We start from the raw sequence: 115,343 nt of genomic DNA, 5'->3' as shown, positions 1-115,343 counted from the left end.
CGCTGTTCGCGTTGCTGGCGTCAATCGTCGGCGACATGAACAGCGTATCGAAAATATTCGCGGTGCTTTGACGCAAGTCCTCCGGAGCGTCCTTGCTCCTGCTCCATGTCGTGGCTCCTTCAGGCAGTCGAGTGACGATCATTCGGGTTGAATGATCGAACATCAATGCTTCTCCGGGGCTGGTGTCGACCTTCAGGAATTTCATGTTGCCCGCAGGGTTAGGGGTCGTTCCGATCGGAATGGCGATCTCGTCCATGGTTTTCATGGCGAATTCAAGGGCTTCTTTGCTGTGGATGCGTGCGATGTTGTTGGCGCTCAATGACCCGGTGTACACCGTTAGCAGTTCCGCACCCAGGGTGCCTTCAGCCATGTCGGCATTGAACAAACGTTTCAATGTCAGCGGTTCACTCAGGCTTTGTCCCTTCGGCACTGTCGCGACGTAATATTTGTTGGTGTTGATTCGGCTGAAGACATAAGTACTCGATTCATCGATGGATGGCACCAGAATGACTCCGATCCGGTGCGGGTCCTCGGCGCCCTCGTATACCCCCTTGACCTCGATACGGCCATAAATACCTTTGCGGAACATCAGGCTGGCCGGCATTTCGCGGCGGGGCACCAGCCATTTCCTGGCAAAGCCAAGTTCGGTGATGTCACCTGTGTAAAGCTTCGGGATGTTGTCGATGATCTGATAAAGATTTCCCTCGTGGGTTACAAACAGACCGTCATGGCCTGGCCGGCTAACCGCATCGGACACCCTGTCGCCAAACCAAGGCGCGTAACCTTTGGTTTCGTCAAATGAGCCGACTTCCGGTGTCGGGGCGGGCGTCCCTGTCACAAAACTGCTGAGGCATTCGCTGCTGTTGTTTGGCGCACGGCGTGGCCGACAGGGGACTGACGTCAATGCGCTGCTGTCATCGATCAACTCAACGCGGCGCAGTTCTTCGCCATCCAGGCGGTAGGGGACGTCGTCGATGAAAACCGTCGTACGCCCATCGATGTCGAACTGGTAGCGAGCGTGCGCCTGCTCCGGGAGTTCGATGAAAACCAGATCGTCAGTTTTTTTCACGGTGCTGTAGCTTGAGCGACCGAGTGAAAGTTCATGATTGCGGGGCGTGAGCCGGGGGCCATAGGGGCGGGTAGACAGCGGGTCAACCAAGTAATGGTGGCCGTCGATCTTTCGCACCGGAACGTCTTCGATGCCTTTGACGTTGCCCAGTTGATCGGCATCCATCAGCGGTTTCCAGCGTCCCGGTTCAGTTGCCTGGGGCAGGCTGCTGACAAAGTCATAGCTATCGGCCTTGCCGGCGAGCTTTTTCAATTGGAACATCGCCCGCTTCTCGAGATGGACCACTGCGCGTCCTGCGCCTTTCACTCCCCTGCCAGTCAGCCGCAGGAGGTCTACCGAACCGTCCAGGGGGTTGAAGTTTTTAACGCTCGAAGTCACCAGCTTTCTGGATAGATTTGCCATTCGCGGCAAAGTCGCGCGAATTCCCACTCTGCCGGATCGTGCGACCAAGCGGATGCTCCCTGCGACGAACTTACCCAAGGGCACCACAAATGACACGATGTCGAGCGCCAGGCCGACCACGCCAAGGACGCGATCACCGAACTGGTCCGATTGAAGGTCTTCGAGACTGCCCCAGAATGGTATGAAATCCTTGAGATTGTGCAGCCAGTGCTTTCTGTCGAGATCGCGTTCGTATTGTGTGACTCCCCAGGCCTCGCGGCGTACCTCCTTTTCATCCACATAAAACAGATGTGTAGCAATGAAGGACGCAATTTGCCCGGTGCGCAAGGAGGACCATGTCAGGCAGGAAGAGTAGTCGTGATACTCCGGCGGGGTTGAGCCAGGAGTCAGGGCCTCGCCGAGCGAGTCAAGGATCGCCATGCAGGTAGCGCCAGGTTTCGGCTGGGCTCCGGTTGTGTGGGCATCCTTGTCGAATGGCAGGCGGTGTGTGCGTATGGCGACATAGGCGTCATAGTCTTCCTCCTTAAAGCGGTTGCGGGAAAAAAACTGGTCACGGACACCACCGACATGGGCGGTTGTCACATCGGGGCGCGGCCGTATGACGCCGGCACGGGGCAGGCACTCATAGAAGCGCACGGCGTTCCGGTAAGTGGCTTGCAGCACAAACCCCATGCGTGCCCTGAGCGGCAGGGTGTGTTCTGCCGTTTCTTCATCGGCCTTGCGCGTGGTTTCATCGCGAAGGCTGAGCACCTTGACTTCGCCATGTTCCAACGCCTGACGATCGGACCATGGCAGCGTGACCAAGAGGTTTTTGATCAGGTATTCGTAGGTGTTTTTTGTCTTGGCGAGGTAGGTTTTGAATTGCTTGTCGAACAGTGCGTCGATATCAGGCAATGTGCGGTCGAGTGGAAGCAACAGGATACGGGAAGCCGGGTCGTCAGGATTTGCCAAGCCCCATTCAAACTTGCGATCCGGGGTCAATCTGACCCAAAAGCTCGCGGTCTTGCCGTCCTGGCTGATGTACCACTTGCTATCGGGGCTCAAGCCACCCGAGGCATAGACCTCGAGCAGCGGCCAGGTTGCCTGCGGCCCATTCGGGGTATCCAGGATGTTGCGTTCTACGCGTTTGCCTGACCGATAAAAGTTGCGCATCACCCGGATGCTCAGCGGATCGATTGCAATGCCGCCGGACAATGCCTTCTTCAGTTGCTGTTCCGCCAGCTTCAATCGTTGTGGTGGCGCGAAATCGAGTTGAACGATTGTTTCATTCAACTGCACCATGTGATCTTCCAGCGCTTGCAAGGTTTTCATTTTGTATTCCCGAGCGTCGCTGGTTTGTACGCTCGATGCCAATGCCTCGGTCGCTTGCGCCCAGGTCAACGCCGCTGGAATTCTGGTCAGCGTGATCAATTGGAGGAGAGCGTCCTGGGCGTTCTCGCTTTTTTTCAACGGTAGATCGACCAGTTGTTGGAAGGTCAGTCGTTGCAGCAGCATCGGGTCCAGTGCATGAGCGAGATGGACGCCGTGAACGAAATTGACCCAGACGATAGATGTGGCATAGGGCAAGTCGTTGGGAATGTCGCGTACCTGAAATTCAACTGGAAACCTGACTTGGCTGAGCCTTGCCAGTAACGCTGTTTCGGTCGGTGTTGTCGCACGGAGTGAATCCTCCAGGTGTTCCCGGAAGTTCTTTTGAATCTGCGCGTAGCTTTTGCCGTGGTTGAACCGTTGTTGCAACTCATAGCCGGCAATCTTGTGTGGTGCACCTGTATGCTGCAGGTCCAGGTCGTACCAGAGTCGTAACGCTTCCAGCAGCAGTTTTGCGCCGATGTCTGGAATCGTTTCTTCGTCGGGTTCTTTGCCGTACCAATTGAGCACTTCCAGCAGCCGCCGGGCCGTGTCGCGTGCCTTCGCGGTGTCGAGCAAGCGCTCGAGGCAGGCCGTGGGCTGGGTGGCCAGTTGATGGGGTGTCATGGGGGGCGTGATCTCACTGGCCAGGGCGTCGATGTCGGAGCCGCCTTCATCAGTGAGTATTTTGCTGATGACGTTGTGAATCGCAGTGTGATCGTGCGGTTCTATCAGCTCGCTGATTTGCAACCCCTGCTCCAGGTTCAATCGGTGAGCGTCGCGTTTTTCCTGCACTTCTTCAATCAGTCGGCTCAGAGAGCCCGGGGTTTGTGCGGTTGGCAATGCAAGGCCGTAAAACTTCAGGCACTGCGGCAAGGGCAGCAAGCGGTCAGTGCGTATGTGTCCACCTATACTCACCAGCGCCCGTTGAAAGGCTCGAATCCCGCTGGCGGAATGTGTTACGTCATCGATCGTGTAAAGGGCGACGGAGCCATCGTTGCGGCTCGTTGAGAAAACACACTGATCGGCGATGCCGTTGACTTCGGTCGGCCGTCCTTTCAGGGGCTTGAGATGCTTGGACAACAACGTGTCTGCGGCATCTTCGAAAAGCGTCAGCAGCAGGGCTTGCGCATGATTGTGCTCAATGCCCAGGGGAGAGTCCGCCTGGGGGGGCAGGTAATAACCATTCAGATCGGAAGACGCCGTTTTCACTGCTTCCAAGGCCGTCAATAACGCCCCGTATTCGGCCTGTTGGCTGGCATGTCGTTGCATCGGGGTGAGCGTTGAAGTTGGAAGTTGCATGAGGTTGCAGCTCTGGAAATGGATGAGAGCTGTCAGTGTCCGGGCTTCGCTCTGTGCACATGCGGTACATATGTGTTGCACGTTGTGCCGTGTCTTGCTTGCCTGAAGCTGGATCGCCCCCTAGTCTAGCTAAAGCGATTTCGTCCGGAAGACGAGCAAGCAGTGCTAATGCAAGGGACCTCATGAATCAAACGCGGACTCTCGGAACGCCACGGTTGTTGGGCATCGTCTGGCCATTTATCGCCGTTGTGTTGTTTCAAGCCTTGTTGGGCGGCGTTAGCCTTTACGTGCTGTCGGCGGTTCGCGGCTATGTTGCCGGCGAAAGCCTGTGGTCCAAGGGCCAGAAAGACGCCATCTATTACCTCAATCTCTATGCCGACAGCGGCGACGAAGGGATTTTTCACAAGTACCAGAACGCCATTTCCGTGCCTCAGGGCGGTCATGAATTGCGTGTGGCGCTGGATAAGCAGCCGCCAGATATCGAAGCGGCGCGCCTGGCGATTCTCAAGGGTGGCAACCACCCGGACGACGTTTCCAGCCTGATCTGGCTGTACCTCAATTTTCGTCACTTCAGTTACCTGGAAAAAGCCATCGACCTCTGGACCGTGGGCGATGCCTATCTGGCCAAGCTCGATGACGTTGCCAGGGACATGCATCAGCACATCTCCGCCAGCCCGGCTTCGAAAGCGGATGTACAGCGCTGGAAAGAGCAGATTTTCGCGATCAACGATGAAGTGACGCCGGCTGCGAAAGCTTTCAGCGATGCTCTGGGGGAAGGCTCGAGGGTCATTCTTCGCCTGCTGCTGCTGACTAACATCGCCACGGCTCTCGGATTGATTGCGCTGGCTTTGATGCGCACCCATAAACTGCTCAAACAGCGCCATGCCTTCGCCGATGCGTTGGAACTTGAGAAAGAGCGGGCGCAGATCACCCTGCAATCGATTGGCGACGGCGTGATCACCACGGATGTTTCCGGTGCGATTGCCTACATGAATCCGGCGGCCGAAGCGTTGACCCACTGGAAGGCCGAGCAGGCGACGGGGTTGCCGCTGGCGGCGCTGTTCAACCTGCTGGATGAAAACGCCCAGACCGATGGTTTCACCCTGATCGAGCATATTCTCAGCGGCCAGCTCAGTGGCGGCAGTGAGCACTCCAAGTTGATTCAACGCCTGGATGGCAGCACGGTGTCGGTCACGCTGGTGGGCGCGCCAATCCGCAATGCCGGCAAGGTCAGCGGGACGGTGCTGGTGCTGCATGACATGACCCAGGAGCGGCAATACATCGCCAATCTGTCCTGGCAGGCGACCCACGACGCCTTGACCGGCCTTGCCAACCGCCGCGAATTCGAATATCGCCTGGAACAGGCGCTGCACAACCTGACTCGCCATTCGGGACGCCATGCCCTGATGTTCCTCGATCTGGACCAGTTCAAACTGGTCAACGATACCTGCGGCCATGCGGCGGGCGACGAACTGTTGCGGCATATCTGTGCCTTGTTGCAATCGGGGCTACGCGAAGGCGATACCCTGGCTCGTCTCGGCGGCGACGAGTTCGGCATCCTGCTGGAAAACTGCGCACTGGAAGCTGCGGAAAAAATCGCCGAGAGCCTGCGCCAGACTGTGCAGAATCTGCATTTTGTCTGGAAGGGCCGGCCGTTCGTGACCACTGTCAGTATCGGGCTGGTCCATGTCGCGCAGAATCCGACGACGCTCGAAGCCTCGCTGCGTGCTGCCGACATGGCGTGCTACATGGCCAAGGAAAAGGGCCGGAACCGGGTCCAGGTCTATCATCCCGACGACTCGGAGTTGTCCCTGCGCTTTGGCGAAATGGCCTGGGTGCAGCGTTTGCACATGGCCCTGGAGGAAGATCGCTTCTGCCTGTACGCCCAGGAAATTGCCCCCTTGGGCCATGTCGATCAGGACGGTGGGCACATTGAGATTTTACTGCGATTGCATGATGAAGCCGGGCGGATGATCTTGCCCGACAGTTTCATTCCGGCTGCCGAGCGTTATGGCCTGATGAGCTCGCTTGATCGTTGGGTTGTGCAGAACGTGTTCAAGGTCATTGCCCAATGCCGGGCCGAGCAGCACCGCGGGCCGCTGGCCATGTGTGCGATCAATCTGTCAGGCACGACGATCGGGGATGAAGCGTTCCTGGACTTCCTGCGCGAACAGTTTGTGACGTATTCGATTCCGCCTGAAATGATTTGTTTTGAAATTACTGAGACCAGTGCAATTTCAAATCTTGGCAGCGCCATTCGATTCATTAATGAACTCAAAGGCTTAGGCTGCCATTTTTCACTGGATGACTTTTGTGCCGGAATGTCCTCATTCGCGTACCTGAAACATTTGCCTGTAGACTTCCTGAAGATCGATGGGAGTTTCGTAAAGGATATGCTGGACGACCCGATTAACCGCGCCATGGTCGAAGTGATCAATCACATCGGTCATGTCATGGGTAAGCGCACGATTGCCGAGTTTGTCGAAACACCCCAGATCGAGCAGGCATTGCTGGAGATCGGGGTGGATTACGCTCAAGGGTATGTGATTGAACGCCCGCATCTGTTTACCTTTGATAGCCTGTTGAGTCGTCCCGCCAGGCCCCAGCCGCTGTTGTTCAAGGCCCCTGGTACGTTCCGTTGAAACTCCTGCCGGTCTTAAAATCACAATCAAAAGGAGCTCGACAGTGATCGATACATTCAACCGAACCGGACCGCTCATGGAAGCCGCAAGTTATCCTGCCTGGGCCCAGCGCCTGATCCAGGATTGCAGCGAGAGCAAGCGCCGGGTTGTCGAACACGAACTGTACCAACGTATGCGAGACAACAAACTCAGTGCGAAGACCATGCGCCAGTACCTGATCGGTGGCTGGCCAGTGGTCGAGCAGTTCGCGTTGTATATGGCACAAAACCTGACCAAGACCCGTTTTGCCCGTCACCCCGGCGAAGACATGGCCCGTCGCTGGCTGATGCGTAATATCCGTGTCGAATTGAACCACGCCGATTACTGGGTGCACTGGAGTCGCGCGCATGGTGTCAGCCTGGAGGACCTGCAGGCACAGCAGGTTGCACCGGAGCTTCACGCCTTGAGCCACTGGTGCTGGCACACCAGTTCCTCCGACTCGCTGATCGTTGCGATTGCCGCCACCAACTACGCCATCGAAGGGGCGACCGGGGAGTGGTCGGCTGTCGTTTGTGCCAATGGCACCTACGCCGCCTCGTTTCCCGAGGAAGATCGCAAGCGTGCGATGAAGTGGCTGAAGATGCATGCCCAGTACGACGATGCCCATCCCTGGGAAGCCCTGGAAATCATCTGCACATTGGCGGGCACCAACCCGAGCAAATCCCTGCAGGTGGAGTTGCGACAGGCTGTGTGCAAGAGCTACGACTACATGTACCTGTTTCTCGAGCGCTGCATGCAATTGGAGCACGCCGAGCGGGCGCCGGTCGTTCGTGAGCGGATGGCACTGGCCGAGAGCTAATCCAGCTATCACGCAGTAAAAACTGTGGGAGCGGCGGTGCGACGATTCGACTTGCTCGCGAAAGCGGTGTGTCATTCAGCATAAATCTGGCTGACACGACGCCTTCGCGAGCAAGCCCGCTCCCACATTAGTTTGTGTGTGGCTGTAAAATCAGCCCGCCATCTCCAGCCGGTTACGACCTTCGCGCTTGGCCACATACAACGCGCTGTCTGCACGTCGCAACAGGCTGTCGGCAGACTCGCCGGGTAACAGGGTCGAACAGCCGAGGCTGACCGTCAGCAAAATCGTATGACCATCGGCCAAGTACTCTTCAGACTGCGCTGCAAAACGCAGCCGCTCACCGACCATGGCCGCGGCCTCGCGACAGGTATTCGACAGCAGGATCAGGAACTCTTCACCGCCATAGCGGAACACCATGTCGACGTTGCGCAGCTGGTTTTTGATTGAGGCAGCAACCGCCTTGAGCACGTCATCGCCGGTGCTATGGCCATGGGAATCATTGACTTGCTTGAAATGATCGATGTCCAGCATCAGCACCGATAACGGTTGCAGATGGCGCCGGGACAGCTCGATTTCCCTCTGCAGCGTCTGGTCCATGGCGATGCGGTTACCGGTGTCCGTCAGTGGGTCGCGCAGTGCATTTTGGGTGGCGGTACGGTAAAGCAGTGCGTTGCGCATCGGGAACAGCAGCGCGGCCAGCAGTGATTCGAGATTGCCTTGTTCCTGTTCGCTGAAACGCTGATTGCGGCGGAAAATCAACTCACCCAGGTGCTCGCCTTCGTGGCTGAGGCTGTAACTGATGGAATGGTGACCGCGCTGGCCGAACTCCAGGCGTAGATCGCTGCTCTTGTGCAGGTAGCACAAGGCATCCAACGGCACCATTCGCTGAATCTCGCGATAGAACGTCCCAAGAATGCGTTGCGGCTCCAGACTGGTTTGCAGCTGCAGGCTCAGTTGCTGGCGCAATTGCGCAAGACTGACAGGCCTTTCCAGGAGGGGCGGCTGCTGACCAAAGCCCAGGCGCTGCAATTTGGCGCTATCGAAATCAATTGCGTTGGTCTGGGAAGGTGGTTTCATTAGGCGTGCGCCCCTAAGCAGTAAGGCTGTCTTACAAGCAGGGTGAGAGCGGCTTAGGGCTGCGCGTCGTACTGGTCCGTCAGTCCCGTAGGACATTTCGTACAAGTTTAATCTGCTTTATGGAAGATGAGTAATCTCTCCACTCAAGCTTCGCCCCGCCTGCATTCACGTTACCTGTCTGAGCAAACTTAGAGCGAAAGTCGTGCCATTCGGTTCATCCGAATAAATTGTGTATTAAATCAATAAGTTGTCGTTAGGTGGCAACCTGCGGAGCGCTGCGAGTGACGTTTGTTTGACGGGTTGTTACCTGAACTCGAGACCTTTCGAGTGCCGCGCCGGGAAGCCGGCGCGGCAGCAAAAAAGCGACGTACGGTCGTTATTGGGCGTTGAACGCCTGGCCATTGATACCGGTGCTGTCCGGGCCCATCAGGTAGAGGTAGACCGGCATGATCTCCTCGGGCGTCGGGTTGTTCAGTGGATTTTCACCCGGGTAAGCCTGGGCGCGCATGCTGGTGCGGGTAGCGCCCGGGTTGATGCTGTTGGAGCGTACCGGGGCCACGGTATCGACCTCATCAGCCAGGGTTTGCATCAGGCCTTCAGTGGCGAATTTGGAGACGCCGTAGGCGCCCCAGTACGCGCGCCCTTTGCGGCCGACGCTGCTGGAAGTGAACACCACCGAAGCGTCCTGCGACAGCTTGAGCAGCGGCAACAGGGTGCTGGTGAGCATGAACATGGCATTGACGTTGACTTGCATGACTCGCATGAAGTTTTCGCCGGAAAGCTGCTCGATCGGCGTGCGCGGGCCGATGATCGAAGCATTGTGCAGCAGGCCGTCAAGATGCCCGAATTCGGTTTCGATCATCGCCGCCAGCTCATCGTATTGATGGGGCAGGGCGGTTTCGAGGTTGAACGGGATCACCGCCGGCTGTGGATGACCGGCGGCTTCGATTTCGTCGTAGACCTGGGACAAGTTGGCTTCGGTCTTTCCCAGCAGCAGCACGGTGGCGCCATGGGCTGCGTAGGTTTTTGCCGCTGCGGCGCCGATGCCGCGACCTGCGCCGGTGACCAGAATGACCCGATCCTTGAGCAGTTCGGGGCGGGCGGAATAATCAAACATAAAAAACCTCTCCAAAGACCTGCATCGAAACTGTGGCGAGGGAGCTTGCTCCCGCTCGGCTGCGAAGCAGTCGTAATCTTTTAATAACGGTTCCCGAGAAGGCGCATGCATAGGCAGAGGGGGCGCTTCGCGATCCAGCGGGAGCAAGCTCCCTCGCCACAAAAGCAGATGCCCACATCAAGCGATCTGCCTCAGCAGCTGCAAAGCGCACTATCGAGCACCTTGCGCAGCTCCAGCGGATGATCGACCACCACATCCGCGCCCCAATGCCGCGGATTATCATCCGGGTGGATATAGCCAAAGGTCACCGCAGCCGTCTTCGTGCCGGCATCGCGGCCCGATTCGATGTCGCGCAGGTCATCGCCGACGAACAGCACGCTGGCCGGGTCGAGGTCGAGCATCTTGCAGGCCAGGATCAGCGGCTCCGGATCCGGTTTGCTGTTTTTTACGTGATCCGGGCAGATCAGCAATGCCGAGCGCTCGGCCAGCCCCAACTGCTGCATGATCGGCTCGGCGAAGCGCAGCGGCTTGTTGGTGACCACGCCCCAGATCAGGTTGGCTTTCTCGATATCGGCAAGCAATTCAGCCATGCCGTCGAACAGTTTGCTGTGGACCGCACAACCGACGAGGTAGCGCTCCAGGAACTCCAGGCGCAACTCCTCGAACCCTGGCGATTCCGGGTCCATGGCGAAGGTCACGGCGACCATCGCCCTGGCACCACCGGAAATCTCGTCGCGGATGTGCTTGTCGTTCATCGGTGGCAAGCCGCGGTCGGCACGCATCGCCTGACAGATCGCAATGAAGTCCGGCGCGGTGTCGAGCAGGGTGCCGTCCATGTCGAATAGAACTGCTCTGATAGGCATCGGCTTACTCCTCGCGCAGGGTCTGGATCATGTAGTTGACGTCCACATCGGTGGCCAGCTTGTAGTGCTTGGTCAGCGGGTTGTAGGTCAGGCCGATGATGTCCTTGACGGTCAGGCCAGCCATGCGACTCCAGGCGCCGAGCTCGGAAGGGCGGATGAATTTCTTGAAGTCGTGGGTGCCGCGCGGCAGCAGCTTCATGATGTATTCGGCGCCGACGATGGCGAACAGGTACGCCTTCGGGTTGCGGTTGATGGTGGAGAAGAACACTTGGCCGCCGGGCTTGACCATGCGGAAGCAGGCACGGATGACAGACGACGGGTCCGGTACGTGCTCAAGCATCTCCAGGCAGGTGACGACGTCGAACTGCTCGGGCATTTCGTCGGCCAGGGATTCGGCGGTGATCTGCCGGTATTCGACGCTCACGCCCGACTCCAACTGATGCAGTTGGGCAACCGCCAACGGCGCTTCGCCCATGTCGATACCCATGACGGTCGCGCCGCGTTGGGCCATGGCTTCGCTGAGGATGCCGCCGCCGCAACCGACGTCGAGGACCTTTTTGCCGGCCAGGTTGACTCGCTCGTCAATCCAGTTGACCCGCAGCGGGTTGATGTCGTGCAGTGGTTTGAATTCGCTTTCGCGGTCCCACCAGCGATGGGCCAGGGCCTCGAATTTGGCGATTTCGGCGTAGTCGACGTTGCTCATGGTTTAAGTCCTCTAAAACTTGAAAAATCCTGTTGCCCCGGAAAGCGTTCCAGGGTGCTTACGATTCGGTGCGGCCACTGATGCGCTGGCCCCAAGCCCTCGCGACAGTGCCAAGCTGTTGTTCATCCAGGCGTGTCAGGCGGCGGTCGTCGAGCAGCTGCTTGCCGGCAACCCAGAGGTGTTTCACGCAGTCCCGCCCGGTGGCGTATATAAGCTGCGAAACCGGATCGTAGACCGGCTGCTGGGCCAGGCCGGAGAGGTCGAAAGCCACCATGTCCGCCGCTTTGCCGATTTCCAGTGAGCCGACATCGGCCTCGATGCCCAGTGCCCGGGCCCCGTTGAGAGTGGCCATGCGCAAGGCGCGATGGGCATCCAGGGCGGTGGCCGAGCCGGCGACAGCCTTGGCCAGCAAAGCAGCGGTGCGGGTTTCGCCGAGCAGATCGAGGTCATTGTTACTGGCCGCGCCATCGGTGCCGACCGCGACATTGACCCCGGCCTCCCACAAACGCTCGACCGGGCAGAATCCGCTGGCCAGCTTCAGGTTCGACTCCGGGCAATGAATCACGCTGCTGTTGCTTTCTACCAGCAGTGCCAGGTCTTCATCGCTGATCTGGGTCATGTGAACCGCCTGGAAGCGCGGCCCCAGCAAGCCCAGGCGCGCCAGGCGGGCCAGCGGGCGCTCACCGCGTTGTTCGATCGATTGCTGCACTTCGAAGGCGGTTTCGTGCACGTGCATGTGGATCGAAGCGTCCAGTTCTTCGGCGATCACCCGGATTTTTTCCAGGTTTTCGTCGCCTACGGTATAGGGTGCATGGGGGCCGAAGGTGATTTTGATGCGCTCGTGGTGCTTGAGATCGCCAAACAATTCAACGCCCTGACGAATGGCTTCGTCCGCGGTAGCGGCGCCCGGAATGGGGAAGTCGAGGATCGGAATCGCGATCTGCGCGCGAATACCGCTGTTGTGCACGCGCTCACTGGCAACCTTCGGGAAGAAGTACATGTCAGAGAAACAGGTGATGCCACCTTTGATTTGCTCGGCAATCGCAAGGTCGGTGCCATCGCGCACGAAGTCCTCGTCGACCCACTTGGCTTCGGCGGGCCAGATGTGGTTTTCCAGCCAGGTCATCAATGGCAGGTCATCGGCCAGGCCACGGAACAGCGTCATTGCCGCATGGCCGTGGGCATTGATCAGGCCTGGACTGAGGAGCATGTCGGGCAGTTCGCGGATTTCGGTTGCGTTAAGCTTCAGGGCGGCGGAACGTGGCCCGATAAACACGATGCGTCCATCACGGATGCCCACGCCATGTTCTTTGAGGACAACACCAGCGGGTTCGACGGGTACCAGCCAGGTCGGCAGCAATAACAGGTCGAGCGCAGCGGCAGTGTTCGGCATCGAGGGTTGGTTCCAGTGCTTTTATAAAGGATGGCGAAGTATACCCGAGCGTCTTCGCGGGGGGATCGCTATAATCGGCGGCTTTTGTTCATGAGTGCGGGGTGTGGGATGCGCGATCGACTGTTGGCTGCGGAGAAGGTGAAGGCCATCGATTGGCGTGATGGCGCTCTCCATCTGCTGGATCAGCGTATTTTGCCATTCGAGGAAACCTGGATTGCCTACACCAGCGCTGCTGGCGTGGCCGAGGCCATTCGCTCGATGGTGGTGCGTGGCGCGCCGGCCATCGGCATCAGCGCCGCTTATGGCATCGTGCTCGCGGCCCGCGCGCGGATTGCCGAAGGTGGCGACTGGTACGCTGCGCTGGAGGAGGATTTCATGCTGTTGGCCGACTCCCGTCCTACCGCGGTCAACCTGTTCTGGGCACTGGGCCGCATGCACGACCGGCTTGATCGCCTGAAAGACAATGCCGATCCGCTGCAGGTGCTGGAGGCTGAGGCTATCGCCATTCACGAAAGTGATCGCGAGGCCAACCTGACCATGGCGCAGTTGGGTGTCGACCTGATCCGCAAGCATCAGGGCAACGCCCAGGCGATCCTGACCCACTGCAACACCGGCGCGCTGGCCACGGGCGGCTTCGGCACGGCGCTGGGCGTGATTCGTGCTGCATTCATCGAGGGCATGGTCGAGCAGGTCTATGTCGATGAAACCCGCCCATGGCTGCAGGGTTCGCGACTGACCGCGTGGGAACTGGCAAATGAGGGCATTCCCGTGACCCTCAACGTCGATTCCGCTGCTGCGCATATCATGAAGACCAAGGGCCCCACCTGGGTCATCGTCGGCGCTGACCGGATCACCGCCAATGGCGACGTGGCCAACAAGATCGGCACCTATCAACTGGCCGTCAACGCCATGCACCATGGCGTGCGCTTCATGGTGGTGGCGCCGAGCTCGACCATCGACATGAACCTGGCCAGCGGCGATGACATTCCGATCGAAGAGCGTGATGGTCGTGAGTTGCTGGAGGTCGGTGGCAAGCGCGTCGGGGCCGACGTCCATGCCTTCAACCCGGTGTTCGACGTGACGCCGGCGGATCTGATCGATGCGATCGTCACCGAAAAAGGCATCGTCGAGCGCCCGGATACAGCGAAAATGGCCCAGTTGATGTGCCGCAAGCGTCTGCATTGACGGTCACTGGCGCCTGCCAGATTGCCTTCGCGGGCAAGCCCGCTCCCACAGGTTTTGTGAACACCCTGAAACCCTGTGGGAGCGGGCTTGCCCGCGAAGAGGCCCTGAAAGCCAATGAATCAGCCAGATCCTGCCCCAAATTCCTCATTCAAAACGGCTCTAAGCCTCTCACGTCCCCTTCAAGCCTGTCACCGGTCAACTAACTACTCTCCATGCGCATCTGGGGGATAGGTGCGTGGCGGCTCTTGTGATAACATCCGGCGGTTTCCAGGGTTGCTCGAAGTGGTGACCCGTACTGCGCAGATCCATGGCATAACTCGTTGATTTGTCGTAAGTCGATACATGGCACTCAGCCTGTATCGGCGAGCTTCGTTGTCCCATATGGATATGACGAAGTTTCACCAGAAAAAGGAATCAGGCTTCTCATGGGCGAACTGGCCAAAGAAATCCTCCCGGTCAATATCGAAGACGAGCTGAAGCAGTCCTACCTCGACTACGCGATGAGCGTAATTGTCGGGCGGGCACTGCCGGATGCGCGCGATGGCTTGAAGCCCGTGCACCGGCGCGTGCTGTTCGCGATGAGCGAGCTGGGCAACGACTTCAACAAGCCGTACAAGAAATCTGCCCGTGTTGTCGGTGACGTGATCGGTAAGTATCACCCGCATGGTGATACCGCGGTGTACGACACCATCGTTCGGATGGCGCAGCCATTCTCCCTGCGCTACCTGCTGGTAGACGGCCAGGGCAACTTCGGTTCGGTGGACGGCGACAACGCCGCGGCCATGCGATACACCGAAGTACGCATGACCAAGCTGGCGCACGAGCTGCTGGCTGACCTGCATAAAGAAACCGTGGACTGGGTACCGAACTACGACGGCACCGAAATGATCCCGGCGGTCATGCCAACCCGTATTCCCAACCTGCTGGTCAACGGCTCCAGCGGTATTGCCGTGGGCATGGCGACCAACATTCCGCCGCACAACCTCGGTGAAGTCATCGACGGTTGCCTGGCGCTCATCGACAACCCCGAGCTGACTGTCGACGAGCTGATGCAATACATCCCCGGTCCGGACTTCCCGACCGCCGCGATCATCAACGGTCGCGCCGGCATCATCGAAGCCTACCGCACCGGTCGCGGGCGCATTTACATGCGCGCCCGCTCGATGATCGAAGACATCGACAAGGTCGGTGGCCGTCAGCAGATCGTCATCACCGAACTTCCTTACCAACTGAACAAGGCGCGTCTGATCGAGAAGATCGCCGAGCTGGTAAAAGAGAAGAAGCTCGAAGGCATCACCGAACTGCGCGACGAGTCCGACAAGGACGGTATGCGCGTCGTGATCGAGCTGCGTCGTGGCGAAGTGCCTGAGGTGATCCTCAACAACCTCTACGCCCAGACCCAGCTGCAAGCGGTGTTCGGTATCAACATCGTCGCGCTGATCGACGGCCGCCCGCGCATCCTGAACCTCAAGGACCTGCTGGAAGCCTTCGTTCGTCACCGTCGCGAAGTGGTAACCCGTCGTACCGTGTTCGAACTGCGCAAGGCGCGCGAGCGTGGTCACATCCTTGAAGGTCAAGCGGTTGCCCTGTCGAACATCGACCCGGTCATCGCCCTGATCAAGGCCTCGCCAACGCCGTCGGAAGCCAAGGAAGCGCTGATCAGCACGCCTTGGGAATCCTCGGCTGTAGTGGCGATGGTAGAGCGTGCCGGTGCCGACTCTTGCCGTCCAGAGACCCTGGACCCGCAATACGGTCTGCGCGAAGGCAAATACTTCCTGTCGCCGGAACAGGCACAAGCCATTCTGGAACTGCGTCTGCACCGCCTGACCGGCCTGGAACACGAAAAACTGCTGGCCGAGTATCAAGAGATCCTCAACCAGATCGGCGAGCTGATCCGCATCCTCAACAGCGCCACGCGCCTGATGGAAGTGATCCGCGAAGAGCTGGAAGTGATCCGTGCCGAATACGGCGACGTTCGTCGTACCGAGATCCTCGATGCCCGTCTCGACCTGACCCTGGGTGACATGATCCCGGAAGAAGAGCGCGTCGTGACCATTTCCCACGGTGGCTACGCCAAGACCCAGCCATTGGCTGCGTACCAGGCCCAGCGTCGTGGCGGTAAAGGCAAGTCGGCGACCGGCGTCAAGGATGAGGACTACATCGCTCACCTGCTGGTTGCCAACAGCCACACCACGCTGTTGCTGTTCTCCAGCAAGGGCAAGGTGTACTGGCTGAAAACCTACGAAATCCCGGAAGCGTCCCGCGCTGCCCGTGGTCGTCCGCTGGTCAACCTGCTGCCGCTGGATGACGGTGAGTACATCACCACCATGCTGCCGGTCGAGGAATACACCGAAGGTCACTACATTTTCATGGCCACCGCCAACGGCACCGTGAAGAAGACCCCGCTGGAATCCTTCAGCCGTCAACGCAGCGTCGGCCTGATCGCGCTGGAGCTGGACGAAGGCGACGTGCTGATTTCCGCGGCCATCACCGATGGCGAGCGTGAAGTCATGCTGTTCTCCGACGGCGGCAAGGTTACCCGCTTCAAGGAATCCGACGTTCGCGCCATGGGCCGTACCGCCCGCGGTGTGCGCGGCATGCGTCTACCGGAAGGCCAGAAGCTGATTTCCATGCTGATCCCGGAAGAAGGCAGCCAGATCCTCACCGCTTCGGCGCGTGGTTTCGGCAAGCGCACGGCGATCACCGAGTTCCCTGAGTACAAGCGTGGCGGTCAGGGCGTTATCGCCATGGTCAGCAACGAGCGTAACGGCCGTCTGGTCGGTGCGGTCCAGGTGCTCGACGGCGAGGAAATCATGCTGATTTCCGACCAGGGCACCCTGGTGCGTACTCGTGTCGACGAAGTGTCCAGCCTGGGTCGTAACACCCAGGGCGTGACCCTGATCAAGCTGGCCAGCGATGAAACGCTGGTTGGGCTGGAGCGGGTTCAGGAGCCGTCGGAAGTCGAGGGTGAAGAGCTCGAAGGCGAAGAGGGTGACGGGTTTGTCGGCGAGGTCGTGATCGACGACGTTGCCGAAGACCAGCAACTCGACGCTGCCGCTGACGAAGAACCACAGGAATAAGCGGGTAAGCAGGGGGCGGATGAAAATTCGCCCCCTTGTTGTTTGTCCGATGAGAAAATTTCGACACCCACGAAGATCAAATGTGGGAGCGGGCTTGTTGTGGCGAGGGGGCTTGCCCCCGTTGGGGTGCGAAGCGCCCCTGAAACCAGGCGTCGCGGTCTTGCTCTGGAAAGCAGTGACCGATTTACGATTGCTTCGCAATCGAACGGGGGCAAGCCCCCTCGCCACACAAGCCCGCTCCCACATGAGTTTCGTGGCGATTGATGTTGCGATTTATTGCGTGATACCACCAAATCAGAGCGAGATTGGATGTGAGCAAGAGAGCCTATAACTTCTGTGCCGGTCCTGCGGCGCTTCCCGAAGCTGTCCTGCAGCGCGCCCAGGGTGAACTCCTCGACTGGCACGGCAAGGGTCTGTCGGTCATGGAAATGAGCCATCGCAGTGATGAGTTCGTGTCCATCGCCACCAAGGCCGAGCAGGATTTGCGTGATCTGCTGAATATCCCCTCGAACTATAAAGTGCTGTTTCTGCAAGGTGGCGCCAGCCAGCAATTTGCTCAGATTCCTCTGAACCTGTTGCCGGAAAACGGCTCGGCCGACTATATCGACACCGGTATCTGGTCGCAGAAAGCCATCGAAGAAGCTTCGCGCTACGGCCACGTCAACGTTGCCGGCACCGCCAAGCCTTACGACTATTTCGCCATTCCCGGCCAGAACGAATGGAAGCTGTCGAAAGACGCGGCCTACGTTCACTACGCGCCGAACGAAACCATCGGCGGCCTGGAATTCCAGTGGATCCCGGAAACCGGCGACGTTCCGCTGGTGGCCGACATGTCTTCGGACATCCTGTCGCGCCCGGTGGATGTTTCGCGCTTCGGCATGATCTACGCCGGCGCGCAGAAAAACATCGGCCCGAGCGGCATTGTCGTCAACATCGTCCGCGAAGACCTGTTGGGCAAGGCCCGCTCCCTGTGCCCGACCATGCTCGACTACAAGGTCGCGGCCGATAACGGTTCGATGTACAACACCCCGCCGACCCTGGCCTGGTATCTGTCCGGCCTGGTGTTCGAGTGGCTGAAAGAGCAGGGCGGTGTCGAGGCCATCGGCAAGCTCAACGAAATCAAGCAGCGCACGTTGTACGGTTTCATCGATGCCAGCGGCCTGTACAGCAACCCGATCAACAAGTCCGACCGCTCGTGGATGAACGTGCCGTTCCGCCTGGCTGATGATCGTCTGGACAAGCCGTTCCTGGCCGGTGCAGACGAGCGTGGCCTGTTGAACCTCAAGGGTCACCGTTCCGTGGGCGGCATGCGCGCCTCCATCTATAACGCCGTCGACATCAACGCCGTCAACGCGCTGGTTTCGTACATGGCAGAGTTCGAGAAGGAACACGGCTAATGTCTGAGCAAGAACTCAAGGCACTGCGCCTGCGCATTGATGCCCTGGACGAAAAGGTCCTGGAGTTGATCAGTGAACGTGCGCGCTGCGCCCAGGAAGTCGCGCGAGTAAAGATGGCCTCGCTGGCCGAAGGCGAAGTGCCGGTGTTCTATCGTCCTGAGCGCGAAGCTCAGGTGCTCAAGCGTGTCATGGAACGCAACCAGGGGCCGCTGGGCAACGAAGAGATGGCGCGGTTGTTCCGTGAAATCATGTCTTCGTGCCTGGCGCTCGAGCAGCCGCTGAAAGTGGCTTATCTCGGCCCTGAAGGCACCTTCACTCAAGCTGCTGCAATGAAGCACTTCGGCCACGCGGTGATCAGCAAGCCGATGGCGGCGATCGACGAAGTGTTCCGTGAAGTGGCGGCCGGTGCGGTGAATTTTGGCGTGGTGCCGGTGGAAAACTCCACCGAAGGCGCAGTCAACCACACCCTCGACAGCTTCCTCGAGCATGACATGGTGATCTGCGGCGAAGTCGAGCTGCGTATCCACCATCACCTGTTGGTCGGTGAAAACACCAAGACCGACAGCATCAGCCGCATCTATTCCCACGCCCAGTCCCTGGCCCAGTGCCGCAAGTGGCTGGACGCCCATTACCCGAATGTCGAGCGCGTGGCGGTGTCCAGCAACGCCGAAGCGGCCAAGCGGGTCAAGGGTGAGTGGAACTCGGCGGCGATTGCCGGTGATATGGCGGCCGGCCTGTACGGTTTGACCCGATTGGCCGAGAAAATCGAGGACCGCCCGGATAACTCCACGCGGTTCCTGATGATCGGTAATCAGGAAGTGCCGCCGACTGGCGACGACAAGACTTCGATCATTGTTTCGATGAGCAACAAGCCAGGTGCGCTCCATGAGCTGCTGGTGCCGTTCCACGACAACGGCATCGACCTGACGCGCATCGAGACTCGTCCGTCGCGCAGCGGTAAATGGACCTACGTGTTCTTCATCGACTTCGTCGGCCACCACCGCGACCCGCTGGTAAAAGGTGTGCTGGAAAAGATCAGTCAGGAAGCAGTGGCACTCAAGGTGCTGGGTTCCTACCCGAAAGCAGTTCTCTAAGGGGCGGTAGCAAATGAGTGGCAATTTCCTCGCTCTGGCACAGCCGGGCGTGCAACAACTTTCGCCTTACGTTCCAGGCAAGCCCGTGGACGAACTGGCGCGTGAGCTGGATCTCGATCCAGCCAACATCATCAAGCTGGCGAGTAACGAAAACCCGCTGGGTCCTGGCCCCAGGGCGCTGGCGGCTATCCGCGAGGCGCTGGCCGAGCTGACCCGCTATCCGGACGGCAACGGCTTTGCGCTGAAGTCCCTGCTGGCCGAACAGTGCCGTGTCGAGCTGAATCAAGTGACGCTGGGCAATGGTTCCAACGACATCCTGGAGCTGGTCGCGCGTGCGTATCTGGCGCCGGGTCTGAATGCCGTGTTCAGTGAGCATGCGTTCGCGGTCTACCCGATTGCCACTCAGGCCGTCGGCGCACAGGCCAAGGTGGTTCCGGCCAAGGATTGGGGGCATGACCTGCCTGCCATGCTGGCAGCCATCGATGCCAATACCCGTGTGGTCTTCATCGCCAACCCGAACAACCCCACCGGAACCTGGTTCGATGCCGAGGCATTGGACGAATTCCTGCAGGATGTTCCGGAGCATGTGCTGGTCGTGCTGGACGAGGCTTACATCGAATACGCCGAAGGCAGCGACCTGCCGGATGGCCTGGACTTCCTCGCGGCTTATCCGAACCTGCTGGTTTCCCGCACCTTCTCCAAGGCCTATGGCCTGGCGGCACTGCGCGTGGGTTATGGCTTGTCGACGCCGGTGGTCGCAGACGTGCTGAACCGCGTACGCCAGCCGTTCAACGTCAACAGCCTGGCCCTGGCCGCTGCTTGTGCGGCGTTGAAGGACGAAGAGTATCTGGCGCAAAGCCGCCAGCTGAACGAGTCCGGCATGCAGCAGTTGGAAGCCGGCTTCCGTGAGCTGGGGCTGAGCTGGATTCCATCCAAAGGCAACTTCATCTGCGTCGATCTCGGTCAGGTCGCGGCCCCGATGTTCCAGGGCTTGCTGCGCGAAGGTGTGATCGTGCGTCCGGTGGCCAACTACGGCATGCCGAATCACCTGCGCGTCACCATTGGCCTGCCGGCAGAGAACAGCCGCTTCCTTGAGGCGCTGACCAAGGTTCTGGCTCGTGGTTGATGTCACTGCTCTGCAATCTGCTGAACCTATGATCGGTCGCCTGGTGGTGGTCGGTCTCGGGCTGATCGGCGGTTCGTTTGCCAAGGGCTTGCGTGAAAGCGGCGTGTGCCGCGAAGTGGTCGGGGTCGATCTCGATCCACAATCGCGCCAGCTGGCGGTCGAGTTGGGTGTGGTGGATCGCTGTGAAGACGACCTGGTGGCTGCCTGTCAGGGTGCTGACGTGATTCAGTTGGCAGTGCCGATTCTGGCCATGGAGAAAGTGCTCGCGCGTTTGGCGAGCATGGATCTGGGGCAAGCGATCCTGACCGATGTCGGCAGCGCCAAAGGCAATGTGGTGCGTGCAGCAACCGAGGCGTTCGGTGGCATGCCGGCGCGGTTCGTGCCGGGCCATCCGATTGCCGGTTCCGAGCAGAGTGGCGTGGAAGCCTCAAACGCCGAGCTGTTCCGTCGCCACAAAGTGATCCTCACTCCGCTGGATCAGACCGATCCGGCAGCGCTAGCGGTAGTCGACCGTCTGTGGCGCGAGCTGGGCGCCGATGTCGAGCACATGCAGGTCGAGCGTCACGACGAAGTATTGGCGGCGACCAGTCACTTGCCGCACTTGCTGGCGTTCGGTTTGGTCGATTCGTTGGCCAAGCGCAATGAAAATCTTGAGATCTTCCGTTACGCTGCGGGCGGTTTCCGCGATTTCACAAGAATCGCCGGTAGCGACCCGGTCATGTGGCACGACATCTTCCTCGCCAACCGCGAAGCTGTCCTGCGCACACTCGATACATTTCGCAGCGACCTCGACGCCTTGCGCGACGCGGTCGATGCAGGGGATGGGCACCAATTGTTGGGCGTTTTCACTCGCGCCCGGGTTGCCCGCGAGCATTTCAGTAAAATCCTGGCCCGCAGGGCCTATGTGGACGCTATGAATTCCAACGATCTGATTTTCCTGGCTCAACCTGGTGGCCGCCTGTCCGGTCGGATTCGCGTACCAGGTGACAAATCGATTTCCCACCGTTCGATCATGCTCGGCTCCCTGGCTGAAGGCGTTACCGAAGTCGAAGGTTTCCTCGAGGGTGAAGATGCCCTGGCGACCTTGCAGGCTTTCCGTGACATGGGTGTCGTGATCGAAGGTCCGCACCACGGTCGCGTGACCATTCACGGCGTTGGCCTGCATGGCCTGAAGCCGGCACCGGGCCCGATCTACCTGGGCAACTCCGGTACTTCGATGCGTCTGCTGTCCGGCCTGCTGGCTGCGCAGGACTTCGACAGCACCTTGACCGGCGACGCTTCGCTGTCCAAGCGCCCGATGAATCGCGTCGCCAATCCATTGCGTGAAATGGGTGCCGTGATCGAGACCGCCGCTGAGGGTCGTCCACCGATGATCATTCGTGGTGGCCACAAGCTCAAGGGGCTGACCTACACGATGCCGATGGCCAGTGCCCAGGTTAAGTCCTGCCTGCTGTTGGCCGGCCTGTATGCCGAAGGCAAGACCACGGTTACCGAGCCTGCTCCGACCCGCGACCATACCGAGCGCATGCTGCGCGGCTTCGGCTACCCGGTAGCGGTCAACGGCGCGACCGCATCGGTCGAGTCCGGCAACAAGTTGACCGCAACCCATATTGAAGTGCCGGGCGATATCTCGTCTTCGGCGTTCTTCCTGGTGGCCGCTTCGATCGCCGAAGGTTCGGAACTGGTGCTGGAGCACGTCGGCATCAACCCGACCCGTACCGGCGTGATCGACATCCTGCGCCTGATGGGCGCCGACATCACCCTGGAAAACCAGCGTGAAGTGGGTGGCGAGCCGGTGGCCGACCTGCGCGTACGCGCAGCTAGACTCAAAGGTATCGAGATTCCCGAGGCGTTGGTTCCGCTGGCCATCGACGAATTCCCGGTGCTGTTCGTGGCGGCTGCCTGCGCCGAAGGGCGCACCGTGCTGACCGGCGCCGAAGAGCTGCGGGTCAAGGAATCTGATCGTATCCAGGTCATGGCGGACGGTCTGCTGGCTCTGGGCGTCAAGTGCGAGCCAACCCCGGATGGCATCATCATCGACGGCGGCCAGATCGGCGGCGGTGAAGTGCACGGTCATGGTGATCACCGTATCGCCATGGCGTTCAGCGTTGCTTCGTTGCGCGCCAGTGCGCCGATCCGCATCCATGATTGCGCCAACGTCGCGACGTCGTTCCCGAACTTCCTGGCGCTGTGCGCACAGGTCGGCATTCGTGTGGCACAAGAGGCACAGTCGTGAACAACATTGCACCGGTCATCACCATCGATGGGCCAAGCGGTTCGGGCAAGGGCACGGTAGCCGGGATCCTGGCCAAACGCCTGGGCTGGAACCTGCTGGATTCCGGTGCGCTGTACCGATTGCTGGCCTTTGCCGCGCATAATCATGGTGTCGACCTGACCAACGAAGAGCTGCTGAAGAAACTCGCCGCTCATCTGGATGTGCAGTTCATCGCCGCGACGGACGGTCAGTTGCAACGCATCATCCTTGAAGGTGATGAAGTCAGCGATGTCATTCGTACCGAAAGCGTCGGTTCCGGCGCTTCCCAGGTGGCTGCGCTGCCCGCTGTACGCGAGGCGCTGCTGCAACGCCAGCGCGCTTTTCAGGAAGCGCCGGGGCTGGTTGCCGATGGCCGCGACATGGGCACGGTGGTTTTTCCTGACGCGCCGCTGAAGATTTTTCTGACTGCCAGTGCCGAGGAGAGGGCACGCCGTCGATATTTGCAGTTGAAGGGCAAAGTCGGGGGTGTTAGTCTGTCGAGTCTGCTAGATGAGATACGTGCGCGCGATGAGCGTGACACCCAGCGAGCGGTAGCCCCGCTCAAACCGGCGGCTGACGCCATACAGCTGGATTCCACGGAATTGTCCATCGACCAGGTGCTGGAACGCATCATGAGCGAGATCGCCATTCGCGATATCGCCGGGTGACCAAGAAGGCCGCAGGGGACCAGTCATAGTCCTGCGGTGGCTTCTTTTAAATGAAACTAACCCACACCGTCTGGGGTGTGGAGATGGGCGTATTCTTCGCCCTCATCAACAGGAATTAAAATGAGCGAAAGCTTTGCGGAACTCTTTGAAGAAAGCCTAAAAACCCTGAACCTTCAGGCAGGCTCCATCATCACCGGTGTTATCGTTGATATCGATTACCAAGCTCGCTGGGTAACCGTTCACGCTGGCCTGAAGTCTGAAGCACTCATCCCGCTTGAGCAGTTCTACAACGACGCTGGCGAACTGAACATCAACGTCGGTGACGAAGTTCACGTTGCTCTGGACTCGGTTGAAGACGGCTTTGGTGAAACCAAGCTGTCCCGTGAAAAAGCCAAGCGCGCTGAATGCTGGATTGTTCTGGAAGCAGCCTTCGCAGCCGAAGAAGTGGTCAAGGGCGTTATCAACGGTAAGGTTAAAGGCGGCTTCACTGTCGACGTTAACGGCATCCGTGCGTTCCTGCCAGGTTCTCTGGTTGACGTCCGTCCAGTGCGCGACACCACGCACCTGGAAGGCAAAGAGCTGGAATTCAAGGTCATCAAGCTGGACCAGAAGCGCAACAACGTTGTCGTTTCCCGTCGCAGCGTCCTGGAAGCCGAGAACTCCGCCGAGCGCGAAGCTCTGCTGGAATCCCTGCAGGAAGGCCAACAAGTCAAAGGTATCGTCAAGAACCTCACCGATTACGGCGCATTCGTCGATCTGGGTGGCGTCGATGGCCTGCTGCACATTACCGACATGGCTTGGAAGCGTATCAAGCATCCTTCCGAAATCGTCAACGTTGGCGACGAGATCGATGTCAAGGTTCTGAAGTACGATCGCGAGCGCAATCGTGTTTCCCTGGGCCTGAAGCAGCTGGGCGAAGATCCATGGGTTGCTATCAAAGCCCGTTACCCAGAAAGCACTCGCGTTACCGCGCGTGTAACCAACCTGACCGACTACGGCTGCTTCGCTGAGCTGGAAGAAGGCGTTGAAGGTCTGGTACACGTTTCCGAAATGGACTGGACCAACAAGAACATCCACCCTTCGAAAGTCGTACAAGTCGGCGACGAAGTGGAAGTTATGGTTCTGGACATCGACGAAGAGCGTCGTCGTATCTCCCTGGGCATCAAGCAGTGCAAATCTAACCCATGGGAAGATTTCTCTGGCCAGTTCAACAAGGGCGATAAAATCTCCGGCACCATCAAGTCGATCACCGATTTCGGTATCTTCATTGGTCTGGACGGCGGCATCGACGGTCTGGTTCACCTGTCCGACATCTCCTGGAACGAAGTGGGCGAAGAAGCCGTTCGCCGTTTCAAGAAGGGCGACGAACTGGACACCGTTATCCTGTCGGTTGACCCAGAGCGCGAGCGCATCTCCCTGGGTATCAAGCAACTGGAAAGCGATCCGTTCTCCGAGTACGTTCAAGAGAACGACAAAGGCGCAATCGTTAAGGGCATCGTGAAAGAAGTTGACGCTAAAGGCGCCATCATCACTCTGGCCGACGATATCGAAGCGACTCTGAAAGCCTCCGAAATCAGCCGTGACCGCGTTGAAGACGCGCGCAACGTTCTGAAAGAAGGCGAAGAAGTAGAAGCCAAGATCATCAGCGTTGACCGCAAGAGCCGTGTAATTCAGCTCTCGATCAAGTCGAAAGACGTTGAAGACGAGAAAGAAGCAATCCAGAGCCTGCGCGACAAGCCAGTAGCTACTGATGCTCCTGTGGCCACCACTCTGGGTGACCTGCTGCGTGCACAAATGGAAAAACAGAACTAAGTTCTGATTTTCTGTAAAAAAGGGCGACTTCGGTCGCCCTTTTTTGTGCCTGGAATTTGCTGGGTGAGGTGCGCTCGGGTTTGCTTGCTCGGGTCGTGAACCAAAAACGAAGAAAAAATGTCTGATTGTTTAATCGTATCAAACGCTTATTTGCAGCTAGTCTTTAGCCTGAGACAAATGTTCGGCCGGTAGGCTTTCTGGCAAAAGGAAGTGAATGAACAAGCTCATTGTCGTAGTAGCAGTATTGGCACTAGCGGGCTGTACCACCAACGCCAAAACTCACGTCGTACACGGGGTCAATGGCATTGAGGTCGATTGTTCGGGTCTCGGTTCGAAATGGGATAAGTGTTACAAGCGCGCGGCTAAGGAGTGCAGGGGGGCTGGCTACAAGGTCGTGGTGAGATCTGATGATGTCAAGGAAGAAGAGGAAAGCTACCTTTTCGGATTCAACCCGGCGGGTTTCTTGACGCGCACTATGTTGGTGGTTTGTCGGAGATCGTGATCGCTCAGAAGCCTGCCGCCTTCCAGGAATCAAGCATATTGGGGGGTTGGAATAGATGGCAAAACTCGGGCTGTTCAAAATCACGCCGGCGTGCTAAAACCTTTGAAGCGCTGACCTAGCTGCTTGAAAAAGAAGGGAAAAATATGACGAAGTCGGAGTTGATCGAACGAATTGTCACCCATCAAGGGCTGCTCTCATCCAAGGATGTTGAGCTGGCCATCAAGACCATGCTTGAGCAAATGTCCCAATGTCTGGCTACCGGGGACCGTATTGAGATCCGGGGGTTTGGCAGCTTCTCTCTGCACTATCGTGCTCCAAGGGTTGGTCGTAACCCGAAAACCGGCCAGTCAGTCAGTCTCGACGGCAAATTCGTCCCGCATTTCAAGCCAGGTAAAGAACTGCGTGATCGTGTAAATGAGGAAGAGGAGGGGTTCGGTGGCGATGAGTTGGCTAGATAAGGGTCGCATCAAGCGAGTCATGATCACTGGGCTTGTCTTATTAATGTCAATTACATGCCTGCTCTTCGTGCTGGAAAACCAGCAGCTTGTCGTCGTTTCCTTCTTCGGTTTTTCGTCACCCCAGCTACAGATCTCGATGTTCGGAGTTGCTTCGTTCCTGGTGGGAATGATCTTTGGTGGGGGGGTTGTTGTGGCTCATTTCTTGGGGAGAAAGCGCGGACGATAGGCTGGGTAATGGTTTTCCTGGTGTTTTTAAGGTTCGCGCCTGAGGATGTAGCAAAGTATTTTTCGTGAGTTGATAAAGGAGTGCTGTCGTTTCCTCCTTATCTGCCTCGATCTACATTGATTATTCTCAAGTGGTCTGGTTTTTGGATTAGCGTACTGCTTAAGAAAAAAAGGCTAACAATATATGCGTGTTGATTCAAACAAAGATAATGAGCTACAAAATTTTGAGATTCAACGATTCGTTCGTGCGATTTTGCGTCAAAAGTTTATTGTTATCGGCTTTGTTGTTTTGGGCGCTGCTCTTGCAGTGAGCTATGCTTTTCTTGCTTCTCCCGTCTATGAGGCGAAGGTATTTATAATGCCGCCGTCTCAGAGTGATATATCCAACTTCAACTACGGTCGAATGAAAGAGTCGGAGTTGGTTCCTTACACGGTTAAGGATGTCTACGATATTTACACTCGATCTTTGCAGGCGGAATCGCTCCGACTAGACTTTTTTAGCAAGGTTTATGTGCCGAGTTTGTCCCCTGAAGAGCAAAAAAAATCCAGGGATGTCCTGTATTCGAATTTCTCCGCGGTGCTGCGCGTGGTTCCGCCGCTTAGGGAGAGCTCTGACAGGTATGCGGTTGTCGTGCAGGCCACTCATCCTGAGAAGGCCAAGGAGTGGGCTACTGAATATGTGGCTCAGGCTGGTGAATTGGCCAAGAATGAAATGATCAAGAACGTTTCAATTGAGTCTGAGGTCCGGGCTCGTAATCTGGAACAACAGATCAGTTCCGCCAGGGAGAAAAGCACTAAGGCCAGAGAGGATTCGATTGTCAGATTGAATGAGGCTCTGCGCATCGCTGATTCAATTGGTCTGGAAAAACCGCCTGCGATCACGGTGAGCCAGTCAGTCATCGCTGGCGGGGAGGCTGGTCAGCTTACGTACATGCGTGGCTCGAAAGCGCTAAAGGCGGAAATTGAAAGTTTGCAGGCTCGCGAGTCCGATGACCCTTTTACGGATCGCTTGCGTGATCTTCAGGACCGATTCAATTTCTTCAAGGGGCTGAAAACAGAGCCGGCATTGGTGTCCGTCTATCGGCAAGACGGGGTGGTGGAGCTGCCAGACAATCCAGTGAAACCTAACAAGACTCTGGTCCTTGTATTTGGGGTTATTGCAGGGCTGATCGCAGGCATTGCCTTCGTATTGTTTCGTGGGTTGTTTGCCGTGAAGCCGGATTAACTGAATTTCAGTTTTTTGTCTGATGTGCATTGGTAGATAGTCGCCCAGGGAGGGGCGGTTTCTAGTTTTTGACTAGGGGTTGGTTGTCTGGTCGTTTAGTCGAAATGATCGGTTTCTTGTTGGATTTTTGACTCCAGAGGTTTGGTTGGTGTCGGATTCGACAAGAGTATTTTCAAGGGGGAGCCCCCTGCTTTCAGGTCCTGCATGTTTTTTCATGTGTTGGCTTGAGTGTGTCCTCGACATTGTGATGAGCAGGTCGCGATCGAAAATTGCCGATCGCGTTGCGGTGGCAATGCCTTGCGATCGTGGCTCTGAGTGTGTGCCAGAGGGAGGGGAGGAGCGTTCGAGCCGTTCCTTGGCTTTCTGAAAATTGTTATGGCTCCCTTAGGCGCTTTCGGTATAATTTCTCATTTACGCAGCCGTAATGTTTGTTTCTAAAACGCTAAAATTAGGCGCGTTTTTTACGATCGACTTAATATTGATGAATGGCAAGGGAAAACAATGCTTAAACTCGAAGATGTGAAGTTGGCCATAGTGGGTCTCGGTTATGTGGGCTTGCCGCTGGCGGTTGAGTTTGGCAAAAAAATGCAAGTCGTCGGATTTGATATCAGTCAGCGTCGAATCGAAGCGCTGAAAGCGGGCCATGACGCTACTCTCGAGGTGTCTGACTCTGAGTTGAGTTCTGCGTCGGGTTTAAGTTTCAGCTCTGAACTGGAAGAGTTGTCTGCTTGCAATATCTATATTGTTACCGTTCCAACCCCGATTGATGAACATAAGAGACCGGATTTGACTCCTCTGGTTAAAGCCAGTGAGTCGATTGGTCGTGTTTTGAAAAAGGGCGATATCGTTATTTATGAGTCAACGGTCTATCCTGGTGCTACCGAGGAAGATTGCGTTCCGGTGCTGGAAAAAGTATCCGGGTTGAAATTCAATGTTGATTTTTATGCCGGCTATAGCCCTGAGCGGATAAACCCTGGCGATAAAGAACATCGTGTTACTACCATCAAGAAAGTAACTGCCGGGTCCACTCCAGAGGTCGCTGATCTGGTCGATGCTTTGTATAATACAATCATCGTTGCCGGAACTCATAAAGCCAAGAGTATCAAAGTTGCCGAGGCGGCAAAGGTTATTGAGAATACGCAGCGCGACTTGAATATTGCTCTGATCAATGAGTTGGCACTTATTTTCAATAAGATGGGAATCGACACTCAGGCGGTTCTGGAAGCAGCCGGGACGAAGTGGAATTTCTTGCCTTTCCGTCCGGGACTGGTTGGCGGTCACTGCATCGGTGTAGACCCCTATTACCTGACTCACAAAGCACAGTCCATCGGCTATCATCCTGAAATCATTTTAGCGGGTCGTCGCTTGAATGACAGCATGGGAGCCTATGTAGTATCTCAACTTGTCAAGGCAATGCTGAAGCGCAAAATTCATGTTGATGGTGCTCGCGTCTTGATCATGGGGTTGACGTTCAAAGAGAACTGCCCGGACCTGCGCAATACTAAAATCATTGATATTGTGAATGAACTCGCTGAGTTCAATATTGTTGTTGACGTTTATGATCCGTGGGTAGATGCGGCGGAAGCAATGCATGAGTACTCAATCACTCCTATCGGCCAGCCACAGGTGAATTCTTACGACGGTATCATTCTGGCTGTCGCACACAATGAATTCTCTGCGATGGGTGCTGAGCAAATTCGGAGCCTGGGTAAGGCGGAGCATGTTCTCTACGATCTCAAGTACCTACTGGATGCCTCTCAATCAGATCTGCGTCTCTGAATATCAGGGTCTGTAAAGACCCTGATTCGTTACTGCCAGAAAAACCAAGTCGAGAATTACATGATCCGTTTCGAAGAAGTTAAAGTTGAAATTCAACAATCCCCAAAGGTTTGGTTGGTGACGGGGGTGGCCGGATTTATTGGCTCCAATTTATTGGAGACACTGCTGCAATTAGATCAGCGGGTTGTAGGCCTAGATAACTTTGCGACAGGTCATCAGCGTAATCTCGATGAAGTGCAATCGGTAGTGAGTCCTGAGCAATGGGCGCGCTTCGCACTGGTAAACGGCGATATCAGGAACATCGACGATTGCAAGAGTGCAATGACTTTCCGTGGGGACACTGATATTCCGGTGGACTACGTTTTGCATCAGGCAGCATTAGGTTCTGTTCCTCGCTCCATCAATGATCCTATTACAACCAACAGCACCAATATCGACGGCTTTCTGAATATGTTGGTTGCGGCGAAGGATGCGAAAGTAAAGAGCTTTACTTATGCTGCCTCCAGTTCTACCTATGGCGATCACCCTGGACTTCCCAAGGTCGAAGGTGTGATTGGCAAGCCGCTGTCCCCTTATGCGGTCACCAAGTATGTAAACGAATTGTATGCCGAGGTTTTTTCCAGTACATACGGTTTCAATACCATTGGTCTTCGCTATTTTAACGTCTTTGGCAAGCGTCAGGATCCTAATGGCGCCTATGCAGCCGTGATTCCTAAGTGGACGGCTGCCATGATCAATAACGAAGAAGTTTTCGTGAATGGCGATGGTGAAACCAGTCGGGACTTTTGTTTCGTAGAGAACGCAGTTCAAGCCAATATACTGGCTGCTTGCGCGGGTTCGGAAGCAAAGAATAACGTATATAACGTCGCTGTCGGTGACAGGACAACATTGAATCAGGTTTTTACCTGTATCAAGGACGCTTTGGCTCGTGTTGATGTCAAGTCTACTTCGGATTTGGTCTATCGGGATTTTCGCGCTGGCGACGTAAGACACTCGCAGGCGAATATTGACAAGGCAAAGAATCTGTTGGGCTACGAGCCGCTTTTCAATGTTGGTGAAGGTATGCTGAAAGCGGCAAGTTGGTATGTCTCGTTCTTTGCAAGAAGTTAAGACTAGTGATTAAAGAGATCTGCGCAATCACTGTCCTTGCAAACAAACTTTGCATGTTTGTATTGTTGTTCAGTTTGGCGCGAATATTAGGCGTCGAACTGTACGGGGTATTCTCTTACCATTACGCGATCGTAACAGGTATCGCGACGGTGGTAGGAGAGTGCCTGAGTGTGGCGTTGAGTCGTTATGCGGTCCTAAATGCCGAAAAAGTAAACTACAAGACTTCCTTGGGTCTCATGTCGTGGGGTGGCAGCGTTGTAGGTGCCCTCTGCGTCATCGTATTTTTAATTTTTCCGGCGCCTGCTTCCTCTTACGAAGTGAACTCTGGCTATTTGCTGGTCGGAGCATTTTTTCTAGGTTTCGCTTGTGTTTGCAATTTGACTATAACCGGGTTGATGTTTTCCCTTGAAACCTCAGGGAAATGGGCGGCTGCGTTGGCTGCCCATGGACTGCTTGGATTGCTGTTGGTAGTTTCCATTGCGAAGATTGGAGGTCAAATAGAGGGGGTGATTCTAACGTTCGCAATTTGTACGCTAATCGCTCCTGCATTTGGATTTCTAACAATAAAGAGAAGTAAGTTTAGCCACGAAGGTAGTGAGGGGCGAGAGTCTTCCTCTTTTCAACAAATGGTGGCTTTGCTTTCACGCTCAGGGGCTCCGACTATTGCCGGTAGTATGCTTCTCGGGGCGCCTGTTCATATTGTTTGTCTGATGATATTTGCCAAGTCGAGCTTGAACGTATCTGAAGTTGGCTACTTTAACCTGTTTTTTCTTTTTTATATTCTGGTCACTGTGCTGCCAAGTTCGCTTACATCCTACGCCATTGTAAAGCTGGCAGGGCGCGGGAACAGTGCCAGTAAATTGTACTTGATGCTTGGGCTGGTAATTTCAGTTTGTTTGCCTGTGTTCCTGGTCTTGTCACAGAGCTACTGGTTGTGTTTGCTCGGTAGTAGCATCTGCAGCAAAAATGATCTTTTGGATTACGCAGTGGTGGCGGGTGGCATCGGGCTAACGACTACAATCGTCACTCAAATACTGCACAGTAAAAATATGACCCGGGTGGTTTTTCTTGGTAGTTGTGTTTATGCGTTTGTTTATTTGTCCATGACGGTAGTGGCAGGATTCAAGGGCGGTATGTTGGCGGTCGACCTTTTCAGGTCATTTGTTTTGGCGTTGGCGACTCAAATTGTTGTGCTCGCGGTCCTGGGTGGCCGTAAGTTGGTGCAGTGACAAGTGTATTGGGTGTGAGCGTTGTTTATACAGGGCTCATGGCTGAAAGTGATATTGGGGCCAGTATTGAGTCTGGTTTACGCTTCGGTTGCTTTGTTTTTGTTGGTCAAGGCTAATGGTTATATTACTGGTTTCGACGTGCTTGCTGCTTTTACTGACGCAATGCGTTCTGTGCCTGATATCAAAAAAATATCTCGTTGCCTTGTACGCCGTTTGCTATTCGGTGCCTTTTTTAGGCCTTATCAGTTGTCTGTGGGGTGAAGTCGTTACGCTTTGGCCCATTGGCGACTATGCTTTTTATCTGGATGATGTATTAGTATTCCGACTTTCTCTGGTCTGGTTCCTTGGTGTTGCTGGTGGGCTCATTGGCTATCTGTTGTCATTGCTGGTGCCACCCAGAAGTTTGGACTCACCGCAGAAAACTTTTTTGTCCGCGTTAGACTTCAAGCTGGCGGGTGCGATCTTCCTTGCGCTGTCGGTCTTCTTTATTAGTTTCAGGCTTGTCAACGCGAACGCACTGCTTGAGAGTTTCGCGGGTATTGAGTCGGTGGTGGTTTTTTCCATCATTGCGATCATTGCCTTGGCGTTTTCCTACCCCTCCAGATCGATGTTTTTTGTGTCTGGCGCTCTAGTGTTTTCTTATTGCGTTGCCAACGCCATGACCGGGGATCGCGATTTTGTTGTCCTGGTTGTCGCTTCAATCCTGGGGTTGTTATTTCGCTATAATCAATATATCAAGTTTAAAACTCTATTCCTCGTAGCTGTATTCATGGTTCTTCTGCTCGTCAGCGGCGTTATTGTTTCAATGAGTCGAATGGATGTGGACTTAACCTCGGATAACATTACGCAGTATTTATTGTTTAACTCGTGGAATGCGATAATTTTGCCGCTTGTGCAGCAGTTAACCAATTTCTGGGATGGTGAGCACCTACGTTACGGTCAAACCTACCTCGACATGTTTCTTTCGTTGGCGCCATCGCCTTTCTATTCGGCTCTGGGAATGGAAAAACCCATTATGGTGGATAATCCTGCCCTCTGGTATTACATTACCGGGCTCGGCGGGATCCACGTTTCTGGTGTGGCTTTTGAGAATTTCGGATTGTTTGGTGTTTTCCTCAATGGATTCATCAGTGTCTGTTTCTTGCGGTTGATCGACTCGCGCTGTCGCGAGGATGATTTTTTGCGAATTTTCTTGTACATGCTGTGTGCCGCATCGGTTATGCACTGGGTTTGGTACGGCGAAATATACTTGCTGAACTCATTGGTTTTTTATGTGATGGCGTTAGGATTATTCTTCACGATGAAGCTCGTTCGGGTTTTGAAGTGAGCTTTAATATTTTCATTGGATTGAGAGAGTAGGTATGTGCGGAATTGCGGGAGTTGTCGGGTGGAAGCTGGATCAGCAAGGCGCCGTTGCCGTTGGCAAGATGGTGGATGCGCTGATACATCGTGGGCCCGATGATGGAGCAGTTTGGTCAGATGCCGATAGTGGAGTTTCGCTGGGTCACCGACGGCTTTCGATCCTGGAACTGTCGGTGCACGGAAGTCAGCCGATGGTTTCCGATGACGAGCGGTTCATTATTGTTTTCAACGGTGAAATATATAATTTTAACGAGTTGCGCGAGAAACTGATTGCTTCAGGTTTGACGCGTGTTTGGCGAGGTCACTCTGATACAGAAGTGCTGCTGGCTGCGCTCGGTGCGTGGGGGGTACAAAAAACCCTCGAAAATCTGGTGGGCATGTTTGCTTTTGCCGTCTGGGATAAAGTTTCCAAAACGATAACCCTGGCACGAGACAGAATGGGAGAAAAACCACTCTATTACGGTATTGTGGGCAACCGTTTTGTCTTCTCCTCCGAATTGAAGGCAATCAAGGCTGCGTTTGGCAGCGATCTGCGAATTGATCGTCATGCTTTAGCGAAGTTTGTCAGGTATGGCTATGTTCCGGCTCCGGAGTCTATCTATGAAGGCATCAAGAAGTTAGAGCCAGCGCATTATTTGAATGTTGGCTCGCTTTCTGCGGCGCTAGAACCTGTTTCCTACTGGTCGTTGCCGCGCGCTGGCGAGCTAAAGTACGAGCTGTCGCAGGCCAGTGATAAGGAAGTTGTAGACATTGTCGGTGAGAAATTGTCTGCTGCGGTAAAGTCGCAAATGATTTCCGATGTTCCACTTGGGGCGTTTTTGTCAGGCGGTGTCGATTCAAGTTTGATCGTTTCGTTGATGCAATCGCAAAGCTCTACCAGCATCAACACTTACACGATCGGTTTTAATGAGCCTGAGTTTGATGAAGCGCCTTACGCCAAAGCTATTGCCAAGCACTTGGGGACTAACCATACCGAGTTTTATCTCGGTGCCGACGATGCTGTTTCAATAATCCCGCACTTGCCGGAAATATACGACGAGCCGTTTGCTGACTCCTCTCAAATCCCTACAATCCTGGTCTCCAGGATGACAAAACAGCATGTATCCGTCGCCTTATCCGGTGACGGAGGCGATGAGCTTTTTGCCGGGTATCCCCGCTATCAGGTTACTGCAGGACTATGGACACGCATTAAAAAGCTGCCGTTGCCTGCACGCCAGATCATGGCCTATTCACTTCGCTCACTTTCGTCCAAGGGCTGGGACAACGTCTGTTCGATTTTGCCGGACAGCCTTCGGACCAAGATTAATGGTCGACGTATCTACAGAATGTCCGAGTTGTTGGGCTCTGAAAATCTGGCGCAGATGTATACCGGTTTGATGTCTCAGTGGCAGTCGAACGAAAGTGTGGTCCTGGGTATCGATGCTCAACAGCAAGGTGTTGCTTCCTGGGAATCGGCAGTGGATTACGTCGAGGAAATGCGTCGCTGGGACGTCTCCCAGTATTTGCCTGATGATTTGCTGGTCAAAGTGGATCGTGGCGCGATGAGCGCAAGTCTGGAGACCCGCGCGCCATTGCTTGATCATCGAGTTGCAGAACTCGCGTTTTCGTTGTCCTCAGACCAACTGATAAAAAATGGTGTGGGGAAATGGCCACTTCGCGAGCTTCTTAAGCGATATGTTCCTAATTCATTCTTTGACAGGCCGAAGGCGGGTTTCTCTATTCCATTGGCGCAATGGCTGCGTGGGCCGCTGAAAGAATGGGCAGAGGAACTGTTAACGGAGGAGCGTCTCAAGAGAGAGGGCTACTTCGATTGTCAGAAAATTCGCTCGGCATGGCTCCAGCATCAAAACGGAACATACGATCGTAGTCTTCATTTGTGGAATATTCTAATGTTCCAATCCTGGCTCGATAAAAATAGCCACTAATTTAGATTGAGCAAAAGGCTTTCCATGAAGATAGTTTTCAACGCGCTCTCTGCCCGTCTTGGTGGAGGTCAGACTTATCTGATTAATCTTTTTCAGTTCGTACCTGACAATGCGGATCTTGAGATTCTGGTTTTCGCCCCAGCGTCACTCAAGCTGCCGGATCATCCGAGGATCAAGCGGGTCGAGCCAGTGTGGCCCACTGAAAATCCGATTGTGAGAGCCATGTGGGAACGGTGGGTGCTGCCCGGTATTTTGAAGGCTGAAAAGGCGGACGTGCTGTTTTGTCCCGGTGGCGTAGTGGGCACCTCTGTACCCGCTGGTTGCAAAGTTGCGACAATGTTTCGGAACATGATTCCATTTGATTTGCGAGTACGCAAAAGCATACCGCTCGGGTTACAGCGCCTAAGAAATTGGTTGTTGAATCGTATTATGCTCAAGAGCATGCGCGAAGCGGATTTGACGATATTCATTTCAAATTACGCGCGCAGTGTCATTGAATCACTAACCAGTATCAAGAATGCTGTTACGATTCCTCACGGAATTGGCTCGGTATTTCGCACTCACGGCGATTCTGCTGTTCCTCGGCCAGAATTTTTGCCAGTTGGCGAATATGTTTTATACGTGTCGAGATTTGATGTTTATAAACATCATTATGAAGTGGTTAATGCTTACGCAGCGCTGCCAAAGGCACTGCGTGAACGCTTCCCGCTGGTTCTTGTAGGCGAGACAAACCTACCCGAAGCCGAGCGGGTCAAGGGTCTGGTTTCTACACTAGGCCTCGAGGACCAAGTACTGCTGTTGGGCGCTATTCCCTATCAGAGTCTTCCTCCACTTTATCATCACGCCTATCTGAATCTATTTGCTTCATCGTGTGAGAACTGCCCTAATATTCTTCTCGAGGCGCTTGCGTCTGGCAGGCCGATGGTATGCTCCAACGTTATGCCGATGCCGGAATTTGGAGCTGAAGCAGCACTGTATTTTTCTCCGTTTGATTCAAAAGATATAAATAATGTGCTGTCTGAGGCGTTAACCAGTCCTGCGCTTTTAGAGAAGCTTGCCGCTGCAGCAGCGACGCAGAGCGATAAATTTGACTGGGAAAAAACCTCAAGAAAGACATGGTCAGAGTTGCTGGAATTGGCCGTGAGCCGCAAAAAAGGTGTTTGATAAATGAAGGTTCTTGTGGTGTCGCAATATTTTTGGCCAGAGTCTTTTATTGTCAATGACTTGGTCAAAACGTTATCTGCCCAGGGCCACACCGTAAAGGTTCTTACCGGAAAGCCCAATTACCCGGATGGCGTAGTTTTTAACGGCTACAGTGCTTCTGGGGTCCAGGAAGAAAACTTCGAGTCTTCTGTCAGTGTTTTCCGTGCACCGCTCAGACCTCGTGGCGCTTCAGGTGCAAAGAACCTCGTGTTGAACTATTTGTCATTTATCTTAAATGGCTTGAAACACTACCCAAGTGCAGTAAAAGGGGAGGCTTATGATGCGATTTTTGTATTTGCGCCATCTCCAATTACTTCGGTAATCCCAGCGATTTACTTGAAGTGGAAACTCAAGAGCCATCTGGTTGTATGGGTTCAAGATCTCTGGCCGGAGAGCTTGAGTGCGACCGGATTCATCAAGAACAAAGCAATATTGCGGGTTGTGGGTTGGCTGGTGAAAGGTATTTACGCCTTCGTCGATACGCTTCTTGTTCAATCGCGCGCGTTTCGAGAGCCGGTCGCCCGTTATGCCAACCCTGGCAAGGTTGTGTATTACCCCAACTCCTATCAGGACGTGCCGCCGAGTGTAGAGGAAACGCGGATTCCGGCACCCTTGCTCGCGGAACTCGACAGTCATTTCTGCCTCGTTTTTGCCGGAAATCTGGGGACGGCACAGTCGGTCGAAACCCTGGTTGAGGTAGCTGACAAGCTTCGCCATTTGTCGCAGCTCAGGATTGTGTTGGTCGGTAGTGGCAGTATGTTGAGCTGGATCGAAAGCCAGAAGAAATCCCGTGGTTTGGACAACCTCATTCTTGCCGGACGCTTCGCGGCCACTGAAATGCCGCATTTTTTCAGTCGTGCCGAGGGATTGTTGGTGACGTTGAAGCAGGATGAGGCGTTCTCCTATACCATCCCTAGTAAAGTTCAGGCTTACCTGGCAGCGGGGAGGCCGATCATCGCCGCGCTGGACGGGGAGGGCGCGCGCGTCATTCAAGAGGCGGGAGCCGGTCTGACCACTGCGGCGCAAGACGCCGAAGGTATGGCCAACTGCATTGAACAACTTTTTCGCATGACTTCGGATGAGCGGGAATCGTTGGGACAGGCAGGTCGAGCGTACTACCTCGAGCATTTCGAGATGGAGCGGCAAAGCCAGCGATTGGTCGAAATCCTCAGTAGCAGGATCAATGAATTAAAAGGTAGCTCAAAATGAAAGTTCTTGTGTTAGGGGTCACCGGAATGCTGGGTAGCACAGTGTTCAGGCAATTCCATGGAAACCCGCACTTCGAGGTGTGGGGCACTTTGCGCAATCCGGGTGGCGCAAAATACTTTTCTGAGGACATGCACAGTTCGTTGATCAGTAATGTCGACGTGCTTGACCAGGATTCACTGGTGTCGGTCCTGGCACGGGTCAAGCCGGATGTCGTCATCAACTGCGTCGGGCTGATCAAGCAATTGGCTGACGCCAAGGACCCCCTGTCCGCACTCCCTATCAATGCCATGTTGCCGCATCGCATTGCCAAGCTGTGTGCATTGTCCGGTGCTCGCCTGATTCATATCAGCACCGATTGCGTGTTTTCCGGCCGTAAAGGCATGTACGCCGAGGAGGATATCTCCGATGCAGAGGATCTCTACGGCAAGTCCAAGTACATCGGTGAGCTCCACACGGATCTGAATGCCGTCACGCTGCGGACCTCCATCATTGGTCACGAACTGGGGAGCCAGTACTCGCTGGTGGACTGGTTCCTGTCCCAGAACGGACCGGTCAAGGGGTATGAGAAGGCCATTTTTTCGGGGCTTCCTACCGTAGAGCTGGCACGTGTCATTCGCGACTACGTGATCCCGAACCCACAGCTCCACGGCCTGTATCATGTTTCGGTGGCTCCGATTGACAAGCTGTCTCTTCTGACGCTGGTTGCGGAAGTTTACGAAAAGGAAATCGATATCATCGCGGACAGCCAGGTTTCTATAGATCGCTCGCTGGACTCCTCGAAGTTTCAGGCTGCAACCGGTTACGTTCCACCGTCGTGGTTGGAATTGGTTAAGTCGATGCGCGCGTTGCGTTGATCATTAAGTTCAATCAGGTTTGGGAAGGTAGTTATGTTCGATAATAAAGTTTTGATGATCACGGGCGGTACGGGCTCGTTTGGCCATACGGTGTTGAAGCGTTTCCTGGATACCGATGTAAAAGAGATTCGCGTATTCAGCCGTGACGAGAAGAAGCAGGAAGATATGCGCATTGCTTTGTCGAATGACAAAGTGAAGTTCTACATCGGTGACGTACGTGATCGCGATAGTCTTGATCAGGCTATGGTGGGTGTGGATTACATTTTCCACGCCGCAGCCCTGAAGCAGGTGCCTTCCTGCGAGTTTTACCCAATGGAAGCCGTGCGTACCAACGTCATGGGTACCGAAAACGTACTGAATGCGGCCATTGCTTCGGGCGTGAAGCGCGTTGTTGTACTCAGTACCGACAAGGCTGTTTACCCGATCAATGCCATGGGTATTTCCAAGGCCATGGCAGAAAAGCTGATGGTTGCCAAATCGCGGATGATTCCGGCGACAGGTCCGGTGATCTGTGCAACCCGCTACGGTAACGTCATGGCGTCGCGCGGTTCGGTAATCCCGTTGTTCATCAATCAGCTGCAGAGCGGCGAGCCGCTGACCGTCACTGACCCGAACATGACACGCTTCCTGATGTCGCTCGAGGACTCCGTCGACCTGGTTCTGCACGCATTCGAACATGCCGAGCAAGGTGATATTTTCGTCCAGAAAGCACCTGCCTCGACAGTGGCCGACCTGGCCCAGGCGCTCAAGGAACTGTTTGTTCGTGACAATGCCGTCAAGGTCATTGGTACCCGTCACGGCGAAAAACTCTACGAGTCGCTGATCTCCCGTGAAGAAATGGCCAAAGCCGAAGACATGGGGCGCTACTACCGTATTCCTTCGGACAATCGCGACCTTAACTACAAGAAGTTTTTTGTTGAAGGTGAACAGGAGATCTCCGATCTCGACGACTACACCTCTCACAACACAGAACGTCTCGATGTAGAAGGCGTGAAGAAAGTGCTGTTGAATCTGGAATACATTCAGGAGCAACTTGATGCTTAAGGTCATGACGCTGGTCGGTACGCGACCAGAACTTATCAAGATGAGCCGCGTCATTGCCGAGCTTGATAAGCAGGTTAATCATGTGTTGGTTCACTCGGGTCAGAACTACGACTTCGAATTGAATCAGGTTTTTTTCGATGATCTCGAAATCCGCAAGCCTGATTACTTCCTGGGTGCCGCTGGCGATACCGCAGCCAAGACCATCGCCGAAGTGATTTCAAAGGCGGATGAAGTGTTTGAGGCCGAAAAGCCTGATGCGCTGCTCCTTTATGGCGATACCAATACCTGTCTGGCCGTCATTGCCGCCAAGCGCCGCAAGATCCCGGTGTTCCACATGGAAGCCGGTAACCGTTGCTTTGACCAGCGCGTCCCTGAAGAATTGAATCGCAAGGTGCTCGATCACCTCAGCGATATCAATATGGTCCTGACCGAGCATGCCCGGCGTTATCTGATTGCGGAAGGGATTCGTCCTGAAACCATCATCAAGACCGGTTCGCACATGGAGGAGGTGCTCGACTATTACATGCCGAAAATCCTCACCTCCGACGTGTTGGCGCGAGAAGGCCTGGAGCAGGACAAGTTCTTCATCGTCAGTGCTCACCGTGAGGAAAACGTCGATACGCCGGACAACCTGCGCGATTTGCTCAAAACGCTGCGAGCCCTGGCCGACAAGTACCAGTACCCGATCATCGTTTCCACGCATCCGCGTACCCGCAAGCGCCTGGAAGCGATCGGTGAGTCTTTGGACCACCCTCTGATTCGTTTCTCGAAGCCATTTGGTCTGCTCGACTACATCAAGTTGCAGATGTCGGCGTTCTGCGTGCTGTCCGATAGCGGCACCATTACCGAGGAAGCCTCTCTCCTGAATCTGCCTGCCATTACCATTCGTAATGCGCACGAGCGTCCGGAAGGGATGGATGAAGGCACCCTCATCATGAGTGGCCTGAAAGTGGAAGGCGTTCTGGATGCCGTACGTGTGGTAACCAGCCAGCATGATCGTACCCAGCGCGTTATTCCGGTCGTGAGGGATTACCAGGCCGGTCCAGTGTCGAAGCAGGTCGTTCGGGTCGTGTTGAGTTACACCGACTACATCAATCGTACTGTCTGGTCGAAATCCTGAGCGTCGTCGAGGTTTGAAAAATGCGTGTTTTATTGACAGGTGCTACGGGTTTCGTTGGTCGCGCAGTATTGGGTCGTTTGTCGGCCACTGACGATCTGGAACCGGTGGCAGCCATTCGTGGGCACGCCTTGCCTGACTGTCCGTCGCGCGTTACTACCATTCGAACCGCCGGGCTCAGTGCTGATACCGATTGGTCGCAGGCGCTGGATCAGGTTGAGGTTGTCATTCATGGCGCGGCTCGCGTTCACGTCATGAATGACACCGAGTCCGATCCGCTGGAGGCGTTTCGCAAGGTCAATGTCGAAGGCACGCTAAGCCTCGCTCGGCAAGCAGCCTCGTTGGGTGTTCGTCGCTTTGTGTTCATCAGTTCGATCAAGGTGAATGGCGAAGGTACGCCACTCAACCAGCCTTACTTCGCCGACGCGACACCCGCGCCTGGCGATCCTTATGGCGTTTCGAAAATGGAGGCCGAGCAAGGGCTGCGCGAAATTGCGAGCGTCTCGGGGATGGAAGTGGTGATCATCCGTCCGGTGCTGGTTTATGGCCCGGGTGTAAGAGCCAACTTTCTGAACATGATGCGTTGGCTGGACAAGGGAATACCCCTGCCATTCGGGGCTATCCATAATCGACGCAGCCTGGTCGCGCTCGACAATCTTTCTGATTTGATCGTGACCTGCATTCGTCATCCGGCCGCCGCCAATCAGACCTTCCTCGTCAGCGATGGGGAAGATTTGTCCACGACACAATTGTTGACGCGGATGGCACAGGCATTGGGTAAGTCTGCACGCCTGTTGCCTGTGCCAAGCGTGTTGCTTGAGCGAGGGGCACAGCTTCTGGGCAAGCAGGCTTTGTCGCAACGGCTGTGCGGTTCGTTGCAGGTCGATATAAGTAAAACTCGAGAATTGCTGGGCTGGGTTCCTCCGGTCAGCGTCGACGAGGCGCTTGTGTCGGCTGCCAACTACTACAAGGAAAGGCAGCGCTAAGCTGCCTTATGACAATGACGGTTCAATTGCAAAATTGATTGTGGCTGTTTCAGGAAGTTGACCTTTGAACTCAATATGGTTGTTGGCGTTGGTGGTGGGTGTTTCATTCTTGGGCACCGGTGCATTGCGCAAATACGCGTTGGCACGCAGCCTGATAGATGTTCCTAATGCGCGTAGCTCACATTCCGTTCCGACCCCACGGGGTGGTGGTGTAGCTATCGTCCTGAGCTTTCTGATTGCGCTGCCTGTCCTGGCCTGGACGGATGCCGTCGCCTGGCCGATGACGCTGGCTCTGCTGGGGGCTGGCGGCTGGATCGCGATCATTGGTTTTCTCGACGACCATGGGCATATTGCCGCGCGTTGGCGCCTGCTTGCGCATTTCGCAGGTGCCATCTGGGCATTGATCTGGATTGGGGGGATGGCGCCGATCAATCTGTTCGGTCACGAGTTCAGTCTTGGCTGGTTCGGCTATGTCATCGGCGCGTTTTATCTGGTCTGGATGCTCAACCTCTACAACTTCATGGATGGCATTGATGGCCTGGCCAGCGTCGAGGCGATTTGTGCCTGTGTCGGTGCCTGCCTGGTCTACTGGATTGCAGGCCACGCCAGCCTTGCCATCGCTCCGCTCGTATTAGCGGCGGCCGTCTTGGGATTCCTTATCTGGAATTTCCCGCCAGCGAAGATTTTCATGGGCGACGCTGGCAGTGGTTTTCTGGGCATTGTGCTGGCAGTGATGTCGCTTTATGCAGCCTGGACTAATCCACTGTTTCTCTGGGCCTGGCTCATTTTGTTGGGCGTCTTTATTGTTGATGCGACCTTCACCCTCATCCGTCGGCTATTGCGAGGGGATAAGGTTTATGAAGCCCATCGCAGCCATGGATACCAGTATGCCTCACGAAAATTTGGCAGCCATCGGGTGGTCACGCTGGCAATTGCTGCGATCAATTTGTTGTGGTTAGTACCAGTGGCTATATTGGTCGTCATGCAATATCTCGATGGCGTGGCAGGACTGGTCCTGGCCTACGTACCTCTGGTGTTGCTGGCTTTCAAGTTTCACGCAGGCGAGTTGGAAATTGCCGGCAAGGCGTGATGGACGCATTGGGTTTTGAGTATTGCTTTGTCGGTAAGTGAGTTACCGAAAGCTGTAGTTGCTGTATCAATGCTAGGAGCTTCGAGAGGTGTTTAGAGGGGTTATGGATAAGATTCGGGCAAAGTTGTTAAGTCTGCCAAGACGACATAAACGCATTCTGCAGGTCCTGACTGATACTTTCTTGGTCTGGTTTGCCCTGTGGATGGCGTTTGTCGTGCGTCTCGGGGTGGACGAGTTGATCAACCCGTTCACTGAGCATGTCTGGCTTTTTGTCAGTGCACCTGTCATCGCCATTCCTCTTTTCGTCCGCTTTGGCATGTACCGTGCCGTCATGCGTTATTTTGGAAATGACGCACTCATTGCCATTATCAAGGCTGTAACACTCTCATCCTTGATACTTGGCGTTGTGGTGTACTGGTACAGCAATCATCAAAACGTCGTTCCGCGTTCGATCATTTTCAACTATTGGTGGTTGAGTCTGATCATGATCGGCGGGCTGCGCCTGGCCATGCGTCAGTATTTTATGGGCGACTGGTTCAGTGCTGCCCAGCACGTCCCGTTCACCAGCCGGGATGACGGCCTGCCAAAAGTGGCTATCTACGGCGCGGGGGCAGCGGGTAATCAACTCGTTACTGCGCTGCGGATGGGGCGTGTCATGCGGCCCGTGGCCTTTATCGATGACGATAGTGGAATCGCCGACAGGGTGATCTCCGGGTTGCAGGTATATCAGCCTGAAAATATCCAGCAAATGATCGACAACACTGGCGCTCAGGAAATTCTCCTCGCTATTCCTTCGTCCAACCGCGGACGCCGTCGCGAGATTCTCGGGTTTCTCGAAGGCTTTCCGCTGCATGTTCGAAGTGTCCCGGGTTTCATGGACCTGGCCAGTGGCCGGGTCAAGGTCGACGATATCCAGGAAGTAGACATTGCCGACCTGCTCGGGCGTGATGCAGTCCCGGCCCAGGCTGACTTGCTCGAACATTGCATCACGGGGCAGTCGGTGTTGGTCACAGGCGCTGGTGGCTCCATTGGCTCCGAGCTTTGCCGGCAAATTCTGGCACTGCGCCCGACAACGCTTCTGCTGTTTGAACACAGTGAGTTCAATCTTTACTCCATCTTGTCCGAGCTGGAGCAGCGGGTCGCTCGAGAGTCGCTGTCCATCCGTCTCTTGCCGATTCTTGGGTCGGTTCGCAACCCGGACAAGTTGCTGGATGTCATGAAAACCTGGCGAGTAGACACGGTGTATCACGCCGCCGCCTACAAGCATGTGCCCATGGTCGAACACAACATTGCCGAAGGTGTGCTCAATAATGTGATCGGCACGCTCAATACGGCCCAGGCCGCTCTTCAGGCAGGAGTGGCCAACTTTGTCCTGATTTCGACGGACAAGGCCGTGCGACCTACCAATGTCATGGGCAGCACCAAGCGCCTTGCCGAGTTGACGTTGCAAGCGCTGAGTCGTGAGTTGGCTCCAGTATTGTTCGGCGATACGAGCAATGTTTCGCGTGTGAACAAGACGCGCTTCACGATGGTGCGATTCGGTAATGTCCTGGGATCGTCGGGTTCGGTCATTCCGTTGTTTCACAAGCAGATCAAGTCGGGTGGTCCGCTGACTGTCACGCACCCGAAGATCACTCGATACTTCATGACCATCCCTGAAGCTGCGCAGTTGGTGATCCAGGCGGGCTCCATGGGGCAGGGCGGTGATGTTTTCGTCCTAGACATGGGCGAGCCGGTGAGGATCGTCGAGCTGGCCGAGAAGATGATCCATTTGTCCGGCCTGAGCGTGCGCTCGGAGAAGAACCTGCATGGCGATATCGCTATCGAGTTCACCGGGCTGCGTCCGGGTGAGAAGCTTTACGAAGAGCTGCTGATTGGTGACAACGTGGCGGCCACCCAACACCCGATGATCATGACGGCCAACGAGGATCATCTGTCCTGGGATGTGCTGAAGGTCAAGCTGACCGAGTTGCTGGCTGCAGTGGATCAGGACGACTATGCACGCGTCCGCCAGTTGCTGCGCGACACGGTCAGCGGCTATACCCCGGACGGTGAGATTGTCGACTGGATCTACCAGCAGCGCCGCCTTGAACCCTGATTGTTTCATATCCGGTAACGTACACATTTTTGACAGCTGAATGTCATGGCCTAAGTTAGGAGGGCAGCTTCGGAAAAGCTGCTTTCTCAAACGACGGCATGGAGCTTCACTAATGCGTACAAGCAGTTTCCACTCTCTGGTTTTCGCCCTTCTTACCAGCGCCTCTCTTACGGCAATCGCCGCACCTGTCAACGCACCAGGGGTGATGAATGCGCCATTGGTGCAGGATGCGGGCGCCAAGGCGCAATCCGGCAAAGTCGATCTCAATAGTGCTGATGCACCTACGCTGCAACGTGAGTTGACTGGCGTGGGCGAGGCAAAAGCCAAGGCGATTGTTGCTTATCGTGAAAGTAATGGCACGTTTGCGTCAGTTGACGAATTGCTGGAAGTGAAGGGTATCGGCAAGGCGATTCTGGATAGTAACCGCGACAGGATCGTAGTGAACTGAGGTGTGATAGAAACGACAAAGGCCGATCATTGATCGGCCTTTTTCTTTAGAGAAACTAATGCCCGATGGGCTGATCACCCGAACTCAGGCAAACAACATGTCGGTATTGCTCAGCAAGGTCGTTTGGCCAAGTAGCGTGATATTGCCACCGTGAGCGCCATCGCCGGCGGTATCGAAAGTCACAACCAGCCCGTTGTCCTGCAGCGTTTGCGTCACAGCCTTGGTAGAAGCCGTCCAGCCGTAGATATACACGGTGTCTTCACCTTGTTTGAAGTCCTGGATGGTGTCTGAGCCCGAGCCCGCGGTGAATACGAAGACGTCCCGGCCCTTGCCTCCAATCAGCAGGTCGTTGCCGGTGCCGCCGACAATGAAGTCGCCGCCGTTTCCTCCAACCAATACGTCGTTGCCATCTTGGCCGTACAGCGAGCAGCCCGCATCCGAGTGAGACTGGATGACGTTATTGCCACTGTTTACTCCAGACGTACTGCCAGCCAGTTCCGCGCCAAGCGTGCCGAGATAGAGGATTTTGTCTGCCGCGTTGCTACCGTGGATTTTTTCGGCATACCCCGAGCCAGGGTTGGTAGCGACGGTCGTCGTATTAAAGCCTTTGAGCGGGTCAGCGTTGAAAACAAATGTAGCGTCTTTGGCGGTGAGCAGTGTCGTACGGCCTTCGATCAACATCCCGCCATCAAAACGTGCGTCACCATCTATGTCATAGCGAAGATAGACGCCGTCCGAGGTCAGCTTCTGGTCGACCCGGAAGTTGAACTCTTTTTCCGAAATCTGCGTACGACCGGTACCGCCGGTACCGCTAACGCCGAGAAAAACCAGTTGGTCGGCACCTACGCCGAAACTGTCGATGGTGTCGTTGAAACCGTCGCCTTTCGAAAACGCGTACTGGTCTGCACCGTAACCGCCAGACATGTAGTCATCACCAGTGCCGCCGACCAGAAGATCCGCCAATTGCCCGCCAATCAGGATGTCATTGCCCTCATTACCGTAAAGTTGGCCGCCGGAAAAGCGTAGCGCAAGCGTGTCATCGCCCGCTCCACCGATGAGCGTGGCGAACACCGGGCTGAGTGAACTGCCATCATATGAAATGAAATCAGCGCTCGAAGTGCCGGTGATCGTGGCTCTCCCGTTGTTGGTGACGGCGTTGCTATCGGTAAAGTGCGTGGAGGTCAGATCGTTGATACCGCCGTCTACGGTATAGGTAAAGACTCCGCTCAGAGAGTTGGCAATGCTGGCCAGTAAGGTATCGCTCAGACTGTCGTTACTGGTATAGAGCTTATGCTCCGTAGTAATAATTTGCGCAGCGTAGAGATTAGCCAGACGCAAGGCTTCTGCGCCTGTCTCTGACCATCCGGATTCACTGGCATTATGAGGAATGAAATTTTCAATATCGTCTGCGTTCATCATGTCTTTGACACCGACACGCTCGCCCGTGCGAACGTCGGTGTAATAGACGTTATAGTCCGCGTCCTGAATTTCCCATTTGTTGGTAGTTGTATTAAAAATTTCGAGGTACGTATGTCCCTGAAAGAAACCCTGGGAGTCTGAATACGTCCAGATGGTGCGTTTTTGCAGGCCAAGCTCCGCACAGAGGCCGCTGAATACGTTAACCATATTGCCGCACAGAAGTTCTGCGCGTTCGGCAGTCGGGTCGCCTGTGACCGTCTTGTAAATTTGCTCGGCGGTATAGAAGGGGTCATTGCCGTGGGCAACCCACCAGGCGCCATCCGAGTGGGTAGTATTGGTGGCCAATAGTTCGCGGGCGACGTCTTGCAACAACGCGCCAGTTGCAGCCGCTTCTTCCCGGACGATATCGGCGAGATAAGAAAAATAATTGATCAAAAGTGACTCCATAATGATTGGGTGGCCGCTCCCGATATCCAAATCGTTCTGCAAACGGCGTTGCTGGCCAAAATTTCACATATGTTACAGTTCTTTGGCCGGTATGTTAAAGAATCATTATCAGCTATAGCGGGATTATAAATCTTCAGAGCGCAAGGGCCAGCGCTGTTCGTCGTCTGCATGGCAATGCCAGGATGATGGCGATTTCATTCTGCAGGCGCTGCTGGGGTGGTACACTCGCGCGCCCCGCAATCCCCGATCAACACATTAGGTTGTCAGTTCCGAGATGATACGCAGTACGCCCGAAAACAGCTTGCAAGTAGCCCTGAGGGCCTGCAGGAACAGTTTCATGTCGGTGGGTTTTTTCAGCCTGTTCATCAACGCACTGATGTTGGTCCCGACCTTCTACATGCTTCAGGTCTACGGACGGGTAGTCACGGGTGGCAGCCTGACGACGCTGGCCATGTTGACCATTATTCTGACCTTTCTGCTCGTGACGATGGGCCTGCTGGAGTGGGTACGCTCGCGGATCATGGTGCGTGTCAGCACCAGGCTCGATGTGTTGCTTGGCCGGGATGTCTACCGGGCCAGTTTCAAGCGGGCTCTGGACAGTGGTGGCCAGGACGCGTCCGCCCAGTCGCTGAGTGATCTGACCGGGCTGCGCCAGTTCATGTCCGGGAACGGTCTGTTCGCGTTTTTTGATGCGCCGTGGCTGCCGATCTATATTGCTGTGCTCTTCCTGTTTCACCCCTGGTACGGTTGGACGGCAATCGGTTGTGCGGTGATTTTGCTGGCGTTGGCCTATATCAATGAGCAATCCACGGGCAAAGTCCTGGCAGAGGCCAATAAAGAGAGCATTGGCGCGACGCTGCAAACCAACAAGAATTTGCGCAATGCCGAAGTGATCGAATCCATGGGCATGCTTGACTCCCTCATGTCGCGCTGGAGTCTGCGGCACAAGAAAGTGCTGCTGTTGCAATCGCGAGCCAGTGACCGCAGCGGGATCATCACTTCGATATCAAAAACATTTCGCCTGCTTGTTCAATCACTGATTCTTGGTCTTGGTGCTTATCTGGCGGTCAGCCATGAGATCAACCCCGGGCTGGTGATTGCAGGATCCGTGCTGTTAGGTCGAGCGCTGGCCCCTCTGGACTTGATGATCGGCAGCTGGAAAGGATTCATCTCTGCCCGTTCACAATACGCGCGTCTGAACAGCATTCTCGACCAGCAAAATGCCGAACCCGAGCGTATGCAATTGCCCGCTCCAATCGGTCATGTGACGGTGGAGAACCTCACCCTGGGTGCTCCCGGTGCAAAGACCTCGATCATCAAAGGCATCGGCTTCAACGCACCGGCAGGCGCAATGATCGGTGTCGTAGGTCCGAGCGCTTCGGGCAAGTCGACGCTCGCCAAGGCCCTGGTGGGCGTGTGGAAGCCACAGCATGGCGTAGTCCGTCTGGATACTGCCGATATTGCCAATTGGGACAAAAGCCAATTGGGGCCGCACCTCGGGTATTTGCCGCAGGACATTGAGTTGTTCGAAGGCACTATCAGCGACAACATCGCGCGTTTTGGTGTCGTAGATCCGGACAAAGTGGTGTTGGCGGCCAGGACCGCGAGTGTCCACGAAATGATTCTGATGCTGCCCAATGGCTACGACACGGTCATCGGCGAAGGCGGCATCAATCTATCGGGTGGGCAAAGGCAGCGTATCGGGTTGGCCCGGGCAATCTATGGCAGCCCGCGGCTTATCGTGCTGGATGAACCCAACGCTCACCTGGACGAGGTCGGCGAGCGAGCGCTGGCGTTGGCGTTGCAACAGATCAGACTCACCGGGGCAACGGTTTTCGTGATCGCCCACCGGACTTCGATTCTGGCCCAACTCGACCGCTTGCTGGTGATGAATGCCGGCACGATCAGTTTGTATGGCCCGCGGGACCAGGTCCTTGCGCAACTCAATGCGCATCAATTGCCCGCCCAGCAAAAGCCTGGCGCACGGGCCGGCACAGACGTCGCTTCGACCGAAGTTTGACAGGAAGTTATCGATGAATCGCACGCTCACTACTCCTGCCGATACTTTCGCGGATCTGCCCACGTCCGACGGATCCGTACGCCGTAAAGGATTTCTCATTGTATTCGTGACGTTCGGCCTGTTTGGCGGATGGGCGGCGCTTGCTCCGCTCGACGGCGCGGCTTACGCGCCAGGCGTCGTTACCGTGCAAACGTATCGCAAGACGGTGCAGCATCTGGAGGGCGGCATCGTCAAGGACCTGCTCGCCCATGATGGCGATGTGGTGAAAAAAGGTGACCCGATCATCGTGCTCGATGACGCTCAATTGCGCTCCGAGTACGAGATGACCCGCAGCCAGCTAATCGCTGCCAGGACAATGGAGGCGCGCTTGCTTGCCGAGCGGGATGACCTGTCGACGATCGCGTTCCCTAATGATCTCAACTCCGACAGTCAGCGCAGTTCCGAGGCGCGTTACGGCGAGACTCAGGTGTTCAACGCACGGCGTAGCTCGCGACTTGGGCAGATCGCGGTACTGCAAGAGCGTATTGGTCAGTTGAATCAGCAAATCAAGGGAACCGACACCATGATCGGTACCAAGACCAACTTGCAGGAATCCTATAGCGGCGAAATTGCCGAATTGAAAGAATTGCTGGCCCAGGGTTTTGTCGACAAGCAGCGGATGCTGGAGCAGGCGCGCAAGTTGGACATGCTCAAGTCTGAAGTGGCGGATCACCGCTCGACAAACATCAAGACCCGGTTGCAGATCAACGAAACCCAGTTGCAGATCCTGCAGATCGACAAGGACTTTAACGCCGACGTTACCAAGCAGTTGGCAGAGACCCAGACCAAGGCCTACGACTTGCAGGAAAAAGCCTCGGCGCTGGAGGATCGCCTGAGCAGGGTGGTTATCCGCGCTCCGGAAGACGGGATGGTGATCGGCATGACGGTTCACACCATCGGTGGCGTTGTGCGCCCCGCAACCCCGTTACTGGATATCGTTCCATCGGTTTCCGATCTGGTGGTCGAGGCGCAGGTCTCGCCCAATGACATCGATCGAATCGCTATCGGCAAGTTGGCGGACATCCGCTTCAGCGCCTTCAACACGGCCACTACACCCGTCATCGAAGGTCGGGTGACGAGTGTGTCCGGCGACCGCTTGATCAATGAGAAAACCAGTGCGCCGTATTACCTGGCCCGGGTCAGCGTGACTCTGGAAGGGGCGCGCAAACTGGGTGATCGCAAGCTGTTGGCGGGCATGCCAGCGGACGTATTGATCAACACCGGAGAGCGCACCATGTTGCAGTACTTGATGCAGCCGGCACGTACCGTTATCGCCCAGTCGATGATCGAGGAGTGATTGTGCGTTTGTTTCCCTGCCTGGTGTTGGGTTCGATGGCATTGCCTGTCCACGCGACCGAAGCGCCCATCGCCCGCTCCTCCATCACGACACCGCCTACGGCTTCGGTCAGTAAACAGAATTACTCGGTTGACTTGATGCAGTTGTATCGCGAGTCACGCCTGGAAGATCCTCGGGTGCTCGCTTCTTACTCCAAGGCTCAATCCGGGGTCGAACAGCAAAACCAGGCATTTGGCAGTCTGTTGCCCTCGGTGACGGCTAACGCCGGTTTCAACCGGATCAAGCAGACCAACCTTCAGATCGACGAGGCCTTCAACAGCCGCAATTATTCGGTGGGGTTGACCCAGCCTTTGTATAACAAGGCTGCCTGGGAAAACTACCAGCACTTCAAAAGCCTGGCAAAGCAGGCGGACTCCGAATCAAAGGAGGCTCAGGCCGAGGCCACGGTGGATCTTGCGCAGCGTTACTTCGCTGCACTGGCTGCCGATGATGAACTTGAATTGGTGCAGGCCGAACGCAGGGCTACCCAGAAAAACCTCGACAGGGTCAGTGCGCTTTACAGCAAACAACTGGCGATGGTTACCGATCTGCTGGATCTACAGGCTCGAGTCGATTCGTTGGCTGCCCAGGAAGTCGATGCGCGTAACCAGTCCAGTCTGAGCCGTGTTGCGTTGTCGGAAATTATCGGACGGCCGGTCAAGGAGAAGCTGAGCCGTGTGCGTAATGACGTCGAATTGAGGGTGTCCGCCGAAAGCCTGGAGAGTTGGGTAAATTTGGCGATCGCTGATAATCCGGCAATCAAGGCCAGTGAAAACGCTCAGGAGGCTGCCGAGGCTGCCCTGCGCGCCGGTAAGGGCGGGCACTATCCTACGGTCAATCTGAACCTGAGCGCACAACAGACCAACGAGGGTTACAACAATTCGTTGGCGCCGCAGACCGACAGCTATGTCGCGGGTGTAGGGGTACAGATTCCGATCTATAGCGGTGGCGCGACGTCCGCGCGGGTAAGGCAGTTGTATCAGGATCAACTCACCGCGGAACAGCAATTGGTGGCGACACGTCGTCAGGTGGTCAAGGAAACGACTAACGCGTATTTGACTGCAGACTCAAGCGTGGAAAAGATTCATGCCAATCGCAATGCACTGGCGTCGGCCGAGCAGTCGCGCATTGCAGCAGAGAAGGCATTCACCTACGGCGTGGTCAATGCCGTGGATGTATTGACGGCGGTGCAGAACGAGTTCACGGCACGTCGCGATCTGCTCAAGACTCAGTACGACTTTATAACCAACCTGTTTATCCTGAATCGCTGGGCTGGAAAGTTGTCGCAAGAAAGCGTCGAGAACGTCAATGTCTGGTTGAGTGGGAATGATCAAGCGATCACTCCACCAGAGACGCTGCGCAAATAAGTTGTCGGTCGTTAACCATTTTTTGTGTATCGCGTATTCGACTAGTTGGGTCGTTTAACAAGCGATGTTGGTTTTTGAGGCGATAAAGGCAGGCACTGAAGCGATAGCTCAAGTTTGGCTGCGCTTGCAGAGCAAGCGCAGCTATCGACAATTAACGACGAGATGTATGCATTGAAAGCAGGGCGCGACGAAGAATCGCGACACCCACGCCGAGAATGAATCCAAAGATCAGACCAAATCCAACGATCAGGGCTTTCTTCGGTTTTATAGGCGCTTGAGGTGCTGTCGCATCTTTATCAACTTGAACCAGGTTGAATTGATCGAAGTTTACACTCAGCTGTTTCAGGTGAGTCAACTCTCCGCTAATATCTGCAAACTCCTTGAGAAACAACTCAGGATGATCCCGCTCCTTGAGCAGTGCCGCTTCACGGTTTGTAGCCAGCAGGCTGAGTTCTTTTTGAATATCATCAATGCGCGGCTCGGTGAAGTCATCGGAAGTACGAGCTACCAAGGTGGCGCGTTCTGCTTCCAGTGCCGCCTGTCCCAGGAAGTACAGCGGTATTTTCTGATTGTTGACTTCCGTGCGGATCATGTTGCCCTGATGTGCCTGCTCTCCATCTCCCAGTGCCGAGGGCGTGGTGGGTTTTACAATGCCGAGTTTCTTGGCGATGACGATCGCTTCATCAAGCTCTTTGATGCGGTTTTGTCTGCGGCTTTGCAGTTGTTGACGCAGTGCTTTGAGTTCGTCTTGAAGTGTTTGTTTCTTTAACTTGTCTTTTTCCAGCAAGTGGGCAATTTTTGAGTCTTTTTCCGCCTCATAGACGGATTTTTTTGACTCCAGCTTCTTTTCTACGTTGTCGATACGGTTGGCAACCAGTGTTTTCAGGTTCGCGGCAGCTTTTTCTTTTTCGACTTTAACGACGAAGTCGGTAAAGGCTTTCAAGATGCCTACACCATCTACACCCTGAGGGTATCTGAGACTAAGGCCAACGGCTTCGGTAAGGCTGGAGCTTTTTTTAGGGTCGATTTTTTCAAGCGAAAATGCTTTTTCGTTGAACTTCTCAAATGTTTCTTCAATGGATTGCCCAGGTGCCTGCAATGGTGCAAGGAACTGTGGGTTGGCCTGGAAGAACTTCAGGCGGACATCATAAGACTGCATTGACGAGCCGATGTTATTCAGTGCGTCATTTGGCAGGATTTTGTAAAGTCCGGACTCATTTAGCTCGTCCAGGTCGGCCAGTGGAACAGGTCGAACAGTAGTTTCAACTTCATATTCCGGTGTTGCCAATAGGGCATAAGCAATAGAGGCAGTAACAGTCAGTGCAGTAAACAGTAAAACAATCGCCCGTTGGCTCCAGAGGCTACCAATAAGCTCCTTTACTTCAGCAACTTCGTGTCCGGGGGTATTAATTGTATTTACTGGAATGTTCATCACGCGCTCTGAAAGTTTGGACAGACGCTCCAAAGTGTATCTGGAAAATAATCGTCATCCAGGTTGGAAAAATTTACATCTGGTTAAATTTTTTTGGATTTTCCTGCATTTGATACCAAACAGCAAGGGTGAGAAAGGCTCGCAGATACGAGCGCAGGCGGATCAGGCGTCGCTTCGATACCTTCAGGGACGGGTTCGAAGCATGCGACTCCTGTCCCTCGGTTACCGTTGAAAGCGCTCTGTTCATCCACCCCATCCCTTATCGGTCGGCCCGCAATACCGTTCACTCCATCGCCTGGGCTCGGTGCTGTTTCGTGTTCGTTCAGGGTCTACTCTCATTCTGGCCGGGCCACCGAGGAGAGCCGACCGTTTCTCGGGAAAAATAAATTACGTCTATCATGTTTTATTTGAATTATGACTATAATAAAAACCGCTTGCGCCGAAGTGCTTTGGCGTCAGGCGTCTTTCAGCATCCTTCAGGAGCACCGTCATGAATTCAGTTCAGTCCCAAGGTACGGCCCTCGTCACCGGCGCTTCTTCCGGTATCGGGGCGGTTTACGCTGAGCGGTTGGCAGCCCGTGGTTTTGATTTGTTGCTGGTGGCTCGCGATGAGCAGCGACTGGAAGCGGCGGCGAGCAAGCTACGCTCGGAATATGGGGTCAAGGTTGAAGTGCTGAAGGCGGATCTGACCCAAAAAGCCGACGTGCTGCAGCTCGAGCAGCGGCTGCGCAGCGATTCAAGTATCAGTCTGTTGCTCAACAACGCCGGCATAGCGGCGGACGGGTTATTGGCCAATGCCGATACCGATCAGATGGAGCGAATGATTCAGTTGAACATCACCGCTGTCACGCGGTTGGCCTCGGCGGCTGCAGCCAGTTTTACCAAGGCCGGGCGCGGCACGATTATCAATATTGCCTCGGTGGTGGCATTGTTTCCCGAGCGTTTCAACGCGACTTACAGCGCCAGCAAGGCCTATGTGTTGAGCCTGACTCAATCGTTGAACGCCGAACTGGATGGTACCGGGGTGAAGATCCAGGCGGTGCTGCCCGGCGTGACGCGAACCGAGATCTGGGAGCGCTCAGGCATCGATGCGTCGCAGATTCCCGCGGACATGGTGATGGAGGCGGGTGAGATGGTCGATGCTGCATTGTCGGGGCTTGATCAGGGTGAATTGATCACCATTCCTTCGTTGCCCGATGCGGCGGATTGGGATGCGTTCGTGGCGGCGCGCCTTGTGATGGCGCCTAACCTTTCCAAAAGCAAAGCCGCTGAACGTTATCGGTAAGCGCCATCAATTGGCTCGAGGTGTGTGTGGTATGAAAGATCGTCGTGTGGTTGTAACGGGCATGGGCCTGGTGTCGCCGCTGGGCAGTGGTGTTGAGGTTGTCTGGGAGCGGCTGCTGGCCGGGCGTTCCGGGCTGCGCAATCTGCCGGATGAGGTGGTTGCCGATCTGCCGGCCAAGGTCGGCGGTGCGGTGCCGACGCTGGCTGATGATCCGCAGGCGGGTTTCGACCCCGATCGGGCAACCCCGCCCAAGGAACAGAAGAAGATGGACCGCTTCATCCTGTTCGCCATGGAGGCCGCACGTCAGGCACTGGAGCAAGCCGGCTGGCAAGCGCTGGACGCCAATGCCCAGGAGCGTACGGCTACCATCATCGGTTCAGGCGTGGGTGGTTTCGGCGCGATTGCCGACGCGGTGCGTACCACCGATAGCCGTGGCCCGAGACGTTTGTCTCCATTCACTATTCCTTCATTTCTGGTCAATCTTGCGGCAGGTCATGTGTCGATCCAGCATGGCTTCAAGGGGCCTCTAGGCGCGCCGGTCACGGCATGCGCTGCCGGGGTTCAGGCGATTGGCGACGCGGCGCGGCTGATTCGCGTCGGTGAGGCGGATATCGCGGTGTGCGGTGGTGCGGAAGCGGCGATCGATCGGGTCAGCCTTGCCGGGTTCGCGGCGGCTCGCGCCTTGTCCAGCGGCTACAACGAAACGCCCGAGCGCGCTTCGCGACCTTTCGACAGCGGCCGCGACGGTTTTGTCATGGGGGAAGGGGCCGGGCTGCTGGTCATCGAGTCTCTGGACCATGCGCTGGCTCGCGGCGCTCAACCACTGGCGGAGCTGGTCGGCTACGGCACCAGCGCCGATGCCTATCACCTGACCGCCGGCCCGGAGGATGGCAGCGGTGCGCGGCGAGCGATGTCGTTGGCATTGGCGCAGGCCGGTGTTTCACCGGCTCAGGTCCAGCATCTGAATGCTCATGCAACCTCGACTCCGGTGGGGGATCTGGGGGAACTGGCGGCGATCAAGGCATTGTTCGGCGCGCAAAATGGTATCGCTGTGACTTCGACCAAGTCGGCGACCGGGCATTTGCTCGGTGCAGCGGGTGGACTTGAAGCGATCTTTACGCTGCTGGCGATCCGCGACCAGATCGTGCCGGCGACGCTCAATTTCGAGAACCCGGACCCTGCCTCTGAAGGTGTCGACATCGTTCATGGTAGCGCGCGGCCGATGGCCATCGAATACGCGTTGTCCAACGGCTTCGGATTTGGCGGGGTCAATGCCAGTGTGCTGTTCAAGCGTTGGCAGGGTTAATCCTGTGAGTGTTTGAGATGTTCGCGTGCGACGTCGAGAATCCTTTGGGCAAATTCGGCGTCTGCAACGCTGCGCGATAACAGCAAGGCGCCGACCAGCGTCGACATGATGACGATGCTGCGGTTTGGGGTGCCTTCGCCGTCAAGGGTGTTGCGGATCTGATCGAGTCGCGCCTGGAGCACGACGTCGCTGGTTGGGCTCGGTTGACCACGCAGGCCCAGTTCCGAGGAAATGGTTGGCAGCGGACAGCCTTCGTGGGGGGAGGTTTGATGCCATTCGGACAGATAGGTGTCGATGAAGGTTTCGAGTGGGTGTTCCTCGGCGAAGATTTGCGCGCACAACCCGTCGACTTGTACGCCAGCCTCTTGCAAGGCTTTTTCTACCAGTTCGTCTTTGGACTTGAAGTGCGAATAAAAGCCACCGTGGGTCAAGCCCAGCGCTTTCATCAGGGGTTGCAGCCCGGTCGCGCCGATACCGTCGCGTCGAAATCGCGCTGAAGCTTCCTTGATAATGCGTTGGTGGGTCTGGGCTTTATGGTCCTGCGAGTAACGCATCTGATATCTCCGCATCAATGCGGCCCATATTAACCAATGAAAATTGCATGGTGACTGTACTTCTACTTCTAAAGAACATGCAGATGCTTCGATATCGGTACAAAGCCGCATGATTTCAGGCAGTTTTCACGCAAAAAATAAACCCCGCCGTTGCAGGCGGGGTTTTCATTCAGCGGTCCTGCGCTTCCTTGGCGTCCATTTCCGCATTGCGTTCGGCGACGCGCTTACGTTGCTCTTCGGTCAGTTCGACCTTGTTGGCGGTGTCGCGCAGCATCATCAGACCACCAACGATCGAGCCGATGGCAACGACCAGAATCAACCAGGCATACCAGGGCATAGGACTCTCCTTGAAAAGCAGGCGGTTCGGCGAGGGTTCGCCAACCGATCGTGCATACCACTTTGAGTGATGGGGTTTTATCGCAGTTCCATCGCTTTCATCCTCATTCTATGCCTGTTGTTCAAGGTCCACTCGAACGCTTTCAAAGTCCGGTCAGCATCGCATCCGCCGGTGCGTCGGCGCGCAATTGCGCGGTGAGCGTGAAGTACACGAAACCAGCCGCCATGAAGCCCAGGAAGATCAGGCCGATCAAGGTGTTGAACCAGGCCATCGCAATCAGGCACACCACCGCCAGCATCAATGCAATGAACGGCACCAGCGGGTAGCAGGGGGCGCGGAAGGTGCGCTCCAGGTTTGGCTCGGTTTTACGCAGTTTGAACAGGCTGAGCATGCTCATGATGTACATCACGATGGCGCCGAACACGGCCATGGTGATCATCGCGGCGGTCAGCGTCATGCCGCCGAGGTTGATCAGACCGTCGCTGTAGATGGCAGCGATGCCGATGACACCGCCGGCGATGATCGCCCGGTGCGGGGTTTGAAAACGCGACAATCTGGCCAGGGACGCCGGCAGGTAACCGGCCCGGGCGAGGGCGAAGAACTGCCGCGAGTAGCCGAGGATGATCCCGTGGAAACTCGCTACCAGGCCGAACAGGCCGATCCACACCAGCATGTGCAGCCAGCCCGAGCTTTCGCCTACCACGGTCTTCATCGCTTGCGGCAGCGGGTCGTTGATGTTCGACAGGGTGCGCCAGTCGCCGACGCCACCGGCGAAAAACATCACACCCATCGCCAGCAACACCAGGGTCAAGATACCGCTGATGTAGGCCTTGGGAATCGTGCGTTTCGGGTCCTTGGCTTCTTCGGCGGCCATGGCTGCGCCTTCAATGGCGAGGAAGAACCAGATGGCAAAGGGGATCGCCGCGAACATCCCGGCAATCGCCGGAGCACCGAACACGTCGGAGCCGGCCCAGCCATTGAGCGCGAAGTTGCTGAAGCTGAAGGCCGGAGCGACCACGCCCATGAACACCAGCAATTCAGCGACCGCCAACACGCAGACCACCAGCTCGAAGGTCGCCGCCAGTTTCACGCCGAGGATGTTGAGGCCCATGAACACGATGTAGGCACCGACTGCCGCGTGTTTCGGGTCCAGGGCTGGAAACTGGACATTGAGGTAGGCACCGATGGCCAGGGCAATCGCGGGTGGAGCGAAGACGAATTCGATCAAGGTCGCCAACCCGGCGATCAATCCGCCTTTTTCGCCAAAGGCTCGACGGCTGTAGGCAAAGGGGCCACCGGCGTGAGGAATGGCGGTGGTCAGTTCGGTGAAACTGAAGATGAAACAGGTGTACATGGTGGCGACCATGAACGAGGTCACCAGGAAGCCCAAAGTCCCGGCCACGCCCCAGCCATAACTCCAGCCGAAATACTCCCCGGAAATCACCAGCCCGACCGCGATGCCCCACAGATGCAATGTGCCCAGCGTGGGTTTGAGTTGTGTGTTCATGCGATTGCTCCCTGAGTGGTTTGGAAAGCTCAGGGGAGGGCTGTGCAGCGGACGTGCCATTTTGCGATAGTACGTCGTAATGGCGGGAAAGCTGTCGTATCGGGGATGTTCGCTACTGGATGCGCGAACTTTGTGCGTCAGTCAGGGGCGCCGTTGCGGCAAGTGCCGCTTTCGCGAGCAAATCCGCATGCCCGCTACCCGACACCGGTGCGGGCAGCGGTTGGTGCTCAGGATTGTTCAGTCAGGCATTCGCGCAGCGCTGTTTGCCAGTCCGGTTGGCTGACGCCCCAGTCGCGCTGCAAGCGACTGCAATCGAGTCGCGAGTTGAGCGGCCTGGCGGCGGGTGTGGGGTAGTCGCTGGACGGGATCGCAAACAGGTCGGCGCAAGGCTTGCCCTGTTGTCTCAGTGCTTCGCCGATCGCCTGGGCGAAGCCGAACCAGGAGGTCTCACCTTGTGCGCTGAGGTGATAAGTACCCCAGTTGGCCACTTCGTTCGCCTGCCAGTGTTCAATCAAGGCAAGGGTGCTGTTGGCGATTGTGCCGGCCCAGGTAGGTGCGCCGATTTGATCGGCGACTACACGTAACTCCGCTTTCTCTTGCAGCAAACGTTGCATCGTCAGCAGAAAATTACGGCCATGAGTTGAATAGACCCAACTGGTACGCAGGATCAGGTGTTTACCTTGCATGTCCCTGATGGCCTGCTCACCGGCCAGCTTGCTCTTGCCATACACCCCAAGCGGGTTGGGCGTGTCGTCCTCGTTGTAAGGCGCGGCTTTGGTCCCGTCGAACACATAGTCCGTGGAGTAATGGATCAACGGAATGTCGAGAGCCAACGCTTCTTCGGCAAGAATGCCGGGAGCTACGGCGTTAATGGCAAAGGCGGATTGCGGCTCGCTTTCTGCCAGATCAACCGCCGTATGGGCCGCGGCGTTGATGATCAGATCAGGCCGGACGGTTTGCACCTGACGGCGGATCTGATCGGGTTGCGCGAGATCGAGTTGGTCACGACCCAATACGATCAGTTCGCCGACCGCCCCCAGTCGCCGTTGCAATTCATGTGAAACCTGACCGTGCCGGCCATTGATGAGTATTTTCACCGGAACAGTCCAGTCTCGTTACCAGGCAAGCCGGGCCCGTACAGGATCATTGCTCTTCCCCTGCCAGTTTGGCCAGGTACTGGCCATATCCGGTCTTGCCGAAGTACCGGGCGCGTTCGAGCAACTGATCTCGGTCGATCCAGCCATTTTCATAGGCTATCTCTTCGAGACAGGCGACTTTGAGGCCTTGGCGGTGTTCGATGGTTTGCACGTATTGAGAGGCTTCGAGCAAGCTGTCGTGGGTGCCGGTGTCGAGCCAGGCGAAGCCTCGACCAAAACGCTCGACCTGCAGATCGCCACGTTGCAGATAGGCATTGTTGACGTCGGTGATTTCCAGTTCGCCGCGCGGCGAAGGTTTCACCGCCTTGGCGATTTCGATCACATCGTTGTCGTAGAAATACAGGCCGGTAACGGCATAACTGGATTTCGGCTTTTTCGGTTTTTCTTCGATCGAAAGCGCACGGCCTTCGCTGTCGAAATCGATGACGCCGAAGCGCTCGGGATCCTTGACCCAGTAACCGAACACGGTGGCACCGGAGGAGCGTTGTGCCGCGCTCTGCAGTTGCTCGCCAAAGTGCTGACCGTGGAAGATGTTGTCGCCCAGGATCAGGCACACAGGGTCATCGCCGATGAACGCTTCGCCAATCAGGAAAGCCTGGGCCAGACCGTCCGGTGAAGGTTGCTCGGCAAAGCTGAAATTCACCCCGAACTGGCTGCCGTCACCCAGCAGGTTGCGATACTGCGGCAGGTCCTGCGGGGTGGAGATCAGCAGGATATCCTTGATGCCGGCCAGCATCAGAACCGAGATCGGATAGTAGATCATGGGCTTGTCGTAGACCGGCAACAGCTGTTTCGACACGCCGAGCGTAATCGGGTGCAGGCGCGTGCCCGAGCCACCCGCCAAAACGATGCCTTTCATCATGCGAGCAGCTCCTTGGGATTGATGGCGCCAAGGCGTTCACCTTGATAGCTGCCGTCCTGGACGCGGCGGCACCACTCCATGTTATCCAGGTACCATTGAACGGTTTTGCGCAGGCCGGTTTCGAAGGTCTCTTCGGGCACCCAGCCCAGTTCGCGTTCAATCTTGCCGGCATCGATTGCATAGCGCAGGTCATGACCAGGACGATCCTGGACAAACGTGATCAGGTCGGCGTAATGCGCAACGCCCTCAGGTTTGTGCGGTGCCAGCTCTTCAAGCAGGGCGCAGATGCCGCGCACCACGTCGATGTTCTTTTGTTCGTTGTGCCCGCCGATGTTGTAGGTCTCGCCGACGGTGCCGGTGGTCACCACCTTGAGCAGTGCCCGGGCGTGATCTTCGACGAACAGCCAGTCGCGCACTTGCAGGCCATTGCCATACACAGGCAGAGGTTTGCCGGCCAAGGCATTGAGGATGACCAGCGGAATCAGTTTCTCCGGGAAGTGGAACGGCCCGTAATTGTTCGAGCAATTGGTCAGCAGCACCGGCAGGCCATAGGTTCGCTGCCAGGCGCGGACCAGATGGTCGGACGCTGCCTTGCTGGCGGAGTAGGGCGAGCTCGGCGCGTAGGGCGTGGTTTCCGTAAACAGGTCGTCGACCCCGTGCAGGTCGCCGTAGACCTCGTCGGTGGAAATGTGATGAAAGCGGAAGGCGCTTCTCTCGGGTTCCGACAGGGTTTGCCAATAGCCGCGGGCGGCCTCGAGCAGGCTGTAGGTGCCGACGATGTTGGTCTGGATGAATTCCGATGGCCCGTCGATGGAGCGATCGACGTGGGACTCCGCTGCCAGGTGCATGATCGCGTGCGGCTGGAAACGCGCCAGCACGGCACTGACGGTCGCCTGGTCAACAATATCGGCCTGAACGAACTCGTAGCGAGTGTCGTTGGCAATGCTGGTCAGCGATTCGAGATTGCCGGCATACGTCAGTTTGTCCAGGTTGAGCACTTCATGCCCGGTGTGTTGGATCAGCTCGCGAACAAGGGCCGAGCCTATGAAACCGGCTCCGCCGGTAATAAGGATACGCACGTTGGGCCAGCCTTTTTTTCAGTAATGCGAATGGCGGTAGCTTGCAGGCGCGAGCGGGGAGGTGCAAGAGTTCTTGACCCCATTGGGTTGCGTCGCGCCGATCAGGTTGGATTATCCATGACTTGCCGCCTTCACTCACTACTCCGGCGCACAATTTAGAGTTCCAGGTAAGGCACTGCGGGTGTTTTCCGCTCTGGAGCTCGCTCGCGCACCCTGTAACCCCGGCGTAAACCCACTCTTTACGCTTTCTTTATGCCCCGCGCGCACCCTCGGTCTCGTTCCTTTACAGCCTCCTTTCCGACAATGACTCCACACGCGGCAATACGCCGTAACACGGAGAACTTCCATGAGCGTTCTGGACGGAGTGTCACTGCTGCTGGCAGTGGGGCTGTTCATTTATCTGTTGGTTGCGCTGTTGCGCGCGGACCGGAACTAGGAGCGGCTATGCACAGTTATGACTATTGGCTGATCCTCGGGTTTTTCGCCCTGGTATTGGTCCCTGCGCCGTTTCTCGGGCGCTTCTACTACAAGGTGATGGAAGGACAGCGCACCTGGCTGACGCCTGTTCTCGGCCCGGTCGAACGCGGTTGTTATCGTCTGGCCGGCGTCGATCCGCAGGTCGAACAGAGCTGGCAGAAGTACACGCTGGCCTTGCTCGCCTTCAACCTCGCGGGTTTCCTGCTGCTGTTCGCGATCCTGGTGTTCCAGGACCACCTGCCGCTGAACCCGCAAAACCTGCCGGGGCAGGAATGGACGCTGGCGTTTAACACCGCCGTCAGCTTCATGACCAATACCAACTGGCAGGCCTACAGCGGCGAAGCGTCCCTGAGCTACCTGAGCCAGATGGTCGGCCTCACCGTGCAGAACTTCGTCAGCGCCGCCACCGGCCTGGCGGTTCTGGTTGCGCTGTGCCGTGGCATCGCTCGCAAATCGAGCGCATCGCTTGGCAACTTCTGGGTCGACATGACCCGCGCCACCCTCTACGGCCTGCTGCCGCTGTGCCTGCTGCTGGCGCTGTACCTGGTCTGGCAGGGCGTGCCGCAGACCTTCGCGCAGTACGTGAATGCGGTGACGATGCAGGGTGTTGACCAAGTGATTCCGCTGGGGCCGGCTGCCAGTCAGATTGCGATCAAGCAACTGGGCACCAACGGCGGTGGTTTCTTCGGCGTGAACTCGGCGCATCCGTTCGAGAACCCGACGGCGTGGAGCAACCTGTTCGAAGTGACCTCGATCATTCTGATCCCCGTCGCGCTGGTCTTCACCTTCGGCCATTACGTGAAGGACTTGCGTCAGAGCCGCGCAATCATCGCCTGCATGCTGGCGCTGTTCCTGATCGGCGGTGCGACTTCGTTGTGGGCCGAGTACCAGCCGAACCCTTCATTGAACAATGCCGCTGTCGAACAGACCGCGCCACTGGAAGGCAAGGAAGCGCGCTTTGGCACCACTGCAACGGTGCTGTGGTCGGTGACCACCACGGCCGCGTCCAACGGTTCGGTGAACGGCATGCACGACAGCCTCAATCCGCTGAGCGGCATGGTCGCGCTGGTCAACATGATGGTCGGTGAAGTGATCTTCGGCGGCGTCGGTGCCGGGCTCTACGGCATGTTGCTCAACGTGCTGATCGCGGTGTTCCTCGCCGGCCTGATGATCGGCCGCACCCCGGAATACCTCGGCAAGAAGCTGCAGGCCAAAGAAGTCCAATTGCTGGTGGTGACCCTGATGGTCATGCCGATTGGCGTACTGGTACTCGGCGCGATCGCCGCCAGCCTGCCTGGCCCGGTAGCCGCCGTCAGCAACCCCGGGCCCCACGGTTTCAGTCAGTTGCTCTACGCCTACACCTCGGCCAGTGCCAACAACGGCTCCGCGTTCGGTGGCTTCGGTGCCAACACACCGTTCCACAACCTGATGCTGGGCCTGGGCATGTTGATCGGTCGCTTCGGCTACATCCTCCCAGTCCTTGCATTGGCCGGCAGCCTGGCGATGAAGAAAACCGCGCCGATCGGGCAGAACAGCTTCCCGACCCACGGCCCGTTGTTTGTCACCCTGCTGACCGTGACCATTTTGCTGGTGGGTGGCCTGACCTTCCTGCCGACCTTGGCACTGGGTCCTATCGCTGAACACCTGAGCATGGCTGCCTTTTGAATAAGGAGCTGAGGAATCAATGATGAATATGCCCGTAACCAAAACCGTCGCCGTCAAGGCACCGGAACAACCGAAAACCGCGATCTCGGCCCTGTGGCGCCCGGCGCTGGTGCAAGCCTTCGTCAAGCTCGACCCACGGCAATTGCAGCGTGCGCCGGTGATGCTGGTGGTCGAACTGACCGCAATCCTGACCACCGTGTTGTGTTTCATTCCCGACACGGCGGTGCCGACCTTCGTCGCCGCGCAAATCGCCGTGTGGTTGTGGTTCACCGTGCTGTTCGCCAACTTCGCCGAGGCCTTGGCTGAAGGTCGCGGCAAGGCCCGCGCCGACAGCCTCAAGGCCGGCAGCGAGGGCTTGAGTGCCCGGCGCAAAACCAGCAACGGCAGCTTCCAGGTGGTGCCCGCCACCAGCCTGCGCAAAGGTGACATGGTGCGCGTCGAAGCAGGGGAGATGATCCCCGGTGACGGCGAAGTGATCGAAGGCATTGCGGCGGTCAACGAAGCAGCGATTACCGGTGAATCGGCGCCGGTGATTCGCGAGTCCGGCGGCGACCGCTCGGCGGTGACCGGCAACACACGGCTGGTGTCCGACTGGTTGCTGGTGAAAATCACCGCCAACCCTGGCGAGTCGACCCTGGACCGCATGATCGCCCTGGTCGAAGGCGCCAAGCGCCAGAAAACCCCGAACGAAGTGGCGCTCGACATCCTGCTGATCGGCCTGACCCTGATCTTCCTGCTGGTGGTCGTCACCCTGCAACCGTTCGCCCACTTCGCCAACGGCAGCTTGCCGCTGGTGTTCCTGGTGGCGCTGTTGGTCACGCTGATTCCGACCACCATCGGCGGTTTGCTGTCGGCCATCGGTATCGCCGGGATGGATCGACTGGTGCGCCTGAACGTGATCGCCAAGTCCGGCCGTGCGGTGGAAGCGGCGGGGGACGTGCATGTCCTGTTGCTCGACAAGACCGGCACCATCACCTTCGGTAACCGTCGTTGCTCGGCGGTGTATGCCGCCCCGGGTGTGACAGCCAGGGAACTGGCCGAAGGCGCATTGCTGGCTTCACTCGCCGACGACACGGCTGAAGGCAAGTCGATCGTCGAGTACCTGCGTGGCACCCATCCGCAACCGGAACCGTCCGCTGACGTGCTGACCGCCGTGCCATTCAGTGCCGAAACCCGCTTGTCCGGTGTCGACTATCAGGGCCGGGTGTACCGCAAAGGCGCGGTGGACTCGTTGCTGGCCTTCGTCGGCCTGACACGCGCTGACCTGGCACCGGCCTTGTCGCGTGAAATCGACAAGATCGCCCAAAGCGGCGGCACCCCATTGCTGGTGTGTGCCGACGGCAAGTTGCTCGGCGCGATTCACCTCAAGGACGTGGTCAAGCCCGGCATCCGCGAGCGTTTCGCCGAGCTGCGCAAGCTGGGGATCCGCACCGTCATGGTTACCGGCGACAACCCGTTGACCGCCGCTGCCATCGCCGCTGAAGCAGGGGTGGACGATGTGCTGGCCGAAGCCACGCCGGAGAAAAAACTGGCGCGCATTCGTCACGAGCAAAACGACGGTCGCCTGGTCGCCATGTGCGGCGACGGCGCCAACGACGCCCCGGCCCTGGCCCAGGCGGACGTCGGCATGGCGATGAACGACGGTACGCAAGCGGCACGTGAAGCGGCGAACATGGTCGACCTCGACAGCGACCCGACCAAGCTGCTGGACGTGGTGCAGATCGGCAAGGAGTTGCTGGTCACCCGCGGTGCGCTGACGACCTTTTCGATCGCCAACGACGTGGCCAAGTACTTCGCGATCCTGCCAGCGCTGTTCGCCGCGATCTACCCGCAACTGGGCGTGCTCAACGTAATGCACCTGAGCAGTCCGCAGAGCGCGATTCTCTCGGCGATCGTATTCAACGCCTTGATCATTGTGGTGCTGATCCCCTTGGCATTGCGCGGAGTGCGCGTACAGGCGGCGAGTGCGGCGGCGTTGCTGCGACGCAATCTGCTGATCTACGGCCTGGGCGGGATCCTGGTGCCGTTCGTGGGCATCAAGGCGATCGACATGCTGTTGACGGCGTTGCATCTGGTTTAGCGATAGGTAGCTGTGGTGGGGCTGCAAAGCAGCCCCACCCCACACGCCACATTTGTTCAGGCATACCGCAATCACCAGGATGACGACTGCTTCGCAGCCGAACGGGAGCAAGCTCCCTCGCCACAGGTAATGTGTTTGTTTTCACCGAATTCGAGGATTTTGAGATGTCCACATTGATACGCCCGGCCCTGAGCCTGCTGGTCCTGATGACGCTGATTACCGGCGTTGCCTATCCACTGGTGGTCACTGGCGTGGCCCAGGTCGCGTTCCCGTATCAGGCCAACGGCAGCCTGGTGCGTGATGCCGAGGGCAAGGTCCGCGGCTCATCGCTGATCGCCCAGGATTTCGTCGGCGACGCCTGGTTCCATCCGCGCCCTTCGGCCGGTGCCTTTGCCACCGTGTCGAGTAGTGCCAGCAACCTGTCGCCGAGCAACCCGGCGCTGGCGACGCGGGTGATCGACGATGCCACCAAACAGTTGGTGCCCGGTCAGGGACCGGTGCCATTGGCGCTGGTCACTACCTCCGGTAGCGGTCTCGATCCGCACTTGCCACCGGCGGCGATTGCCTATCAACTGGCGCGTGTCGCGGCGGCGCGCAACCTGCCGGTAGCGACACTGCAACAACTGCTGGACGCGCATATCGAGCAGCCGTTGGTAGGCCCGCCGGTGGTGAATGTGCTTGAGTTGAATCTGGCGCTGGAAAAACTTTAGGTGCGTGGCGCTGCCATTCGCGAGCAAGCCCGCTCCCACACTGGATAGGTGTCGTACACACAACTTGTGGCCACTGAAGATCTTATGTGGGAGCGGGCTTGCTCGCGAAGGCGGTAGAACCGTCACCCATTTCCATCAAGAAAAAAGAGAGCCTCAAGCATGAGCAACTCCGGCCGCGCCGACGCGCTGTTAGCAGACCTGCCCCGCGATGGCCGTGGCCGGCTCAAAGTGTTTCTCGGTGCCGCGCCGGGTGTCGGCAAGACCTACGCCATGTTGCAAGCAGCCCACACCCAATTGCGCCAGGGGGTGAAAGTCATCGCCGGTGTCGTCGAAACCCATGGCCGGGCCGAAACCGAAGCCCTGCTCGGCGGCTTGCCGCAGCAGCCATTGGTACGCTCGGAGTACCGTGGCGTGTTGCTCGAAGAAATGGACCTCGACGGTCTGCTTGTCGCCAAACCAAAACTGGTGCTGGTCGACGAACTGGCGCACACCAACGCCCCCGACAGCCGTCACGAAAAGCGCTGGCAGGATATTCAGGAGCTGCTCGCCGCCGGCATTGACGTGTACACCACGGTCAACGTCCAGCATCTGGAAAGCCTCAACGACCAGGTGCGTGGCATCACTGGCGTGCAGGTCCGCGAAACCCTGCCGGACTGGGTGTTGCAGGAAGCCTACGAACTGCTGCTGATCGACTTGCCGCCACGGGAGCTGCTCGAGCGTTTGCGCGATGGCAAGGTCTATGTGCCTGAGCAGGCGCGGGCGGCCATCGATGCGTTCTTCTCCCAGACCAACCTCACGGCCCTGCGCGAACTGGCGATGCAAACCGCGGCGGCTCAGGTCGATAACGATCTCGCCCAAGGGTATCGTCAGTTGGGGCAAGCGGCGCCGGCCGTACGCGGGCGATTGCTGGTAGGGGTGGACGGCGATGCCCAGGCCGAACGCCTGGTACGCCATGCCAGTCGCGTGGCCCAACGGCGGCACCTGCCCTGGAGCCTGGTGCATGTGGACAACGGCAGCGTGCGTGACGAGCAGTCGCGCCTGCGCCTGCAAAGCGCCCAGCAACTGGCCGAACGCCTCGGCGGCGAAGTGGTGTTGCTGCGCGCCGGTGAGGTGGCGAAAACCCTGATCCAGCATGCCGCCGAACGGCGTGCCAGCCTGGTGCTGGTCGGCCAGTCCCGGCCGCGCTTGCGCCGGCGTCTGTTCGGTGGCGGGCTGGCGGCGCGGCTGCTGCGCAATGCGCGCGGACTGGAAATCAACGTTCTCGATAGTGATCACCAACAGCATCAACTCCATCAACGCTCAATGCAGTCGCTGATCTGGTTCGACTACGTGTTGGCGGTGGTCGCGACGGTTCTGGCCAGTGCCCTGGCCTGGGCCGTGGCGAGTGTACTGCCGCTGCCGAACATCTCGCTGGTGTTCCTTGCCGCTGTGCTGCTGGTGGCGGTGCGCAGCAGTCTCGGACCGGCGCTGGCCTGTGCGGCGCTGTCGTTTCTGACCTATGACTTTCTGTTCATTCCGCCGAATTTCTCTTTCAGCATCCAGCGCGAAGAAGACGTGCTGACCTTGCTGTTCTTCCTGCTGATGGCGGCCCTCACCGGCAATCTCGCGGCGCGTCAGCGCCGGCAATTGCAGGCCCTGCGCGACACCCAGGAAGAGACCACTGAACTGCTCGACCTGTCACGCAAACTCACCGCCGCCACCGATCGCCAGGCCGTGGTCAGCGCGGCCGCCCAACACCTCAACGGTTGGAGCGACGTGCAACTGTGCCTGCTCAATCGCGACGGGCAAAACGGCTGGAAAGTCGAAACCGGTGGCCCGCTGGAGTTCACCGAAGCCGAACGCGCCGCCGCCGATTGGGCCTGGCAGCACGATCAACCGGCGGGCGCGGGCACCGGCACCTTGCCGTTCGGCCGCTGGTGGTGGTGGCCGTTATCGGTGGAGGACGGTCCGCTGGCGTTACTCGGCGTATGCGCCAGGGAAGGTCAGACCCTAAGCGGCCAGCGCCGTCGCTTGTTGACCGCGCTGAGTCAGCCACTGGCCCAGGCGCTGGCCCGGGCGCAACTGGCCGACGATTTGGAAGCGGCGCGGCTGCACGGCGAAACCGAGCAGTTGCGCAGTGCCTTGCTGGCTTCGGTGTCCCACGATTTGCGCACACCGCTGACGTCCATGCGCGGCAGTATCGACAGCCTGTTGGCCCTGGGTGAAGCGATCCCGCTGGAGGATCGCCGCGAACTGCTCGAAGGCACCCGCGATGAAGCCGAGCGTCTTGATCGTTATATCCAGAATCTGCTCGACATGACCCGGCTCGGTCACGGTGCCCTGAAGCTGGCGCGGGACTGGGTGTCGCCGGCCGATATCGTCGGCAGTGCGCTCAATCGCTTGCGCGCGGTACTCGTGTCGCTGCAGGTCAGCACCGAAGTACCGGCGGATTTGCCGCTGCTGTTCGTCCACGCTGCACTGATCGAACAGGCACTGATCAACGTGATGGAAAACGCCGCGCGGTTTTCGCCACCCCGCGGGCGTTTGCAATTGCGCGCCGGGGCCGATGACAGTGAGCTGTTTTTCTCGGTCAGCGATGAGGGCCCGGGGATTCCAGAGGAGGAGCGGGCGAAGATCTTCGACATGTTCTACACCGCGGCCCGGGGTGATCGTGGCGGGCAGGGAACCGGATTGGGGTTGGCGATCTGTCAGGGCATGGTCGGTGCCCATGGCGGGCGCATCAGCGTCGCCGACGGCATCGAGGGGCGCGGCACCTGCATCACGTTGCACCTGCCGCTACAGGCTCAGCCGGGATACGAAGGTGAAGCCTGATCCTGCTTGCGCTACTCTCTTGCCACTTATCAGTGTTGATGTGAATTCATGAGCCAGACCGCGACCATCCTGGTCATTGACGACGAACCGCAGATCCGCAAGTTCCTGCGCATCAGCCTCGCCTCCCAAGGCTACAAAGTGCTGGAGGCCGGCACCGGCAACGAAGGGTTGGCGCAAGCCGCGTTGAACAAACCGGACTTGCTGGTGCTCGACCTCGGCTTGCCGGACATGGACGGCCAGCAGGTCTTGCGTGAGTTTCGCGAGTGGTCGACGGCGCCGGTATTGGTGCTCTCGGTGCGCGCCAGTGAAGGGCAGAAAGTCGAAGCCCTGGATGGCGGTGCCAATGACTACGTGACCAAGCCGTTCGGCATTCAGGAGTTCCTGGCGCGGATTCGTGCGTTGTTGCGCCAGGCGCCCGTGGGGGAAAGCCAGCCAGCGGCGCTGAGTTTCGGCCCGTTGACGGTCGACCTGGCGTATCGCCGGGTGCTGCTCGACGGTGCCGAAGTCGCCCTGACTCGCAAGGAGTACGCCGTGCTGGCGCAACTGGCGCGGCACCCCGGGCGGGTGATCACCCAGCAGCAATTGCTCAAGGACATCTGGGGGCCGACGCACACGGAAGACACTCATTACCTACGTATCGTGGTCGGGCACTTGCGCCAGAAACTGGCGGATGACCCGACCCAACCCAGGTTCATCGTGACCGAGGCGGGGGTGGGGTATCGGTTGTTGAGTGAGTAGTTTTGAAGTTTTTTGGTAACTGATCTGGCGCTTTCGCGAGCAAGCCCGCTCCCACAGGGTTCGTGTGACCGACGCGGTCATTGTGGGAGCGGACTTGCTCGCGAAGAGGCCCGGATAGTCACCCGAGAATTTTCAGACGCTCAGTTCTGCTCACTTTCATAGCGATCCAGCGTATCCCGCGCAATCTCCCTGCCCAATGCGATCAGCTCCGGCGCCTTGTAGAACTCGAAAAACCGGCACACGCGCTTGGGCACGTTGATCAGGATGTCTGGTGGGTACCCGGCAATCTTGTACTGCGCCAGCGACGTCTGCATTACCTCGAAACTCTGGTTGATCAAATCCAGCAGGGACGCCGGCCCGACGTTGTCGATGATGAACGAACCGGTGGCCGAGCGGGGTGCGCCGCTGGCTTCCGGAGCGGCCGCGGGTTGCTGCGCTTCGGGCTCGGCGGATTCGATCCACGGATTGAGATCCGCGCCTTCAGCCCTCAGGGCTTCCCGCTCCAGGATCAGCAATTGCTCGGCCTGTTTACGGCGGAACGGCAGCTTCGAGCCGAGGGAGTTGATCAGGCTGTCGAAGCGGGTCTTGAAGGCGGCGGGACGCTGGATGACCGGCAGTTGATAGTGGCGCTGGTTGGTGGAGTTGAGGTTGACCGCGATGATCAAATCGCAATGGCTCGACACCACGGGCACGATCGGCAGCGGGTTGAGAATGCCGCCATCGACCAGCATGCGGTTGCCTTGCATCACCGGGGTAAACAGGCTGGGAATCGCTGCCGAGGCGCGCATGGCCTGGTGCAGGCAGCCTTCCTGGAACCAGATTTCCTGCTGGTTGGTCAGGTCGGCGGCGACGGCGGTATAGGGGATGCGCAAGTCTTCGATGTTGATCTCGCCGACGATCTTGCGGATCTGCCCGAATACCTTTTCGCCACGAATCGCCCCCAGACGAAAACTGACGTCAACCAGACGCAACACGTCGAGATAGTCCAGGCTCTCGATCCAGTCGCGGTATTCATTGAGTTTGCCGGCGGCGTAGATCCCGCCCACCACCGCGCCCATGGAGCAGCCGGCGATACAGGCAATGTCATAGCCGCGCCGTTCGATCTCTTCGATGACCCCAATATGTGCATAACCCCGGGCTCCACCCGAGCCCAATACCAGTGCGACACGCTTTTTCATGAATCGCCCTCGTTTGAATGGTTCAACAATGCACCCATCGAGGGGCACGCTTCAATCGTCATGGTCGTTCGATGGGGTAAGAGCGTCGTATTTTCGACACTCCATGGCGGCGCATGGTTATTCTCGTCAGCGCTATAGTTTGCACAGCGGACCAACGGCACTTTTCAGGTGCCACAACGTCTTACCTGCATGACTGTTGACCTATTCTTGAGGAGTGAGTGATGAAAGCCTGGATCTGCGTGCCATTGATTGCCCTGGCGCTCGCCGGTTGTGCCGGTAAAACCGCCTACCGCGACAGCTGCGGTAGTAACCTGGATGCGGCATGGCATGAACTGGACCTGGCCAAAGCCGAGGGTTTCGCCGGGACCGTCAGCTACTCCAAGGCCTTGTCGCTGTTGACCGCGGCCAAGACCCAGCAGCAATTCGAGGGGTTCGAGGGCTGCACCAACAAGGCCGAGAAGGCCCGTTTCTACATTCGTGAGTCGCGTGCGGGGCGTTGAAAACACTGCTACTCCTGTAGGAGCCGGCTTGCCGGCGATAGGCTCTCGAATGTTACCGTGGCCTGATATCGCCATCGCTGGCAAGCCAGCTCCTATAGGTAACGCATGGCACTGTTTTACGGAGTAAACCCCCATGATCGATCGGTTGGTGGCTCGTGTTCTGGGCCTGGAGATTCGTCTGCTGGCCTGTCAGGCCCGCTTGAAAGCGCGTACAGACCCTGAGGCGTTACACGATCTGCGCACCACCATGCGTCGGTTGCGCAGCCTGTTGCGACCTTTGCGCGGATTGCCCGGCGTCGAGCAACTGGAAGCGGCCGCCTCGCGGGTGGGCGATCTGACCACGCCATTACGTGATCGCGAAGTGCTGGCGGCGTACCTGCTCCAGCACCATCAACCCCTGGCCGCACAGCAGCGCATGGCGCAGATGGCCGAGGCCTACCCGGCCGTGGCGGCCAGCCCTGAACTTGCGCAGTTGCTGATCGTTCTCGATGCATTTCCGCGTTTTCTGCGCGCCGCCCAACGCCAGGGATTGCTCAAGGGCTTGCGCAAGCGCATCGAAAAGCGTCTGGGCAAACAATGGGAAAAACTCGACGAGGCACTGCACGACCCGACCCACGACCGTCATCGGCTGCGCCTGCTGATCAAGCGCGTGCGCTATGGCATCGATGCTTACCCTGAACTGGATCGTTTGCCGAAAGCGGCCATGCCCCGGTTGAAATCGGCCCAGGGTGCGCTTGGCGACTGGCACGATTGCGTGCAATGGCTGGCCATGGCTGAACGGGAAGCGGATTTACGGCCCTGTGTTGCCGTGTGGGAAGCCACCATGGCCGAGGCTGAAAGCCGTGCGGACCGGGTACTGGAAAAACTCAGCAAGGCCTGCTTCAAATCCTGAGACCTCCCCAGATCCATTGTGGGAGCGGGCTTGCTCGCGAAGGCGGTGTGTCAGTCAGCATCAATGCTTAAGCTGATGACCTCTTCGCGAGCAAGCCCGCTCCCACAGGGTTTTTATGTTCGACATGGAACCTGTGCGGCTCATCTGTCAGTCAAATTGGCCGGAATGGGTGCTGTATAGCCCTCTCCGGCTGGGTAAGATCCCTTCATCTTTTTTCGATCCCTGAGGTTTTCATGCGCTTTTGCGAACTACTTGACGCGGTCCGTAGCCAGCCGATGGACCTGTCTATCCCGGCCTCATGGGCCCAGGGGCGCGCCAGTTTTGGTGGCCTGGTGGCGGCTTTGCAGTACGAAGCCATGCGAGCCCGGGTGCCGGCGGATCGTCCGGTGCGCTCGCTGGCAATCACCTTTGTCGGGCCGGTCGAACCCGAGGTTCCGGTCAGTTTTGAAGTCGACGTATTGCGCGAAGGCAAGGCGGTCAGCCAGGTGCTGGGCCGGGTGATGCAGAAGGGGCAGGTGGTGACCTTGATCCAGGGCAGTTTTGGCGCCTCACGCCCCTCGGAAGTGGCGGTAGCCGCTGAACCGGCACCTGAAATGAAACACTGGGACGAGTGCCAGGAACTGCCTTTTATCGAAGGCGTTATCCCTGAGTTCATGCGGCACCTGGCGATGCGCTGGAGTGTCGGCGGGTTGCCGTTCAGCGGCAGCACATCCCGGAAAATGGGCGGTTGGGTACGCTTGCGTGGCGGCGAAAAAGAAGAGGCCATCAGCGAGGCGCATATCCTCGCGCTGGTGGACGCCTGGCCGCCGGCCCTGATGCCGTTTTTGAAGAAACCAGCGATGGGCAGCACGCTGACCTGGACCATCGAGTTCGTGCAGCCGTTACTGGAATTGAACACCCTGGACTGGTGCAAATACCTCGTTGAGACCGAGCACGCCGCCGACGGTTACGGGCATGCCGCTGCAAAAATGTGGAGCGCGGATGGCCGCTTGATTGCCATGAGCCGGCAAACGGTGACGGTGTTCGCCTGATCAGCGACGGCGGTGGCGTTCACGCCAGGCGCGCCACCAGCCACCGCTGAGAAAGAACCGTGGAAACGTCAGGAACTGCTCGACCAACAAGCGCGATATCGCATCCTTGCGGTCACTGAACGGCTCGGCGGCTTGCGTTTCCAGGCTGTGGCCGTGGCGTTGCAAGGCCAGCGCTGCAATCACGCCGATCACGCCGATGGCGATGTTCGAAAGGGTCAGGCTGAACACCCCGGACACAATCAGCAGGGCCGCGACAATGAACAGCGGCACCGCGATCAGGTGCAACACCAGATTGGTCGGGTGCTGATGATTGTTCGGGTATGCTCGCCATTGCCAGGCGGGAAGGTTGGGGTGACGTTTGCCCATGATGCTGATCCTCGATCCATGTTGAACACATATAGGAAGAATAGGCCCGGTCAATGCTGGCGGCGAATCAAGGCTGGCTATTGGCTTGATAGGCGTCATGGTCTGGATTGATGTTGTCAGTTCTGACGCCTTCGTCGGAACGCCGCCCGGAGCAAGCCCGCTCCCACATTTTGAGCGCCTTCCAACTGTGGGAGCGGGCTTGCTCGCGAAGAGGCCCTTAAAGTTTGAGCTGACCTATCGCCTTGCTCAACTCCCCGGCCAACGCCGCCAGTTCATTGCTGGTGGTCGCCGAGGTTACCGTCTGCTGCACCGTGTTCTCGGTCACGTCACGGATGCTCACCACCGCGCGGTTCATCTCTTCCGCCACCTGACTTTGCTGCTCGGCCGCCACCGCGATCTGCGTGTTGCTCTCACGCATCTGCGCCACCGCGCCGGTGATTTCGGCCAATGCGGCCCCGGCCTCCTGCGCCTGTTGCACGCAGTCGTCGGCCTTGAACGAGCTCTCCTGCATGAAATCCACTGCGTCCCGCGTGCCGGCCTGCAGTGCCGAGACCATGAGGGTGATTTCGTCCGTGGAGGCCTGCACGCGTTTGGCGAGGTTGCGCACTTCATCGGCAACCACCGCAAACCCGCGCCCCATTTCGCCAGCCCGGGCCGCTTCGATGGCGGCGTTCAGTGCCAGCAGGTTGGTCTGCTCGGCGATGCTGTGAATCACGTTGACCACGCCGTTGATCTTTTGGCTGTCCTCGGCCAGGCGCTGAATCATCTCGGCGGTCTGCTGGACGCCAGTGGACAGTCCGGCAATCGAGCGTTGCACCCGCGCCACGACCTCCTGCCCGCTGCCGGCCAGGGTATCGGCCGATTGCGAAAGGTCACGGGTGGCACCCGCGTGTTGGGCGATGTGATAGACCGTGGCGGTCATTTCATTGATCGCCGTGGCCGCCTGATCGGTTTCGCTCTGCTGGCCGAGCATGCCGTGGCGCACTTCATTCATGCTGGTTGCCAGCCGCGCAGCGCCGTCATCCAGTTGCCGGGCGGTGCTTGCGACGGTGTTGACCACCCTTTGATAACCGGCCTGCATGGCGTTGAAGGCATTGGCCATCTGCCCGACTTCGTCAGTGCAAGCCAGTGGCACGCGGGCCGACAGGTCGCCGGTTTTCTCCACGTGCAGCATGACGTCTTTCAAGGTGTTGAGCTGGCTGAGCAGGAAGCGGATCAACAACTGCGAGGCGCCGAGCATTGCCAGCATCAGGATGAGCACGGCCACCGCGTAGTTGGCTAAACGTTCGTTGAACACCTGGCTCAGGCTTGGACCGTGGGCGATGACCGCAACCTGCTGACCACCCGCGCGGGTAAATACTTCGGCGCCCATCAACGGGTTGTCACCGAACAGCGGCATCGCGTTGATCTCGACCCAGCCGTTTGCATCGACGAGTTCGAGCATGGGCTGTCCATTCAGCGATGGTGCCTGCCCGCGATCGAACGTCAGAAGGTTGTCGGCCTTGGGCAGAGGCTGCCCGGCAGGCCAGTCGACCAGCAATCGTGCTTGTGCCTGAGACGAGGCTTGGGACGCATGGACACGGGCCTGTTGTTCGAGGTGTACGGCGTACAGCACCAACAGCAGTGTGGTGACGAAGGCGACTGCGTTGACCGCCCAGAATTTGTATTTCAGCGAGATGTTGCTAAGCCAGGCACCCATGGAGGTCTTCTCTGATAGCGGAAACAGTTTTGGCAAGGTGCCAGTATTGTGCCGCCATGGAGAATCCGGATTTTGATGCAGGTCAATGTGGGAGCGGGCTTGCTCGCGAAGGCGGTGTATCAGTCGACTTCCATGTTGAATGACACGGTGCCTTCGCGAGCAAGCCCGCTCCCACAGGTGGTTCTGTGTTTACTGGGGAATGGAGGGCAACCCGTAGAACGCCCGTGCGCACGCTGTGGTGTGTGCGGCCAGATCCTCCTGGCTTTCCCCGCGATGCAGCGCGACTTCGCGCAATACTTCGGTCAGGTACGCCGGCTCGTTTCGCCCGTTTTTCGGCTTGGGGCGCAAGCTGCGCGGCAGCAGATACGGTGCATCGCTTTCGAGCATCAGGCGTCCGCGCTTGATCTCCTTGACCAGTGGATGCAAATGCGTGCCCCGGCGCTCGTCGCAGATCCAGCCGGTAATGCCGATGTGCAAGTCCAGGTCGAGGTAGCTGAACAGTGCCTTCTGTTCCCCAGTGAAACAGTGCACAACGGCGGCCGGTAGCCGGTCGCGGAAGTCGCGCAGGATTTCCAGCAAACGCTGGCTGGCGTCGCGCTCGTGCAGAAAAACCGGCAACTGCAATTCAACGGCCATGGCCAGATGTTCTTCGAGGACCTTTTCCTGCTGCGGGCGCGGCGAGAAGTCACGGTTGAAATCCAGCCCGCATTCGCCCACGGCCACCACATTCGGTTCGTTGAGCAAGCTGCGCAAACGTCGGGCGCTGTCGGCGTTCCAGTCACTGGCGCAGTGAGGGTGAATACCGGCGGTGGCGAACAGACGCTGAGTGCTTTCGTCCAGTTGCTGGCACAGCTCAAGGGCCTGTTCGCTGCCCTCGACACTGGTGCCGGTCAGCACCAGTTGGCATACGCCGGCCGCGTAGGCGCGGTCGAGTACGGCCCGGTGTTTGTCGGCAAAACTGGGGTTGGTCAGGTTGACGCCGATATCGATGAGTTGCATGGTGCTACCTCGGCCCAAATGCCGGAAAGCATATCAGAGCCGCGGATTTATAAGAAAAGCCAAGAACTACAACGGGTTAACGCTGTCTCTTGAGCCGCGGAGCAGGCTGGGTTGGTAGTTTTGCCATCATTGTGCCAGTCTCTCGCACCTTGCCAGCGCCTTGGGCGCTCTGTTTTTGTCGCCCTGCTTGATGGATTTCGTCATTGAAGCGGGCCTCATATTCTTTCCGGAGAGTGGATGATTCGTCCCTCGGTTTTGCTACTGCTGTGTTGTTCGCTGCTGCTGCCGATGTCGGCGGTCGCGCGTCTGCCCGGGCCGCTGCAAGCCGTACCGGCCAGCAAGGTGCGCGACCTTGGCGAAATTCGCAGCAGCCGTGTGCTGCGGGTGTTGGTCAACCAGAGCCGCAACAGCTCCGGCGAAGTCCAGGGGCAGGCGATCGGGGTCGAATACCATCGCCTGAGAGCATTCGAGCAATACCTCAATGGCCATGCCCGTGACGGTCAGGAAATCACCCTCAAGATCATTCCCAAGGCCAAGGATCAACTGCTCGGTGCGTTGCAGCGCGGGGAGGGCGATCTGGTGGCGCCAGGCGAGTTGCTCGATCTGCAACCGGGTTTCGCCGTCAGCACCAGTGAGCCGATTGCCAGCAACATCCCGTTGGTCCTGGTGGGCATCAAGGGCGAACGCCGCTACACCAGGCTTGAACAGCTTTCCGGCAAGACCCTGGCGTTACCCGCCGGCAGCGCCGCCGGGGATACCGTCAGCCAGATCAATCAAAAGCTTGCCCTGCACAAACTGCCACCGGTCACAATCGAATGGGTCGATCCGAGCCTTGCCGTCGAGGATGTACTGGAGATGGTGCAGGGCGGGATCTTCCACCTGACCATCGTCGAGCAGCCGATCGCCGAACGCTGGGGCAAGATCCTGCCCAAGCTGCGTTTCGACAAGCAGGTACTCATCAGTGATCCGGGCGAAGAGTTCTGGTTCGTGCGCCGTGATGCCTCGATGTTGCGGGCCAGCATTGACCGCTTTCTCACCGGTTACAAAAAACCATCGGATCAGGACGCCGCGTTCCTGCGCATCTATCGTCGCCTCTATCAAGTGCACTATCCACTGGCCAAGGCGGACCGCCAGCGTCTGGAAAAACTTCGCCCGGTGCTGCAGAAACACGCCGATGCCCAGGGCATGGACTGGCTGAACCTGGCGGCGCTGGCCTTCAAGGAGTCAGGCCTGCAGCCCACCGCCCGCAGTGGCGGTGCGCCGACCGGCCTGATGCAGATCACGCCTTCTGCGGCGCAGCGGGTGGGGGTCAACAATATTCAGGACGTCGACGGCAATGTGCAGGCCGGGGCCAAGTACCTGGCGATGATCCGGCGCAAGTTCTTTGCCAGCCCGAAACTCAACGAACGCGAACGCATGGCCTTCGTGCTGGCGGCCTACAACATCGGGCCGGAGCGGGTGCAGGGCATGCGCGCCGAAGCCCGGCGGCGAGGCTTGAACCCCAATCAGTGGTTCTTCCAGGTCGAGCGCGTTGCCATGGAGCAAGTGGGTATGGGGCCGGTCAGCTATGTTAACAGTGTGAACAAGTATTACCTGGCGTTCGACCGGGAGCGGGAGTCGTTGGAGCCTCAGGGACAAAAGGTTGTCTCCCGTAAATAATCAGCTAATTTGATTGTTATGGTGAGATTTTTGCGCTTTTAGCATTTGATTTGCTGATTAATATAGCGGCCAACCCACACACACTTACAAGGAATGAAACAGCATGAGCACACTGATCAACAAGGTACTGTCTACCCGCGCTGGCTACGGCCTGACGGTTCTGCGCATCGTCGTCGGTATCGTCTTCGCCGCCCACGGCTCGCAGAAACTCTTCGGGGCATTTGGTGGTTATGGCCTGGCGGGAACCGCGCAGTACATGGAAAGCCTCGGGCTGACACCGGGTTACCTGATGGCGACACTGGCGGGCGGTACCGAGTTCTTCGCCGGCCTGGCCTTGATCATCGGCCTGCTGGTTCGCCCGGCCGCGCTTGGTCTGATCTTCCTGTCGCTGGTGGCGATTTTCACGGTGCACATCAGCCACGGCCTGTTCATGGCCAACAACGGTTATGAATTCGCCCTGGCGTTGCTCGGTGGCAGTATCGCGGTATTGATCGAAGGTGCGGGCAAACTCTCGGCGGACCGTGTCATCGCCGGCTGACCGCTCTGGCTCAACGAAAAGGCCCGCATTGTGCGGGCCTTTTTTGTTGCGCGTCATTCTTGACACTGTCCAGTCAGCTTCTCTAGGATGTTGCCCATGCGCCGATTTAAACAGCTACTTGCGGGGCGCCAGGTGACTCATCCAGTTGCCGATAGAAGCCAGAACAGGCTTCGAAATACCGCTAAAGCGCTGGTTCGGTGTTGCCTCTCACCTGCCATGCAGACTTTTGAGGCAGAGACACGACACAATGAATGCACTAAACGCCGTTATACGTCCCGCGCCGATCACGGCACACCTGACCCAGCGCAATCCAAAAATCCTGCTTGGCGGCAAACATCAGCCGACGCTCTTGCGTTATCTCGATGGCTGGCCACGTCGTACCGGCGGTCCCGCTGCCTTCCTGATCCAGTTTGTCGAAGACGGCGAGTCGCTTGCCCGTTTTGCCGACGACAGTTTCGATCTGGCGGTCATTCAATCCCCCAGTCTCGAAGACGCGCCTGAAATGATCAGGCAACTGACCCGTGTCGCCCGGCAAGGGCTGATTACGCGCCGTTGAGTTTCACGGGTAGTCGATCGCCACGATATAAACACACTGCTCACCGGTCGGTGTCTGGACCCGCACTTCGGCGTCCAGTGCCTTGCCGATCAGTGCGCGGGCCAGCGGCGAATCAATACTGATCAGGCCCTGTTTGAGGTCCAGTTCGTCCGGCCCGACAATGCGGTAGCGCGATTCCTTGCCGTCCTCGTCCTCGATCGTGACCCACGCGCCGAAATAGACCTTGTTCGGATCGCTGGGTTTTTCGCTGACGACCTTGAGCGCTTCCAGGCGTTTGGTGAGAAAACGCACGCGGCTGTCGATCTCTCGCAGCATCTTTTTGCCGTAGGTGTATTCAGCGTTCTCCGAGCGATCACCCTGGGCCGCGGCTTCGCTGACGGCCTGGGTCACCTGGGGACGGCGTACATGCCACAGTTCATGGAACTCGGCGCGCATCCGCGCTTCACCTTCTGGGGTGATCAGTGCGGTGCCGGCGGTGCGGGGAGGGCGGTAACGGCTCATGGCAACTTCTTGTGGTGGAGACGGCTGGAGTCTATCAACCCTCGCGCAGGACTGTCAGCGGGCTGGCGTTCAATGCCCGACGGGTGCCGAACACCCCGGCCCCACCGATCAGCACGGCACCTATCAATGGCAGCAATAACAACCATGGATGCGGATGCCACGGCAGGTCAAAGGCATAGCGGTAGAGCACCAGGCTCACCAGTTCCGATCCCAATGCCGCCAGTAAACCACTGACTGCACCGAGCAAGCCGAACTCGATCCGCCGCGCCTTGACCAGCAGTTGCCGTTCGGCCCCCAGTGCACGCAGCAGCGCACCCTGGCGAATGCGTTCATCCAGCGTCGCTTGCAGGCCGGAAAACAGCACCGCCATCCCCGCCGCCAATACGAACAACAACACATACTCCACCGCCAGGGTGACCTGGGCGAGGATGCTGCGCAGTTGTTCCAGCAAGGCTTCGACCTGCAGGATCGTCACCGCCGGGAATGCGCGGGACAGGTCGACGATCTGTTGATCATGACCCGGTGCCAGATAGAAGCTGGTCAGGTAGGTCGCCGGCAGATCCTTCAGGGTTCCGGGCTGGAAGATCATGAAGAAATTCGGCTGGAAGTTGTCCCAGTTGATCTCCCGCAGGCTGGTGACTTTCGCCTCGCGATTGACCCCGCCAACGCTGAAAACCATATGGTCGCCAAGCTTGAGTTTCAGGCTTTCGGCGACTTTGCCTTCTACCGACACGCCGGGTACATCGTCTGGCGTTTGTTGGTTCCACCAATTGCCCGCCGTGAGCTTGTTGCCCGCTGGCAGGTCCGCCGCCCAGGTCAGGCTCAGGTCGCGCTGGATTGCCCGATCTCCGGCTGACTCTTTGGTGACGATTTGCTGCACCGGCTCGCCGTTGATGCTGATCAGGCGCCCCGGCACCACTGGGTACAGCGGCGCCGATTGCGCCGATACTGCGATCAGGTGATCGGTGAAGGCTTGTTTATCCGCAGGCAGGATGTTCAGGGCAAAGTAATTGGGGGCATTTTTCGGCAACTGGTTCTGCCAGGTATCCAGCAGCTCGCCGCGCAGCAACGCAATCAGCGCCATCGACAGCAGAATCAGGCCGAACGCCAACGACTGACCCGCAGCGGCGAGCGGATGACGCAGCAATTGGCCGAGTCCCAGGCGCCAGGGCAGGGATGCACGTGCGAGCATGCGCCGCAGACTCTTCAACAGCAGCAGCAACAAGCCGCCCAGCACCAGCGCTGCAATCACGCCGCCGCCAAGCAGGGCAAAGGTCAGTACCAGGTCCAGGCTCAGGCGCCACATGATCAGGCCGAGGGCACCCAGCGCTGCGCCGTAGATCATCCAGGTGCTGGATGGGATCGGCAGCATGTCCCGACGCAATACACGCAATGGCGGAACCCGGCCCAGTGCCGCCAGCGGCGGCAAGGCGAAGCCGGCCAGCGCGACCAGTCCGGTGCCGATCCCGGCAATGGCCGGAAACAACCCACCCGGAGGCACGTCGGTGGGCAGCAAGTCATGCAGTAGGGCAAATAACCCAAGCTGTGCGAGCCAGCCGATGAGGGCGCCGCTGATGCTGGCCAGCAGACCGAGCACGGTTAGTTGCAGGCTGAACAACAGCATGGTTTCCCGGCGTGACAGCCCGAGGCAGCGCAACAAGGCGCTGGCATCGAACCTGCGGGTGGCGAATCGGGTCGCCGATAACGCCACCGCTACGCCGGACAGCAATACCGCCACCAGGCTGGCCATGTTCAAGTAGCGTTCGGCCTTGCCCAAGGCACCGCCGATTTGCCGGTTGCCATCTCGGGCATCCTGCAAGCGTTGGTTGGCGGCAAGCCCTGGTTTGATCAGTTGGCGATAGGTTTCCAGCGCCTGGGCATTGCCACGCCAGAGCTCGCGATAGCTGACCCGGCTGCCGGGTTGCACCACGCCGGTCGCCGAGAGGTCGCCGAGGTTGATCAGCACGCGGGGTGACAGGCTATAGAAGTTGCCGGCGCGGTCCGGTTCATACGTCAGCACTCGCGCCAGCTTCAGGGTTTTCATGCCGACGTCGATGCTGTCGCCAATCTTCAGGTCCAGGGCGGTCAGCAGTCGTGCCTCGACCCAGGCTTCACCGGGTTTTGGTCCTCCACCGGGTTGCTCCACGGCGAAGGGCGCGGGTGCGCTTTTCAGTTCGCCGCGCAGCGGGTAGGTGTCATCGGCCGCCTTGATACTGGACAGCTGGATGCCGTCGTCGGTAGCGATGACGCTGGAAAACTCCACCACCTGCGCATGTTCCAGTCCCAGTTCGACGCCGCTGCTTATCTGTTCGGGGTGCGCAGGCGAACTGCCTTCGAGCAGCAAGTCGGCACCGAGAAACTCGGTGGCGCGCAGCATCATGGCGCCGTTCAGGCGCGCGCCAAAATAGCCAATGGCGGTGCTGGCGGCCACGGCCACCAGCAAGGCGAAGAACAGCACGCGCAATTCACCGGCGCGGGCATCGCGCAGCAATTGGCGGATGGCGAGACTGAACAGGCGCAACAGCGGCAGACGTGCCATCAAGGCTCCAGTGGGGCGACCAGCAGGCCGGCTTCAAGACGGATCAGGCGCCGGCAGCGATGGGCCAGGCGTTCATCGTGAGTCACCAGCACCAGGGTCGTGCCGCGCTCCTTGTTGAGCTCGAACAGCAAGTCGCTGATGCGCTCGCCGGTGTGGCTGTCGAGGTTGCCGGTCGGTTCGTCGGCAAACAGCACGTCGGGCTCGGCGGCAAATGCACGGGCAATCGCCACGCGTTGTTGCTCGCCGCCGGAGAGCTGGCGCGGCGAGTGAGTCAGGCGTTGACCCAGCCCCACGCGTTGCAGCAGTTCGGTGGCGCGCTCGCGGGCGTCTTTGCGGCCATCGAGTTCCAGTGGCAGCATGACGTTTTCCAGGGCATTGAGGCTGTCGAGCAGCTGAAACGATTGAAAGACAAAACCCACGTGCTCGGCGCGGATGCGCGCACGCTGGTCTTCATCGAGGTTGCTCAGGCCTTGCCCGGCGAGAGTGACTTCGCCACTGCTCGGCAGGTCGAGGCCGGCGAGCAAGCCCAGCAAGGTGGACTTGCCGGAGCCCGATGCGCCGACGATGGCCAGGCTATCGCCCTGGTTCAGTTCCAGGCTGAGTTGGTGCAGGATGGTCAGTTCACCTTCCGCGCTGGGAACCACTTTGCTAAGGTCCTTCGCGATGAGAATGCTTGCGCCCATGGAGAGTCCGATGCGTGTCTGGTTTTTGAGTGCTGGCCTGGCCTTGATGTGCATGGCCCAAAACGCAGCGGCGGGTACAGTCCTGATCGTTGGCGATAGTATCAGCGCCGGTTTCGGGCTGGATACCCGGTTGGGGTGGGTGTCACTGCTTGAGCAACGGCTCAAGCGCGAAGGTTTCGACGATAAAGTGATCAATGCGTCCATCAGTGGCGACACCAGTGCCGGAGGCCAGGCGCGCCTGCCCGCGCTGCTTGCAGAGCATAAACCGGAACTGGTGATCCTCGAGTTGGGCGGCAATGACGGCCTGCGCGGCTTGCTGCCAACTCAATTGCAACAAAATCTTGCTTCGATGATCGACAGCTCCCGGGCCAGCGGTGCCAAGGTGTTGTTGCTCGGCATGCAACTGCCACCCAATTATGGCGCTCGCTACACAAAGGCCTTCGTCGAGGTCTACAGCAACCTGGCCGATGAGAAAAAGATCCCGCTGGTGCCGTTTTTCCTCGACGGCGTGGGCGGCCATCCGGACTTGATGCAGGCTGACGGCATACACCCGGCGGTCGGGGCCCAGGACAAGTTGCTGGAAAATGTCTGGCCTACCCTAAAACCGCTGTTATGACACTTTTCTAGAAGCAGGCTTTCGGCTAAGGTGGCGCCCCCGATTTGGAGCCCCCGATGCCGCGTCCTGCCTGGTCACTATTTGCCTACCAACTGATCGAGCCTGACGAACAGCTGGATCTGTTCGCCTGCCAGGAAGTGCGGGTGCATCTGGTGACCCGTCAACTGGAGCTGGGCGGCTCGGCGGACCGCACCTTGTGTGGGAGTCTGTTGCCGGCGCAGCCTCGCTGGTCGAGTGTTGATCGCCGGGTGTTTCAGGATCAGCGGTTGTGTTCGTTGTGCCGGGCTATTCTTGAGTCGCAGAAGCGGGGGACTTCGCCGATCTGGCCTGAGTTGCGGTTTGAGCTTTGATCCTTGGTGGTTGTGTACATATCCGTTGGTTAGGTAACGGCCACTTATGGTTTCGCCCTTACGGCGAGTCACTTTTTTTACAAGCGCCTAAAAAAAGTAACCAAAAAAACGCTCGCCCCTTGCGTCCGGCCCCTCGCTAAGGCTCGGCGTTCCTTCGCTCCGGTATCCATCCGGGGACACTGCCCTCCGGTCGGCTTCGCTTCGACCTACATGCAGCGTGTTCGACTGCGTCGAACGGCGCTGCGCGCCCATCCCCGGATGAACACCGGAACGAGGCCTCCCGAGGGGGCGGGTGGATCAAGATCAAGAGCTGCAGGCGAGCTAACGCTCGGCCTGATGAGTGGTGAAAAGCGGCGTGTGTACGCCGATCAACTGTAGGAGCTGGCTTGGCGGCCTGTCAGTCGGCCCGATTTTGCAGATATGCCCCAATCCGTGTAATTGGATGGACTCGCCCAAGCCGAGGCGTCAATGCGCCACGGTGGCAGTCTAAACAGCCAACGACAGCGAGGGCGAGTCCATGAAAAATCATAGTTCGTTTGATCAATCCGTGTCTTCTTCCGATTTGTCGGCCTGCACAACCTTGGCGGTCGACTTGGCCAAACAGGTCTTTCAGGTCGCCGGTGAAGATATCCTCGGCCAGGTGCGCTACGAGCAGCGGATCAAGTCGCGCGAGGCGTTTTATGATTTTCTCCGACAGTTGCCGGCGCATGTCGTGGTTTTGATGGAGACCGGTCCGGGTGCCCAGGCCTGGGCCCGGCAGCTGCAAGAGCAAGGTAATCCGGTGCGGATTCTTCCAGCCGGTTTGGTGGCCACACATCGCAGCGGGCCTAAAAATGATCGCAACGATGCGCTGGCGATTCTGCGGGCCAATCGCGATGAAAAAATCTGCGCAGTACCGGTCAAAAGCGTTGCGGCGCTGGCAATGCAGGCGTTGCATCGCGCCCGCCAGGGCTATGTGCGTCGACGCACGGCCCTCAGTAATCAGATGCGCGGCCTGCTGCTTGAGCACGGCGTAGCCTTGGCACAGGGCGATGTTGCGATCAGCCAGAAAATCCCGCGGGTGCTGGAAGATGCCACCCAACCGGTGCCGGGCCTGCTGCGTGAACTGATCGACGAACTGTTGGCCGAGTGGCGCCATTTGGGCGAGCGCATCAGCGTACTGACGGGACGCCTGGAAGTGGCCGCCAACGCTGACATGACGGCGAAGCGGCTAATGACTGTGCGCGGCATCGGCCCGGTCACTGCCACGGCACTGGTGGCCAAGGAAACCAAGCCTGAGCGCTTTCCCAATGCCCGCAAGTTTGCCGCGTACTTTGGCATGGTGCCTGACTAGCACAGCAGCGGGGAGACGGTCCGGTTGGGGGGCATGACCAAGCGAGGTGATGCTTATTTACGCAGCCTGATGATCCAGGGGGCCCATGCGGTGCTGCAACAACTACGACCTGATTCCCAGCAACCCGATGACCGCCGCTTGTTGCACTGGATGAGCCGGTTGGGCCGTAAGGAGGCTGCGATCAGGCTAGCCAACCGCAACCTGCGAATCGTCTGGGTGCTTCTACAGAATGACCAGACTTATCGTCGCCACGCGGGTGATGGCCAGCCAGCGACGATGGGCCACTGAGCGACAGAGTTCTGCCACCGAGGTACTAACCGTCTGACCCTCTGCTGAAAAAAATTGACCCCAGGTAAGACCGGCGTGGATTGATGCCTAAGCTCCTACTGGCCTTCGAGGCCTGACTGTAATCGGCATACCACGAGCTTTTCCAATTTTGGCCAGAAGCCGAAGACGGCTTCCACGAATAGGCCTAATACATAGATGCAACGGGGCAGCGGTTTTTCAAAAGCGGGTAGACAGTGGGGGCGAGTCCATACATAGGAGCTGGCTTGCCGGCGATGGCGATCTGTCAGGCAACATCAATATTGGATGTACCGGCCTCTTCGCGAGCAAGCCCGCTCCCACAGGTTTGATGGTGTTCAAAAAAATGTGTTCGACGCAAATACTGTGGGAGCGGGCTTGCTCGCGAAGGCGGCCTGCCAGCCAACTCAATTCTCACAGACGAACGAACCCGGCAAACAGGCCGGCCGGTAGGCCGCCTCGGTTTGGGTTTTGCGGTGCACGCCCCCCTCGAGAGGCCGAGCGCAGGTTCTGCGCAGTGGGCAACCCGGCATGGATGCCGGGTTAGCCGCCCCCGGCCATGGATGGCCGATGGCGGCGGGCCCACGGAGCAGGACCGGAGCGAGGGCATGCCGAGCCACAGCGAGGCACCGAACGAAAGGGGCAAGAGCCCTTGGTTACTTGGGGCTCTTCCAAGTGACCCGCTGTAAGAGCGGAACCAATAGCCGCCATTACCGCAAAAACGGATATGTACACGTTCAAAAAAGTCAGGCCATCGCTCTATCCCACGCGAGATCGAGGATAATCGCCAAACACCTTGTATCGCCTGCAATCGGGCCATCTCCCCGAAATAACGGACAGCGGTGTACAATCGCGTTCTTATACCCTCAGTTGATCATGCGAAGGATTTTCCGGATGTTGCCGCGCTTTCCTGCCGTCACCCGCTGCCTGACTCTTGCCGCCCTCTTTGTGGCCGGTCCCGTCGCAGCATTGGAGTTTCCCCTGCCACCGCCCGGTGAGGACATCATCGGCCAGGTGCAGGTGATCAAGGCCAAATACGAAGATACCTTCGCCGACCTTGGTACCGCCTACGATCTGGGCTACACGGAAATGGTCGCGGCCAACCCGGGTGTCGATGCATGGTTGCCAGGCGCTGGCACGGAAATCATCCTGCCGACCCGCTTCATCCTGCCACCAGGCCCGCGTGAAGGCATTGTGATCAACCTGGCTGAATACCGCCTCTACTACTACCCGAAAGGCAAGAACGTGGTGTACACGTTCCCGCTGGGGATTGGTCGTGAAGGCTGGGGCTCGCCGATTGCCCACACCAGCATCACCGCCAAGACACCTAACCCGACCTGGACGCCTCCGGCGTCGATCAAGGCCGAGCACGCGGCAGACGGTGATCCGCTGCCCAACGTCGTGCCGGCCGGCCCTGACAACCCGCTGGGGCCGTTCAAGTTCACCCTGGGCACACCGGGCTACCTGATCCACGGTTCGAACAAGAAGTTCGGCATTGGCATGCGCACCAGCCACGGCTGCTTCCGCATGTTCAACAACAACGTGCTGGAAATGGCAGGCATGGTGCCGGTCGGTACGTCGGTCCGAATCATCAACGACCCGTACAAGTTTGGCCTCAGTGGCGGCAAGGTCTATCTGGAGGCGCATACGCCGCTGGACGACAAGGGCAACCCGTCGGTGGTCGACAAGCACACGGCGGTCATCAATGCGATGCTCAAGCGTGAAGACATCACCAACAACCTGCGCATGAACTGGGATGTGGTGCGTGATGTGGTCGCCGCTGAAGACGGCTTGCCAGTTGAGATCGCTGTGCCGAGCAACGGCGTCGCACCGATGGTGTCGAGCACCCCGATCGACCCTCTGCAGTAACGCTTGCAAAGAGCCCGTCGACGCAGACCGCGTCGACGGGTTTTTTATTGCCTGGAGAAACGCCGGGCAATAAAAAAGCCGACCCAAAAAATGGGTCGGCTTGATAACAATCCCGAAGGACTATTACTTGCGGCTAGCTTTGTCCAGCATGCGCAGAGCACGCTCGTTAGCTTCGTCAGCAGTCTGTTGTGCTTTTTGAGCAGCAGCCAGAGCTTCATCAGCTTTACGGTAAGCTTCGTCTGCACGAGCCTGGGAGCGAGCAGCTGCGTCTTCAGTAGCGGTCAGACGTGCTTCGGTTTCTTTCGATGCGCTGCTGCAACCGGTAGCCAGAACTGCGGCCAGAGCCAGAGCAGAGAATTTCAGAACGTTGTTCATCGTGTTCCCCTTCAAGGACTTTCTATTAAGTAGCTATCTCCTCCGATTGAGGAAATAGCCGGCGTACATACTACCCATTACTTGTAGTAAGTAAAACTGACGTGAAGCAAGAAGCAAAAAAAATTGTAGGCGTTGATTCTTTTTCGAGCAACTTTTAACTGAACTGATTAAAAAATATCCAGCTGCAAGGCCCGTGGCTGAGCGAGCTGGCAAGAAAAAGTTCCTTCGGCGCAGCGCTCTTTTTCCCGGTCTGGCTAAAGTCCGCCTATATGGATTCGTCTATACTTTTGTTCGGCTTTTGCGTGGCAGCTCTCAATATCTTTCTCGATGTTCAGGTGACTTTAACAACGGGCGCTCGTCTTAAGTCTCAACATCCGGCAATGTTCAGGCTATCGACCCGGAGTGATCTTCGGTCGAGCCATTCCTGCGTGATCCGGAGCAGCACCCGCCAACCTGCATGATGACGAGCGCACCTTGAGCATTTCTGTCAATGGTGCCTACTATTTGTACGTGCTCGGTAGCGCGAGATCGGTGCAGCTCTTCTCGGTGTCCATTCAGGCACGGGGTGGCGTAGATGTTCCTTCGCCGGAAAAACATCGGTAAGGTAGGGGTCGGAATTCCAGACCCGCGAGGAGTAGTGATGAGCGAGGCGTTGTCCATCCACCATGACCAGGCTGGTCATCAGTTCGAGACCAATGTGGACGGTCATCGTGCCTATCTGACCTATATGGATCTGGGGAAGCAGACCCTGGATATCTATCGCACCTTCGTGCCCAACGCATTGCGTGGTCGCGGTATTGCGGCAGCCTTGACCGAGAAGGCGCTGGAGTACGCTGACGAAATGGGCTACACGGTCATTCCATCGTGCTCCTACGTCGAGCGCTACATGGAGCGTCACCAGCGGCATGCGGCCAAGCTGAGTCAGTGACCTTCGTTAAAACGAACGCATAAAAAAAAACGCCGGGTTCAGCCCGGCGTTTTTTTATGCGCGTTTTTGTACAGCCAATCAGGCGATCAGCTGCGATCGCGTTTCGGCAGCACATCCTTGAGCTTGGCATGCATGCTGCGCAAGGTGTTTTCGGTCGCGGTCCAGTCGATGCAGGCGTCGGTGATCGACACGCCGTATTGCAGGTCGGCGAGGTCTTTCGGGATCGCCTGGGCACCCCAGTTCAGGTGGCTTTCAACCATCAGGCCGATGATCGACTGGTTGCCTTCAAGGATCTGGTTGGCGACGTTTTCCATCACCAGCGGTTGCAGGGCCGGGTCCTTGTTGGAGTTGGCGTGGCTGCAATCGACCATGATGTTCGGCTTGATCTTCGCCTTGTCCAGCGCCTGCTCGCAGAGCGCAACGCTGACCGAATCGTAGTTCGGCTTGCCGTTGCCGCCGCGCAGTACTACGTGACCGTAGGCATTGCCCTTGGTGGTCACGATCGACACGCCACCTTCCTGGTTGATGCCCAGGAAACGGTGAGGGCTGGAAACCGACTGCAGGGCGTTGATCGCCACGGTCAGGCCGCCATCGGTGCCGTTCTTGAAGCCGACGGCCGAGGACAGGCCGGACGCCATTTCGCGGTGAGTCTGGGATTCAGTGGTGCGCGCGCCGATGGCCGACCAGCTGATCAGGTCCTGCAAATATTGCGGGGAGATCGGGTCGAGGGCTTCGGTGGCGGTCGGCAGGCCTTTTTCGGCCAGGTCCAGCAGCAACTGGCGGCCGATGTGCAAGCCGTCCTGGATCTTGAACGAGTCGTCCAGATACGGGTCGTTGATCAAGCCTTTCCAGCCGACGGTGGTGCGTGGTTTCTCGAAATACACGCGCATGACCAGATACAGGGTATCGGACACTTCGGCAGCGAGTGCCTTCAGGCGATCGGCATATTCGTGGGCGGCCTTGATGTCGTGGATCGAGCAAGGCCCGATGACGACGAACAGGCGGTGGTCGGTGCCATCCAGGATGTTGCGAATGACTTCGCGGCCCTTGGTGACGGTGCGCAGTGCGGCGTCGCTCAGGGGAATATCGCGCTTGAGCTGATCAGGAGTGATCAGCGTCTCGTTGGAGGCGACGTTTAGGTCGTTGATCGGTAAATCAGCCATCGTTTACTCGTCAGGTCACGGGTGCCGGCCGCCAGCGAACCCGCGCGGCGGAGCACAGCAAATTAAGCGCGTCGGGGAGCCGAACCTTAGCGCGTTACACCGTGGCTCGACAATGGGCAGACGCCGGTTTGGTGGGCTTTCGCAGTCAGTTTCCCTGCCGCGGGGGGCAAACTGATCAAGAACGCTCCTATTCCGGCACAGGCTGCGCAAAAGCCTTGCGCACTGATTCGTGAGAGAACTCGTCGGCATGTTCCTGGACCCATTCGAGGGCCAGGGCCTGAATACCCTGCAAATCTTCGTGGGCGTCATGCAGGCGGCAGTAGCGTTCGATCTGGCACACCTGCTCACCCATCCGGGCGCTGAACAGCGTTTGTTCGTCGACGAAGGCGATGCCCACCAGATATCCGCGTTTGCGCCGCAGGCACCAGGCGACATAGCCCAGGTAGCGCATGTCCGGGTTCACGGTCGGCATGCGTACCTCGAGCGCCGTGCCGTGACGCCACGCGCGGTGATAATTGCAAGCCATGCCCCCGAGGCTGATAGTGTGCAGCTGTCGTCGCGAAATACAATCAGGTTTCAGCAACGTTAATTCGACGGGAACATCGTCAGGGTGAGGAATAAAACGTCCCATGAACACAGACTCCATGTGTCGGCCATCTGACATTGTTTCCCCCAGTATAGTGGTCGAATTGGAACTGACCGATTTTGACGCCGACCAACGGCTGCTGGCGATGAGCGGCGTATCGCTGGTTATTTTTACCAGTGTCGGCTGCGCCAGTTGCCGTTTTGCCCGGGAGCAATTGCCGACACTCGACCTGGCAGTCGATCGCCTGTGCTGGATCGATGCCGGCAACAACGGCGGGGTGGTCGAGCGTTATCAGGTCTTTCACTTGCCGGCGCTGTTTATCGTTCGCGACGGCGAATTCTTCGGAGCACTGAAATCGCGCCTGACCGACACCGAACTCAATCGGGCGGTGCGCCAGGCGCTGGGTCGAACAGCAGAGGAGTTGCCATGATGGGGACAGTTGCCAGGCCGACGATCGGCATTATCGGGACCGGCGCAATCGGCGGTTTCTACGGGGTGATGTTGGCGCGTGCCGGTTTTGATGTGCATTTTCTACTGCGCAGCGAGTTTTCCGCGGTGGCCGAGCACGGGTTGCAAGTCGATAGCGCGCCCCATGGAGCGCTGAAGCTGAACCCGGTGCAGGCTTACTCGAACGCTGAAGACATGCCGCCCTGCGACTGGCTGCTGGTGGGCGCGAAAACCACCAGCAACGCAGGCCTTGCGCCCGCGATCCTGCAAGCGGCGGCACCGAACGCCAAAGTGCTGCTGTTGCAAAATGGCCTGGACGTCGAAGACAGCCTGCGTGAGTTGCTCCCCGATTCACTGCATGTGCTCGGTGGGCTCTGCTACATCTGCGTCCATCGCGAGGCGCCGGGCGTCATCACCCATCAGGCGCTGGGCGCGGTGCACGTTGGATATCACAGCGGTCCCGCCGAAGGGCCGACACGCACTGCGATCGTCGAGGAGGGTGTCGGTCTGTTTCGCAGCGCCGGCCTCGATTCCCAGGCGATGGCGAATTTGCATCAGGCGCGCTGGCAAAAACTGGTCTGGAATATTCCTTACAACGGTCTCTCGGTTTTGCTGGGGGCGAGCACCACGCCGTTGATGGCCGATGCCGACAGTCGCGAGCTGATCAAGGCGCTGATGGCTGAAGTGGTGCAAGGCGCAATTGCCTGCGGGCACGACGTACCGACGGGGTATGCCGAGCACTTGTTCATGGTGACCGAAAAAATGCCCGACTACTGGCCAAGCATGTATCACGACTTCTTGCACAAGCAGCCGCTGGAACTGGCCGCCATCTACGCCCGGCCACTGGCGGCAGCCAAGGCCGCGGGATGTGAAATGCCGCGCATCGAGGCCTTGTATCGCAGCTTGAGTTTCATTGATCGACGCAATACCTGAGTTCACCGACCTGAGGGGGATGGGCATGCCAAAGGCAATCGACGACAAGCTGGTGCTGGCGATTTCTTCGCGGGCGCTGTTCGACCTGAGCGAAAGCCACAAGGTCTATCTGTCGAGTGGCGTCGAAGCCTACCGGCAGTATCAGATCGAACACGAAGACGAAATTCTCGAGCCCGGCGATGCCTTCCCGTTGGTGCAGAAACTCCTGAACCTCAACAATAGCCTCGGCCGCGCCCGGGTCGAGGTGATTCTGGTGTCGCGCAACAGCGCCGACACCGGGTTGCGGGTGTTCAACTCGATTGACCACTACGGGCTGGCGATTTCCCGTGCGGCGTTTGTCGGCGGGCGCAGTCCGTATCCCTACCTCAAGGCCTTTGGCTGTGACCTGTTTCTCTCGACCCACGCCGAAGACGTACGCAATGCACTGGACGCCGGGTTTGCCGCGGCGACCATTCTGTCGGGCGGTGCCAGCCGTGCCGCCAGCGACGAATTGCGCATTGCCTTCGACGGAGACGCGGTGCTGTTTTCCGATGAGTCGGAGCGCATTTATCAGGCCGGCGGCCTGGAAGCGTTCCAGGCCAGTGAGCGTGAGGCTGCCCGCGAGCCGTTGCGCGGTGGGCCGTTCAAGGGCTTTCTCGCGGCCCTCAACCTGTTGCAGCGTGAGTTCCCGGAGGACGCCTGTCCGATCCGTACCGCGCTGGTCACGGCGCGATCGGCGCCCGCCCATGAGCGGGTCATTCGCACATTGCGCGAATGGGACATCCGTCTCGACGAGTCGCTGTTCCTCGGCGGCCTGACCAAGTCGGCCTTTCTCGAAGCCTTCGCGGCCGATGTGTTTTTCGACGATCAGGCCGGCCACTGCGAATTGGCCCGAGAAGTCGTAGCCACCGGTCATGTACCCCATGGCATAAGCAACGAGCAAAAGGTTTAAGCCCGCCGTTCAATGTGTTGCGCAGGACGTCGCAGTCGCCAAGGCACTGCTAAGCTGAATCAAATCTCCGCCATGTTGGCAGTCGAGGAGGTCATATGATTCGTTCGATGCTGTACGCCACTGACCTTGGCCTGTACGCGCCCGTGGTGATGCAGCATGCCCTGGAACTGGCCCGGACCTTCAATGCCAATTTGTATGTCGTGCATGCGGTTGAACCCATGGGCTTGTTTGCCGAATCGGTGCTGCAAAGTTATCTCGATGAACAGGCTCTGAACGAGTTTCACAGCCAGGGCCTGAGCACAGTGATTGCCAGTATCGAGCAGCGGGTGCTCGACAGTTTTCGTGAAGAGTTGGGGGAAGAGGGCGAGCACGACCTGGAGCGGATTCAGGCGGTGCGGGTGCTGCAGGGGGATCCGTCGCAGGTGATTCTGGACCAGGCGCAGAAACTCTCCGTGGATTTATTGATCGTAGGTAGTCACAGCCATGGTGCTGGTGCGGAAACGCCTCTGGGCCGAACCGCCGCTCGTGTGTTGCAACTGTCCAAGGTGCCGGTCTACATGGTGCCGCTGGTGCAACGTCGTCGCCAAGGGGATCGCTAGAACACGAATAGTGGCAATCTGATAAAAAAGTTCTAGATTTATTCTTCGTGCCATTAATATAGTTATATATCGTCGCTGATGCCCGTGGCGTCTACCTGCTTTGAGGGATTCATATGAAGCTTCAACAATTGCGCTACATCTGGGAAGTGGCGCACCACGACCTCAACGTTTCCGCTACAGCCCAAAGTCTTTACACCTCTCAACCGGGCATCAGTAAACAGATTCGCCTGCTTGAGGATGAACTGGGCGTCGAGGTTTTCGCCCGCAGCGGCAAGCACCTGACCCGCGTTACCCCGGCCGGCGAGCGCATCATCACCACCGCTGGCGAGATTCTGCGCAAGGTTGAAAGCATCAAGCAGATCGCCCAGGAATTCTCCAACGAGAAGAAAGGCACCCTGTCGATCGCCACCACTCACACCCAGGCGCGTTATGCGTTGCCGCCGGTGATCAGCAATTTCATCAAGCAATACCCGGATGTTGCCCTGCACATGCACCAGGGTTCGCCGATGCAAATCGCCGAAATGGCCGCTGACGGTACCGTGGATTTCGCCATTGCCACCGAAGCGCTCGAGCTGTTCGGCGATCTGGTGATGATGCCGTGCTACCGCTGGAACCGTTGCGTGGTCGTGCCCCAGGGCCACCCGCTGACCAAACTGTCGAAACTGACCCTCGAAGCGCTGGCCGAATACCCGATCGTGACGTACGTGTTCGGTTTTACCGGCCGTTCGAAACTCGACGAAGCCTTCAGCCATCGTGGCCTGACGCCAAAAGTGGTGTTTACCGCTGCCGACGCCGACGTGATCAAGACCTATGTTCGCCTGGGGCTGGGCGTGGGCATCGTGGCGAAAATGGCCGTAGATACCAAGCTCGACAGTGACCTGGTGGTGCTCGATGCCAGTGAGTTGTTCGAGTCCAGCGTGACTAAGATCGGCTTCCGTCGCGGCACCTTCCTGCGTGGTTTCATGTGCGACTTCATCGAGAAGTTCGCGCCACACCTGACCCGCGAAGTCATGGCCAAGGCCATTCAATGCCACAACAAGCAGGAACTGGAAGAACTGTTCGAAGGCGTCGAACTGCCCGTTCACTGATAGCGTTTCCTGCCGCTCAAATCACCTCGGTGACAGCGAACTGTTGCCGAGCGCCCGCCACCAGAATCTCCACCTCATCGCCCTCGAACTTGCCCAGCAGGCTTTTGCCCAGCGGTGAGCGCGGGGTAATGACGGTAATCAGTTGCCCCACCAGATCGACCTTCAACCCGGCCGCATCGGGGGCGAGAAACAGCCATTGTTCGCGGCCCTTTTCGTCCTCGAGCCCGAGCAATGCGCCCACTTCGATGCCCCGCTGATCGTCATACGGGCGCAGGGCCAGGTTCTGGCAAAGGGCCAATGACTGGCGAATTTCTTCGACCCGCCTGGCTTGTCCGGCCGCGAGATACGAGGCCTCCAACCCCAGGGTGTCGTACTTGTTCTCGGCGATGTTTTCTTCGTGGGTCGCCGTTTCGTATGCGGTTTGCGCGGCCCGTTCGGCGATGTCGAGATCGATCCGGAGCTTTTCGAGAATCAGTTGGTGGACGCTGTGCTTATTCATGATCAATCGCAGAATTGCAGGACGTTGGCACGGCTTTTTTCGCTCGGTGCAGTGCGGTCCTGTTGCAACCAGAACTGACAGTTCGGGTTGGACAGGTTACGACTGTTGCCACGCGCCTGATCGAGTCGTTGCTGCTGCTCGTTCTTGCGCAGGTTTTCTTCATACTGCTCGAACAACGGGCTCTGTGGCGGAATATCCGGCACCGGTTGGGTCGTTACGGGTGGTTTGGCCAGTTGCTCCACAGCCGCCGCCACAGGGGCCATCTGTTCGTTGAAAAGCAGGCGCGATGCGAGCCAGCAAGTCAGCACGATGGCAATGAATCCGAGCCACATGCCGAGGGCGATGCTGCCGGTCAGTTGCAGGGCGTTGAGGCTGATTGGAAAGGATCGGCGCGGCGTGGGACGGTGGGGCATGCTTGCCTCCTGGCGAAAGGTCACTGGCGAGTGGTGATTGTCGCATGAAGAATAATCGCCGTCGGCTCTTCTGCACGGGGTAATTTATGCGGACAATCGGCGCCTTTGCCAACGGGAGCCTGTAATGCCTGAAATGAAACCCCGCTGGGATATTTTTTGCACCGTGGTCGACAACTTCGGCGACATCGGCGTGACGTGGCGACTGGCCCGGCAACTGGTGGCCGAGCATGGGCTGGCGGTGCGTCTCTGGGTCGATGATCTGCGAGCGTTCGAGCGTATCTGTCCACAAATTGACATCCACGCTGCGCAGCAATGCCAGCAAGACGTCGACGTGCGTCAATGGCCAGCCGAGTGGCAGCCGACGCAAGCCGCCGATGTGGTGATCGCCGCTTTTGCCTGCCAACTGCCGAGCGCCTATATGGACGCCATGGCCGAGCGGGAGAAGCCACCGCTGTGGATGAACCTGGATTACTTGAGCGCCGAGGACTGGGTGATCGGCTGTCACGGTTTGCCCTCGGTGAAATACAAAAACGTGCAGAAGTTCTTTTTCTTCCCGGGGTTCCAAAAGGGCACAGGCGGGTTGTTGCGTGAGCGCGGGTTGCTTGACCGTCGTCGGCAGTTTCAGCAAGACCCGCAAGCCCAAGGAGAATTCCTGCAGGGTCTAGGGATTGATCGGGCACCCGGCGCTCACTTGATCTCATTGTTTGCCTATGAAAACACTGGACTGGCCAGTTGGCTCGATGCGATGGCCGGCGATTCGACCGCCACTCATCTGCTGGTGCCGGAAGGGCGGATTCTGGGCGATGTCGAACGTTGGCTCGGTGTGCAGGGGCTGGCGGCTGGCGCGGTGCATGTGCGGGGAGCCCTGACCGTGCAAGTGCTGCCGTTCGTCCGCCAGGATCAATACGATTTGTTGCTGTGGTCCTGCGATTTCAATGCCGTGCGCGGCGAAGACTCCTTCGTGCGCGCGCAGTGGGCGGGCCGGCCATTTCTCTGGCACATCTACCAGCAGGAAGAAGACATCCACCTGGACAAGCTCGAAGCTTTCCTCGAACTCTATGTAAAGGGGTTATCTGCGCCTGCGCGGGAGGCGATCAGCGGTCTTTGGCGGGCGTGGAACGCTGGCGAAAAAATGCCCGACCACTGGCAACTCACCCGTAAATACTGGTCAGAGCTGGAAAAACACGCCGAAGCGTGGTGTCTGGAACAGGCCTTGCAGGCCGATCTTGCCACAGCGCTGGTACAGTTTTATGGAAATTGGATATGATACGCGGCCTAGATTTTTGTAAATCCCATCCAAATTCGGATATTCGCAATGAAAACTGGTAAAGAACTGAAACCCGGGACCGTGATTCGTCTCGAAAACGATCCTTGGCTGGTTCAGAAAGCTGAATTCACCAAGTCCGGTCGTAACAGCGCGATCATGAAGACCAAGCTGAAGAACCTGCTGACCGGTTACAAGACCGAGATCGTTTACAGCGCCGACGACAAACTGGACGACGTAATCCTCGACCGCAAAGAAGCGACCCTGTCCTTCATTAGCGGCGACACCTACACGTTCATGGACACCACCGACTACACCATGTACGAGCTGAACGCTGAAGACATCGAAGCCGTTCTGCCTTTCGTTGAAGAAGGCATGACCGATGTTTGCGAAGCGATCTTCTTCGAAGAGCGTCTGGTTTCCGTAGAGCTGCCGACCACCATCGTGCGTCAGGTTGACTACACCGAAGGTTCCGCTCGCGGCGACACTTCCGGCAAGGTAATGAAGCCTGCCAAACTGAAGAACGGTACCGAGCTGTCGGTTGCTGACTTCATCGAAATCGGCGACATGATCGAGATCGATACCCGCGAAGGCGGTTCCTACAAAGGCCGTGCTAAATAAGCACTGCTTGAGTAATGAAAAAGCCCGACCATTGAGTCGGGCTTTTTTGTGCCTGTCGGAACACGCCCCCCTGTAGGAGCGAGCTTGCTCGCGATGGAGGTTAACGATAACGCGTATTGCCTGATGAAACGCGTCGCCTTCAAGTCCATCGCGAGCAAGCTCGCTCCTACAGGGTGGGGCGTTGTTACTTCTTCAGGTGTTGTTTCAGCTCTTCAGATGCCTGCAACATCGCCGAACGCACCGCTGGCACCTGGCTCACCACGTTGAGCAAACCGTAGTCGTGGATCATGCCGTTGTAGCGAACCGAGGTCACCGGCACACCGGCTTCGTCGAGTTTGCGGGCGTAGGCCTCGCCTTCGTCGCGCAACACGTCGGCACCGGCGGTCTGCACCAGCGCTGGAGGCAATCCTTTCAACTGGGCGGTGGTCGCACGCAGGGGCGAGGCGTAGATCTCGTTGCGCTGATTGGCGTCAGTGGTGTAGTTGTCCCAGAACCACTTCATCATGTTTTTGCTGAGGAAGTGCCCTTCGGCGAACTGGTTGTAGGACGCGGTTTCAAAGTTGGCATCAGTCACCGGCCACAACAGCACCTGGAACTTGATGGCGGGCGTGCCCTTGTCCTTGGCCATCAGCGCTACCACTGCCGCCATGTTGCCGCCGACACTGTTGCCGGCTACCGCGAGGCGCTTGCCATCGACGTTGATCTCTTTACCGTGCTCGGCCACCCATCGGGTCGCGGCGTAAGCCTGGTTGATCGCTACCGGGTAATGCGCTTCCGGCGACGGCGTGTAGTTCACGAACACGGCCGCTGCACCCGAACCCGTCACCAGGTCTCGAACCAGTCGTTCGTGGGTCGGGAAGTCCCCCAGAACCCAACCACCACCATGGAAGAACATGAACACCGGCAGCTCGCCCTTGGCCCCGGCCGGCCGGACGATGGTCAAGCTGATCGGCTGGCCATCCACTTGGATGGTCTTCTGGCTGACATCGGCTTTTGGCAGCGTCAGCTTCACCCCAGCCTGCGCGCCTACCAGAACGGCGCGGGCTTCGGCGGGCGTCATTTGTTCCATCGGCTTGCCGGTGCCGGCGTTCAGCGCGTCGAGGAATGCCTGGGTGTTGTGTTCAACGCCGTTTCCTGCAATCGCGTTGCTGATGGACAAGGCGAGAAGGGTACCGGTCAAGACTTTGCTGAAGGTGTTCATGTTCGTTTCCTGTTCGGGCCTGGGTAGTCAGCGCTTAGACGGTTACGTGCAGACGCACATCGACGTTGCCACGGGTGGCGTTGGAGTACGGGCAGACCTGGTGGGCTCCTTCGACCAGTGCTTGTGCATCGGCTTGTTCAAGACCCGGCAGGCTGACGTGCAGGCCGATATCCAGGCCGAAGCCGCCAGGGATCTGGCCAATGCCGACGTGGGCGGTGATCGATGCGTCATTGGGGATGCTGCGCTGGGTCTGGCTGGCCACGAATTTCAGGGCGCCGATAAAGCAGGCGGAGTAACCGGCGGCGAACAGTTGCTCAGGGTTGGTGGCTGCACCGCCGGCACCGCCGAGTTCTTTCGGGGTGGCGAGCTTGACGTCGAGGATGTTGTCGCTGGAAACCGCACGACCGTCACGGCCACCGGTGGAAGTTGCGATCGCGGTGTAGAGAGTTTGCATGGTGAAAGCCTCGTTCAGGATTGGGTTGTTTTGCGCTAAATGTTTGCGCGCTAAGTAAGTGCGAGGTAAATGTATCGCGCTAATATTTAGTGCGCAATATAAAAATAAAATGAATTTACAAGAACGGACGAACGGTTGAACAGGATTGGCTGAGGGGGTGAGGTTTTACAGGCGAATTTTCAGGAAGGGGAGAATCGGGTTCTTTAGCGCGACCCAAAACAAATGTGGGAGCGGGATTTGTGCCTGGCGGCAATCCCCTGTAGGAGCTGGCTTGCCAGCGATGGCTGAGTGTCAGGCGAAGTAAATGTTGGCTGTGCCGGCCTCTTCGCGAGCAAGCCCGCTCCCACAGGATTATTGGGTGCTCCCGGATTTGTGCCTGGCGGCAATCCCCTGTAGGAGCTGGCTTGCCAGCGATGGTGGAGTGTCAGGCGAAGTAAATGTTGGCTGTGCCGGCCTATTCGCGAGCAAGCCCGCTCCCACAGGATTATTGGGTGCTCCCGGATTTGTGCCTGGCGGCAATCCCCTGTAGGAGCTTGCCAGCGATGGCGGAGTGTCAGGCGAAGTAAATGTTAGCTATGCCGGCCTCTTCGCGAGCAAGCCCGCTCCCACAGGATTATTGGGTGCTCCCGGATTTGTGCCTGGCGGCAATCCCCTGTAATTGGATGGACTCGCCCAAGCCGAGGCGTCAATGCGCCACGGTGGCAGTCTAAACAGCCAACGACAGCGAGGGCGAGTCCATGAAAAATCATAGTTCGTTTGATCAATCCGTGTCTTCTTCCAATTTGTCGGCCTGCACAACCTTGGCGGTCGACTTGGCCAAACAGGTCTTTCAGGTCGCCGGTGAAGATATCCTCGGCCAGGTGCGCTACGAGCAGCGGATCAAGTCGCGCGAGGCGTTTTATGATTTTCTCCGACAGTTGCCGGCGCATGTCGTGGTTTTGATGGAGACCGGTCCGGGTGCCCAGGCCTGGGCCCGGCAGCTGCAAGAGCAAGGTAATCCGGTGCGGATTCTTCCAGCCGGTTTGGTGGCCACACATCGCAGCGGGCCTAAAAATGATCGCAACGATGCGCTGGCGATTCTGCGGGCCAATCGCGATGAAAAAATCTGCGCAGTACCGGTCAAAAGCGTTGCGGCGCTGGCAATGCAGGCGTTGCATCGCGCCCGCCAGGGCTATGTGCGTCGACGCACGGCCCTCAGTAATCAGATGCGCGGCCTGCTGCTTGAGCACGGCGTAGCCTTGGCACAGGGCGATGTTGCGATCAGCCAGAAAATCCCGCGGGTGCTGGAAGATGCCACCCAGCCGGTGCCGGGCCTGCTGCGTGAGCTGATCGACGAACTGTTGGCCGAGTGGCGCCATTTGGGCGAGCGCATCAGCGTACTGACGGGACGCCTGGAAGTGGCCGCCAACGCTGACATGACGGCGAAGCGGCTAATGACTGTACGCGGCATCGGCCCGGTCACTGCCACGGCACTGGTGGCCAAGGAAACCAAGCCTGAGCGCTTTCCCAATGCCCGCAAGTTTGCCGCGTACTTTGGCATGGTGCCTGACCAGCACAGCAGCGGGGAGACGGTCCGGTTGGGGGGCATGACCAAGCGAGGTGATGCTTATTTACGCAGCCTGATGATCCAGGGGGCCCATGCGGTGCTGCAACAACTACGACCTGATTCCCAGCAACCCGATGACCGCCGCTTGTTGCACTGGATGAGCCGGTTGGGCCGCAAGGAGGCTGCGATCAGGCTAGCCAACCGCAACCTGCGAATCGTCTGGGTGCTTCTACAGAATGACCAGACTTATCGTCGCCACGCGGGTGATGGCCAGCCAGCGACGATGGGCCACTGAGCGACAGAGTTCTGCCACCGAGGTACTAACCGTCTGACCCTCTGCTGAAAAAAATTGACCCCAGGTAAGACCGGCGTGGATTGATGCCTAAGCTCCTACTGGCCTTCGAGGCCTGACTGTAATCGGCATACCACGAGCTTTTCCAATTTTGGCCAGAAGCCGAAGACGGCTTCCACGAATAGGCCTAATACATAGATGCAACGGGGCAGCGGTTTTTCAAAAGCGGGTAGACAGTGGGGGCGAGTCCATACATAGGAGCTGGCTTGCCAGCGATGGCGGAGTGTCATGGTGAAGACAGTTTCTCCCACAAGGGTTTTGTGGTGGTCTTGAAATTACAGGCTGTCTTGCAGGTGACGACGCAGCTCTTGCAGCTCTGCTTGCAGTTTTTGCAGGCGCTCCACGGTCATCCCGCTGGCGCCGAGGATGCACTGGGGCACATCCCGGGCCTTGTCGCGCAATGCCCGGCCCTGTTCGGTGAGTTCGACGATCACCACCCGTTCATCTTCGCGGCTGCGGGTACGGCTGAGCAGGCCTTCGGCTTCCAGGCGCTTGAGCAGCGGCGTCAACGAGCCAGGATCGGTCAGCAATCGCGTGCTGATTTCGCCTACGGTCAAACCGTCCCGTTCCCACAACACCATCATCGCCAGGTATTGCGGGTAGGTCAGGCCCAGCGCTTGCAGCAAGGGCTTGTAGACCTTGGTCATCATCAGCGAAGTGGAATGCAGGGCGAAGCAGGCCTGATTATCCAGCAGCAGGTTGTCGCAGTTGTCCGGGGTGTTGCGCTCGGTGGTCATGTCGAAGCCTTTATCTGTGATCTCTGAAATCTAGCGGGCGAATCTTTAATGCGCCAGATAATTTTGATCAGTGCCGTTGCAAATGGGTTTGCAGCAGCAGATCCCAGGGCGGCACCGGGCTGAAGCGGGTTTTCAGGTACTCCAGCAGTAAACGACTGCGGGAGTTGGGTTGCTGTTCCAGGCGCAAGGCATAGATGCCGGCGCTTTCCGGTTTCGGCAGGCCGCTGTCGCAGAACAGTGGCAGCAATTCACCGCGCAACAGGTACTCGCTGGCCAGCCAGGTCGGCAGGTGCGCGATACCCAGCCCGGCCAATGCGCCGCAGACCAGGGCCTCGGCATTGTTGGCGCTCATGCGGACCCGCGCCGGCCGGTGCAACTGCATTTGCCCGTCCCGTTCGAAACGCCAGGCGAAGGGCGGCGCCAGGCCATCCCAGTCGAGTCCGTCGTGTTCAATCAGTTGTGACGGCTCCGTCGGCACGCCGCGACGCCGCAAATAATCAGGGCTGGCGCAGGCGATACGGACCATGCTCGCCAGTGGCGTGGCCACCAGTCGGGTGTCGGCCAATTGTCCGGCGCGCAGCACCAGATCGACCTTGCCGAGGTTCAGGCCCTGCATGTCGACGAAGCTGTCGATCAGGTGCAGTTGCACATCGAGCCCCGGATAGAGCATGAGGAAATCGGCAATCACCGGTGCCAGGTGCCGGCGCCCAAAGGCTGCCGGCGCATCGATACGGATCAGACCTTCCGGCGCGCTACTCAAAGACACCGCCTCAGCCCGGGCCAGGCGCAACTCGGCGACGATCCGCCGTGCTCGTTCGGCAAAGGCCAATCCCGCCGGGGTGGCGCGTACCGCATGGGTGCTGCGGATGAACAACTGACTGCCGACCGCGTTTTCCAGGTTGTCGATCCGCCGAGCCACGGCCGAAGGGGTCAGCGGATGACGGCGCGAGGCGGCAGAAAAACTGCCGGTTTCCAGCACGTCGAGGAACAAAACCAGTTGGTCGGTCAGTTGATTGGGGTTCATGGCAGGTTTGTGCTTGTGCGAGTTTGGCAAAGCCATTGTGCGTTGCTGTGCGTTTCCGCGCCAGCAGCAACTGCGTAGGATCAAAGTCCTGACGGTAACGGGGAAAATGCTGTGATTGAGTTCTTGACGTACCTGGTGTTCGGCGCTGCCTTGGGCACGCTTGGCGGATTGTTTGGCATCGGCGGCGGCCTGATTGCCATTCCGCTGTTGGGCGTGCTGTTCGGGCTAGATCAGCAAATTGCCCAAGGCACGGCGTTGGTGATGGTAGTGCCGAACGTGATGCTGGCGCTGTGGCGCTACCATCAGCGCAACCGGATCGAACTGCGCCACGCCTTACCGCTGGCCAGTATGGGGTTCTGCTTCGCCTGGCTCGGATCGATCTGGGCGGTGGGCATCGATGCGCAAACCATGCGTATAGGCTTTGTCGCGTTTCTCATCGCACTGTCGGCGTACAACCTCGTTCGCATGTTCGCCGCCAGCGCCCCGGCGGCTTCGCAGATGAACTACTCATGGCCCTGGCTGGGCGTGCTCGGTGCGGCATCAGGCACAATGGGCGGGTTGTTCGGCGTGGGGGGCGCGGTGGTGGCGACACCGGTGTTGACCAGTCTGTTCGGCACCAGTCAGGTGGTTGCGCAGGGGTTGTCGTTGGCGCTGGCCTTGCCGAGCACAGGGGTGACGCTGGTGACTTATGCTGTGCACCATCAGGTCGACTGGGTGATCGGCCTACCCTTGGCGATCGGTGGGCTGATGAGCATCAGTTGGGGCGTGAAGGTTGCCCACGCACTGCCAGAGCGACTGCTGCGCGGGCTGTTTTGCGGATTCCTGGTGTTTTGTGCGGTGATGCTCGCCTTCAAAGTTTGAAGCCGTCGATGATGTGTTCGGCCAGGCACTCGGTGATCGGCGACGGGTTATGCAGATTACGCACGAGCATGATGCTGGCCTCGGGCAGTAGCGGCAGATCTTCGGCCTCGCCGAGGATGCGCATGTCCGCGGTGATCAGGCTTTCAAGCTGCGCGGTGACCGCCAGCCCGGCGCTGACTACCGCCATGATCGCCGACAGGCTGTCGCTGTTATACGCCACCCGGTAATCGCGCCCCCGGGCATCCAGGGCATTGCAGGCCCACTGGCGGCAGAAGCAGTCACTGTTGAACATCGCCAGCGGCAGCGGCGTCTGCTCGTGGGCGCTATAGCATTGCGCCTCGGCCCAGACAAAACGCTCCTTGCGCAGCAACTGGCCGATTTCGCTGCCCGGTTCGCGGGTCACGATGGACAGGTCCAGGTCCTGGCGCATCAGCAGTTGTTTTGATGATTCGCAGTGCACTTCGATCTGGATCAACGGGTAGGACTGGGCAAACCGCCGCAGAATCCCCGGGAGGAATCGCATCACATAATCGTCCGGGGTGCCGATGCGCACCGTGCCGACCATGTCGGGCTCACGCAGGGTATTGAAAACTTCGCTGTGCAGCTTGAGGATCCGCCGCGCATAACCCAGCAATACCTGGCCTTCGGCCGTCAATCGCACCTGCCGTCCGTCACGCTGGAACAACTGACGCTGCAACACGTCTTCTTCCAGTCGTTTCATCTGCATGCTGACGGCTGACTGGGTGCGGTTGACCAATTCACCCGCACGGGTAAAGCCGCCTTGGTCGGCGATGGCGACGAAGGTGCGCAGCACTTCGGTATCGATGCTCGGGTAGGCTGACATCCATCAATCTCCGAGATATGTGACATCAGAAACATTCGTTGGATTGATCTTAGACCCGGGGCGAGACTGAAGCCATCCAAACGGAGGGCAACAAGATGAAAGGTCAACATGAGTTTCAAGGTGCGGAAAAACACTCGGTCCACCTGATATCCGATCTGCTGCACAAGGTCGGGCGCTGGTACGAACTGCATCGCGAGCGTGAACTGCTGGCGAGCTTGAGCGACGAAGCACTCAAGGACATCGGCATGAGTCGTGCGGATGTGGAGAACGAGTCGATCAAACCGTTCTGGAGCGACCCGATGCATAAATGATCCGATCAATAAATGATGAATGCCACGCTACACAAACCCCTTACCGGTGAGGTAGGTTGCGAGCAGACAAGGAGATGCCCATGCCCGCAACATTGTCCTTTACCCTCAAACAGGCTCGGCGTCTGGCGCTGGCCGCCCAAGGGTTCAACGGGCGGCAGCCGCCAGCGTCTATCAAGGCTGTTGCGCTCAACCGACTGATCGAACGGCTGGGCATTTTGCAGATCGATTCGGTCAATGCATTGGTGCGTTCGCACTACCTTCCGCTGTTTTCCCGCCTCGGTAACTACTCTTCCGATTTACTCGACCAGGCTGCCTGGAGTCAGGGCCGCCGCCGAACACTATTCGAGTATTGGGGCCATGAAGCCTCGTTGCTGCCCCTTTCCATGTACCCGTTGATGCGTTGGCGCATGCAGCGTGCAAGTCGTGGCGAAGACATCTATCAGCAATTGGCGCGTTTTGGGCGTGAACAGCAAGACACGATCCGTCGGGTGCTGGCTTCGGTTGAGAAGCAAGGCGCGCTTGGCGCCGGGAGCTTGTCGACCCGTCAGGAACGGGCTGGGCCCTGGTGGGACTGGAGCGCGGAAAAGCATGCGCTGGAGTGGTTGTTCGCTGCCGGTGAAGTAACCGTCGCCGGACGGCGCGGATTTGAAAGGCTCTACGATTTGCCGGAACGGGTGATTCCCTCGGCGATTCTTGCGCAGCCCGTCCTGAGTGAAGACGATGCCCAGCGCGGCCTGTTGCGGCATGCGGCAACGGCCTTGGGTGTCGGTACGGAGAAGGACTTGCGTGACTATTTCCGCTTGAACCCTGCGGACAGTCGTCCACGTTTGGCCGAGTTGGTCGAAGCCGGTGAATTGCTGACCTGCGAAGTCCAGGGCTGGCGACAGCCGGCCTATTGCCTGCCCGAAGTAAAAGTGCCGCGCAAAGTCGCGGCCAGTGCCTTGCTCTCGCCCTTCGATTCGCTGATCTGGGAACGCAGCCGGACTGAGCGGTTGTTTGATTTCCGCTACCGGCTGGAGATCTACACACCCCAGGATAAACGGGTGTACGGCTATTACGTCCTGCCGTTTTTGCACAACGAACGGATTGCCGCGCGCGTCGATTTGCGCGCCGAGCGGGCGGCGGGGCGGTTGGCGGTGCACGCGGTGCATGAAGAAGAGGCGGGGCTGGATGACGAGGGGATGCTGGCGTTGGCGGTCAATCTGCGGCAGATGGCGGATTGGCTGGGGTTGGCGCAGGTTCAACTGAATTGCCCGCGGGCGAGTGCGGCGCGGTTGCGGGTGGCATTCTCACAAATTGGCGGTGTTTGACCTGGCCTCTTCGCGAGCAAGCCCGCTCCCACATGGGGTCTGTGTCGTTCACAAATCCAATGTGGGAGCGGGCTTGCTCGCGAAGGGCGCGACGCTATCTAGCGCCGAACCTGCTTCAGGGTTTCAGCAATCAAAAACGCCAGCTCCAGCGACTGATCGGCATTCATTCGCGGGTCGCAATGGGTGTGATAACGATCCGACAAGCCGTCCTCGGTAATCGGTCGCGCACCACCGATGCACTCGGTCACGTTCTGCCCGGTCATTTCGATGTGAATGCCACCGGCATAACTGCCTTCGGCTTCGTGCACCTGGAAGAACTGCTTCACCTCGCCAAGAATCTGCGCGAAGTCGCGGGTCTTGTAGCCGCTGCTGGCCTTGATGGTGTTGCCGTGCATCGGGTCGGAACTCCACAGCACTTGCTTGCCTTCGCACTGGACGGCACGGATCAGTTGCGGCAAATGATCGCCGACCTTGTTCGCGCCCATCCGTGCGATCAGGTTCAGGCGACCCGGGTCGTTGTCCGGGTTGAGCACATCGATCAGGCGAATCAGGTCGTCCGGGTTCATGCTCGGGCCAACCTTGACCCCTATCGGGTTGTTCACCCCACGCAGGAATTCGACGTGGGCGCCGTCGAGCTGGCGGGTGCGGTCACCGATCCACAGCATGTGGGCCGAGCAGTCGTAGTAATCATTGGTCAGGCTGTCGCGACGCACGAACGCTTCTTCGTAGTTCAGCAGCAGTGCTTCGTGGGCGGTGAAGAAGCTGGTCTCGCGCAGTTGTGGCGAAGTGTCCATGCCACAAGCGCGCATGAACGCCAGGGTTTCATCGATGCGGTCGGCCAGGTGGCTGTATTTTTCCGCCAGCGCCGAGTTGGCGATGAAGTCCAGGTTCCACTTGTGCACTTGATGCAGGTCGGCAAAACCGCCCTGGGCGAATGCGCGCAACAGGTTCAGGGTGGCGGTGGACTGGTGATAGGACTGCAACAGGCGCTCCGGGTCCGGCACGCGGCTTTTTTCGTCGAAGCCGATGCCGTTGACGATGTCGCCACGGTAGGCGGGCAGGGTCACGCCATCAATGGTTTCGTCGTTGGCCGAGCGCGGCTTGGCGAACTGCCCGGCCATGCGCCCGACCTTGACCACTGGGCAGCCTGCGGCGAAAGTCATGACGATCGCCATCTGCAACAACACCTTGAAAGTGTCGCGGATTTTCGCAGCGGAGAATTCGGCGAAGCTTTCGGCGCAGTCGCCACCCTGCAGCAGAAACGCGCGGCCCTGGGTCACCTCGGCAAACTGACGGCGCAATTCCCGGGCTTCACCGGCAAACACCAGTGGCGGATAGCTGGCCAGGGTTTGCTCGACCTGCTGCAAATGCGCGGCGTCGGGGTATTGGGGTTGTTGCTGGATCGGCAGGGCGCGCCAGCTGTCAGGGCTCCAGGGTTGGCTCATCACGGTCTCTAGTGTTTTCGCTTGGACGTCCATGTTATCAGCAAATTAGTGCGTGACCTGTTCCCGTCGCTTCGTCGACAATCTCGCCTTTGCCGCTCTCTACACGCGGTGTTATTGCGTTGCCGGCCCCGGTGACGATCAGGAGATGAAATGACTGAGGAGCGCGTCGAGCATCTGCTCGCTGAGGTGCAGGACGAGTTCGGTGTGATTCGTGTGCTGGAAGTGGCTGATTACCGTTTTCTCGAGTTCGGTGATGCCATCGAGCAAAGCTGCGTGTTCACGGCCGATCCGAGCTGGCTCGAGTACGACTATACCCGGGCGATGCTGATCGGCGCGCTGTGCCACGAGCAACCGGAAAGCGCCCTGTTTCTCGGCCTCGGCGCCGGGACGCTGACCCAGGCCTGCCTCAAGTTCCTGCCGCTGGAAGATGTCGAAGCCATCGAACTGCGCCCGGATGTACCGCGCCTGGCCATCGAGTACCTGGGGCTGGATGACGATCCGCGCCTGTACATCCGCGTTGGCGATGCGCTGGAGCTACTGGATACCGCTGAGTCGGCCGACCTGATTTTCGTCGACCTTTATACCGATGTCGGACCGGGTGTCGGGCATCTGGCCTGGAGCTTTCTGGAAAACTGCCAGAAACGATTGAATCCGGGTGGCTGGCTGGTCATCAATCAGTGGGCAACCGACGATGGAAAACCCCTGGGCGCCGCCTTGTTGCGCGGTTTGTATCACCGACATTACTGGGAGTTGCCGGTGAAGGAGGGCAATGTGATTCTGATCGTGCCGTCGGAGCTGGATCAGGAACTGGACATGGATGGCCTGATCGCCCGCGCCGAAGCGTTGGCTCCGCGGTTGGGGTACTCGCTGGATTCGTTGATCAAGTGCATTCGCCCGGCGACATGAATGCGCTGATGCTGCTGGCCTCTTCGCGAGCAAGCCCGCTCCCACAGGGTCTTTTGGACGCCGAAGACCCACTGTAGGAGCGAGCTTGCTCGCGATGGCTTTCTAACTGGCAATACAGGGTTAAATCCCTTTGAAAACCCCGGGCCGCCGCTCCACCATCGACCGCACACCTTCCTTGACGTCCTCGCTGGCCATCAACTTCTTGACCAGCGCCGGCAACGCCTGTGCTGCAGCTATTTCCCCTTCATAGCGGGCCTGTCGCGCGGACATCAGCGTCGCCTGCACACCTAGCGGCGCCTGGCGGGCGATCCGCTCGGCCAGCTCGATCGCCCTGGGCAGCAAGTCTTCACTGGCCATGACCTCCTGCACCAGGCCCAGGTGCAAGGCGTCGCGGGCGTCGAACTCATCGCCGGTCAACAACCAGCGCATGGCGTTGCCCCAACCCGACACTTGGTGCAGGCGCAGTGTCGCGCCACCGAACGGGAAGATCCCGCGTTGCACTTCCATCTGCGCGAACCGGGTGTTGCTGGCGCACAGGTTGATATCGGCGGCCAGCATCAATTCGATGCCGATGGTCAGGCAATAGCCTTGGGCGGCGACGATCACCGGTTTGTTGACCCTGGGACCTGCGAACACTCCCCACGGATCACAGCCGCCGGGTGGAACCTGCCAGCCATCTGCCAGGGTGACGCTGGCATTGACCAGATCGAGTCCGGCGGTGAAGTGCTCGCCATGAGCGAACACCACCGCCACGCGCGCCTCGCTATCGGCCTCGAATTCGCCATAGGCCAGACTCAAGGCGTTGAGCAGGTCGAGATCGAAGGCATTGCGCTTGGCCACCCGATCCAGACCAATCATGAACACATGGCCATGCCGTTCGCGGCTGACTCGACTGGAGCAGGGCTGATTCATGGAGCGATCCTCGGGGTGGGAAAGGCGTGCCAGACCGGCGGTCTGCACGGCAAAAGGTGAACCGTTTTAGCGCCATCACCCGCAAGGCCGGGCCTTTGAAAAATAGACGGCTGATCGATTATTCGCAAAGCATGTGACACAACGGCGTGCCCGGTGGATTTTCGATAAAAAAAGCTCCCTTTTTTAGCGAATTCCGGTATAGTGCGCGCCGGCCTTTAACCGGGCCGCGTTTAGGTAGCGCAATTCCCCGAAGCCAGCTTCGGCTGCACGTCCGCCCAGCGGACTCTTCCTTGACGATTCTTTTCATTCATTCGTTTTCGCAAATCCCCGCCGACAAAGCTGCCAGGGCGACTCTTGAGTCTCAACACGGCACGCGCAGCTTTGGAGCATGGGTCTTTGCGGATGCACTTAGAGGCAGACCCATGACCCAGGAAACCGGCGGCTTCGCCGCTTTTAATCTTAATCCGAATATTCTTGCAGCCGTCACCGCGACTGGCTACGAAGAGCCATCGGCTATTCAGCAGCAATCGATCCCGATCATCATGGCCGGTCACGACATGATTGGTCAGGCGCAAACCGGTACGGGTAAAACCGCTGCGTTCGCCCTGCCGATCCTGCATCGCATCGATCCTGCAAAGCGCGAACCGCAAGCCCTGATCCTGGCCCCAACTCGTGAGTTGGCGCTACAAGTTGCAACCGCTTTCGAAACCTATGCCAAGCAAATGCCTGGCGTAACTGTTGTGGCTGTCTACGGCGGCGCGCCGATGGGCCCACAGCTGAAAGCAATCCGTAATGGCGCACAGATCGTTGTCGCCACTCCGGGCCGTCTGTGCGACCACCTGCGTCGCGACGAAAAAGTACTGGCGACTGTGAACCACCTGGTTCTCGACGAAGCTGACGAAATGCTCAAGCTGGGCTTCATGGACGACCTGGAAGTTATCTTCAAGGCTCTGCCTGCAACCCGTCAGACCGTATTGTTCTCGGCCACCTTGCCGCAGTCGATCCGTGCCATTGCCGAACGCCACCTGCGCGATCCGCAACACGTGAAGATCCAGACCAAGACCCAGACCGTTACCGCGATCGAACAGGCTCACCTGTTGGTTCACGCTGACCAGAAGACTTCGGCCGTTCTCAGCTTGCTGGAAGTGGAAGATTTCGACGCCCTGATCATGTTCGTACGCACCAAGCAAGCGACCCTGGATCTGGCCAGTGCCCTGGAAGCCAAAGGCTACAAAGCCGCCGCGCTGAACGGTGACATCGCCCAGAACCAGCGTGAGCGCGTGATCGACTCCCTCAAGGATGGCCGTCTGGACATCGTTGTGGCGACCGACGTTGCCGCTCGTGGCCTGGACGTTCCGCGCATCACTCACGTGTTCAACGTTGACATGCCGTACGATCCAGAGTCCTACGTTCACCGTATCGGCCGTACCGGCCGTGCCGGTCGCGAAGGTCGTGCACTGCTGCTGGTGACTCCGCGTGAGCGCCGCATGCTGCAAGTGATCGAGCGTGTAACCGGTCAGAAGGTTGCTGAAGTTCGCCTGCCAGACGCTCAAGCCGTTCTGGATGCGCGCATCAAGAAACTGACCAACAGCCTGTCGCCACTGGTGGCCGAGGCCGAATCGACTCACGGTGATCTGCTCGATCGCCTGACCGCCGACATCGGTTGCAGCCCGCGTGCCCTGGCTGCAGCCCTGCTGCGCAAGGCTACCAACGGTCAAGCGCTGAACCTGGCCGCTATCGAGAAAGAACGTCCGCTGGTGCCTAACAACGCACCGCGTGGCGATCGTCCGGAGCGTTCCGGTGATCGTCCTGAGCGTGGCGACCGTGAGCGTCGTGCTCCGATGCCACTGGGCGAAGGCCGTGCACGTTGCCGTACCGCGCTGGGCGCGCGTGATGGTATCGCTGCCAAGAACCTGCTGGGCGCCATCCTCAACGAAGGTGGTCTGGCGCGTGAAGCCATCGGTCGCATCCAGGTGCGTGACAGCTTCAGCCTCGTCGAGCTGCCGGAAGATGGTCTTGAGAAGTTGCTGACCAAGCTGAAGGACACTCGCGTTGCCGGCAAGCAGTTGAAGCTGCGTCGCTACCGCGAAGATTGATCCGCTCTCGGGCTGATTGATCGAACATAAAAAATCCCCGACTGGTTCGGGGATTTTTTTTGCCTGCTGCTTTGTGGTCGGCGGTTGATGTGTGGCACCGCTCTTCGCGAGCAAGTCGAATCGTCGCACCGCCGCTCCCACATTTGACCGCGATCCCCCGTGGGCTTGCTCGCGAAGGCCGCGACGCGGTCTGCCTGTCAGCCGAAGCGGTAAATGTCCATGCCCAGTGCGCCCATGGTGAACCCTTGGTGGGCAACACTGAATTGCCCCCCGGCAGCGCGGGCAAAGTACAGCGGCAACAAGTGCTCATCACTCGGATGACTGCGTACAGCGTTTGGCGCCTGCGCGCGATAGTCGTGCAGGGCGGCTTCGTCATTTGCTGCGAGTTTTTCGATCATCCAGTTGCGAAACGCCAGGGCCCAGGGCTCAACGCTCTCGGGGCCGGCATGCCAGTCGAGTTCGCGCAGGTTGTGAGTGATGCTGCCGGAGCCGATCAGCAGGACGCCATGTTCGCGCAGGCTGGCCAGCGCGTGGCCGACGCGGGTCTGTAGGGCGGGGCCGCCACGGGTGGGCAGAGATACCTGCACAATCGGGATATCCGCTTGCGGATACATCAACGACAAGGGTACCCAGACGCCATGGTCGAAAGGCCGATTGCTGTCGACACGGGCAGGAAGGCCATCAGCTTTCAATAACTGGCAAACCTCTGCCGCGAGTCGTGGGTCGCCGGAAGCGGGGTACTGGACCTCGAACAGGGCTTTGGGGAAACCACCGAAATCGTGCCAGGTTTCCGGTTGTGGATTTGCGCTGACCAGCAGCTCATTGCTCTCCCAGTGCGCAGACACAATCACGATGGCCTTGGGCTTCGGTATCTCGGCGGCCAGGCGGGCGAGTGCGGGGCCGCTGGCGCCGGGTTCCAGGGCGAGCATGGGGGAGCCGTGGGATATGTACAGGCTGGGGAACATGAATGAGCTCCTGAGGGTTAAGATGCAACATCTTCAGTCAGATCATTAATCTAAATCTAATATAAGTTTTAGGGTGTTTTGATCGAATTTTCGGGGTTATTTATGCAGCCGGAGTTTTGGCACAAGAAGTGGGCGTCGAATCAGATCGGCTTTCACCTGCCGCAAGTGAACCCTTATCTGAAGCGGTTCTGGCCAGCGTTAAGCCTTGAAGAAGGCGCACGCGTGTTGGTGCCGCTATGTGGAAAAAGCCTGGACTTGCTATGGCTCGCCCATCAAGGCCATGAGGTCTTGGGAGTTGAACTGTCGGAAAAAGCCGTCGAGGAGTTTTTCAGCGAACACGGCTTTGATCCGGCCGTCAGCGAACAGGGGCCGTTCAAGGTTTATCGGGCAGGTTCCATTGAGCTGTGGTGCGGCGACTTCTTCGAGCTGACGGCAGGCGATGTTGCCGATTGCTCCGCGCTTTATGATCGCGCGGCGTTGATCGCGTTGCCGGCGGAAATGCGAGAGCGCTATGCCGCCCATTTGAAGCGGATACTGCCGAAGGAAGCCCTTGGCCTGGTGATTACCCTGGACTATGACCAGGCACAAATGCCCGGCCCGCCGTTTGCTGTACTCGATGATGAGGTACGGCGATTGTTCAGTGACTCATGGGCGCTGAAGATCCTGGAAGATCAGGATGTGTTGAGCGAGAGCGGGAAGTTTCTGGAGGCGGGTGTGACGCGGCTTGAGGAGCGGGTGTATCGGGTTTCCAGTCGGTAGGATCGATTAGCTGCACTGGCCCCTTCGCGAGCAAGCCCGCTCCCACAGGGGATTTGTGAGCGACGCAGGACCCTTGTGGGAGCGGGCTTGCTCGCGAAGAGGTCCTAAAAAACACCGAAACATTCCAGCAGACAAAAAAAGGCCCGCATCACTGCGGGCCTTTTGATTTGCTGTGGAGCCTGTTAGCCACGACGACGAGCCAGAGCGTCGATACGCTCTTCCAGCGGCGGGTGGCTCATGAACATGCGAGCGAACCCTTGCTTGATGCCACCGTTGATGCCGAAGGCGTTCAGGGTGTCGGGCATGTGCACCGGCAGGCCTTGTTCCGCCCGCAGGCGTTGCAGGGCGCCAATCATCGCGGCGGTGCCGGCCAGGTTTGCACCGGCTTCGTCGGCACGGAATTCGCGCTTGCGCGAGAACCACATGACGATGGCGCTGGCCAGGATGCCCAGAACCAGTTCGGCGAAAATGGTCGCCACGTAGTAGGCAATGCCTTGGCCTTCTTCGTTCTTGAAGATCACCTTGTCGACGAAATTGCCGATGATCCGGGCGAAGAACATCACGAAGGTGTTCACCACGCCCTGGATCAGTGCCAGGGTAACCATGTCGCCATTGGCCACGTGGCCGATTTCGTGGGCCAGGACGGCTTTGACTTCATCCGGCGAGAAACGTTCGAGCAGACCCTGGCTCACGGCGACTAGCGCGTCGTTCTTGTTCCAGCCGGTGGCGAAGGCGTTCGCCTCGTAGGCCGGGAAGATACCGACTTCGGGCATCTTGATCCCGGCTTCGCGGGACAGTTGCTCGACGGTTTGCAGCAGCCATTGCTCGTGACGGGTGCGTGGCTGGGTGATGATCTGGGTGCTGGTGCTCATCTTCGCCATCCACTTGGAGATGAACAGCGAGAACAGCGAACCGGCGAAACCAAAGACCGCACAGAAAATCAGCAGCTGATTGAGGTTGAGGTCAACCCCATTGGCCGCCATGAACCCGTTGAAGCCGAAAAGGCTCAGGGTGATGCTGGCAATCAGCACGACCGCCAGGTTAGTGGCCAAGAACAGCAGGATGCGCATCATGGTTGTAGAAATCTCCTCATGCTAAAGATGTAGCTTACTGCGGGGTATATAAGGTGCTGCACCGGGGTATTCAACCGGGTGACTATTTCAAACTGTGTCCTACGGCAACAGTCTAGCTGCTTGCAGGGCATTTCCGACGCGAGTGCGGGAAGTGTTTGTCAGTCAAATCATGTCGAAGGCCCCCGCCTTTGTTAGGCGCGAGCAGGCAGGGCGTCATCCGGCAGGGCGCGAAGCGGTTGCCACCGGTGGCGCGCATGCATATGTTGCTGAATGAATCACCGTGCGACGCTGCAGCAGCGTCGCACGGTGACGGGCCGCTTACTGGCGGTAGGACTTGAGGAAGCCGCCGATGCGTCCGATGGCCATCTCCAGGTCATCGACGCGTGGCAAGGTCACGACGCGGAAGTGGTCCGGCCATGGCCAGTTGAAAGCGGTGCCTTGAACCACCAGCAGCTTTTCAGAGAGCAGCAGGTCGAGGACGAACTTTTCGTCGTTGTGGATCGGGCAGACCTTGGGGTCGATCCGCGGGAATGCATACAGCGCGCCCATCGGCTTGACGCAGCTCACGCCCGGAATGTCGTTGAGCAATTCCCAGGTGCGGTTGCGTTGCTCCAGCAGGCGGCCCTGCGGCAGCACCAGGTCATTGATGCTCTGATAGCCGCCCAGGGCGGTCTGGATCGCGTGCTGGCTCGGCACGTTGGCGCACAGGCGCATGTTGGCCAGCATGTCGATGCCTTCGATGTAGCTCTGGGCATGGTGCTTCGGACCGGAAATGGCGATCCAGCCGGAACGGAAGCCGGCCACGCGATAGGACTTGGACAGGCCGTTGAAGGTCAGGCAGAGCAGGTCTGGCGCCAGGGAGGCGGTGCAGATGTGCACGGCATCGTCGTAGAGGATCTTGTCGTAGATCTCGTCGGAGAACACCACCAGATTGTGTTGGCGGGCCAGTTCCAGCATGCCCAGCAGCACTTCCTTCGAATACACCGCGCCGGTCGGGTTGTTCGGGTTGATGATTACCAGGGCCTTGGTGTTCGGGGTGATCTTGGCCTTGATGTCGGCCAGGTCCGGCCACCAGTTGGCTTGCTCGTCACACAGGTAATGCACCGGGTTGCCGCCGGACAGGCTCACGGCTGCCGTCCACAGCGGGTAGTCAGGCGCAGGCACGAGCACTTCGTCGCCATTGTTGAGCAGGGCTTGCATCGACATCACGATCAGTTCGGAAACGCC

Annotated in this window: 98 protein-coding genes and 1 pseudogene (2 of these 99 only partly in view); 63 read left to right on the top strand and 36 right to left on the bottom strand. The window is 58.1% G+C overall.

The window, feature by feature from the left end; genetic code table 11:
• Positions 1-4,120: the 5' portion of a deaminase domain-containing protein gene (locus tag QMK54_RS23235; protein WP_320401416.1), read on the bottom strand. It extends 527 nt beyond the left edge of the window; the window shows 4,120 of its 4,647 coding nt (coding positions 1-4,120); its start codon is at positions 4,118-4,120; its stop codon lies beyond the left edge, outside the window.
• A gap of 182 nt (positions 4,121-4,302) precedes the next feature.
• Here QMK54_RS23235 and QMK54_RS23230 point away from each other — a divergent pair, with 182 nt between their 5' ends.
• A complete protein-coding gene (locus QMK54_RS23230; RefSeq protein ID WP_110660687.1) occupies positions 4,303-6,762 on the top strand; it encodes an EAL domain-containing protein in 2,460 nt (819 codons plus the stop codon).
• 76 nt (positions 6,763-6,838) lie between these two features.
• On the top strand, positions 6,839-7,600 hold the full coding sequence (locus QMK54_RS23225; RefSeq protein ID WP_413787346.1) for a TenA family transcriptional regulator: 762 nt from the start codon (positions 6,839-6,841) through the stop codon (positions 7,598-7,600).
• A 150-nt stretch (positions 7,601-7,750) separates the two neighbouring features.
• Here QMK54_RS23225 and QMK54_RS23220 read toward each other — a convergent pair whose 3' ends face one another.
• From QMK54_RS23220 to QMK54_RS23200, 5 genes are all read right to left on the bottom strand, one after another.
• On the bottom strand, positions 7,751-8,677 hold the full coding sequence (locus tag QMK54_RS23220) for a GGDEF domain-containing protein (protein ID WP_110660685.1): 927 nt from the start codon (positions 8,675-8,677) through the stop codon (positions 7,751-7,753).
• Between the two features lie 376 nt (positions 8,678-9,053).
• Complete coding sequence (locus QMK54_RS23215; protein WP_103397012.1) at positions 9,054-9,794, bottom strand: YciK family oxidoreductase; 741 nt, start codon at positions 9,792-9,794, stop codon at positions 9,054-9,056.
• A 191-nt stretch (positions 9,795-9,985) separates the two neighbouring features.
• A complete protein-coding gene (gene mupP, locus QMK54_RS23210; RefSeq protein ID WP_007999922.1) occupies positions 9,986-10,657 on the bottom strand; it encodes an N-acetylmuramic acid 6-phosphate phosphatase MupP in 672 nt (223 codons plus the stop codon).
• 4 nt (positions 10,658-10,661) lie between these two features.
• Entirely contained in the window at positions 10,662-11,360 is a 699-nt protein-coding gene (gene ubiG, locus QMK54_RS23205; RefSeq protein WP_110660684.1) for a bifunctional 2-polyprenyl-6-hydroxyphenol methylase/3-demethylubiquinol 3-O-methyltransferase UbiG, read from the bottom strand.
• Positions 11,361-11,418: 58 nt separating this feature from the next.
• Positions 11,419-12,753, bottom strand: coding sequence for a TRZ/ATZ family hydrolase (locus tag QMK54_RS23200; RefSeq protein ID WP_110660683.1), 1,335 nt, complete (start codon positions 12,751-12,753; stop codon positions 11,419-11,421).
• 108 nt (positions 12,754-12,861) lie between these two features.
• On the opposite strand from QMK54_RS23200, the gene mtnA reads away from it, so the two are divergent.
• The 25 genes from mtnA (at position 12,862) to QMK54_RS23075 (ending at position 45,233) form a co-directional block, all read left to right on the top strand.
• Positions 12,862-13,938 carry an S-methyl-5-thioribose-1-phosphate isomerase gene (gene mtnA / locus QMK54_RS23195; RefSeq protein WP_110660682.1) on the top strand — a complete coding sequence of 359 codons (1,077 nt, stop codon included), beginning with the start codon at positions 12,862-12,864 and terminating at the stop codon, positions 13,936-13,938.
• Positions 13,939-14,363: 425 nt separating this feature from the next.
• The gene (gene gyrA / locus QMK54_RS23190) at positions 14,364-17,018 is read left to right on the top strand and encodes a DNA gyrase subunit A (protein ID WP_320401414.1); all 2,655 of its coding nucleotides are present in this window, start codon (positions 14,364-14,366) and stop codon (positions 17,016-17,018) included.
• A 311-nt stretch (positions 17,019-17,329) separates the two neighbouring features.
• Complete coding sequence (gene serC / locus QMK54_RS23185) at positions 17,330-18,415, top strand: 3-phosphoserine/phosphohydroxythreonine transaminase (RefSeq protein ID WP_110661832.1); 1,086 nt, start codon at positions 17,330-17,332, stop codon at positions 18,413-18,415.
• The gene (pheA, locus tag QMK54_RS23180) at positions 18,415-19,509 is read left to right on the top strand and encodes a prephenate dehydratase (RefSeq protein ID WP_007939916.1); all 1,095 of its coding nucleotides are present in this window, start codon (positions 18,415-18,417) and stop codon (positions 19,507-19,509) included. Before serC ends, pheA begins: the two co-directional genes overlap by 1 nt.
• A gap of 13 nt (positions 19,510-19,522) precedes the next feature.
• Positions 19,523-20,635: a histidinol-phosphate transaminase gene (gene hisC / locus QMK54_RS23175; RefSeq protein WP_110661833.1), complete on the top strand. Its 1,113-nt coding sequence runs from the start codon at positions 19,523-19,525 to the stop codon at positions 20,633-20,635.
• A 28-nt stretch (positions 20,636-20,663) separates the two neighbouring features.
• On the top strand, positions 20,664-22,871 hold the full coding sequence (locus tag QMK54_RS23170) for a bifunctional prephenate dehydrogenase/3-phosphoshikimate 1-carboxyvinyltransferase (protein ID WP_320402942.1): 2,208 nt from the start codon (positions 20,664-20,666) through the stop codon (positions 22,869-22,871).
• The gene (gene cmk, locus QMK54_RS23165; protein ID WP_320401413.1) at positions 22,868-23,557 is read left to right on the top strand and encodes a (d)CMP kinase; all 690 of its coding nucleotides are present in this window, start codon (positions 22,868-22,870) and stop codon (positions 23,555-23,557) included. The genes QMK54_RS23170 and cmk overlap by 4 nt, the downstream gene beginning before the upstream one ends.
• Before the next feature lie 120 nt (positions 23,558-23,677).
• A complete protein-coding gene (rpsA, locus tag QMK54_RS23160) occupies positions 23,678-25,369 on the top strand; it encodes a 30S ribosomal protein S1 (RefSeq protein ID WP_007973639.1) in 1,692 nt (563 codons plus the stop codon).
• 214 nt (positions 25,370-25,583) lie between these two features.
• The gene (locus QMK54_RS23155) at positions 25,584-25,871 is read left to right on the top strand and encodes a YgdI/YgdR family lipoprotein (protein ID WP_223589617.1); all 288 of its coding nucleotides are present in this window, start codon (positions 25,584-25,586) and stop codon (positions 25,869-25,871) included.
• A 143-nt stretch (positions 25,872-26,014) separates the two neighbouring features.
• Positions 26,015-26,329 carry an integration host factor subunit beta gene (ihfB, locus tag QMK54_RS23150; RefSeq protein WP_110658203.1) on the top strand — a complete coding sequence of 105 codons (315 nt, stop codon included), beginning with the start codon at positions 26,015-26,017 and terminating at the stop codon, positions 26,327-26,329.
• 409 nt (positions 26,330-26,738) lie between these two features.
• Complete coding sequence (locus QMK54_RS23145; protein WP_110658198.1) at positions 26,739-27,779, top strand: LPS O-antigen chain length determinant protein WzzB; 1,041 nt, start codon at positions 26,739-26,741, stop codon at positions 27,777-27,779.
• 501 nt (positions 27,780-28,280) lie between these two features.
• Entirely contained in the window at positions 28,281-29,558 is a 1,278-nt protein-coding gene (gene tviB / locus QMK54_RS23140) for a Vi polysaccharide biosynthesis UDP-N-acetylglucosamine C-6 dehydrogenase TviB (RefSeq protein WP_320401412.1), read from the top strand.
• 60 nt (positions 29,559-29,618) lie between these two features.
• Positions 29,619-30,668 carry an NAD-dependent epimerase/dehydratase family protein gene (locus tag QMK54_RS23135; protein WP_320401411.1) on the top strand — a complete coding sequence of 350 codons (1,050 nt, stop codon included), beginning with the start codon at positions 29,619-29,621 and terminating at the stop codon, positions 30,666-30,668.
• A gap of 5 nt (positions 30,669-30,673) precedes the next feature.
• Positions 30,674-31,897 carry an oligosaccharide flippase family protein gene (locus QMK54_RS23130; protein ID WP_110658192.1) on the top strand — a complete coding sequence of 408 codons (1,224 nt, stop codon included), beginning with the start codon at positions 30,674-30,676 and terminating at the stop codon, positions 31,895-31,897.
• A gap of 142 nt (positions 31,898-32,039) precedes the next feature.
• On the top strand, positions 32,040-33,224 hold the full coding sequence (locus QMK54_RS23125) for an oligosaccharide repeat unit polymerase (RefSeq protein WP_146241858.1): 1,185 nt from the start codon (positions 32,040-32,042) through the stop codon (positions 33,222-33,224).
• A gap of 34 nt (positions 33,225-33,258) precedes the next feature.
• Positions 33,259-35,184, top strand: coding sequence for an asparagine synthase (glutamine-hydrolyzing) (asnB, locus tag QMK54_RS23120; RefSeq protein ID WP_110658188.1), 1,926 nt, complete (start codon positions 33,259-33,261; stop codon positions 35,182-35,184).
• A gap of 24 nt (positions 35,185-35,208) precedes the next feature.
• Positions 35,209-36,348 carry a glycosyltransferase family 1 protein gene (locus QMK54_RS23115; RefSeq protein WP_320401410.1) on the top strand — a complete coding sequence of 380 codons (1,140 nt, stop codon included), beginning with the start codon at positions 35,209-35,211 and terminating at the stop codon, positions 36,346-36,348.
• Between the two features lie 3 nt (positions 36,349-36,351).
• Positions 36,352-37,596, top strand: a complete 1,245-nt coding sequence (locus QMK54_RS23110; RefSeq protein WP_110658184.1) for a glycosyltransferase family 4 protein — start codon at positions 36,352-36,354, stop codon at positions 37,594-37,596.
• Positions 37,593-38,450, top strand: coding sequence for a dTDP-4-dehydrorhamnose reductase family protein (locus tag QMK54_RS23105; RefSeq protein ID WP_110658182.1), 858 nt, complete (start codon positions 37,593-37,595; stop codon positions 38,448-38,450). The genes QMK54_RS23110 and QMK54_RS23105 overlap by 4 nt, the downstream gene beginning before the upstream one ends.
• A gap of 33 nt (positions 38,451-38,483) precedes the next feature.
• Positions 38,484-39,494 (top strand): polysaccharide biosynthesis protein, encoded by a 1,011-nt coding sequence (locus QMK54_RS23100; RefSeq protein ID WP_110658180.1) that lies wholly within the window; start codon positions 38,484-38,486, stop codon positions 39,492-39,494.
• Complete coding sequence (gene wecB / locus QMK54_RS23095) at positions 39,487-40,614, top strand: non-hydrolyzing UDP-N-acetylglucosamine 2-epimerase (protein WP_110658177.1); 1,128 nt, start codon at positions 39,487-39,489, stop codon at positions 40,612-40,614. Before QMK54_RS23100 ends, wecB begins: the two co-directional genes overlap by 8 nt.
• Positions 40,615-40,634: 20 nt before the next feature.
• Positions 40,635-41,597, top strand: a complete 963-nt coding sequence (locus QMK54_RS23090; protein ID WP_110658175.1) for a UDP-glucose 4-epimerase family protein — start codon at positions 40,635-40,637, stop codon at positions 41,595-41,597.
• A 64-nt stretch (positions 41,598-41,661) separates the two neighbouring features.
• A complete protein-coding gene (locus QMK54_RS23085) occupies positions 41,662-42,687 on the top strand; it encodes a glycosyltransferase family 4 protein (RefSeq protein WP_320401409.1) in 1,026 nt (341 codons plus the stop codon).
• Positions 42,688-42,790: 103 nt separating this feature from the next.
• Entirely contained in the window at positions 42,791-44,785 is a 1,995-nt protein-coding gene (locus QMK54_RS23080; RefSeq protein ID WP_320401408.1) for a nucleoside-diphosphate sugar epimerase/dehydratase, read from the top strand.
• 112 nt (positions 44,786-44,897) lie between these two features.
• A complete protein-coding gene (locus tag QMK54_RS23075; RefSeq protein WP_110658169.1) occupies positions 44,898-45,233 on the top strand; it encodes a ComEA family DNA-binding protein in 336 nt (111 codons plus the stop codon).
• An 84-nt stretch (positions 45,234-45,317) separates the two neighbouring features.
• On the opposite strand, the gene QMK54_RS23070 is transcribed toward QMK54_RS23075, so the two are convergent.
• A complete protein-coding gene (locus QMK54_RS23070; RefSeq protein WP_320401407.1) occupies positions 45,318-47,087 on the bottom strand; it encodes a calcium-binding protein in 1,770 nt (589 codons plus the stop codon).
• 289 nt (positions 47,088-47,376) lie between these two features.
• On the opposite strand from QMK54_RS23070, the gene QMK54_RS23065 reads away from it, so the two are divergent.
• Genes QMK54_RS23065 through QMK54_RS23055 form a run of 3 tightly spaced genes read left to right on the top strand, consistent with a single transcriptional unit; the run spans position 47,377 to position 51,861 of the window.
• Positions 47,377-49,119, top strand: coding sequence for a type I secretion system permease/ATPase (locus QMK54_RS23065; protein ID WP_223589627.1), 1,743 nt, complete (start codon positions 47,377-47,379; stop codon positions 49,117-49,119).
• A gap of 13 nt (positions 49,120-49,132) precedes the next feature.
• Positions 49,133-50,455 (top strand): HlyD family type I secretion periplasmic adaptor subunit, encoded by a 1,323-nt coding sequence (locus QMK54_RS23060; RefSeq protein WP_223589596.1) that lies wholly within the window; start codon positions 49,133-49,135, stop codon positions 50,453-50,455.
• Between the two features lie 35 nt (positions 50,456-50,490).
• On the top strand, positions 50,491-51,861 hold the full coding sequence (locus QMK54_RS23055; RefSeq protein WP_223589624.1) for a TolC family outer membrane protein: 1,371 nt from the start codon (positions 50,491-50,493) through the stop codon (positions 51,859-51,861).
• A gap of 151 nt (positions 51,862-52,012) precedes the next feature.
• On the opposite strand, the gene QMK54_RS23050 is transcribed toward QMK54_RS23055, so the two are convergent.
• The gene (locus tag QMK54_RS23050; protein ID WP_223589594.1) at positions 52,013-53,293 is read right to left on the bottom strand and encodes a Wzz/FepE/Etk N-terminal domain-containing protein; all 1,281 of its coding nucleotides are present in this window, start codon (positions 53,291-53,293) and stop codon (positions 52,013-52,015) included.
• A 490-nt stretch (positions 53,294-53,783) separates the two neighbouring features.
• Here QMK54_RS23050 and QMK54_RS23045 point away from each other — a divergent pair, with 490 nt between their 5' ends.
• Entirely contained in the window at positions 53,784-54,578 is a 795-nt protein-coding gene (locus QMK54_RS23045) for an SDR family oxidoreductase (RefSeq protein WP_320401406.1), read from the top strand.
• A 31-nt stretch (positions 54,579-54,609) separates the two neighbouring features.
• Positions 54,610-55,884, top strand: coding sequence for a beta-ketoacyl-ACP synthase II (gene fabF / locus QMK54_RS23040; RefSeq protein WP_223589588.1), 1,275 nt, complete (start codon positions 54,610-54,612; stop codon positions 55,882-55,884).
• On the opposite strand, the gene QMK54_RS23035 is transcribed toward fabF, so the two are convergent.
• From QMK54_RS23035 to rfbB, 6 genes are all read right to left on the bottom strand, one after another.
• Complete coding sequence (locus QMK54_RS23035; protein ID WP_223589586.1) at positions 55,881-56,438, bottom strand: TetR/AcrR family transcriptional regulator; 558 nt, start codon at positions 56,436-56,438, stop codon at positions 55,881-55,883. The genes fabF and QMK54_RS23035 overlap by 4 nt on opposite strands.
• A 169-nt stretch (positions 56,439-56,607) precedes the next feature.
• Positions 56,608-56,775: a DUF2897 family protein gene (locus QMK54_RS23030; protein ID WP_079246726.1), complete on the bottom strand. Its 168-nt coding sequence runs from the start codon at positions 56,773-56,775 to the stop codon at positions 56,608-56,610.
• Between the two features lie 142 nt (positions 56,776-56,917).
• A complete protein-coding gene (gene eat, locus QMK54_RS23025; RefSeq protein ID WP_223589584.1) occupies positions 56,918-58,282 on the bottom strand; it encodes an ethanolamine permease in 1,365 nt (454 codons plus the stop codon).
• A gap of 227 nt (positions 58,283-58,509) precedes the next feature.
• Positions 58,510-59,379, bottom strand: coding sequence for a dTDP-4-dehydrorhamnose reductase (gene rfbD / locus QMK54_RS23020; protein WP_320401405.1), 870 nt, complete (start codon positions 59,377-59,379; stop codon positions 58,510-58,512).
• Positions 59,380-59,425: 46 nt separating this feature from the next.
• Entirely contained in the window at positions 59,426-60,301 is an 876-nt protein-coding gene (gene rfbA, locus QMK54_RS23015; protein ID WP_223589580.1) for a glucose-1-phosphate thymidylyltransferase RfbA, read from the bottom strand.
• On the bottom strand, positions 60,298-61,380 hold the full coding sequence (gene rfbB, locus QMK54_RS23010; protein WP_223589577.1) for a dTDP-glucose 4,6-dehydratase: 1,083 nt from the start codon (positions 61,378-61,380) through the stop codon (positions 60,298-60,300). The genes rfbA and rfbB overlap by 4 nt, the downstream gene beginning before the upstream one ends.
• A gap of 346 nt (positions 61,381-61,726) precedes the next feature.
• Between rfbB and kdpF the strand changes: the two genes are divergently transcribed.
• The 6 genes from kdpF (at position 61,727) to QMK54_RS22980 (ending at position 69,861) form a co-directional block, all read left to right on the top strand.
• Entirely contained in the window at positions 61,727-61,816 is a 90-nt protein-coding gene (kdpF, locus tag QMK54_RS23005) for a K(+)-transporting ATPase subunit F (RefSeq protein WP_007899818.1), read from the top strand.
• An 8-nt stretch (positions 61,817-61,824) separates the two neighbouring features.
• Positions 61,825-63,522: a potassium-transporting ATPase subunit KdpA gene (kdpA, locus tag QMK54_RS23000; protein WP_320401404.1), complete on the top strand. Its 1,698-nt coding sequence runs from the start codon at positions 61,825-61,827 to the stop codon at positions 63,520-63,522.
• Between the two features lie 22 nt (positions 63,523-63,544).
• Entirely contained in the window at positions 63,545-65,602 is a 2,058-nt protein-coding gene (kdpB, locus tag QMK54_RS22995) for a potassium-transporting ATPase subunit KdpB (RefSeq protein ID WP_110660162.1), read from the top strand.
• A 164-nt stretch (positions 65,603-65,766) separates the two neighbouring features.
• A complete protein-coding gene (gene kdpC / locus QMK54_RS22990; RefSeq protein WP_320401403.1) occupies positions 65,767-66,312 on the top strand; it encodes a potassium-transporting ATPase subunit KdpC in 546 nt (181 codons plus the stop codon).
• A 159-nt stretch (positions 66,313-66,471) separates the two neighbouring features.
• Positions 66,472-69,123 (top strand): sensor histidine kinase KdpD, encoded by a 2,652-nt coding sequence (locus QMK54_RS22985; RefSeq protein ID WP_320401402.1) that lies wholly within the window; start codon positions 66,472-66,474, stop codon positions 69,121-69,123.
• A 48-nt stretch (positions 69,124-69,171) separates the two neighbouring features.
• The gene (locus QMK54_RS22980) at positions 69,172-69,861 is read left to right on the top strand and encodes a response regulator (protein WP_110663279.1); all 690 of its coding nucleotides are present in this window, start codon (positions 69,172-69,174) and stop codon (positions 69,859-69,861) included.
• A gap of 140 nt (positions 69,862-70,001) precedes the next feature.
• Here the strand turns inward: QMK54_RS22980 and QMK54_RS22975 are convergent, their stop codons facing one another.
• Positions 70,002-71,039, bottom strand: coding sequence for a patatin-like phospholipase family protein (locus QMK54_RS22975; protein WP_110659381.1), 1,038 nt, complete (start codon positions 71,037-71,039; stop codon positions 70,002-70,004).
• 221 nt (positions 71,040-71,260) lie between these two features.
• On the opposite strand from QMK54_RS22975, the gene QMK54_RS22970 reads away from it, so the two are divergent.
• The 3 genes from QMK54_RS22970 (at position 71,261) to QMK54_RS22960 (ending at position 73,462) form a co-directional block, all read left to right on the top strand.
• The gene (locus tag QMK54_RS22970) at positions 71,261-71,539 is read left to right on the top strand and encodes a hypothetical protein (RefSeq protein WP_103396971.1); all 279 of its coding nucleotides are present in this window, start codon (positions 71,261-71,263) and stop codon (positions 71,537-71,539) included.
• Positions 71,540-71,672: 133 nt separating this feature from the next.
• Positions 71,673-72,431: a CHAD domain-containing protein gene (locus QMK54_RS22965; RefSeq protein WP_110659382.1), complete on the top strand. Its 759-nt coding sequence runs from the start codon at positions 71,673-71,675 to the stop codon at positions 72,429-72,431.
• A 233-nt stretch (positions 72,432-72,664) separates the two neighbouring features.
• Complete coding sequence (locus tag QMK54_RS22960; protein WP_320401401.1) at positions 72,665-73,462, top strand: thioesterase family protein; 798 nt, start codon at positions 72,665-72,667, stop codon at positions 73,460-73,462.
• Here the strand turns inward: QMK54_RS22960 and QMK54_RS22955 are convergent, their stop codons facing one another.
• The 3 genes from QMK54_RS22955 to QMK54_RS22945 form a co-directional block, all read right to left on the bottom strand.
• Positions 73,463-73,828, bottom strand: coding sequence for an Mpo1-like protein (locus QMK54_RS22955; RefSeq protein ID WP_320401400.1), 366 nt, complete (start codon positions 73,826-73,828; stop codon positions 73,463-73,465).
• A gap of 217 nt (positions 73,829-74,045) precedes the next feature.
• Positions 74,046-75,527 carry a methyl-accepting chemotaxis protein gene (locus QMK54_RS22950; protein ID WP_320401399.1) on the bottom strand — a complete coding sequence of 494 codons (1,482 nt, stop codon included), beginning with the start codon at positions 75,525-75,527 and terminating at the stop codon, positions 74,046-74,048.
• Positions 75,528-75,716: 189 nt separating this feature from the next.
• A complete protein-coding gene (locus QMK54_RS22945) occupies positions 75,717-76,526 on the bottom strand; it encodes a TatD family hydrolase (protein ID WP_223589554.1) in 810 nt (269 codons plus the stop codon).
• A gap of 237 nt (positions 76,527-76,763) precedes the next feature.
• Here QMK54_RS22945 and QMK54_RS22940 point away from each other — a divergent pair, with 237 nt between their 5' ends.
• The 3 genes from QMK54_RS22940 (at position 76,764) to QMK54_RS22930 (ending at position 79,279) form a co-directional block, all read left to right on the top strand.
• Positions 76,764-78,185 (top strand): transglycosylase SLT domain-containing protein, encoded by a 1,422-nt coding sequence (locus tag QMK54_RS22940; protein WP_320401398.1) that lies wholly within the window; start codon positions 76,764-76,766, stop codon positions 78,183-78,185.
• Positions 78,186-78,288: 103 nt separating this feature from the next.
• Positions 78,289-78,723, top strand: a complete 435-nt coding sequence (locus QMK54_RS22935) for a DoxX family protein (protein WP_110659388.1) — start codon at positions 78,289-78,291, stop codon at positions 78,721-78,723.
• A 247-nt stretch (positions 78,724-78,970) separates the two neighbouring features.
• Positions 78,971-79,279, top strand: a complete 309-nt coding sequence (locus tag QMK54_RS22930) for a class I SAM-dependent methyltransferase (protein WP_110659389.1) — start codon at positions 78,971-78,973, stop codon at positions 79,277-79,279.
• 3 nt (positions 79,280-79,282) lie between these two features.
• On the opposite strand, the gene greB is transcribed toward QMK54_RS22930, so the two are convergent.
• From greB to QMK54_RS22915, 3 genes are read right to left on the bottom strand one after another with little or no spacing between them, the layout of a single operon-like run.
• Positions 79,283-79,780 (bottom strand): transcription elongation factor GreB, encoded by a 498-nt coding sequence (gene greB, locus QMK54_RS22925; protein WP_007973570.1) that lies wholly within the window; start codon positions 79,778-79,780, stop codon positions 79,283-79,285.
• Positions 79,781-79,814: 34 nt separating this feature from the next.
• Positions 79,815-82,319: an ABC transporter permease gene (locus QMK54_RS22920; RefSeq protein WP_320401397.1), complete on the bottom strand. Its 2,505-nt coding sequence runs from the start codon at positions 82,317-82,319 to the stop codon at positions 79,815-79,817.
• Positions 82,319-83,002, bottom strand: a complete 684-nt coding sequence (locus QMK54_RS22915; protein ID WP_110659391.1) for an ABC transporter ATP-binding protein — start codon at positions 83,000-83,002, stop codon at positions 82,319-82,321. Before QMK54_RS22915 ends, QMK54_RS22920 begins: the two co-directional genes overlap by 1 nt.
• A 10-nt stretch (positions 83,003-83,012) precedes the next feature.
• On the opposite strand from QMK54_RS22915, the gene QMK54_RS22910 reads away from it, so the two are divergent.
• The 4 genes and pseudogenes from QMK54_RS22910 (at position 83,013) to QMK54_RS22895 (ending at position 87,473) form a co-directional block, all read left to right on the top strand.
• Positions 83,013-83,618, top strand: a complete 606-nt coding sequence (locus tag QMK54_RS22910; RefSeq protein WP_320401396.1) for an arylesterase — start codon at positions 83,013-83,015, stop codon at positions 83,616-83,618.
• A gap of 56 nt (positions 83,619-83,674) precedes the next feature.
• Positions 83,675-83,968, top strand: coding sequence for a hypothetical protein (locus QMK54_RS22905; RefSeq protein ID WP_003226812.1), 294 nt, complete (start codon positions 83,675-83,677; stop codon positions 83,966-83,968).
• A 562-nt stretch (positions 83,969-84,530) separates the two neighbouring features.
• Positions 84,531-85,589 (top strand): annotated as a pseudogene (locus tag QMK54_RS22900) (IS110 family transposase).
• A 909-nt stretch (positions 85,590-86,498) separates the two neighbouring features.
• Positions 86,499-87,473: a L,D-transpeptidase family protein gene (locus QMK54_RS22895; protein ID WP_110659446.1), complete on the top strand. Its 975-nt coding sequence runs from the start codon at positions 86,499-86,501 to the stop codon at positions 87,471-87,473.
• A gap of 123 nt (positions 87,474-87,596) precedes the next feature.
• Here QMK54_RS22895 and oprI read toward each other — a convergent pair whose 3' ends face one another.
• Positions 87,597-87,848, bottom strand: a complete 252-nt coding sequence (oprI, locus tag QMK54_RS22890; protein ID WP_003199355.1) for an outer membrane lipoprotei OprI — start codon at positions 87,846-87,848, stop codon at positions 87,597-87,599.
• Positions 87,849-88,488: 640 nt separating this feature from the next.
• On the opposite strand from oprI, the gene QMK54_RS22885 reads away from it, so the two are divergent.
• Positions 88,489-88,776 (top strand): GNAT family N-acetyltransferase, encoded by a 288-nt coding sequence (locus QMK54_RS22885; protein ID WP_007973562.1) that lies wholly within the window; start codon positions 88,489-88,491, stop codon positions 88,774-88,776.
• Positions 88,777-88,862: 86 nt separating this feature from the next.
• Here QMK54_RS22885 and QMK54_RS22880 read toward each other — a convergent pair whose 3' ends face one another.
• Together QMK54_RS22880 and QMK54_RS22875 are read right to left on the bottom strand one after the other, a co-directional pair.
• Positions 88,863-89,939 carry a 3-deoxy-7-phosphoheptulonate synthase gene (locus QMK54_RS22880; protein ID WP_110659445.1) on the bottom strand — a complete coding sequence of 359 codons (1,077 nt, stop codon included), beginning with the start codon at positions 89,937-89,939 and terminating at the stop codon, positions 88,863-88,865.
• Positions 89,940-90,126: 187 nt separating this feature from the next.
• Positions 90,127-90,570, bottom strand: a complete 444-nt coding sequence (locus tag QMK54_RS22875) for a PilZ domain-containing protein (protein ID WP_110659444.1) — start codon at positions 90,568-90,570, stop codon at positions 90,127-90,129.
• On the opposite strand from QMK54_RS22875, the gene QMK54_RS22870 reads away from it, so the two are divergent.
• From QMK54_RS22870 to cysB, 5 genes are all read left to right on the top strand, one after another.
• The gene (locus tag QMK54_RS22870) at positions 90,569-90,955 is read left to right on the top strand and encodes a thioredoxin family protein (protein WP_320401395.1); all 387 of its coding nucleotides are present in this window, start codon (positions 90,569-90,571) and stop codon (positions 90,953-90,955) included. The genes QMK54_RS22875 and QMK54_RS22870 overlap by 2 nt on opposite strands.
• The gene (locus QMK54_RS22865; RefSeq protein WP_320401394.1) at positions 90,952-91,905 is read left to right on the top strand and encodes a putative 2-dehydropantoate 2-reductase; all 954 of its coding nucleotides are present in this window, start codon (positions 90,952-90,954) and stop codon (positions 91,903-91,905) included. Before QMK54_RS22870 ends, QMK54_RS22865 begins: the two co-directional genes overlap by 4 nt.
• Positions 91,906-91,930: 25 nt before the next feature.
• Entirely contained in the window at positions 91,931-92,836 is a 906-nt protein-coding gene (locus QMK54_RS22860; RefSeq protein WP_110659447.1) for a 5'-nucleotidase, read from the top strand.
• 95 nt (positions 92,837-92,931) lie between these two features.
• Positions 92,932-93,435, top strand: coding sequence for a universal stress protein (locus QMK54_RS22855; protein ID WP_320401393.1), 504 nt, complete (start codon positions 92,932-92,934; stop codon positions 93,433-93,435).
• A gap of 113 nt (positions 93,436-93,548) precedes the next feature.
• A complete protein-coding gene (gene cysB, locus QMK54_RS22850) occupies positions 93,549-94,523 on the top strand; it encodes an HTH-type transcriptional regulator CysB (protein ID WP_015094029.1) in 975 nt (324 codons plus the stop codon).
• A 16-nt stretch (positions 94,524-94,539) separates the two neighbouring features.
• Here cysB and QMK54_RS22845 read toward each other — a convergent pair whose 3' ends face one another.
• Entirely contained in the window at positions 94,540-95,022 is a 483-nt protein-coding gene (locus QMK54_RS22845; protein ID WP_223589545.1) for a transcription elongation factor GreAB, read from the bottom strand.
• 2 nt (positions 95,023-95,024) lie between these two features.
• A complete protein-coding gene (locus QMK54_RS22840; RefSeq protein WP_223589542.1) occupies positions 95,025-95,435 on the bottom strand; it encodes a hypothetical protein in 411 nt (136 codons plus the stop codon).
• Between the two features lie 124 nt (positions 95,436-95,559).
• Here QMK54_RS22840 and earP point away from each other — a divergent pair, with 124 nt between their 5' ends.
• Together earP and QMK54_RS22830 are read left to right on the top strand one after the other, a co-directional pair.
• Positions 95,560-96,702: an elongation factor P maturation arginine rhamnosyltransferase EarP gene (gene earP, locus QMK54_RS22835; protein ID WP_320401392.1), complete on the top strand. Its 1,143-nt coding sequence runs from the start codon at positions 95,560-95,562 to the stop codon at positions 96,700-96,702.
• Positions 96,703-96,750: 48 nt separating this feature from the next.
• The gene (locus tag QMK54_RS22830) at positions 96,751-97,320 is read left to right on the top strand and encodes an elongation factor P (protein WP_007943632.1); all 570 of its coding nucleotides are present in this window, start codon (positions 96,751-96,753) and stop codon (positions 97,318-97,320) included.
• A gap of 184 nt (positions 97,321-97,504) precedes the next feature.
• Here the strand turns inward: QMK54_RS22830 and QMK54_RS22825 are convergent, their stop codons facing one another.
• Both QMK54_RS22825 and QMK54_RS22820 read right to left on the bottom strand, forming a co-directional pair.
• Positions 97,505-98,521, bottom strand: coding sequence for an alpha/beta hydrolase (locus QMK54_RS22825; protein ID WP_110659436.1), 1,017 nt, complete (start codon positions 98,519-98,521; stop codon positions 97,505-97,507).
• Positions 98,522-98,555: 34 nt separating this feature from the next.
• Positions 98,556-98,975, bottom strand: coding sequence for an organic hydroperoxide resistance protein (locus QMK54_RS22820; RefSeq protein ID WP_320401391.1), 420 nt, complete (start codon positions 98,973-98,975; stop codon positions 98,556-98,558).
• A gap of 782 nt (positions 98,976-99,757) precedes the next feature.
• Between QMK54_RS22820 and QMK54_RS22815 the strand changes: the two genes are divergently transcribed.
• Positions 99,758-100,816: an IS110 family transposase gene (locus QMK54_RS22815; protein ID WP_320402891.1), complete on the top strand. Its 1,059-nt coding sequence runs from the start codon at positions 99,758-99,760 to the stop codon at positions 100,814-100,816.
• A 332-nt stretch (positions 100,817-101,148) separates the two neighbouring features.
• Here QMK54_RS22815 and QMK54_RS22810 read toward each other — a convergent pair whose 3' ends face one another.
• Positions 101,149-101,610 (bottom strand): MarR family winged helix-turn-helix transcriptional regulator, encoded by a 462-nt coding sequence (locus tag QMK54_RS22810; protein ID WP_095944948.1) that lies wholly within the window; start codon positions 101,608-101,610, stop codon positions 101,149-101,151.
• 67 nt (positions 101,611-101,677) lie between these two features.
• A complete protein-coding gene (locus QMK54_RS22805) occupies positions 101,678-102,634 on the bottom strand; it encodes a LysR family transcriptional regulator (protein ID WP_320401390.1) in 957 nt (318 codons plus the stop codon).
• A 111-nt stretch (positions 102,635-102,745) separates the two neighbouring features.
• Between QMK54_RS22805 and QMK54_RS22800 the strand changes: the two genes are divergently transcribed.
• Entirely contained in the window at positions 102,746-103,495 is a 750-nt protein-coding gene (locus tag QMK54_RS22800) for a sulfite exporter TauE/SafE family protein (RefSeq protein ID WP_320401389.1), read from the top strand.
• Here the strand turns inward: QMK54_RS22800 and QMK54_RS22795 are convergent.
• On the bottom strand, positions 103,485-104,339 hold the full coding sequence (locus QMK54_RS22795) for a LysR substrate-binding domain-containing protein (protein WP_110659413.1): 855 nt from the start codon (positions 104,337-104,339) through the stop codon (positions 103,485-103,487). The genes QMK54_RS22800 and QMK54_RS22795 overlap by 11 nt on opposite strands.
• Positions 104,340-104,434: 95 nt before the next feature.
• Here QMK54_RS22795 and QMK54_RS22790 point away from each other — a divergent pair, with 95 nt between their 5' ends.
• Together QMK54_RS22790 and QMK54_RS22785 are read left to right on the top strand one after the other, a co-directional pair.
• Positions 104,435-104,650, top strand: coding sequence for a DUF1127 domain-containing protein (locus tag QMK54_RS22790; RefSeq protein WP_110659414.1), 216 nt, complete (start codon positions 104,435-104,437; stop codon positions 104,648-104,650).
• Positions 104,651-104,730: 80 nt separating this feature from the next.
• A complete protein-coding gene (locus QMK54_RS22785; RefSeq protein ID WP_320401388.1) occupies positions 104,731-105,960 on the top strand; it encodes a winged helix-turn-helix domain-containing protein in 1,230 nt (409 codons plus the stop codon).
• A 98-nt stretch (positions 105,961-106,058) separates the two neighbouring features.
• Here the strand turns inward: QMK54_RS22785 and QMK54_RS22780 are convergent, their stop codons facing one another.
• The gene (locus tag QMK54_RS22780; protein ID WP_223589524.1) at positions 106,059-107,405 is read right to left on the bottom strand and encodes a class II 3-deoxy-7-phosphoheptulonate synthase; all 1,347 of its coding nucleotides are present in this window, start codon (positions 107,403-107,405) and stop codon (positions 106,059-106,061) included.
• 150 nt (positions 107,406-107,555) lie between these two features.
• On the opposite strand from QMK54_RS22780, the gene QMK54_RS22775 reads away from it, so the two are divergent.
• Entirely contained in the window at positions 107,556-108,311 is a 756-nt protein-coding gene (locus tag QMK54_RS22775) for a spermidine synthase (RefSeq protein ID WP_108229894.1), read from the top strand.
• Between the two features lie 120 nt (positions 108,312-108,431).
• Here QMK54_RS22775 and QMK54_RS22770 read toward each other — a convergent pair whose 3' ends face one another.
• Positions 108,432-109,223, bottom strand: a complete 792-nt coding sequence (locus tag QMK54_RS22770) for a crotonase/enoyl-CoA hydratase family protein (RefSeq protein WP_110659417.1) — start codon at positions 109,221-109,223, stop codon at positions 108,432-108,434.
• 422 nt (positions 109,224-109,645) lie between these two features.
• On the opposite strand from QMK54_RS22770, the gene QMK54_RS22765 reads away from it, so the two are divergent.
• On the top strand, positions 109,646-111,319 hold the full coding sequence (locus QMK54_RS22765) for a DEAD/DEAH box helicase (protein ID WP_034150150.1): 1,674 nt from the start codon (positions 109,646-109,648) through the stop codon (positions 111,317-111,319).
• 197 nt (positions 111,320-111,516) lie between these two features.
• On the opposite strand, the gene QMK54_RS22760 is transcribed toward QMK54_RS22765, so the two are convergent.
• Positions 111,517-112,284, bottom strand: coding sequence for a DODA-type extradiol aromatic ring-opening family dioxygenase (locus QMK54_RS22760; protein WP_223589519.1), 768 nt, complete (start codon positions 112,282-112,284; stop codon positions 111,517-111,519).
• Between the two features lie 102 nt (positions 112,285-112,386).
• Between QMK54_RS22760 and QMK54_RS22755 the strand changes: the two genes are divergently transcribed.
• Positions 112,387-113,043, top strand: a complete 657-nt coding sequence (locus QMK54_RS22755) for a thiopurine S-methyltransferase (protein ID WP_110659419.1) — start codon at positions 112,387-112,389, stop codon at positions 113,041-113,043.
• Positions 113,044-113,225: 182 nt separating this feature from the next.
• On the opposite strand, the gene htpX is transcribed toward QMK54_RS22755, so the two are convergent.
• Together htpX and QMK54_RS22745 are read right to left on the bottom strand one after the other, a co-directional pair.
• A complete protein-coding gene (htpX, locus tag QMK54_RS22750; protein WP_007973520.1) occupies positions 113,226-114,116 on the bottom strand; it encodes a protease HtpX in 891 nt (296 codons plus the stop codon).
• A gap of 318 nt (positions 114,117-114,434) precedes the next feature.
• Positions 114,435-115,343, bottom strand: the 3' portion of a protein-coding gene (locus QMK54_RS22745) for a pyridoxal phosphate-dependent aminotransferase (RefSeq protein WP_007973513.1). The gene runs 303 nt beyond the window's last position; only the last 909 of its 1,212 coding nucleotides appear in the window; the start codon falls outside the window, past its right edge; it ends in the stop codon at positions 114,435-114,437.

This window comes from Pseudomonas sp. P5_109 (assembly GCF_034009455.1).
GTDB lineage: Bacteria > Pseudomonadota > Gammaproteobacteria > Pseudomonadales > Pseudomonadaceae > Aquipseudomonas.
Note: the sequence above shows the minus strand (reverse complement) of the source record. Positions and strands in the feature narration are given on the sequence as shown.

Excerpts from the sequence above, each read along its gene's own strand:
- QMK54_RS22935 (WP_110659388.1), top strand. The coding sequence starts at position 78,289 with ATGAGCACACTGATCAACAAGGTACTGTCTACCCGCGCTGGCTACGGC.
- QMK54_RS22940 (WP_320401398.1), top strand. The coding sequence starts at position 76,764 with ATGATTCGTCCCTCGGTTTTGCTACTGCTGTGTTGTTCGCTGCTGCTG.
- QMK54_RS22955 (WP_320401400.1), bottom strand. The coding sequence starts at position 73,828 with ATGGGCAAACGTCACCCCAACCTTCCCGCCTGGCAATGGCGAGCATAC.
- ihfB (WP_110658203.1), top strand. The coding sequence starts at position 26,015 with ATGACGAAGTCGGAGTTGATCGAACGAATTGTCACCCATCAAGGGCTG.
- QMK54_RS22880 (WP_110659445.1), bottom strand. The coding sequence starts at position 89,939 with ATGGCTGATTTACCGATCAACGACCTAAACGTCGCCTCCAACGAGACG.
- kdpA (WP_320401404.1), top strand. The coding sequence starts at position 61,825 with ATGCACAGTTATGACTATTGGCTGATCCTCGGGTTTTTCGCCCTGGTA.
- QMK54_RS22910 (WP_320401396.1), top strand. The coding sequence starts at position 83,013 with ATGCGTGTCTGGTTTTTGAGTGCTGGCCTGGCCTTGATGTGCATGGCC.
- QMK54_RS22985 (WP_320401402.1), top strand. The coding sequence starts at position 66,472 with ATGAGCAACTCCGGCCGCGCCGACGCGCTGTTAGCAGACCTGCCCCGC.
- QMK54_RS23230 (WP_110660687.1), top strand. The coding sequence starts at position 4,303 with ATGAATCAAACGCGGACTCTCGGAACGCCACGGTTGTTGGGCATCGTC.
- fabF (WP_223589588.1), top strand. The coding sequence starts at position 54,610 with ATGAAAGATCGTCGTGTGGTTGTAACGGGCATGGGCCTGGTGTCGCCG.
- QMK54_RS23105 (WP_110658182.1), top strand. The coding sequence starts at position 37,593 with ATGAAAGTTCTTGTGTTAGGGGTCACCGGAATGCTGGGTAGCACAGTG.
- QMK54_RS23030 (WP_079246726.1), bottom strand. The coding sequence starts at position 56,775 with ATGCCCTGGTATGCCTGGTTGATTCTGGTCGTTGCCATCGGCTCGATC.
- kdpC (WP_320401403.1), top strand. The coding sequence starts at position 65,767 with ATGTCCACATTGATACGCCCGGCCCTGAGCCTGCTGGTCCTGATGACG.
- QMK54_RS22840 (WP_223589542.1), bottom strand. The coding sequence starts at position 95,435 with ATGCCCCACCGTCCCACGCCGCGCCGATCCTTTCCAATCAGCCTCAAC.
- QMK54_RS23170 (WP_320402942.1), top strand. The coding sequence starts at position 20,664 with ATGATCGGTCGCCTGGTGGTGGTCGGTCTCGGGCTGATCGGCGGTTCG.
- QMK54_RS22765 (WP_034150150.1), top strand. The coding sequence starts at position 109,646 with ATGACCCAGGAAACCGGCGGCTTCGCCGCTTTTAATCTTAATCCGAAT.
- QMK54_RS22855 (WP_320401393.1), top strand. The coding sequence starts at position 92,932 with ATGATTCGTTCGATGCTGTACGCCACTGACCTTGGCCTGTACGCGCCC.
- QMK54_RS22965 (WP_110659382.1), top strand. The coding sequence starts at position 71,673 with ATGATCGATCGGTTGGTGGCTCGTGTTCTGGGCCTGGAGATTCGTCTG.
- QMK54_RS23225 (WP_413787346.1), top strand. The coding sequence starts at position 6,839 with ATGGAAGCCGCAAGTTATCCTGCCTGGGCCCAGCGCCTGATCCAGGAT.
- QMK54_RS23100 (WP_110658180.1), top strand. The coding sequence starts at position 38,484 with ATGTTCGATAATAAAGTTTTGATGATCACGGGCGGTACGGGCTCGTTT.
- QMK54_RS23055 (WP_223589624.1), top strand. The coding sequence starts at position 50,491 with ATGGCATTGCCTGTCCACGCGACCGAAGCGCCCATCGCCCGCTCCTCC.
- QMK54_RS23145 (WP_110658198.1), top strand. The coding sequence starts at position 26,739 with ATGCGTGTTGATTCAAACAAAGATAATGAGCTACAAAATTTTGAGATT.
- ubiG (WP_110660684.1), bottom strand. The coding sequence starts at position 11,360 with ATGAGCAACGTCGACTACGCCGAAATCGCCAAATTCGAGGCCCTGGCC.
- QMK54_RS22980 (WP_110663279.1), top strand. The coding sequence starts at position 69,172 with ATGAGCCAGACCGCGACCATCCTGGTCATTGACGACGAACCGCAGATC.
- wecB (WP_110658177.1), top strand. The coding sequence starts at position 39,487 with ATGCTTAAGGTCATGACGCTGGTCGGTACGCGACCAGAACTTATCAAG.
- QMK54_RS23110 (WP_110658184.1), top strand. The coding sequence starts at position 36,352 with ATGAAGGTTCTTGTGGTGTCGCAATATTTTTGGCCAGAGTCTTTTATT.
- QMK54_RS23080 (WP_320401408.1), top strand. The coding sequence starts at position 42,791 with ATGGATAAGATTCGGGCAAAGTTGTTAAGTCTGCCAAGACGACATAAA.
- QMK54_RS23220 (WP_110660685.1), bottom strand. The coding sequence starts at position 8,677 with ATGAAACCACCTTCCCAGACCAACGCAATTGATTTCGATAGCGCCAAA.
- QMK54_RS22845 (WP_223589545.1), bottom strand. The coding sequence starts at position 95,022 with ATGAATAAGCACAGCGTCCACCAACTGATTCTCGAAAAGCTCCGGATC.
- QMK54_RS23035 (WP_223589586.1), bottom strand. The coding sequence starts at position 56,438 with ATGCGTTACTCGCAGGACCATAAAGCCCAGACCCACCAACGCATTATC.
- QMK54_RS22830 (WP_007943632.1), top strand. The coding sequence starts at position 96,751 with ATGAAAACTGGTAAAGAACTGAAACCCGGGACCGTGATTCGTCTCGAA.
- QMK54_RS23060 (WP_223589596.1), top strand. The coding sequence starts at position 49,133 with ATGAATCGCACGCTCACTACTCCTGCCGATACTTTCGCGGATCTGCCC.
- rfbA (WP_223589580.1), bottom strand. The coding sequence starts at position 60,301 with ATGATGAAAGGCATCGTTTTGGCGGGTGGCTCGGGCACGCGCCTGCAC.
- QMK54_RS22870 (WP_320401395.1), top strand. The coding sequence starts at position 90,569 with ATGAACACAGACTCCATGTGTCGGCCATCTGACATTGTTTCCCCCAGT.
- QMK54_RS22945 (WP_223589554.1), bottom strand. The coding sequence starts at position 76,526 with ATGCAACTCATCGATATCGGCGTCAACCTGACCAACCCCAGTTTTGCC.
- QMK54_RS22795 (WP_110659413.1), bottom strand. The coding sequence starts at position 104,339 with ATGTCAGCCTACCCGAGCATCGATACCGAAGTGCTGCGCACCTTCGTC.
- QMK54_RS23200 (WP_110660683.1), bottom strand. The coding sequence starts at position 12,753 with ATGCCGAACACTGCCGCTGCGCTCGACCTGTTATTGCTGCCGACCTGG.
- QMK54_RS22915 (WP_110659391.1), bottom strand. The coding sequence starts at position 83,002 with ATGGGCGCAAGCATTCTCATCGCGAAGGACCTTAGCAAAGTGGTTCCC.
- gyrA (WP_320401414.1), top strand. The coding sequence starts at position 14,364 with ATGGGCGAACTGGCCAAAGAAATCCTCCCGGTCAATATCGAAGACGAG.
- QMK54_RS22970 (WP_103396971.1), top strand. The coding sequence starts at position 71,261 with ATGAAAGCCTGGATCTGCGTGCCATTGATTGCCCTGGCGCTCGCCGGT.
- earP (WP_320401392.1), top strand. The coding sequence starts at position 95,560 with ATGCCTGAAATGAAACCCCGCTGGGATATTTTTTGCACCGTGGTCGAC.
- QMK54_RS23115 (WP_320401410.1), top strand. The coding sequence starts at position 35,209 with ATGAAGATAGTTTTCAACGCGCTCTCTGCCCGTCTTGGTGGAGGTCAG.
- kdpB (WP_110660162.1), top strand. The coding sequence starts at position 63,545 with ATGAATATGCCCGTAACCAAAACCGTCGCCGTCAAGGCACCGGAACAA.
- QMK54_RS22860 (WP_110659447.1), top strand. The coding sequence starts at position 91,931 with ATGCCAAAGGCAATCGACGACAAGCTGGTGCTGGCGATTTCTTCGCGG.
- QMK54_RS23045 (WP_320401406.1), top strand. The coding sequence starts at position 53,784 with ATGAATTCAGTTCAGTCCCAAGGTACGGCCCTCGTCACCGGCGCTTCT.
- QMK54_RS22760 (WP_223589519.1), bottom strand. The coding sequence starts at position 112,284 with ATGTTCCCCAGCCTGTACATATCCCACGGCTCCCCCATGCTCGCCCTG.
- QMK54_RS22790 (WP_110659414.1), top strand. The coding sequence starts at position 104,435 with ATGAAAGGTCAACATGAGTTTCAAGGTGCGGAAAAACACTCGGTCCAC.
- oprI (WP_003199355.1), bottom strand. The coding sequence starts at position 87,848 with ATGAACAACGTTCTGAAATTCTCTGCTCTGGCTCTGGCCGCAGTTCTG.
- QMK54_RS22875 (WP_110659444.1), bottom strand. The coding sequence starts at position 90,570 with ATGGGACGTTTTATTCCTCACCCTGACGATGTTCCCGTCGAATTAACG.
- QMK54_RS23155 (WP_223589617.1), top strand. The coding sequence starts at position 25,584 with ATGAACAAGCTCATTGTCGTAGTAGCAGTATTGGCACTAGCGGGCTGT.
- QMK54_RS22780 (WP_223589524.1), bottom strand. The coding sequence starts at position 107,405 with ATGAGCCAACCCTGGAGCCCTGACAGCTGGCGCGCCCTGCCGATCCAG.
- QMK54_RS22770 (WP_110659417.1), bottom strand. The coding sequence starts at position 109,223 with ATGAATCAGCCCTGCTCCAGTCGAGTCAGCCGCGAACGGCATGGCCAT.
- QMK54_RS23075 (WP_110658169.1), top strand. The coding sequence starts at position 44,898 with ATGCGTACAAGCAGTTTCCACTCTCTGGTTTTCGCCCTTCTTACCAGC.
- QMK54_RS22905 (WP_003226812.1), top strand. The coding sequence starts at position 83,675 with ATGCCGCGTCCTGCCTGGTCACTATTTGCCTACCAACTGATCGAGCCT.
- kdpF (WP_007899818.1), top strand. The coding sequence starts at position 61,727 with ATGAGCGTTCTGGACGGAGTGTCACTGCTGCTGGCAGTGGGGCTGTTC.
- QMK54_RS22895 (WP_110659446.1), top strand. The coding sequence starts at position 86,499 with ATGTTGCCGCGCTTTCCTGCCGTCACCCGCTGCCTGACTCTTGCCGCC.
- QMK54_RS22775 (WP_108229894.1), top strand. The coding sequence starts at position 107,556 with ATGACTGAGGAGCGCGTCGAGCATCTGCTCGCTGAGGTGCAGGACGAG.
- QMK54_RS22805 (WP_320401390.1), bottom strand. The coding sequence starts at position 102,634 with ATGAACCCCAATCAACTGACCGACCAACTGGTTTTGTTCCTCGACGTG.
- QMK54_RS22820 (WP_320401391.1), bottom strand. The coding sequence starts at position 98,975 with ATGCAAACTCTCTACACCGCGATCGCAACTTCCACCGGTGGCCGTGAC.
- QMK54_RS22785 (WP_320401388.1), top strand. The coding sequence starts at position 104,731 with ATGCCCGCAACATTGTCCTTTACCCTCAAACAGGCTCGGCGTCTGGCG.
- QMK54_RS22930 (WP_110659389.1), top strand. The coding sequence starts at position 78,971 with ATGAATGCACTAAACGCCGTTATACGTCCCGCGCCGATCACGGCACAC.
- greB (WP_007973570.1), bottom strand. The coding sequence starts at position 79,780 with ATGAGCCGTTACCGCCCTCCCCGCACCGCCGGCACCGCACTGATCACC.
- asnB (WP_110658188.1), top strand. The coding sequence starts at position 33,259 with ATGTGCGGAATTGCGGGAGTTGTCGGGTGGAAGCTGGATCAGCAAGGC.
- QMK54_RS22810 (WP_095944948.1), bottom strand. The coding sequence starts at position 101,610 with ATGACCACCGAGCGCAACACCCCGGACAACTGCGACAACCTGCTGCTG.
- QMK54_RS22960 (WP_320401401.1), top strand. The coding sequence starts at position 72,665 with ATGCGCTTTTGCGAACTACTTGACGCGGTCCGTAGCCAGCCGATGGAC.
- QMK54_RS23215 (WP_103397012.1), bottom strand. The coding sequence starts at position 9,794 with ATGTTTGATTATTCCGCCCGCCCCGAACTGCTCAAGGATCGGGTCATT.
- QMK54_RS22950 (WP_320401399.1), bottom strand. The coding sequence starts at position 75,527 with ATGGGTGCCTGGCTTAGCAACATCTCGCTGAAATACAAATTCTGGGCG.
- hisC (WP_110661833.1), top strand. The coding sequence starts at position 19,523 with ATGAGTGGCAATTTCCTCGCTCTGGCACAGCCGGGCGTGCAACAACTT.
- QMK54_RS22920 (WP_320401397.1), bottom strand. The coding sequence starts at position 82,319 with ATGGCACGTCTGCCGCTGTTGCGCCTGTTCAGTCTCGCCATCCGCCAA.
- mupP (WP_007999922.1), bottom strand. The coding sequence starts at position 10,657 with ATGCCTATCAGAGCAGTTCTATTCGACATGGACGGCACCCTGCTCGAC.
- tviB (WP_320401412.1), top strand. The coding sequence starts at position 28,281 with ATGCTTAAACTCGAAGATGTGAAGTTGGCCATAGTGGGTCTCGGTTAT.
- QMK54_RS23135 (WP_320401411.1), top strand. The coding sequence starts at position 29,619 with ATGATCCGTTTCGAAGAAGTTAAAGTTGAAATTCAACAATCCCCAAAG.
- mtnA (WP_110660682.1), top strand. The coding sequence starts at position 12,862 with ATGCGCGATCGACTGTTGGCTGCGGAGAAGGTGAAGGCCATCGATTGG.
- QMK54_RS22865 (WP_320401394.1), top strand. The coding sequence starts at position 90,952 with ATGATGGGGACAGTTGCCAGGCCGACGATCGGCATTATCGGGACCGGC.
- htpX (WP_007973520.1), bottom strand. The coding sequence starts at position 114,116 with ATGATGCGCATCCTGCTGTTCTTGGCCACTAACCTGGCGGTCGTGCTG.
- QMK54_RS22755 (WP_110659419.1), top strand. The coding sequence starts at position 112,387 with ATGCAGCCGGAGTTTTGGCACAAGAAGTGGGCGTCGAATCAGATCGGC.
- QMK54_RS22885 (WP_007973562.1), top strand. The coding sequence starts at position 88,489 with ATGAGCGAGGCGTTGTCCATCCACCATGACCAGGCTGGTCATCAGTTC.
- QMK54_RS22825 (WP_110659436.1), bottom strand. The coding sequence starts at position 98,521 with ATGAACACCTTCAGCAAAGTCTTGACCGGTACCCTTCTCGCCTTGTCC.
- eat (WP_223589584.1), bottom strand. The coding sequence starts at position 58,282 with ATGAACACACAACTCAAACCCACGCTGGGCACATTGCATCTGTGGGGC.
- cysB (WP_015094029.1), top strand. The coding sequence starts at position 93,549 with ATGAAGCTTCAACAATTGCGCTACATCTGGGAAGTGGCGCACCACGAC.
- pheA (WP_007939916.1), top strand. The coding sequence starts at position 18,415 with ATGTCTGAGCAAGAACTCAAGGCACTGCGCCTGCGCATTGATGCCCTG.
- QMK54_RS22975 (WP_110659381.1), bottom strand. The coding sequence starts at position 71,039 with ATGAAAAAGCGTGTCGCACTGGTATTGGGCTCGGGTGGAGCCCGGGGT.
- QMK54_RS23050 (WP_223589594.1), bottom strand. The coding sequence starts at position 53,293 with ATGAACATTCCAGTAAATACAATTAATACCCCCGGACACGAAGTTGCT.
- QMK54_RS23090 (WP_110658175.1), top strand. The coding sequence starts at position 40,635 with ATGCGTGTTTTATTGACAGGTGCTACGGGTTTCGTTGGTCGCGCAGTA.
- rpsA (WP_007973639.1), top strand. The coding sequence starts at position 23,678 with ATGAGCGAAAGCTTTGCGGAACTCTTTGAAGAAAGCCTAAAAACCCTG.